This is a genomic window from Nocardioides pinisoli, assembly GCF_024199985.1.
GTDB lineage: Bacteria > Actinomycetota > Actinomycetes > Propionibacteriales > Nocardioidaceae > Nocardioides > Nocardioides pinisoli.
Map to the genome: position 1 here is coordinate 1 of NZ_JANARS010000004.1, position 115,343 is coordinate 115,343.

Here is a 115,343-nt window from a genome sequence, read left to right on the forward strand (position 1 = left end):
GAGTACCGCTGCGAAGCCGACCGCGTCGCCGCCTACCCGACCTGGATCCATCACTACAATCACCACCGCGGCCACACCGCGCTCCAAGGCCTCTCACCGGCCGACCGCGTGCCCAACCTCCGTAGGGACAACACCTAGGCTGGCGCCATGCTCACCTGGGACGAGCTGGCCGCCGCGTCGCTGGCCCGGCAGTTCCCCGACGACCCGGGCACGGTGGCGGAGCGGGTGCACGCCGTCGGCGACATGCAGACCCAGACCGCCCGGTCGGCGTTCATCGGCCTCGGCGCCCGCTTCCCCGGGGTCACGCACGCCGAGGTCACCGCGGCCTACGACGCCGGCGAGATCGTGCGCGGGAGCACGATCCGCGGCACGGTCCACACGGCCACGCCCGAGGCCTACACCGTGCTCGCCGAGGCCACCCGCGTCGGCCAGCACCAGCGGTGGGCCCGCATGCTGGGCATCAGCGACGAGCAGCTCGCCGCCCTGTGGGACTCCGTCGAGACCTACGCCCGGGACTGGCGCACGCCCGACGAGCTCCGCGACCACGTCGACGACTGGCTCGGCCGCCACGCGCCCGGCTCGCTCGACGCGGCCGCCGCCGGCCCGGGCCGCTACCTCGGCTTCGCCCACGGCGCGCTGGTCCGCCGGCCGGCCTCGGGCGACCGCTGGGAGGGACAGGGCAAGCCGGTCTACGGCACGTTCGACCGCACCGGACCGGCCGCGCTCGCCGACGTCGTACACCACCACCTCCGCGCGCACGGCCCCTCCTCGCGGCAGGACGTCGCGTGGTGGGCCGGGGTCCCGCTCAAGGCCGTCGAGGAGGGGCTGGCCGGGCTCGACGTCGTCGAGCAGGAGGGACCCGACGGGAGGACGTACGTCGACCTGCCGGACGCCCCGCCGCCGCGCGAGCTGCCGGGGGTGCGCCTGCTCCCGGAGTTCGACGCCCTGCTGTGCGGCTACGACTCCCGGGCCCGCGACCGGTTCGTGACGCCCGACCACCACCGGCGGCTGTGGAACGAGTCCAACGGGATGCTGCTCCCGCCGCTGCTCGTGGACGGCCGGATCACCGGCTTCTGGCGCGCCGCCGGCACCGCGAGGCGCCGCCCGCTCGAGGTGACGTGGTTCGCCCGGACGAGGCGACCGCGCCGGGGAGAGCTCGACGCGCCCGTGGCCGCCCTCGAGGCGGCGCTCGGGATCACCGTCACCGAGGTGACGCTCAGCCGCGAGGCGACCTGACCGGCTGGTCCCCGAGGTAGTCCCCCGGCGTCATGCCGGTGACGGAGCGGAAGTCGTGGGTGAAGTGGGCCTGGTCGGCGTAGCCGAGGTCAGCGGCCACCTGCGCCAGGGTGCCGCGCCCGGCCTTGAGCGCCTCGACCGCGTCGTGCAGCCGGCGGCGCTGGATGAGCCACTTGGGGCTCAACCCGATGCGCTGCTCCACCAGCCGCTGCAGGCTGCGCTCGGACAGGCCGGCCTCGCGCGCCACCTCGTCGACCCGGGTGACCTCCGGGTGGTCGGCCAGCCAGGACACGAGGTGGTTGACCAGGAGCCCGGACGCGTCGACGGGCAGGTGGGTCGCCAGCCACGACTCGAGGTGCGCGATCGCGGCGAGGTGGGCGGCGGGGTCGTGCGGGTCGCGGTGCATCGCTGCGCGCACGTCGTCGACGAGGGTCGCATCGAGCAGCAGGTCGGCCAGCTCGACCCAGGTGTCGGTCACCTCCGCCACCGACCGTCCCAGCAGCAGCCGGCCGGCCGCGGGGCTGAGCATCGTGCCGACCGCCCAGCCGTCCCCCTCGAGCGTCACGCTCGACCGTCCGCGGCTGACCCCGTGGAAGCGGGCGTAGGTGTTGCTGACGACCACCAGGCACACGGGGTGCTGGAGGGTGCTCTGCGTCGACGGCTCGGTGAGCGACCACACGGGGATCCAGTAGCGGTCGACCAGGTCGACGAGGTGCTCGCTCGGCGCGTAGCGGTGGATCGGTGGCGAGGGTCGGCTCACGCCTGTCAGGTGGGCCCGGTCGATCGGGTCCACCGGCCGCGGGCCGCCTCTCCCCGTCGGGCTGGACATGTGTCGGATTATCACAAGCACCACCGACAGCCGTCCTGCCAACCTCGTGACATGACACAGACGCAGACACTCACCACCGACGACCACCTCGCCCTCTTCGCCCAGCGCGCCGACCGTTTCAGCCGGGTGGTGGATGCCGTCGACGGGTCGTGGGACGTCCCGACACCGTGCGAGGGCTGGAGCGCCCGCGACGTGGTCGGCCACGTGATCGAGAGCCAGCGCGACTTCCTCGACCGGCAGGGTCTCGACACCGGTCCGCAGCCCGACCTCACCGACCCGGCTGCCGCGTGGCGGGCACAGCGGGCCCACGTGACGACGGTGCTCGCGGCAGACGGCGTGGCCGCCCGGGAGTACGACGGCTTCTTCGGGCCGACCACGATCGCCGCCACCATCGCCGACTTCTACGGCTGGGACCTCGTGGTGCACGGCTCGGACGTCGCGCGCGCGACCGGGCAGGCGTGGTCGGTCAGCGAGGCGGAGGCCGCCGACCTCCACGCCACGGCGGACGGGTGGGGCCCCGCCCTCTACTCCGAGGGCGTGTGCGCCGCGGCCGTCGAGGTCGGGCCGGAGGCCTCGGTGACCGACCGGCTGCTCGCCCGGCTCGGCCGCGACCCGCGCTGGGAGCCGCCGGTCAGCTGACGCGCTCGAGCGTGACGACCGCGACGGTGCACCTGCCGGCGACCTCGCCGGGCCCCAGCACCAGGCAGCGTGCGTCGGCTCCCGTCAGCACGTAGGCCGCCTGGTCGGCCGCGACGGGGAGCGTCGAGGACCGCCCCAGCTCGAGCACGGTGACGTAGGGCTGGACGAGTTCCGGGTCGACGACCACGTCGAGCACTCTCACCGCTCCCTCCGGCACCGACACGACCGTGGTGGCGTCGCCGGGCAGGGCGAAGGGGCGCTGCGGCTCGACGACGTGCGCCTCGCCGTCGACCTCCAGGTCGAGGACCGGGCCGTCGACGACGGTCAGCAGGTGCCGGAGCCCGGCGGACGTCGCGAACGGGCCGTCGCGCTCGACGTCGACGAGGCTGATCCGCCAGGACTCGTCGTCGGCGGACGCCAGCTCCCGCGTCGTACCACCGCCGTCGGTCCGGGCCTGCGGCCTGACCTCGTCGGCGCGGACGACACGGCTCACTTCTTGCCCGACTTCTCCGTCGGCTGGGTGGTGGACAGGGCGGCGACGAAGGCCTCCGGCGGGACCTCGACGGTGCCGATGTTCTTCATCCGCTTCTTGCCGGCCTTCTGCTTCTCGAGCAGCTTGCGCTTGCGGCTGATGTCACCGCCGTAGCACTTGGCCAGCACGTCCTTGCGAATGGCGCGGATGTTCTCGCGGGCGATCACGCGCGCGCCGATGGCGGCCTGGATCGGCACCTCGAACTGCTGGCGCGGGATGAGGTCCTTGAGCTTGCCGGCCATCATCACGCCGTAGCCGTAGGCCGCGTCCTTGTGCACGATCGCGGAGAACGCGTCGACCGGCTCGCCCTGGAGCAGGATGTCGACCTTGACCAGGTCGGCCGCCTGCTCGCCCGAGCGCTCGTAGTCGAGCGAGGCGTAGCCCTTGGTCCGCGACTTGAGCTGGTCGAAGAAGTCGAAGACGATCTCGCCCATCGGCAGCGTGTAGCGCATCTCGACGCGGTCCTCGGAGAGGTAGTCCATCCCCTCCAGGCTGCCGCGCTTGGTCTGGCAGAGCTCCATGATGGTGCCGATGTAGTCGCTCGGGCTGAGGATCGTCGCCTTGACCACCGGCTCGCGGACCTCGGCGATCTTGCCCTCGGGGTACTCGCTCGGGTTGGTCACCGTGACCTCGGTGCCGTCCTCCATGACCACCTCGTAGACCACGTTGGGCGCGGTCGAGATCAGGTCGAGGTTGAACTCGCGCTCGAGCCGGTCGCGGGTGATCTCCATGTGCAGCAGGCCGAGGAAGCCGATGCGGAAGCCGAAGCCCAGGGCTCCGGACGTCTCGGGCTCGAAGGTGAGCGCGGCGTCGTTGAGCTGCAGCCGCTCCAGGGCGTCACGCAGCGTCGGGTAGTCGTCGCCGTCGATCGGGTAGAGCCCGGAGTAGACCATCGGGTTGGGGTGCTTGTAGCCGCCCAGCGCGTCGGTGGCCCCGTGGTGCTGGCTGGTGACGGTGTCGCCGACCCGTGACTGGCGCACGTCCTTCACGCCGGTGATCAGGTAGCCGACCTCGCCGACTCCGAGGTCCGCGGCCTTCACCGGCTCGGGGCTGATGACGCCGACCTCGAGCATCTCGTGCACGGCGCCGGTCGACATCATCTTGATCCGGTCGCGGTGGGTGAGCTTGCCGTCGACCACGCGGACGTAGGTGACGACGCCACGGTAGGTGTCGTAGACCGAGTCGAAGATGAGGGCCCGGGGCGGGGCGTCGGCGTCGCCGACGGGCGCGGGCGTCTGCAGGACGATCTCGTTGAGGAGCCCGGCCACGCCCACGCCGGTCTTGGCGCTGACCCGCAGCACGTCCTCGGGGTCGCAGCCGACCAGACCGGCGAGCTCGGCGGCGTACTTGTCGACCATGGCGCCGGGCAGGTCGATCTTGTTGAGCACCGGGATGATGTGGAGGTCGGCGCCCATGGCCAGGTAGAGGTTGGCGAGCGTCTGCGCCTCGATGCCCTGGGCCGCGTCGACCAGCAGGATCGCGGCCTCGCACGCCTCGAGGGAGCGCGACACCTCGTAGGTGAAGTCGACGTGACCCGGGGTGTCGATCATGTTGAGCACGTAGGTGCCCGGGTCGGCGCCCTCGTCGTTGTCGGCCGGCACCGTCCACGGCATCCGCACGGCCTGGCTCTTGATCGTGATCCCGCGCTCGCGCTCGATGTCCATCCGGTCGAGGTACTGCGCGCGCGCCGCCCGCTCGTCGACGACCCCGGTCAGCTGGAGCATGCGGTCGGCCAGCGTCGACTTGCCGTGGTCGATGTGCGCGATGATGCAGAAGTTGCGGATGATCGACGGGTCGGTCGAGCCAGGCTGCGGCGCGTTTGTGAGGCTCACGGACTGCTTTCGAGGAGTACGACGGCGGGGTCGGGTCATTCTTCCACGCGTGCTCTGCCCTGCCGAACCGACGGCGCGGCCGCAAGGGATGGGGGCTAGCGTGCACCGGTGACCTCTCGGACCGGCACGACCCTCCCCCTGGTCCCGGCAGCGGCCTTCGTGCTCGTGTGGTCGTCGGGCTACATCTCGGGGCCGGCGGCGGTGCACGCCGCGGCTCCCTTCTCGGTGCTCGCGTGGCGGTTCGTCCTCGCGGCGCTCCTCGCCGCCGCTCTCGCCCTGGTGCTGCGGCGGCCGACCCGGATGGACCGGCGCACCCTGGGCCGGGTCGCGGTCGTCGGCTTCGTGATGAACGCCGTCCAGTTCGGCCTGATGTACGTCGCCTTCGACCTCGGGCTCGGGGCGACGCTGGCCTCGCTCCTCCATGCCCTGAGCCCGGTCCTGACCGCCCTCCTGGCGGCCGCCGTGCTGGGCGAGCGGGTCTCGACGCTCCAGGTCGCCGGCTTCGCCGCCGGCGTCGTCGGGGTGCTCCTCGTGCTGGGCGCGGACCTGGGCCACGCCGGCGGTCCGGTCGCGGTGCTCGTCGGGTGCCTCAGCATGCTCACGCTGAGCCTGGGCACCCTCGGCCAACGCTGGATCGGCGCGCAGCCCGACCTGCTGTGGTCGGCGGCGGTCCAGTTCGCCGTGTCCGCTCCCCCGCTGCTGGTGCTCGGGTGGACCACCGAGGGGGTCTGGCCGGTCACGGACACCCGGCAGGCGGTCGTCTCCGTGCTGTTCCTGGCCGTCGTGAACTCGATCGTCGGCCTGATGCTGCTGGCCCTGCTGGTGCTGCGCGGCGGGTCGGGCGCGGCGGCCAGCCTCTTCTTCCTCAGTCCACCGGTCACGGCCGTGCTGGCCTGGCTCGTGCTCGACGAGACGCTGTCGCCGCCCCAGCTCGTCGGCCTGGTGGTCGCGGTGGTCGGGGTGGGCGCGGCCACCCGCACGCGGCGTACGCCGGTGCCGGCGCCGGGCCCTCAGGACCCGGTCGGCACCCAGTAGCGACGCTTGACCCCGCGCACGTCCTCCAGCACCCCGCCCGCGGCCTCGATGACGCGCACGGAGCCGACGTTGTCGGTGTCGCAGGTGACCAGCGCCGGGTCGATCCCGAGACCGTGGGCCCACGGCAGCGCGTGCTGCAGCATCGCGGTCGCGTGCCCCTCGCGCCGGCGCGACGGGCGGACGTCGTAGCCGATGTGCCCGCCCACGTCGAGGAGGAAGTCGTTGAGCCGGTGCCGGATCGCGATCCGACCCAGGTAGGCGTCGCCCTCGACCCACCACAGCGTCGTGCACGGCACGTGGAAGTCCGGTCGCGGGCTGTCCTCGTCGGCGTCGGCCCGGACCGCCTCCACGAAGGCGGCGAAGGCGTCCTCGTCCTTCCAGCCCGGGGCGTGGCCATCGATCCACGCAGCAGTCTGGCTGAGCTCGACGCCCTCGGCGACGAACTCGTCCATCGCCTCGAGGAACGACGTGCGCACGGACGGGGTCGGGAGGACGAGCGCAGGCATGGGACCAGTCTGGCGGCAGCCCCCGCGCCCCCGTCCACCGGATATCCGGTCGTGGCGCGAGCGGGCGTGGGGAAGGATGCCGCCATGGCCCGCACCCCGTCGATCGCCCCCTACCCCGTGCCGCACGACAACACCGCGCGCCGACTGGAGTGGCCGTTCCTGCCACCGAACCTGCGGTCCTACATCGAGCGCAAGTGCGGTTCGCCCGTCGCGACGGCGATCTCCCAGACGAGCGGGTTCACCCCCGGCTTCGCGTCGGTGCTGGTGTGCGAGGACGGCTCGCACCACTTCGTGAAGGCGGCCTCGACCAAGGCCCAGCGGGTGTTCGCCGACTCCTACCGCGAGGAGGCCCGCAAGCTCGCCGCCCTGCCGCCCGACGTCCCGGCCCCCAGGCTGCTGTGGCACCTCGACGACGACTGGGTCGTGCTCGGCATCGAGCACGTCGCCGCCCGGCCCCCGCACCGGCCGTGGGGCGCCGACGACCTCGACGCCGTCCTGGACGCGCTCGAGCAGGTGGCCGACGCGCTCACCCCGCCGCCGGCCGGGCTCGACCTCGACACTGCGGAGGCCGACTTCGCGCCGCTGCTGGAGGGCTGGACCTCGCTCCGCGAGAGCCGTGCCGACCTCGACCCGGCCCACCTGGCGGAGGCCGAGGCGCTGGCCCGCCGCTACGCCGAGGTCGTCGGCGGCGACACGCTCGTGCACACCGACGTGCGCTCCGACAACGTCCTCATCGACGCCGACGGACGGGCGCTGGTCTGCGACTGGAACTGGCCCGTGCGCGGTGCCGCCTGGTTCGACTCCTTCGCCGCGCTGATCGGACCGCGCGGCGAGGGCATCGACGTCGACGCGGTCATCGCCGGGCGCCGGCTGCTGCGCGACGTCGACCCGGAGGCCTTCGACATCAACCTCGCGCTCTACGTCGGCTACTTCTTCACCCAGTGCGAGCTGCCGGTGCCGCCGACCTCGCCGCACATCCGCGACCACCAGCGCTGGCAGGGCGAGGTGTGCTGGGACTGGCTCGCCGAGCGGCGGGGCTGGTCGTGACAGCGCCGCGCGCGGTCGGCGTACGTCTCACCTACGACGCCGTCCCCGCCGCGGTCCGCACCTGGGTCGACGAGCAGCTCGGCTCCCCCGTCGTCGGCACGGCCGAGCAGGTCGGCGGGATGTCGCCGGGGTGCGCGACACGGGTGACGTGCGCCGACGGCACCCGCGCCTTCGTCAAGGCGGTCGGCGCCGAGCTCAACCCCGACACACCTGACCTGTTCCGCCGCGAGATCGGCGTGCTCCGCCACATCGGCGAGCACGAGCTCTGGGCTCGGCTGCTGGCGTCGTACGACGACGGGGCGTGGGTCGCGCTGCTGATCGAGGACGTGGAGGGGCGCCACCCCGACTTCACCGACCCCGCCGAGCTCGACGCCGTGCTCAGCGGCGTCGACCGGCTCGCCGACGTGCTGCAGCACCGCGACGTGCCGCCGTCGGTCGACCTGGTCGACGTGGCGGCCGTCCTCGGCAAGTGGGCCGACTCCCTGTCCTCCCTCGCCGAGGCACCCGACGCCACGCCGGTGCCCCGCTGGCTGCGCTCGGACCCCGACGACTGGGCGGGGGTGCTGCGCCGGCAGGCCGGCCTCCCGATGCCCCACGTCGCCCACTGGGACGTCCGCGTCGACAACCTCCTGCGGCGCCCGAGTGGCGAGGTGGTCTTCCTCGACTGGGGAGCCGCGGCGCGGGGCCCGGCGTGGGGTGACCCGCTGCTGGCCCGCCTCGAGCGGGTCGACGACCCGTGGTTCGACGCGTCCGCGGCATCGTGCCCCGCGCTCGCGGAGGCGGGCGAGCAGGTCGTCACCGCCGTCCTCGCCGGCCTCGGCGCGCACCTCGCGGTGCGCTCGGTGGTCGCGGTCGACGTCAACCTGCCGACGCTCAACGATTTCCGTATCCGCGAGTCGCGGAGGATGCTGGAGGCTGTCGCCCGACGCAGCGGGCGATGACCCGTTCCCCGAGCGCTCAGGCGATTTGGGCGCCCACGCGGCGTGACGGTAGTGTTTCTCCCTGCATGTCCGGCGCCCGACCCTCTCCGTCTTGATGGCAGGGGTTGCCTGGCAGCCGACAAGCACGAGACTTTCCCATTCCGGTCAAGCCCTGACGGTCGAGCACTCAAGGATCCACACGTGGCGAACATCAAGTCCCAGATCAAGCGCAACAAGCAGAACGAGAAGGCGCGCCAGCGCAACCAGGCCGTCAAGTCGCGCCTGAAGACCGCTGTGCGCAAGTTCCGCGAGCTGTCCGAGGCCGGCGACAAGGACGCTGCTGCGGCCGCCGGTCGCGACGCGATGAAGGCTCTCGACAAGGCCGCCTCGAAGGGCGTCATCCACGCCAACCAGGCTGCCAACCGCAAGTCGTCGATCGCCAAGAAGACCGCCTCGCTCTGACGCGCACCTTCACCTCCGACACCCGCCCTCGTGGCGGGTGTCGTGCATTTCAGGGGCCCCGTCAGCGCCCGTCGCGCAGGCCCGCGACGGTCAGCACGAGCCGCTCGAGCGTGTAGGACGCGTCGTGGGCCTGGCCCTTGATGTCGGCGTCGGCGTGGGCGACCGCGCGGACCGCGGCGGCGATGCCCTCCGAGCTCCACGAGCGTGACTGGTCGCGCACGGTGCGGACCTTCCAGGGAGGTACGCCGAGGTCGCGGGCGAGGTCGGCGTCGCGGGCGCCGCGCGGGGCGCCGAGGTAGCGGCCAAGGCTGCGCGCGGACGCCGCCATCGCGGAGGTGACCAGCACCGGGGAGGTGCCCGAGTCGAGCGCCCAGCGCAGCTCCTCGAGGGCCGCGGCGCGCCGGCCGGCGAACGCCGCGTCCGCGACGGTGAACGACTTGGCCTCCGCGCGGCCGCCGAAGTAGCGCTGGACCTTCTCGACGGTGAGCGGCTCGCCGTGGAAGTCGTTGGTGAGCTGGTCGGCCGCGGCGGCCAGCGAGCGGAGGTCGGTGCCGACCGCCTGCACGAGGAACGCGGCCGCCTCGGCGTCGATCCGTGCTCCGTGCGAGGCGACCTCGGAGGTCACGAAGCCGGTCATCTCGCTCGGCCTGACCTCCTCCGACTTCACCTCGGTCACCGCCGACAGCTTGCGCAACTTGGTGAGCACGCCGCTGCCCTTCTGCCCGCCCGAGTGGACGAGCACGAGCGCCACGTCGTCGGCGGGCGCCGCGCAGTAGGCGAGCAGGCCGTCGACGGACTCGTCGGGCAGGTCCTCGAGCCCGCGGACGACGACGCACCGGATCGAGGAGAAGAGCGACGGCGCCGACATCTCGCCGAGGGACGCCAGGGTCAGCTCGGAGGCCATCGACTCGGCCAGCTCGGCCTCGGGGTCATGGGCCCGCACGGCGTCGCGCACCGAGGCGACGGTGCGCGCGGAGAGGTATTCCTCCTTGCCCGTCACCAGGACGACGTGGCCGAGGACCTGCGCGGCGGAGGGAGTGCGAGCCATGGTGGGGCCAACACTAGTCGCGGGCGACGACACCGAGCTCGCCGTCCCGGGCCACCACCACCACGTCACCGGAGATGTCCGTGCGCCACACGTCCGCGCCGGCGGCCGAGAGCGCGGCCAGCAGGTCGGGAGCGGGGTGTCCGTAGTCGTTGTCCTCGCCCACCGACACCAGCGCCAGCCGCGCGCCGAGCGAGGTCAGCCAGTCGAGGTCCTGGTGCCGGCTGCCGTGGTGGGGCACCTTGAGCACGTCGACCCGCAGCCCGGTGAGGTCGCGGGCGAGCGCGGACTGGGCCGACGGCTCCACGTCGCCGGTGAGCAGGACCCGCACGCCGGCGACCTCGGCGACGAGCACGACGCTGGCGTTGTTGGGCGCGCTCTCGCCCGGGTCCGTCGGCCCGGCGCCGGGTCGGGGCCACACCGGCTGGAGCGTCACCTCGCCCATGCGGCGGGTGAGCCCGTACGTCGCCGGCACCGGCTCGCGGCCGACCGCGCGCCCGACCTCACGCCCGACCTCCATGGCACCCTCGACCGGGTCGAGCAACCCGGTGCCCTCGACCTCCCCCACGTCGCGGCCGTCGAGCACCCCGGCCACCCCACCCACGTGGTCGGCGTGGAAGTGCGTCAGCACGAGGAGGGGCACCGAGCGGACCTCGAGCCGGTCGAGGCACGCGTCGGTCGCCCCCGGGTCGGGGCCGGCGTCGACGACCACCGCGGACGCGGGACCGGAGCGCAGGACCAGGGCGTCGCCCTGCCCGACGTCGCACATCGCGAGCACCCAGCCCTCCGGCGGCCAGCCGGGGGACGGCGGACGGACCAGCATCACCACGACGAGCAGACCGGTGCAGGCCAGGGTCGAGCCGGGACGGCCGAGCACCCGCGGCGCGACCGGCACCGCGAGCAGGCACAGCGCCGTGAGCACCGCGAGCGAGGCGGGCGACGTGCCCCAGCCGACCGCGGCGGTCGGGATGCCGGCGCCCCAGCGGGCGACCGTGATGATCCAGCCCGCCGACCACGCCGCCGGAGCCGCGACCACGACCCCGAGCGGGGCCCAGACCAGGCCCAGCAGCCCGCCGGACAGCCCGAGCACCGTCGCCGGCGCGACTGCCGGCGCAGCCAGCAGGTTGGCCCCCACCGCGACCAGGCTGACCTCGCCCGAGAGCGCCGCCACGACCGGGGTGCAGGCCACCTGGGCCGCCAGCGGCACCGACACCGCCTCGGCGACCCAGCGCGGCGTCCACCGCATCAGCGCGTCGCGCCAGACAGGGGCCAGCAGCAGGATCCCCGCGGTCGCCAGGGCCGACAGCGCGAACCCCGCCGTCACGGCGAGCCGCGGCCAGACCAGCAGCAGCCCGAGCACCGCCACGCCGAGGCCGCGCACGCCCCGCGACCGGCCGTTGCGCCCCATCCCGACCAGGGCGACGGAGCCCATCGCCGCGGCGCGCACGACGCTCGGCTCGGCGCGCGCGGTCAGCACGAAGCCGACGATGCCGAGAACGCCCAGGGCGTAGAGCCAGGGGCCGCGCACCCCGACCCAGCGGCCGAGGACGAGCAGGAACCCCACCACGAGCGTCAGGTTGGTCCCGCTGACCGCGAGCAGGTGCGTCAGCCCGGTCGTGCGGAAGTCGTCGGCGAGTTCGGGGTCGAGACCGCCGTCGTCCCCGACCACCAGGGCCGGGACCAGCTCGCGCGCGTCGGCGTCGCGCCCGGCGACCGCGGCGCGCACCGAGCGTCGTACGCCCGCCGCGGCGTCCCACCACACGTCCGGCTCCGCCACGACGCTCGGCTCGCCCGTGGGGCGGACCAGCGCGGCCACGTCGCCGTCGCCGGGCACCAGCCGCGCCGTCGTCTCCAGCGTGGTGCCGAGCGGCAGCCGGGGCCAGTCGGCGTCGGCCATCACCACGACGGGCGCGGTGAGCGACCACGCGCTCCCCCGGCCCTCGACCCGGGTCACCGACGCGCGGACCACCTGCAGGTCGCCGTAGCGGCCGCTCACGACGCGCACGTCCGAGGTCAGCTCGAGCTCGAGGCCGACGACCGCACCCTCGTCGGCGAGCGCTGCGAGGGGTGACGTGGTGAGCAGCACGTGCTGGAGGGCGGCGACGCCTGCCACCGCCACCAGCGCCCCGAGCGGGCCGAGCCATGCGAGCGACCACCACCGCCGGAGCACGCCCGTCCCGACGACCACGACCGCCCCGACGACCGACGCGAGGGCCGGCCACCCGGGCAGGAGGAGCACGACGAGGGCGCCCGTCCACGCGCCGAGGCCGAGGGCGACCGCGCGAACGTCGGGCACGACCGCCGGTCAGAGGGTGACGAGGGGGGCGAGGTCGGCGAGGGTGGCCTCGCCGATGCCGTCGACCTCCAGCAGCTCCTCGACGGAGGTGAAGGCGCCGTTGGCGTCGCGCCAGGCCAGGATCGCGTCGGCGGTCACGGGCCCGACGCCGGGCAGCGTGTCGAGGGCGGCCTGGTCGGCCGTGTTGAGGTTGACCAGCGCCTCACCGCCGGGGACGGGTCCGTCGACCGTGCCGGCGACGCCCGCCACCGGGGCGACCCCGACGAGGATCTGCTCACCGTCGATGACCGGACGCGCGAGGTTGAGCGAGGTCAGGTCGACGCCGCGCCGGGCACCGCCCGCCGCGTCGAGGGCGTCGACGACGCGCGACCCGGCCGGCAGCACCGCGATGCCGGGACGTCGCACCTTGCCCGCGACGTCGACCACGAGCTCCCCGCCGGGGTCGGCCCCCTCGGACGCCCCGGGTGCGCCCGGTGGCCCCGACGACACGACCGGCGCGAGGGGCTCGGTCGTCGCGGCCGACTCGGAGGCCGCGGGTGCGACCGGGACGGCACGGGCCTGGTCGCGCACCGCCCACCACGCTGCCAGCCCGACGGCGAGGGCTGCCACGACGGCCACGACGGCGAGGTGCACCGGCCCGAGCTGCAGGCCACCGACCCGCAGCCGACGCGAGGCGTGGCGCCCGGGCACCGGCGGGACGACGGGGGCAGCGGCAGCGACCGGCACGGCGTCGGGGCGCTCGCGGACCCGGGTGTGCCCCCACGCCGCACCGTCCTGGCCCGACGGGTCGGCCGGGTCGGATGGGTCGGATGGGTCACCACGCACGGCGGCGAGCTCGGCGCTCAGCGTCGCCAGCCGCCGCGACACCGCCTCGGCGTGCTCGGAGGACGACTGGGATCGGCGCATGCCTCCACGCTAGGAACGCGCGAGCCCCGTCGACAGGGGCGACCGGCAATCTGTGGACAGGGGCGTCAGGGGCGCGGAGCGACGCAGACCGCGACCATGCCGGGACCGACGTGCGCGCCGAGCACCGCCCCGAGCTCGCCGCACATCACCTCGCGGCCCTCCAGGCCCGCGGCCAGCCGGTCGGTCAGCACGGCGGCGAGCTCCTCGGCCCGCCCGGCGTTGGCCAGGTGCGACACGCACACGTCCACCGGCTGGTCGCCGGCCGCCTCGACGGCCAGCTCGGCGAGCCGGGCGAGGGCACGCGACGCCGTACGGACGCGCTCACGTGGCGCGACGCGGCCCTCAGCGATCTCGAGCAGGGGCTTGACCGACAGCGCGCTGCCGAAGATCGCGGCGGCGGCGCCGATGCGCCCGCCGCGGCGGAGGTACTCGAGCGTGTCGACGTAGAACAGCGACGTGGCCGCCTGCCCGCGGGCGAGCGCCGCCTGCGCGGCCTCCTCCGCCGTCCCGCCTGCGTCCAGCACGTCGGCCGCGGTCAGGGCGGCGTAGCCGGTGGCGATGCCGACCTGGCTCGAGTCCACGACGTGCACCGGCACGTCGACCTCCAGGGCGGCGAGCTGAGCGGACTCGAAGGTGCCGCTCATCTCACCGGACAGGTGCACCGACACGATCTCGTCGGCGCCGTCCGCCGCCAGGGAGCGGTAGAGCTCGGCGAACAACGCCGGCGCGGGCCGCGAGGTGCTGACCGGCACGAAGTCGCGGAGCGCCTCGGCGACGACGTCGGGCGTGGCGCCCTCAGGTCCCTCGTCGAGCACCCGGGCGCCGATCACCACCTGCAGCGGCACGACCCGGATGCCGCGCTCCTGCGCCACCTCGGGGGGCAGGCTCGCGGTCGAGTCGGTGACGATGACGGTGCCGGACACATCCCGAAGACTAATGACTACCGACGCACGCACCGACGACTGCTCGGTGCCCGTACGCTCCTTGCGAGGCGTGGTGGCCTCCGGTTGGATGTCCGGATGCCTGACCGGCCCGAGCGCTTCGCCGACGCACTCCGGACCGCCATCGAGGCCCGGGGCCTGGGTCTCGACCGGATCACCGAGCACCTCGCCCAGCGCGGGGTGTCGGTCAGCGCCGCAACTCTGAGCTACTGGCGATCCGGCCGCAGCGAGCCCGGGCGGAGGTCGTCGCTGGCGGCCCTGCCGCACCTCGAGGACGTCCTCGGCCTGCCCTGCGGCAGCCTCACGGCCACCCTCCCCACCACCCCCGGGCGCACCCCGCGTCACGCCGTCCGCGGCCTCGACGCCCTGTGGCCGGAGGAGCCGCACTCGGCCGTCCTCGGGCGGCTGGACACCAGCTGGGACACCGACCTCGCGCGCGTCTCGGTGCACGACGTCCTGCGGCTGGGGCCCGACCGACGCCAGGTGCGGCTGACCGTCCGGCAGGCGATGCGGGCGCGCGCCGACGGGCCCGACCGGCGCGTCGTGATGCACTCCCAGGACGACCTGGGCGCCGACCTGCCCGAGATCCGGCCCGTGCGCGGCTGCGCGCTGGGTCGCGTGGAGCGCGACCCGGAGGCGGGCGTCGTGGGCGCGGAGCTGCTCTTCTTCCGGCCGCTGCGCCGCGGCGAGACCGTGATCGTGAAGTACGACGTCGTCTCCCCCGCCCCCGGCCCCCGGGAGCGCGAGTACACCCGGCGCCTGCGCCTGCCGATGCGCGAGTACCTGCTGGAGGTCGCATTCGACCGGCGCGCGCTCCCCGAGAGCGTGTCGGCCTTCACCGGGGGCCGTGAGCAGCCGATCGCGCTGGACGAGGACCGCCGGGCGCACCTGGTCCACACCGACACCGCCCCGGGCACCACCGGGATCCGCTGGAGCTGGCCGAGCCGCTGAATTGAGCGGCTGAGCCGGGCGCGAGTCCGAGCGCGAGTCCGGGCGCGAGTTAAGTGTTAAGCGACGCCTGCCCCTTGCCCGCGAGCGCGTCGGCCGGTCAGGGTCAGCCTCGTCCATCTGTCTCGGGAAGGATCCATCGATGACCCATGCACGCCCCCGACCGGCGGCAGGCCTGATCGCCTCGCTCGCCGGTGCCGCACTCGCCCTCAGCCCGACCGCCACCCACGCGGCCGGCCAGGAGGAGCCCCAGGAGGCCCCGCAGGCCTCCGCCGCCGACGACGGCCTCGCGCCGGTCCTCGGCACCGCCGCCGACGACCACTACATCGTCGTGCTCGACAAGGACGCGCCCGGCCGGAGCCTGCGCGCCGCCAAGGCGGACGTGAAGCAGGAGGGTGCCAGCGTCACCCACACCTACACGTCCGTGCTGGACGGGTTCGCCGCCCGGCTCAACGACAAGGCCCTGGCCGCCCTGCGCAACAACCCCAACGTCGCCTACATCGAGGCCGACCAGCCCGTGCAGCTCTCGGCGACGCAGACCCCGGCGACATGGGGCCTGGACCGCACCGACCAGCGCGACCTGCCGCTCGACAACGCCTACACCTACAACGCGACCGGCGCGGGCGTCACCGCCTACGTCATCGACACGGGCGTGCTCGCCACCCACACGCAGTTCGGCGGTCGCGCGGTCTCGGGCTACACCGCGATCAACGACGGACGCGGCACCACCGACTGCAACGGCCACGGCACGCACGTCGCCGGCACCGTCGGCGGGTCGACGTACGGCGTCGCCAAGGGCGTGCGCCTGGTGGCCGTGCGGGTGCTCGACTGCAACGGCAGCGGGTCCAACTCCGGCGTCATCGCGGGCGTCGACTGGGTCACGCAGAACCACACCGCCGGCTCGCCGGCCGTGGCCAACATGAGCCTCGGCGGCGGCATCTCCTCGGCGCTCGACACCGCCGTCTCCAACTCGATCGCCGACGGCGTCACCTACGCCCTGGCCGCCGGCAACGACTCCGGCGCCAACGCGTGCAACAGCTCCCCCGCCCGCGTCGCGGCCGGGCTGACCATCGGGTCGACGACCAGCACCGACGCCAGGTCGAGCTTCAGCAACATCGGCTCGTGCCTCGACATGTTCGCCCCCGGCTCCAACATCACCTCGGCGTGGCACACCGGCACGTCTGCGACCAACACCATCAGCGGTACGTCGATGGCGACCCCGCACGTCGCCGGCGCCGCGGCGCTCTACCTGCAGGGCAACCCGTCGGCCTCCCCCGCGACCGTGGGCAGCGCGCTGATCGCCAACGCGACGCCCAACAAGGTCACCAACGCCGGCACCGGCTCCCCCAACCGCCTGCTCTTCGTCGGCACCGGGGGCACCACCCCGCCGCCGGACCCGACGCCGACCACCTGCAGCACCATGCCCGAGACCGAGACCGGGTCGCTGACCACGGGTGGCGTGTCCTACCACCCCGGCACGAGCGACTACTACAGCTCGGGCGCGGGCACCCACGTCGGCTGCATCTCCGGCCCGGCGAGCACCGACTTCGACCTCTACCTGGAGAAGTGGAACGGCTCCACCTGGGTCGTCGTGGCGCAGGGGGTCAGCAGCACCTCGGAGGAGAAGATCACCTACACCGGGACCTCGGGCTACTACTCGTGGCGCGTGGAGTCCTACTCCGGGTCGGGCAGCTACACCTTCGGCCTCGACCGGCCGTGAGGCGCGCCGACCGGCCCGCCTGACGCAGGCCGACCCGGCCTGACCCAGCCTGACGACGTGCGACGACCGACCCCGCAGCAGTGCCGCGGGGCCGGTTCGTCGTACGTGGATCGCGACCGGGTCAGACGACGATGTTGACCAGCTTGGGCGCGCGCACGACCACCTTGCGCACGGTCGCGCCGTCGATCGCCCGCTGCACGCCGGCGTCGGCCAGCGCGGCCGCCTCCAGGTCGGCGTCGCTGATGTCGGGTGCCACCTCCAGGCGGGCCTTGACCTTGCCCCTGACCTGCACGACCGCGGTGACCGAGTCCTCGACCAGCAGCGCCTCGTCGACCTCGGGCCACCCGACCCGGACGACGGTGGGCTGGTGGCCGAGCCGCTCCCACATCTCCTCGGCCGTGTAGGGCGCGACCAGGGACAGCAGGATCGCCACCGCCTCCGTCGCCTCGCGCACCGCCGGGTCGGCCGGCCCGCAGCCGGAGTCGATGGCCTTGCGAGTCGCGTTCACCAGCTCCATCACCCGGGCGACCATGACGTTGAAGCGGTAGGTCTCGACCAGCTCGGCCGCGTCATGCACGGTGCGCGCGGTCGTACGCCGCAGCGCGAGGTCGCCGGTCGTGACGTCCACGCCCGGGGCCGAGGTGACGTCGCCCGACAGGCGCCAGGCCCGCTGGAGGAAGCGCAGCGATCCGTCCGGCGACATGTTGGCCCAGTCGATGTCGTCCTCGGGCGGGCCGGCGAAGACCAGCGTCAGACGCACCGAGTCGACCCCGAACGCCGCCAGCTGCTCGCCCAAGTTGACGCCGTTGCCCAGGGACTTGCTCATCTTCTTGCCCTGGTTGATCACGAAGCCCTGGTTGAGCTGGGCCGCCCACGGCTCACGGAAGTCGACCAGGCCCATGTCGTTGAGGACCTTGGTCATGAAGCGGCCGTAGAGCAGGTGCAGCACGGCGTGCTCGACGCCACCGACGTAGAGGTTGCACGGCATCCACGCGTTGACCTTGTCGCTGTCGAACGCCTGGGTGTCGTCGTGCGGCGAGCAGTAGCGGAACATGTACCAGGACGAGTCGACGAAGGTGTCCATGGTGTCGGTGTCGCGCGTCGCGGGGCCGCCGCAGGTCGGGCACTCGACCTGGACCCAGTCGGTCGCCCCGCCCAGGGGCGAGGTGCCCTTGGGCTTCAGGTCGGCACCGCGCAGGTCGGGCAGGGTGACCGGCAGCTGGTCGGCGGGGACCGGCACCTCACCGTCGACCGGGCAGTGGATGATCGGGATCGGCGGGCCCCAGAAGCGCTGGCGGCTCACCAGCCAGTCGCGCAGGCGGAAGTTGACCGTGCCTCGTCCCAGGCCCTTTCGCTCCAGGTAGGCGATCGTCGTGGTCTTGGCCTCCGCGACGCCCATCCCGGACAGGTCGATCTCGTCGTTGGCGGAGTTGATCGCCGGACCGTCTCCGGTGAAGGCCTCGCCCTCCCAGCCCTCGGGCGGCTGGACCGTGCGGACGACCGGCAGGTCGAACGCCTCGGCGAACTCCCAGTCGCGTTGGTCCTGGCCGGGGACGGCCATGATCGCACCGGTGCCGTAGTCGGCCAGAACGTAGTCGGCGGCGTACACCGGGATGCGGGTACCGGTCAGCGGGTTGGTCGCGTGCACGCCCAGGAACACACCGGTCTTGGCTCGGTCGGTGGCCAGCCGGTTGATCTCGGTCTCCTTGCGGACCTCGACCAGGTAGTCCTCGAGCGCCGGTCGCTGCTCCTCGGTGACCAGCTCGGAGGCCAGCGCCGCGTCGGCCGCCACCACCATGAAGGTTGCGCCGAACAGCGTGTCGGGACGCGTCGTGTAGACGGTGACCGGCTCCTCACGGCCCTCGACGGCGAAGTCGACGTGCGCACCCTCGGAGCGGCCGATCCAGTTGCGCTGCGCCGTGACGACGCGGTCGGGCCAGGTCGTCTCCAGCTCGTCCAGGCTGTCCAGCAGCTCCTGGGCGTAGTCGGTGATCTTGAAGTACCACTGGGTCAGCTCCTTCTTGGTCACCTCCGCCCCGCAGCGCTCGCACATGCCGCCGACGACCTGCTCGTTGGCCAGGACCGTCTGGTCCTGCGGGCACCAGTTGACCGGGCTGTTCTTGCGATAGGCCAGGCCTCGCTCGTACAGCTCCAGGAACAACCACTGCGTCCAGCGGTAGTAGCCGGGGTCGGAGGTGTTGAAGGTGCGCGACCAGTCGAACGACGCGGCGTACCTCTTGCACGACTCGATCGAGCGCGCGATGTTGGCGCGCGTGTAGGTGTCGGGGTGCTCGTCGTTGCGGATCGCGGCGTTCTCCGCGGGCAGGCCGAAGGAGTCGAAGCCCATCGGGTTCAGCACCTCGTAGCCGCGCTGCCACCAGTAGCGCGCGACCACGTCGTGCAGCGCGAACACCTCGGCGTGCCCCATGTGCAGGTCGCCGCTCGGGTAGGGGAACATCGTCAGCGCATAGCGCTTCTCGCGCGGGCTGTCGTCGTCGGCCCGGAAGGGCTGCAGCTCCTCCCAGACGCGCTGCCACTTCGTCTCGGTGGCCTCGATGTCGTAGGTGGTCTCGCCGTGGGTGCTCTGCTCGGGGTTCATCTCTCTCGCTCCTGTGTGTCCGGCTCCCGACATGAAAAAACCCCTCACGCATGGAGGGGTGCCGCGATGACTGCCTGGACGGTGAGTCAGCGCGGCTGTCGAAGAAGCAGGATCTGCGACCGCATGCGCCCATGGTAGCGCCTCCGGCGTCGCATACTCATCCCGTGCCCGACGCCAGTCCCGACCAGACCGACCAGCCGGACCTCAGCCGCTACGACGACGTCCTCGCCTTCCTCGCCGCGCTCCCCGACCGCGTCCCCGCGCTGCGGGTGGTCGTGGTCAACGGCTCGGCGGTCACCGGCGGCTGGGACGAGCACTCCGACCTCGACGTCGAGGCGTGGTGCGACGGCGAGGCCGCGGCGTCGTACGACGCCCTCCTGGGCCTGGCGCGCGACGAGCTCCCGGTCGACCACGTGTGGGAGCTGCCGGAGGCGACGTGGCCCACGGGGCGGCAGTGCTTCGTGCACCTGCAGCCCGACGCGGCGGACCTGAGCCGGCCGACCCGGCTGCTCGACGTCGTCGTCCAGACCATGCCGGAGCGGCTGACGATCGACGCCCGCCGCCACGGCGTACCGCTGGTCCTTCACGACCCGGGCGGGCTGCTGGTCCTGGAGGACGACGACGAGGCGCAGATGCAGGCGCAGCGCGCGCAGGCGGTGGAGCAGACGGCCGCGCGGCGGCAGACCGGGGCGTGGCTCGTGGAGCGGGCGATCGCGCGCGGCGACCTGGCCGAGGCCACGTCGCTGCACCTGCGCTTTGCCGTCGAGCCGCTGGTGCGGCTGCTGCGCATCGAGCACTGCCCGGCCCGCCACGACTTCGGGCTGCGCTACCTGCGCACCGACCTGCCCCCGGGCATGGCCGAGCGGGTCGAGGCGCTGCTGCCCGGGCCCGACCTGGCGGCCCGGGCCCGGGCGGCGTTCGCCTGGCAGGACGAGGTCCTGCGCAGGCTCACGTGAGGGTCAGCGCACGATCTGCGGCGTGAGCGGCGGGCTCCACCACTCGCCGTTGTAGGCCTTGACCGCGCCGATGACGTGCAGGATGCCGGCCACGACCGGGGGCACGAGGAAGACCGGCAGGAAGACGACGAAGCCGATGCCGAGGGTGATGACGCCGAGCACCACGTAGAGCACCGCGGCGACCACGAGCCAGATGAACATCGAGATCTGGACGTTGATCGAGTTGGCGGCGTGGGCGCGGACGAAGGGCCCGCGGTCCTTGTAGACGACGTAGACCGCGATGGACGCCAGGAACCCGAGGAAGCCGGCCGAGCAGATCATCGCGACCACGGCGCCGGCGTGGCTGATCGCGCCCCACGTGCGCTCGTCCTGCGGCGACATCGTCGTCGGGGTCGCGCGGTAGGCGCTCTCCGGCTGCTGGCCGTAGGCCCGAGTCGGCTCGTCCTGGTGCGGGTCGGTGGGGTACTGGTCGGACATCTCACTCACTCCTTCGCGGGCCGGGTGCCCGCGCCTTGTCGATGACAAGCCAAGCACGCGGGGAGGCGGGATTCATCCCCTTCCGGGGTCGAGCCAGGGTGCCCTCAGGGGTGGGTCCGGGCGCTCTCCCCCGCCCCCCGGCCCCGGCGCGGGGTAGTCAAGGGTCAGATGGTCCTGTCCGGCCCCCAGCACGACCACCTCACCCTTGACTACCCCTCCCAAGGCGGGCAGACACCACGGCCCACCACCGCCCAACAAGTGTTTGACAGTACGCCGCGAGACGGCGCACACTACTGTCCAACAACCATTGGAGGGTGGAAGTGGACGAGACCGATCCCCAGGCCGTGGCCCGGCTGCGCGCGACCGCGCACCCGGTCCGGCTGCGCATCCTGTCGCTGCTCACCGCCGAGGCGATGAGCGCCGCCGAGGTCGCGCGCGCGCTCGACCTCACGCACGCCAACGCGTCCTACCACCTGCGCCAGCTCCAGGACGTGGGCGAGCTCGTGGTGGAGAGCGAGGAGAAGATCCGCGGCGGGGTCGCCAAGCGCTACCGCTACGACGCGACGCGGGAGGTCGCCGACCGCTCCAGCCAGGTCGACGACCGGATCGCCTACGCCCGGGCCAACGCCATGGAGGTGGAGCGCCGCCTGCACGAGGCCACCCGCGGCTCGGGCTCGTCCAGCGACCTCGAGGCGTGGGTGCCGGTGGAGACGTGGCACCGGGCCCTCGACCTCCTCCACGAGGCCTCGCACCTGCTGCACGCCGCCGCCCGTCCCGCCGGCACGCCCGACACCGTGCACGTCAGCGTCACGCACAACGCCTTCACCATGACCGGTGGCCTCGAGGGCGAGGCCGCTCGCTGGGTGCCGCGAGAGGAAGACGAACGATGACCTGGTCCGCCGCGGTCGCTCCCCTGCGCAACCGCAACTTCGCGTGGTACTTCGCCTCGCGCTTCGTCAACACGCTCGGCAACATGATGGCGAGCATCGCGCTCGCGTTCGCCGTCCTCGACATCACCGACTCCCCCACCGCGCTCGGCCAGGTGCTCGCCGCCCACACGATCCCGATGATCGCGCTGCTGCTCTACGGCGGCGTGATCGCCGACCGCCTCCCGCGCACCCTGGTCCTGCAGTTCTCCAACCTCGCCTCCGCGGTCAGCCAGGGCGCCATCGCCGTGCTGGTGCTGACGGGCGAGGCGGAGATCTGGATGCTGGTCGCCCTGTCCATCGTCCACGGCGTCGTGTCCGGCGTCGGGTTCCCCGCGATGGCCAGCGTCCTGCCGCAGCTGGTGGAGCGCTCGGACCTCCAGCCGGCCAACGCCCTCGTGTCCCTGACCCGCAACGGGATGATGGTGCTCGGGCCGACGGTCGGCGCCCTCCTGGTGGTCTCCGTCGGCTCGGGCTGGGCACTCGCCGTCGATGCCGCCACCTGGCTGCTCGCCGCGCTGCTGCTCACCCCCGTGCGCCTGCCCGCCCGTCCACCGCGGGGCGAGGCGCCCGACACCATTCGCGAGCTCCGCGAGGGCTGGTCCTTCTTCTGGGCCACACCGTGGCTGTGGATCGTCGTCGTCGGCTTCGGCGTGCTCAACGCGATCCACGCGGGCGCGTGGTTCACCCTCGGACCGGCGGTCGCCGACGACACCATCGGTCGGCAGGGCTGGGGGTACGTGCTGTCGGCCGAGGCCGCCGGCCTGCTGCTCACGACGGTCGTCCTGCTGCGCGTACGCCTCGAGCGGCCCCTGCTGCTGGGCATGCTGGGCGTCGCCATGATGGCGCCGCCGCTGCTCCTGCTCGGCGTCTCGCCCCACCTCGTGGGCCTGGTCACGGCGGCCTTCCTCGCGGGCGCCGGCACCGAGGTCTTCGGCATGGGCTGGAACCTGGCGATGCAGGAGAACATCGAGGACGGCATGCTGTCGCGCGCCTACTCGTACGACGCCCTGGGCTCGTTCGTCGCGATGCCCATCGGCCAGCTCGCGTTCGGGCCGCTCGCCGTGGCGTTCGGCTTCCAGCCCGTGCTGGTCGCCTCGGCCGTCGCCTACGTCGCCGTCGTCGCGCTGGTGCTCTGCTCGCGCTCGGTCCGTGACCTGCCGCGCGCACCGGCGACCCCCGCGACGCAGGTGACGAGCGGCACGTCCTAGGGTCCCGAGCATGAGCGTCATGGATCTCTTCCGCCTCGACGACAAGGTCGTCATCGTCACCGGCGCCTCCAGCGGGCTGGGCGTCGCGTTCGCCCACTGCTTCGCCGAGGCCGGCGCCGACGTCGTGCTCGGAGCGCGCCGGGTCGAGAAGCTCGAGCGGGTCGCCGACTCCGTCCGCTCGACCGGCCGGCGGGTGCACACGGTCGCGACCGACGTCGCCGACCCCGACCAGTGCCAGCGGCTCGTGGACGAGGCGATGGCGAAGTTCGGCCGGGTCGACGTGCTCGTCAACAACGCCGGTGTCGGCACTGCCGTCCCGGCCACCCGCGAGACGCCCGAGCAGTTCCGCTCCGTCATCGACGTCAACCTCAACGGCTGCTACTGGATGGCCCAGGCGTGCGGCCGCGTCATGCAGCCCGGGTCGAGCATCGTCAACATCTCCTCGATCCTCGGCCTCACGACCGGCGGCCTGCCGCAGGCGGCGTACTCCGCCTCGAAGGCCGGCCTCGGCGGGCTCACCCGCGACCTCGCCCAGCAGTGGATGGGCCGCAAGGGCATCCGCGTCAACGCCCTCGCGCCGGGCTTCTTCTCCTCGGAGATGACCGCCACCTACCCCGAGGGCTACCTCGACAGCGTGATGACCCGCGTCCCGGCCGGCCGCAAGGGCGACCCGCGCGAGCTGGCCGCGACCGCGGTGTGGCTGGCGTCCGACGCGGCGGGCTACGTCACCGGGCAGACGATCCCGGTCGACGGCGGGCTCACCATCGCCTGATGTCCCACGGGGACTACAAGGCGTTCTTCGCCGCGGCCTGCGCCGGGGACGTCGACCTCGTCGAGCACCACCTCGACGCGGGCGTGGACGTCGACTTCATCCATCCCGAGCTGCAGTCGACCGCACTGGTCGCGGCCATCGAGGAGGGTCACGACGACGTCGCGGTGCTGCTCCTCGACCGCGGGGCCTCCCCCACGCTCCGCTCGCCGCTCGAGGGCGCGACACCGCTCGAGGCGGCGCTGGCGGCCGGTCTCGACGGGGTGGTGGCCCGGCTCAGTTGACCCAGGGCTCGCCCGCGACGACCCCGTCCGTACGCCGTCCTGCCGCGGCCTCGGCCAGCCAGCGCTCGGCGTCGCCCTCGGCGACGCCGCCGGTAGCGCTCCACCCGTCCAGCGACCGACGTACGACGCGGTCGCCCCGGCGCACGACGTACACGCCGCCGCTCAGGGCGAGGACGAAGGCGTTGTCGAGGGTGTCCAGCAGGTCGGCCGAGCCGGTGTCGCAGGCGTCGCAGCCGCAGTCGGGCTGGAGGCCGAGCACCTCGGCCGGCTGCCCGACGCCGACCTGCACGAACGCCTCGTCCGCCTGCCGCGAGGGTCCGATGCCGACGGCGATCGGCTGGGTGCCGGGTCGTCCCTCGACGACCGTCTCCCGGCTCGGCACGATGACGCGCTCGCCCGCCCACTGCACCGACGGCGGGTCGACGGCGCGCGCGGCGCCGAGGCCGCTCGCGACGATCGCCTCGACCCAGGCGTCGGCCCTGACCGCGAGCAGGCGGTACTTGTCCGGGTCCGCGCAGCGGGAGTACTCCTCGTCCAGTGGCGGGCTCCCGTCGGGGCGCGGGGCGGGCCAGTCGGCGAGGTCACCGCGCAGTCGCTCGAAGGCCGCGTCGACCGCGGGGAGGAGCGCGGTGGCGGCGAACCGGCGTCGGTCCGGACGCGTCGACACCTCGACCTCGTCGAGCACGAGGGTGGTCGCCTCACCGTGGGCGGTCGCAACGACGACCGAGACCGGTGGCTGCGCCTCGTCGCTCTCGAACCGGACCCACACCGCCTCGTCGGCATGCTCGGGCTCGCCGAGCGGAAGCAGCGTGACGGAGACCCCGTCGCGGTCGGGGAACACCCGCCGCGGGAAGTGGCGGTCACCCGTGAGACCCAGCGCCACCAGCAGGGCGGCGACACGGTCGGGGTCGGACGGCGTCAGGGAGACCCACTCGAGCACGGGGCCGTCCGCAGGGCCCGCGGGCATCGGCGTGGTCCACTCGATCAGGAACGGGAGCGACCCGTCGTACGGTCCCGGGCCGACGTCGCAGACGCGCCACTCGAGCAGCTCGCCGGCCGGGGTGCGGCGCGAGCCGGGCACCGGCGGGTCGGGCTCGAAGCCGGCCGCGAGCAGCGCCGTGCGTGCCTCGTCGAGGTCGTCGACCGCGACCGCCCAGGAGATCGGGCCGCGCGCCGCGCGGACCCGGTCCAGCCAGGGGTTGGACTCCTCGGACCCGGCCGCGATCAGCTCGACATAGGCCGGCGCCGGCCCGCGGACGAGGACGTTCTCCGTGCCGACCGGGTGCGCTCCCCCGCGCTCCGCCGCCAGCCCGGCCGCACGCCAGCGGTCGGCCGCCTCGTCGAGGTCCTCGACGGCGACGACCAGGTGGTCGAAGCGGGCCCGCACCGGGGTCAGGAGCGGGCGGCGGTGAGGATCTCGGTGACCGCGGTGACGAGGCCGGCGATGTCGTCGTCGCTGGCGACCAGCGGCGGGGCGAAGCGGACCGTCGAGCCGTGGGTGTCCTTGGCGAGGATCCCGCGCGCCATGAGGGCCTCCGACATCTGACGACCCGACATGAGCGACGGGTCGATGTCGATGCCGGCCCAGGCGCCGCGGACGCGGACGTCGGAGAGGCCCTTGCCGATGAGCGGCCCGAAGCCCGCCTCGAGCTGGGCGCCGATCTCGGTCGAGCGGGCCTGGAAGGTGCCCTCCTCGAGCATCGCGACGACCTCGGTGCCGATGGCGGCGGCGAGCGGGTTGCCGCCGAAGGTCGAGCCGTGGGAGCCGGGGGTGATGACGTCCATGACCTCGCGGTCGGCCGCGATCGCGGAGACGGGGTAGATGCCGCCGCCGAGCGCCTTGCCCATGATGTAGATGTCGGGGACGACGTCCTCGTGGTCGCAGGCGAACGTCCTGCCCGAGCGCGCCAGGCCGGACTGGATCTCGTCGGCCACCATCAGCACGTTGCGCTCGGTGCACAGCGCGCGGAGGTCGCGCAGGAAGCCCTCGGGCGGCATGACGACACCGCCCTCGCCCTGGATCGGCTCGAAGAGGACCGCCACCGTGGTCTCGTCGATCGCGGACGCCACCGCCTCGATGTCGCCGTACTTGACCCCGCGGAAGCCGGTGGTGAACGGCGCGTAGCCCGACGTGGCCACCTCGTCGTCGGAGAAGCTGACGATGGTGGTCGTGCGGCCGTGGAAGTTGCCCTCCATTGTGATGATCGTGGCCTGCCCGGCAGGCACGCCCTTGACCTCGTAGCCCCACTTGCGGCTGACCTTGATGGCGGTCTCGACCGCCTCGGCGCCGGAGTTCATCGGCAGGATCATGTCCTTGCCGGTCAGCCGGCACAGGGCCTCGGCGAAGCCGCTCAGCTTGTCGTTGAAGAACGCGCGGCTGGTCAGCGTCAGCTTGCCCAGCTGCTCGCGCGCGACCGCGACCAGACGCTCGTTGGAGTGGCCGAAGTTGAGCGCCGAGTAGCCCGCGAGGCAGTCGAGGTAGCGCTTGCCGTCGACGTCGACGACCCACGCGCCGTCGCCCTCGGCAAGCACCACGGGCAGCGGGTGGTAGTTGTGCGCGGCATAGCGCTCGGTCGCCTCGATGTGCGCGGCCGTGCGCGCGGAGACGGCCGGGGTGCTGCTGGTGGGGACGTCGGTCGCGGTCATGAGCACATGGTGCCACCGCCCCCTCGCCAACGCCGACTCGCCGACGCCACCCGCTCTGGACCGGTGCGGACGACATCGGGGACCCCCGCTCGCCCCGGGCAGGTCGGCGCACCCTGAAATGGCAGGAGACCCGCGATCTCTCGCGGGCCTCCTGCATTGGTGGAGCTGAGGGGACTCGAACCCCTGACCCTCTGCATGCCATGCAGATGCGCTACCAGCTGCGCCACAGCCCCAACAGCCGGAAACATTAGCGGACGCCTCCACGGAGGTGAAATCGGGGTCCCCCGGTCCGTCGCGATCAGGTCAGCCAGCGCCAGAGCAGCCAGATCCCGAGCACCGTCGCGGCCAGTCCGGCGAGGACCGGGACCAGCATCAGGGCAGCCGCGCCGACGACGTACGCCCTGCTCGGGGGCTCGCGGAGGGGCTGGCGCTCGATCTCGCGGAGCAGCAGGCGGAGGTTCTTGCGGTTGGCCCGGTGGGCGACGTCGAGGAGGTCGCCGACGCCCGGGACCAGGCCCAGCAGCGCGTCGACGACGAGGTTGAGACCCATCCAGGCGAGCACCGCCATGGGGACCCGAGCCCGGATCGCGTCGCGGACGATCACGCCGGACAGGGCGCTGCCGACGGCGTCGCCGATGCCCGGCACCAGGCCGATCAGGGCGTCGAGGCCGATGCCGATCCTCGTCCCGGGCACGGTGACGGCGTCGTCCATCACCCTCGCGAGCTGCCGGCTCAGCTCCACGTCGACCTCGCGGGCGCGGTCGCTCACCCGGCGACCCGGTTCCAGGCCGTCAGCCGCCAGCGCTCGATGCCCCCGGTCCACGTGGACGCGGCGTGCTCGAGCACGACCCAGCCGCAGTTGGCCAGCACCCCGAGGGACTCGCCGACCTCCGCGCCCCACTCGAGGAAGGCCGGCACGGCGACGCGCGTGGCGGCGCCGTGCGAGACGACGATCCCGGTCTCACCCTCGCCCAGCGCGTCGGCGCACGACGTCAGGGCCGGCAGGAAGCGTGCCAGCACGTCGGCCGGGGTCTCCCGCCCCGGGACGGCCGCGAGGTCGCCGGCCACCAGGGCCGCGTGCTCCTCGGGGTGGGCAGCGGCGTACTGCTCGTTGGTCAGCCCCGTGCGGTGCGGGCCCACGTCGAACTCGCGCAGGCGCGGGTCGAGCACCGGCTCGAGACCGGCCTCGGCCGCCACCACCGCGGCCGTGCCGGCGGCGCGGGCGAGGTCGGAGGACCACACCGCGACTGGCGACAGGGCGGCGAGGACCGGCGCGACGGCCTCGGCCTGCGCCTCGCCGACCGCGTCGAGGGGTACGTCGGCGTGGCCCTGCGCGCGCCCGGTGTCGTTCCACTCCGTGCGGCCGTGGCGGAGCAGGACCAGGCGCCTCACGCGAGGGTCAGCGGGATGAGCGGGCAGTCGCTCCAGAGTCGCTCGAGGGCGTAGAAGGACCGCTCCTCCTCGTGCTGGACGTGGATCACGATCTCGCCGTAGTCGAGGAGCACCCAGCGCCCCTCCTTGTGGCCCTCGCGCCGGATCGGCTTGGCACCCACCTCGCGGAGCTTGTCCTCCACCTCGTCGACGATGGCGCCGACCGCCCGCTCGTTGTTGGCGCTGGCCAGCACGAAGGCGTCGGTGATGGCGAGCTGGTCGCTGACGTCGAAGGCCAGGACCTGGTCGGCCTTCTTGTCGTGTGCGGCCTGGGCCGCGACGGCGACGAGCTCGAGGGCGTGGTCGGTGGCAGTCATGCAGTGTCCTTGCTGGTGGTGGAGCTGGTGGTGGAGCCGGTGGTCGAGCCCGTGGTCGGGCTGGTGGTGTAGAGGTCGTGCTTGGCGATGTACTGCACGACGCCGTCGGGCACGAGGTACCAGACGGGCTCACCACGCCGCTTGCGCTCGCGGCAGTCGGTCGAGGAGATCGCCAGGGCCGGGATCTCGACCATGGTGACCCGCTCGGACGGGATCCTCGCGAGCGCCGCGGGATCCATCTCGTAGCCGGGACGGGTGCAGCCGACGAAGTTGGCGAGCTCGAAGAGCTCCTCGGCGTCGCGCCAGGTGAAGATGTCGGCGAGCGCGTCGGCGCCGGTGATGAAGAACAGCTCCGCGTCGGGCATCTCGGCCTTGAGGTCGCGCAGGGTGTCGATCGTGTACGTCCTGCCGGCGCGGTCGATGTCGACACGGGAGACGTAGAAGCGCGGGTTCGCGGCGGTCGCGACCACCGTCATCAGGTAGCGGTGCTCGGCCCCGGTGACGTCACGGTCGCTCTTCTGCCACGGGTCGCCGGTGGGCACGAAGACGACCTCGTCGAGGTCGAACCAGGCCTGCACCTCGGAGGCAGCCACCAGGTGGCCGTGGTGGATGGGGTCGAAGGTGCCGCCCATCACCCCGATGCGGCGCTGCCCCACGGGACCGGTCACGAGATCAGCTGTGCTCGCGACCGCCACCGAAGGAGACCACGGCGAGCAGCAGGACGAGCAGCAGCGCCAGGGCGATGGCACCCACGACGTAGGGGTGGACGGCAGGCTCGCTCTCGGCCTCGGCGGCCAGCGTGATGACGGTGCTCAGCATGGCGCTCACCCTACCGGCACCGCCGTCGGGTCACCGGACGTGGCCCTCGCCGACCACGACGTACTTGCTCGACGTCATCTCCGGCAGTCCCATCGGGCCGCGGGCGTGCAGCTTCTGCGTGGAGATCCCGATCTCGGCACCGAACCCGAACTCCCCGCCGTCGGTGAAGCGCGTGGAGGCGTTGACCATCACGGCCGCGGAGTCCACCGCGGCGACGAAGCGCCGGATGGTCGCCTGGTCGCGGGCGAGGATCGCCTCGGTGTGGCCGGACGACCAGCGGCGGATGTGGGCGATGGCCCCCTCGACGTCGGCCACGACGGCCGCGGAGATCTCCAGCGCCAGGAACTCGGCCGCGTGGTCCTCGTCCGTCACCGGTACCACGTCGTCGTACTCCGCGAAGGCGCTGTCGCCGTGGATCAGCACCCCGGCCGCCTGGAGCGCCTCGACGACGGTCGGGAGGAACTCGTCGGCGACGTCCTGGTGCACGAGCAGCGACTCGGCGGCGTTGCAGACGCTGGTGCGGTGGGTCTTGGAGTTCAGCACGACCGCCAGGGCCTGCTCGAGGTCGGCCGAGGCGTCGACGTAGACGTGGCAGTTGCCGACCCCGGTCTCGATCACCGGCACGGTCGACTCCTCGACCACGCTGCGGATCAGGCCAGCTCCGCCGCGCGGGATGAGCACGTCGACGAGCCCGCGGGCGCGCATCAGCGCCTTCACCGAGTCGTGAGTCTCCCCCGGCACGAGCTGTACGACGTCCTCCGGCAGGCCGCTGCCCGCCAGCGCGTCGCGCATCGCGGCGACGATCGAGGCGTTGCTCGACCGGGCGCTCGAGGAGCCGCGCAGCAGCACCGCGTTGCCGGCCTTCAGGCAGATCCCCGCGGCGTCGGCGGTGACGTTGGGGCGGGCCTCGTAGATCATCCCGACCACGCCGAAGGGCACCCGCAGCTGGCGCAGCTCGAGCCCGTTGGCCAGCGTGCTGCCGCGCAGCACCTCGCCCACGGGGTCGGGCAGGGCGGCGACGTCGCGCAGGCCCTGGGCCATCGCCTCCAGGCGGGAGACGTCGAGCCGGAGGCGGTCGACGATGTTGGCCGGCGTGCCACCGGCCTCCGCACGGGCGACGTCCTCGGCGTTGGCCGCGAGGACCTCCGGCGCGGACGCGAGCAGGGCGTCGGCCATGGCGTGCAGGGCCGCGTCCTTGGTGGCCCGCGTGGCCGTGGCCAGCTCGTGGCTGGCGGTCCGGGCACGGCTGGCGACCTCGCGCACTGCCTCGTCACTGCTCATGCTGTCCAGCGTAGGACGGGCGCGCCTAGGGTGACGCCATGTCTCGCATCACGGGGGTGATCGTCGCGCTGGCGACGACGACGGCTGTCCTGACCGGCTCGACCGCGGGCGGGGCGGCCCCACCTGAAGCGCGGGTCTGGGCGCCGTCGGCGGAGCTCCCTCTCGAGATCCCCGGCGGGGTCGAGCTCACCCTCGCCGACGGCGACCTCCTGCGGGTGTACGCCGCGGAGGACCACCGCGCGGTGTGGGCCCGCCGCCAGGAGGCCGGGACCGGGGTCTGGGGCGAGCGCTCGGTCGTGCTGAAGCGCAAGCGTCTCTCCTGCGGCGACGTCCGGGCCCGCACCGCCAACGGCGCCGTCGTCGTGCTCGCCGAGTGCGACCGCGGCAGCTGGTCCGAGGACCAGGCGCCGGTCGCGTCCGTCGCGCTCCACTCGGCCGACACGGTGAGCTGGTCGGCGTACGAGCTGGAGGGCGAGGCCTACGAGGAGCCCGGCATCTCCCCCGACGGCAGCCGGGGCGTGTGGCTGGAGTCCGGCGGCTACGTCACGTGGGGGCCCGAGGGCTTCACGCGTCGAGCGCTCAGGACGCCCGGGCGGGAGTACACCGCCACCGCCACGATCACCGACGACGCCCAGGTCTCCTACCTCTACGGCGCCAACGTGGCCCCGCGCCGGTGCCGCCTGCTCGTCCTGACCCGGACCGGCGACGCGGCGCCCTCGCGCCAGGAGGTGCCGCTCCGGAACGCGTGCCAGGACACCAACTTCGCCAATGTCGACTCCGACACCACCGTCTACGGCGACTTCACCGATCCGGGCCACCAGACCGTCATCTCCCGACCCGACGCGAGCTCCCCGTGGGCCGTGAGCGCCATCGCGCCGGCGACCGCCCCTGGCCTCGACGAGGCACACGGCAGGCTGAGCACGCGCTACTTCACCGCTCCCGGGCAGCCGCTCCACGCCGTCGGGTCGACGGGGGGTCGCGTCGTCAGGGCCCAGACCTACGACCCCGTGCGCCAGGCCTGGGGCCCGGCGACCACTGTGTACGACGCCGGCACGAGGCGTTGCAGGTGGGGTGACAACTGGTGGGCCCGCCCTCCCGGGGTCGTGATCGCAGCCGTGTCGTGCAGCGGCCGCCACATGGTGCTCACCACCGGCGCCGGCGGCCCGTGGCAGGCACTGCGCATGGGCCGGCACCCCTACGGCCTCTCGCCCGACGGGCGCTACGTCGCCGTGCCAGGTCGCAGCCGCACCCACGTCGTCTCGCCCGAGCTCGGGGTGGTGACGCTGCCCGGCGGCGTCACCGGGCGGTGCGACGTGGTGGTCCCCGACGGCCCGGACGCCGCGGTCCTGCTCACCTCGGCCGGTCGGCACCGCGAGTGGCCCACCGTGCTCAAGGCGTCCACCACCGAGGGCTGGCGGACGCTGTCGCGCACCCGGTTGCCGACCTTCCCGGCCGACTGCATCGGGGCCGACTCCTCCAACAGCGAGCTGCCGTTCCGGTTCGACGTCCACGGCCGCTGGACGGGATACGCGGTGCAGGTCGTCCAGCGGGACGGCGTGTGGACCGTACGACGCACCCGCGCCTGAGCCCGGACGACGAACGCCCCGGCCGGTGGCCGGGGCGTTCGCTGTCGGGGTGCGGGGGTCAGCCCTTGCGCTCCTTGACCTTCTCGGTCGCGGCGGGCAGGACCGTGTGGAGGTCGCCCACGACGCCGAAGTCGACGAGCTCGAAGATCGGGGCCTCGGGGTCCTTGTTGACCGCGACGATGGTCTTCGAGGTCTGCATGCCGGCGCGATGCTGGATCGCGCCCGAGATGCCGTTGGCGACGTAGAGCTGCGGCGAGACCGTCTTGCCGGTCTGGCCGACCTGGAAGGCGTGCGGCATCCAGCCCGAGTCGACCGCGGCACGCGAGGCACCCACGGCCGCGCCGAGCGAGTCGGCGAAGCCCTCGACCGGCGCGAAGTCGCCGCCGGTGCCACGACCGCCGGAGACCACGATCGCGGCCTCGGTCAGCTCGGGACGACCCGTGGACTGGCGCGGCTGGGTGGCCACGACCTGGGCGGTCTTCGCGACGTCGGAGATCGTCGCGGCGAACGACTCGACAGCACCGGCGCCGTCGGCCTCCTCGGGGGCGGCCGAGTTCGGCTTGACCGTGATGATCGGCGTGCCCGTGGTGACCTTGGCCTGCACGGTGTAGTTGCCGGCGAACACGCTCTGCGTGGTGACGCCACCCTCCTGCACGTCGACGGCGTCGGTGATCAGGCCCGAGCCCAGCTTGATCGCCAGGCGACCGGCGACCTCCTTGTTCTCGAACGTCGAGGGCAGCAGGATCGCCGCCGGGCCGGTCTTCTCGGCCAGCTGCTGCAGCGCCTCGGCCTTCGGGGCCACGAGGTAGCCCTTGATCTGCGCGTCGTCGACGACGTAGACCTTCGCGGCACCGTACTTCTTCACCTTCTCGGCCACGGCGTCGCCCTGCTCGGGCGAGCCGAAGAACACCGCGGCGGGCTCACCGAGACGGCGCGCGATCGTCAGCAGCTCGTAGGTCGGCTTCTTGACCTCGCCCTCGGCGTGGTCGATGACAACAAGAACCTCAGACATCTCTGGCTGCTCCTCAGATGAACTTCTTGGACGCGAGGAAGTCGACCAGCGCGCCGGCGCCCGAGCCGTCCTCGTCGGTGACGATCTCGCCGGCCGTGCGCGGCGGGCGGGCGGTGGTGTCCTCGACCTGCGTGTAGGCCACGGACAGGCCGACCTGGTCGGCGTCGAGACCGAGGTCGGTCAGCGACCAGGTCTCGAGCGGCTTCTTCTTCGCCGCCATGATGCCCTTGAACGACGGGTAGCGCGCCTCGCCGGACTGGTCGGTCACCGACAGCACGATCGGCAGGGTCGCGCCGATGACCTCGGTCGAGCCCTCGTTGTCGCGCTTGATGCGGACCTGGTCGCCCTGCGACTCCACGACCGAGGCCAGCGTCACCTGCGGCATGCCGAGGCGCTCGGCCAGCATCGCCGGGACGACCGATCCGGCGGCGTCGGTCGACGCCATGCCGCAGACCACGAGGTCGGCACCGGTGTCGGCCTTGATCTTCTCGACCGCCTTCGCAAGCACCAGCGAGGTGCCGAGGTAGTCCGAGCCGGCGATCGCGTCGTCGACCACGTGGACACCGGAGTCCGCACCCATCTGCAGCGCCTTGCGCACCGCGTCGACGGCCTTCTCCGGTCCCACGGTCAGCGCGGTGACGGTGATCTCCTCACCCTCGCGCTTCTCGCGGAACTGGAGCGCCTGCTCCACGGCGTACTCGTCCAGCTCGGACAGCAGACCATCGACCCCGACGCGGTCGACCGTGAAGTCGTCCTCGAACCTGCGGTCGGCGGTGGCGTCCGGCACGTACTTCACACAGACAACAATGTTCATGGTGGTGTGGCCTCGCGGCCCCTCCTGTGCACTCGGATGTGGCTATGAGGTTACTGGTCGGTCAACGCCGACCGGAATGGCGATCCGGGTGCAGTCGCTCACATCGCTCACAGTGGCACTGTCACGGTCGCCGGGCCGGTCAGGGCTTGATGATGCGGTAGAGGACGCGCCCCACCACGAGCCAGGCGATCGCGCCGAGGCCCCAGTTGAAGAGCGCGTTCTTGACCTGGGCGCCCTCGCCCCGGAACTGCTTGATGCCGTCCTGGCGGGAGAACACGTCCAGGTCGACCCACGAGGCGGCCCGCAGGACGGCCGCGACGAGGTCGTTGGACTTGTTGGCGTCCAGAGCGATCAGCAGCGCCCCCACTGCGAGCAGCAGTGCCGCCAGCGCGCACGCCAGCCACACCAGCTGGGCGAGCGTCGCCCGGATCTTCGTTGCCACGTGGTCGTCTTCCTCTCGGTCGGGGCCGCTCAGCGGCCCACGAAGGTTGCCTTGCCCGGTCCGTTCTCAACGAACGAGGTGATGCCGCGGGTACGGTCCTCGGTGGCGAAGACCCCGGCGAACTGCTGCCGCTCGATCTCCAGGCCCGTGTCGAGGTCGACCTCGCTGCCCCGGTCGATGCACTCCTTGGCGGCGCGGATCGCGAGCGCGGCCGCTCCGCTGAACTGGGCGGCGTAGGCCACGGACTCCTCGAGCACCCGGTCGGCGGGGACGACCCGGTCGACCAGCCCGATGCTCAGCGCCTCGTCGGCCTTCACGAAGCGTCCGGTGAAGATGATGTCCTTCGCCTTGGCGGTCCCGACCAGCCGCGCGAGCCGCTGCGTGCCTCCGGCTCCGGGGATGATGCCGAGCAGCACCTCGGGCTGGCCGAGGACGGCGTCCTCCGCGGCGAACCTCAGGTCGGCCGCCAGTGCGAGCTCGCAGCCGCCGCCGAGGGCGTACCCGTTGACGGCCGCGACGACGGGCTTGGGGATCCGGGCGATCGCGGTGGTGGCCGAGCTCACCGAGGCGGACACCTTGACCATGTCGGAGTAGCTCAGGTCGGCCATCTCCTTGACGTCGTTGCCGGCGGCGAAGACGCGCTCGCCGCCCCACAGCACCACGGCGCGTACGTCGTCGCGCTCGGTGAGCTCGGCGGCGGCCTCGCGCAGGTCGGCCTGCACCTGGATGCTGATCGCGTTCATCTTGGGGCGGTCGAGGCGCAGGACCGCGACCCCATCGGTCACGTCGATCGAGACGAACTCCATGGTGGCTCCTTGTCACGTGGGACGGCGTCGTGGACGGCACCTGGGTGGCGCGGTGCGAGCCGCATTGTGCCGTGCGCCACTGTTGCGACCACAATGGCCCGCGTGACACCCCCCTGGACGACCACTGCCTGGCAGCACGACGGCGAGACCATGTCGGTCTGGCCGGGTCGCAACCACCCCCTGGGCGCGACGTGGTCCCGGGAGTCGACCAACTTCGCGGTCTACGCACCCGAGGCCCGGGCGATGTGGGTGTGCCTCTTCGACGACGACGGGCTCGAGACGCGCCACCGCCTCACCGAGCACTCGCTGGGCGTGTGGCACGGCGCCATCCCGGGCGTGGCCCGCGGCACGCGCTACGGCTACCGCGCCGACGGCCCGTGGGACCCCGAGGCCGGTCTGCGGTTCAACCCCGCCAAGCTGCTGCTCGACCCCTACGGCAAGGCGGTCTCCGGGGACCTCGTCGTCGACAAGGCCATCTTCGGCTACGTGGTCGACGACCCCGCGACGCGCAGCGACCTCGACTCGGCGCCGTACGTCCCGCGCAGCGTGGTGGTCCACGACGACTTCCAGTGGGGTCCCGACACCTCGCCGCACCGGCGGTGGCGCGACACCGTGATCTACGAGATGCACGTCAAGGGCATGACCGCCCTGCACGACCGGGTGCCCGAGGAGCTCCGGGGGACGTACGCCGGCCTCGCGACGCCGGCGGTCACCGACTACCTCAAGGACCTCGGGGTGACGGCGGTCGAGCTGCTGCCCGTGCACCAGTTCTTCTCCGAGCCCGCCCTCGCCGAGCGCGGCCTGGTCAACTACTGGGGCTACAACTCGCTGTGCTTCTTCGCCCCGCACAACGCCTACTCGTCCTCGGGCGACCGCGGCCAGCAGGTCACCGAGTTCAAGCAGATGGTCAAGGACTTCCACCTCGCCGGGCTCGAGGTCATCCTCGACGTGGTCTACAACCACACCGCCGAGGCCGGCCCCCGCGGGCCCACGCTGAGCTTCCGCGGCCTCGACGACCGCGGCTACTACCAGCGCGTCGTGCCCCGGGCGCCGAAGCCGGGCCACGAGCCCGAGCCGGTGCGCTACTGGGACGTCACCGGCTGCGGCAACACCGTCGACGCCACCCACACCCAGAGCCTGCGGATGATCCTCGACTCGCTGCGCTACTGGGTCACCGAGATGCACGTCGACGGCTTCCGGTTCGACCTGATGAGCGCGCTGACCCGCACCGACCAGGTCGTCGACATGGGCTCCCACCTGCTCACCGCGATCGGCCAGGACCCGGTGCTGCGCCACGTGAAGCTCATCGCCGAGCCGTGGGACGCGTCGATGGACGGCTACCGGGTCGGGCAGTTCCCGCCGCCGTGGGTGGAGTGGAACGACCAGTTCCGCGACACCGTGCGCGACTTCTGGCGCGGTCACTCCGGCGGCGTACGGACCGTGGCGACGCGGCTGGCAGGGTCGAGCGACCTCTACGCCGACGACGGCCGCTCCCCCTATGCCTCGGTCAACTTCATCACCGCCCACGACGGCTTCACGCTGCGCGACCTGGTGTCCTACAACGACAAGCACAACGAGGCCAACGGCGAGGACAACCGTGACGGGACCGACAACAACCGGTCCTGGAACTGCGGCGTCGAGGGCGAGACCGACGACCCCGACATCGTCGGGCTGCGACGGCGCCAGGCGGCCAACCTCATGGCGACGCTCTGCTTCTCCAGCGGCGTCCCGATGCTCACGGCCGGCGACGAGCGCGGCCGCACGCAAGGTGGCAACAACAACGCCTACGGCCAGGACAACGAGACGTCGTGGATCGACTGGCGTCCCGACGACGCGTGGCTCGACGTCTACGAGATCACCAAGACCGCGCTGCGGCTGCGACGCGAGCACCCCGCGCTGCGGCAGCGGCACTGGTTCGAGGGACGGCCGACGATCAAGGGCGGCATCAAGGACCTCGTCTGGGTGCACCCGAGCGGTCGCGAGATGACCGTCCACGACTGGAACGACGACAGCATCCGCACCATCGGGATGTTCCTCAACGGGGCTCCGCTGCGCTCCCCCGGCCCGCACGGCGAGCAGGTGCGCGACCGGTCGTTCATGATCTGGCTCAACTCCGGCGTCGACGACGTCGAGCTGGCGCTGCCGGCCAACCAGTGGGTCCACCACGGCGAGGTGGTGCTGTCGACCAACGCCGGAATCGCCGTGGGGACCCCCGTGGTCGCGGGCGCGACGATGCTGCTGCAGGCGCGCTCGGTGCTGGTGCTGCGTGAGACCTAGGCCGGGGCGCCCATCCACTCCATCGGGTCGCCGGCGTCGAGGTCGGTGATGCCGAGGCTCTCGAAGGCACCCAGCACGACGAGGCGTCGTACGGCGGCGAAGGTCAGCACGTGCGCCACCATGCCGCCGTAGGTGAAGACCTTCGGGGGCTCGCAGGTGACGTCGACGAAGGTGTCGTCGAGACGGCCCTCCGCGACCGTCGCGCGCACCTGCTCGAGGAAGGCGGGGCCCTCCTCGGCGAGCTCGCGGCGCAACGTGCTGAGCGACTTGCCCCGCTCCTGGGCGAAGTCGTAGGGGCGCTGCTCGACGGCGGTGTTCCACTGCGCCAGCTGCCCGACGAGGCGGCCCAGCACGGAGCGGATGGTCATGTCGCAGTCGATGGTGCCGATGGGCACCTCGATCGGGGCATCGAGCTGCGCGTCGGTGAGCCGGGTCGCCCGGTCGATCATCTCGCCGGTCAGCCAGACGTGGTGCTCGATCATGCGGGTCATCAGGTCCATCGGGGTCACCTTTCGTGAGGTCGGCAGCCGCAGGCTGCCGGGCGGGTGGAAGTGCACGCCGCTCGGACCCTCGATCCGGGTGCGGGTGGGGTGCCGACGCCAGCGGCTCGGCGCAGCGCCGTACTCGCGCGCGAACGCCCGCGTGAAGGCCTCGTGCGAGCCGAAGCCGGCCTCGAAGGCGATGTCGACCACCTGGTCGTCGCTGGTCAGGAGACGGTGGGCCGCGCGCTCCATCAGCAGGCGCCGGCGCATCCGCTCCGGAGGCTCACCTCCCGCCGCGGACACCACCCGCGCGAGGTGGTGGCGCGACAGGTGGAGCCGGCGGGCCCGCTCCTCGTGGCCCATGTCGAGGGTCACGGCCAGGGTGTCGAGGAACGCGGCGAAGGTGTCGTCCGCTGTCGTCATGACCACCACCCTCCACCGGCACGCGGCTGCCCACTTGATCGCACGTGCTCAGTCTGCGACGTCGCGGACCCTGCGGGCCGACATCGGCACCTGGCTCAGGGCGCGGGGGTCTCTGTCGCGGCCTTGGCGGCGCCGATGACGTCGGTCAGCCGGTCGCGCAGCTGCATGAGCTCGTCGACGTCCATGTCGAGGCGTGCGAGCACGGCGGCCGGCACGTCGAGCGCCCGGGTGCGGAGCTCGCGCCCGCGGGGCGTCAGCGCGAGCGCGAGGCTGCGCTCGTCGGCCGGGTTGCGGTCGCGCCGGACCAGCCCGGCCGTCTCCAGCCGCTTGAGCAGCCGCGACAGCGTGCCGGGGTCGAGCTCGAGGCGGCGGCTCAGCTCGGTCACCGAGAGCGGCTCCTCCTCCCACAGCGCCAGCATGACGAGGTACTGCGGGTGGGTCAGCCCGAGCGGCTCGAGCACCGGCCGGTAGACCGAGATCACCGTTCGCGAGGCGACGGCGAGGGCGAAGCAGACCTGCCGCTCGAGAGCGAGCGGGTCGTCGATTCGGCTGGGCGCGGGCATTCCGTTAGCCTAACAATCGTTGTCACGACAAACGATTCGGTGAGAGAGGCTCGCATGGCCGGCAGCGTTCCCGCCCGACGTACGGAGAAGGGCCGCGGTCACCTGCTCGACCTCGACGCCCCACGGCGGATCGTCGCGGACCCCGAGAAGGACGCGCGTGACCTCGCCCGCGTGCAGCGCTGGGTGATGTCGACCCTGGCCGTGACGACGATCCTGCACCTCGTCGTCGGGCTCGTCGTGGCCGCCGTGATGCTGGACGACGCCCCCACCTCGTCCAAGATCGGGCTCAACGTCATCGCCGGCATCTTCGGCGCCTTCGCCGTCGCGGTCGGTCGCGCCATCCACGGCAAGCGCATCGTCTCGCCGTGGCTGCTGCTCGCCGTGGTCCCCACGGCCGTCGGGCTCTGGCTCACCTTCGGCTGACGCAGCCGCAGCCACACCCGGCCCAGGCGGGTCTACAGTCACCTCATGGGAGCACCTGACGACACCCGCAAGTCCCGTTTCGCGACCCTCCCCGCCGACGTGCGCGCGGAGGACATGGTGGCCGGCGTGGACACCGGATACTCGCCCGAGCCCGACGACGTCCGCAACGTCGACCAGCACGCCGCCCTGCGCGACGACTGAGCGCGCGCGGCGGGTGTCCTCAGAGCCCGAGCACCTGGGCCGAGACGAGGAAGGCGCCGCGCACGCCGTCGGGGTCGTGGAGGTCGGGCCGGTCGCCCACCGCTCCCGCTCGGGCGCGGACCGCCGCGCCCGGGTCGAGGGCCGTCAGGTCGGCGGCGAGCCCGGCGACCGCGATCGGGAGGTCGTGCTCGTCGAGGTGGTCGAGGGCCAGGCTGTCGTGCAGCATGCCCGCCGCCTCGGCCATCAGCTCGCGCGCGGTCTCGACGTCGACGTCGGCTCTCGCCGAGGCCACGGCATCGGCCGCGGCGAGGAACGGCTCGAGGATGGTGGGCGGAGCGGTCGAGGGCATGGGTCGATCGTCCTCGCGACGGGGCCGAGCGGCAACGGCTTTCCGGGGCGAGGCCGACCTACGCAATAACCCCGATGCGGGACGGCCAGGAGAGGCGCACGCTGTGAGGAGCGACGAGCACCGGAAGGAGCCGCACCATGTGGGACACCGTCGAGACCAGCAGGACGCACCTCAGCCACGACCTGCCGTGCCCGGGGTGCGGCCACGCCGCGCACACCTACCTGCCGTGCAGCGACTCCTGCCGCTGCCGACGGCCCAACCCGCTCGCGACGAGCTCGGCGGCCTGACCGGGCGTCGGTCCCTGAACATGTCAGGCCGTGCACGGGCCGACATGTCCAGCGATCCCCGGTCGCCCGGGGATCGCTGAAGATGTCAGGCAGTTCAGGCGGGCTCGGCCACCAGCCCGAGCTCGGCGACCGAGGCCAGCGACTCGTTTCGCGGGACGACGCGGACCGTGTAGCCGAACGGGCCGGAGACCGCGAGCGGCACGGCGGCGTCGAAGCGGTGGCGGTTGCCGTCGTAGGACTCCCCCACCAGCATCGGCGTCACCGAGGTCGCGGTGAGGACGTCGTCGGAGCCGATCCGCCCGTGCACGACCTGCACCTCGACGTCGTCGGGGGAGAGCGAGCCGAGCGCCACCCAGGCACGGACGGCGAGGGTCGCGCCGACGACGGCCTGGTCGCCCACGCCCTCGGAGTCGACGTGCTCGACGCGCACGCCGGGCCACGCCGCACGGACCTCGTGCTTCCAGCCCGACAGGGTGCGGGCCCCGGCGTAGTCGGAGTTGAGGGTGCGCGAGGTGTGCGCGGCGGGGGCGTAGAGCTCGCGGACGTAGTCGCGCACCTGGCGGGTCGCGAGCACCTTGGGCCCGAGCGACTTCAGGGTGTGGCGCACCATCTCCAGCCAGCGTGGGGGCACGCCCTCGTCGTTGGTCTCGTAGAAGCGCGGGACGACATCGGTCTCGAGCAGGTCGTAGAGCGCGTTGGCCTCGAGGTCGTCACGCCGGTCGGGGTCCTCGATGCCGTCGGCCGACGGGATGGCCCAGCCGTTGTTGCCGTCGTACCACTCGTCCCACCAGCCGTCGAGGATCGAGAGGTTGAGGCCGCCGTTGAGCGCGGCCTTCATGCCGGAGGTGCCGCACGCCTCGTAGGGGCGGAGCGGGTTGTTGAGCCACACGTCGCAGCCGGGGTAGAGCGGCTGCGCCATCGCGATGTCGTAGTTGGGCAGGAACGCGATGCGGTGCCGGATCTCCGGGTCGTCGGCGAAGCGCACCATCTCCTGGATGAGCCGCTTGCCGGTCTCGTCGGCCGGGTGCGCCTTGCCGGCGATGACGAGCTGGATGGGGCGGTCCGGGTCGAGCAGCAGCTTCTTGAGGCGGGCCGGGTCGCGCAGCATCAGCGTGAGCCGCTTGTACGTCGGCACGCGGCGCGCGAAGCCGATGGTCAGCACGTCGGGGTCGAGCGCGCTGTCGATCCAGGTCGTCTCGGCCGCGGCGTAGCCCCGCTTGGCCGCCGAGCGGCGCATCCGGTCGCGCGCGTCGTCGACGAAGCGCGTGCGCAGCGTGCGCTTGAGGTCCCAGATCTCGCGGTCGCTGATCTGGTCGACGAGCGGCCACAGCGCGTCGGTGTCGTCGCCGTCGACGTCGGCGCCGCGGCTCGCGGCCAGCTCGATGACCTCCCGGGCGATCCAGGTCGGGCCGTGGACGCCGTTGGTGATCGAGGTGATCGGCACCTCGGCCTCGTCGAAGGCCGGCCACAGGCCGTTGAACATGCCGCGCGAGACGTGGCCGTGCAGCTCGGAGACGCCGTTGGCGCGCTGCGCGAGCCGGAAGCCCATGACCGCCATGTTGAAGACGCCGGCGTCGCCGCCGTCGTAGTCCTCCGCGCCGAGCGCGAGGACCCGGTCGACCGGCACGCCCGGGGTCGGCGAGTTGCCCCCGAAGTACTGAGAGACGAGCTCGCGGGGGAAGCGGTCGATGCCTGCCGGGACGGGCGTGTGGGTCGTGAAGACCGTGCCGGCGCGGGAGACCTCGAGCGCGGTGTCGAAGTCCAGGTGCGGCCCGCCCTCGTCGACCGTGAGCTCTCGGATGCGCTCGATGCCGAGGAAGCCGGCGTGGCCCTCGTTGGCGTGGAAGACCTCGGGCGCCGGGGCGCCGGTGATGCGCGACCAGACCCGCAGGGCGCGTACGCCGCCCACGCCGAGGAGCAGCTCCTGGCGCAGCCGGTGCTCGGAGTTGCCGCCGTAGAGCCGGTCGGTGACGTCGCGGTAGTGGGCGCCGTTCTCCTCGATGTCGGTGTCGAGGAGCAGCAGCGGCACGCGACCGACGTGGGCGACGAGGATCCGGGCCACCAGGTCGGGCCCGTCGGGCAGCGCGATCGAGACGGTGGCGCGTGTGCCGTCCGCCTCCCGGAGCTGGGTCAGGGGCAGCTCGTCGGGGTCGAGGACGGGATAGCTCTCCTGCTGCCAGCCGTCGCGGTCGAGCGCCTGCTTGAAGTAGCCGTGGCGGTAGAACAGGCCGACGCCCACCAGGGGGATGCCGAGGTCCGAGGACGCCTTGAGGTGGTCACCGGCGAGGATGCCGAGGCCGCCGGAGTACTGCGGCAGCACCGACGTGATGCCGAACTCGGAGGAGAAGTACGCGACGGCGCGCGGCGCGTCGTCGCCGGCCTTGCGGGCGTACCAGCGGTCCTCGGAGAGGTAGCGCTGCAGGTCGGCGTGGGCCGCGTCGAGCCGGCTGCGGAAATCGGCGTCGTCGACCAGCTCGTCGAGCCGCTCACGGCCGACTGCGCCGAGGAAGCGCACCGGGTCGCACTTGACCTGGCGCCACAGCTCGGGGTCGATCGAGGAGAACACGTCCTGGGTGGGCGGGTGCCAGGACCAGCGCAGGTTGCCGGCCAGGGCGGACAGCGCCGCCAGGGGCTCGGGCAGGACAGGACGGACGGTGAATCGTCGGAACGCTCGCACGGACCAGCACGCTAGGGCATTTCTTGGAACGATCCAAGAGCGGCCCCTCAGGTGAGCCGTCGACCCCCTGCATAACCCCGGCCCCTGCCGGCAGTTGTTGCGGGCATGACCCGACCCCGTCCACGCCTCGGCCGCACCCTCCTGGCCGCCGCGACGCTCCTCGCGATCTCCACCCTCACCACGATCGCCTCCCCGGCCACCGCCGAGCCGGAGACGGTCACCCCCGGACCCACGCCGCCCGACGTCCGCACGCTGGGCGACCCCGTCGCCGGCCCGGGCGACGTCGACACCCGCGGGACCGCCACCCCCACCGCGGCCCAGCGCCGCGCCGTCGCGGAGATGGGCGAGGTCACCGCCCGCTGGGGCTCGCTCGGCACCCCCGCCTCCATCCTGCCGGCCGACGGCAGCCTCGGCGCCGCCCCCGGCACGCCCGTCGAGGCCGCCCGCGCTTGGCTCCGCGCCAACGCGGAGGCCTTCGGGATGCCGGCCGCGGCGGTCGATGACCTCGCTCTCGTCAGCTCGCAGCGGTTCGCCGACTCCGACGCCCGGGCGGTGCTGTTCCGCCAGGACGTCGACGGCCTCGCGCCCGCCGTCGGAGGACTGGTCACCGTCGGCGTCGCGGACGGCCGGGTCGCCTACGTCTCGTCCTCGCTCGCGCGCACGACCGGGACGTTGCCCGAGGCCACGCTGACGCCGCTGCAGGGGTGGCTGAAGGCCGCGACCGACCTGTCCGTCGGCGTCCCCGCGGCCCAGGTCGGCGACATCACGTCCACCGTGGACCGCGGCTGGACCCGGCTCACCGTGCCCGGCTTCGCCCAGGAGCAGCAGGTGCGCCGGCGCGCCCTGCCGATGGCCGACGGCTCCGTGCGGCCGGTCCTCGAGGCCAACGTCGTCAACGTCGCCGGTGGCGCCTCGCTCGCCTTCACCACCCTCGTCGACGCGGTGACCGGCGAGGTCCTCGTCCGCCACAACAAGACCGAGAACCACGTCTACAACGACGTCTTCACCGGCACGACCACCGCGACGGAGTGCGGTCCGAAACACGCCTTCGACCTCACCGACGACCTGACAAGGTCGATCACCGCCGTCGCGTCCGGCCTGCCTGTCGACGACTTCGTCGTCAAGATCTTCAAGGGCGACTCCCTCCTCGTCGCGGGCGACCTCGCGACGAACCCCGAGGTGGCGACGTACTCCTCCGAGTCCATCCCGGCCGGCACCTACGCCGCGCAGGTGTGCCCCTTCGACGCCGCGTCCGTGGTGGCCGGGCCGTACACGCTCGCCGTCAGCACCAGCGACAGCGCCGCACCCACGTCCGGCGACGTCGTCGGCAACCCCCGGTGGCGCTGGTTCACCGCCAACCCCACGCTCGACTCCCCCACCGAGACCCCGGACAACTCGATCATCGGCTGTTGGAACGCCGACGCCGGGTGCACCTCCCCGCCGACCCCGCTGCGCAACGTCGCCGCCTTCGGGCCGTGGGACACCGTCGGTGCCCTGCCGACCTTCACGACCGTGGGCAACAACGCCAACACCCACGAGGCGTGGGCCAGCCCGCTGACCCCGGGTGGCCTGTTCCAGGCACCCGTGTCGCCGGAGCGGAGCTACACCACCGAGTTCGAGGACGACTGGAACAACAGCCGGTGCGACGTCGCGCAGCTGGTGCCGGGTGGCAACGACATCGGCGCCTCCGTGGGCAACCTGTTCGCCGCGCACAACCGGATGCACGACTACTCCTACTACCTCGGCTTCACCGAGGAGAACTACAACCTCCAGCTCGACAACGGCAGCCGAGGCGGCGTCGGCGGCGACCAGGAGGTGGGCAACGCCCAGGCCGGAGCGATCACCGGCGGCAGCCCGAGCTTCCTCGGCCGCGACAACGCCAACCAGGTCACGCTCCAGGACGGCACGCCCGGCATCACGAACCAGTACCTCTTCGAGCCGATCGCCGGGGCGTTCTACGCGCCGTGCACCGACGGCGGCCTCGACATGGGCATCGTGGGCCACGAGTACACCCACGCCATCACCAACCGCATGGTCGGCGGTCCCGACGAGGGGCTGACGTCCGAGCAGGGCGGTGCGATGGGTGAGTCGTGGGGCGACCTGGTCGCCGGCGAGTACCAGTTCTCGCACGGCTACAGCAACGGCGGCAACGTGTGGGCCGTCGGCGCCTATGCCACCGGCAACACCGAGACCGCGATCCGCGACTACTCCATCGACGACAACCCGCTCAACTTCTCCGACTACGGCTTCGACTCCACCGGGCCCGAGGTGCACGCCGACGGCGAGATCTGGAACGGCACGATGTGGGAGGTCCGCCAGGCGCTCGTCGAGAAGTACGACGACCGCTTCCCGTACGACGACGAGGCCCTGCAGCTCGCGTGCGCGCAGGCGACGCCGACGGCCACCCCCCGACCCGTCGACACGTGCCCGGGCAACCGGCGGTGGGTGCAGCTCATGTTCGACTCCTACCTCCTCCAGCAGGGAGCGACGTCGATGCTCGACGCCCGCGACGCGATGATCGCCGCCGACAGGATGCGCTTCGACGGCTCGAACGAGGACGTCCTGTGGGCCGCCTTCGCCCGACGCGGCATGGGCGCGGACGCGTCGGTCACCGACGCCGACGACCACGAGCCGACGCCGAGCTTCGCGAGCCCGACCGGCCCCAACGCGACCATCACCTTCGCGACCACCGGCGCCGCGAGGATCTACGTCGGCGACTACGAGGCCCGCGTCACCCCCGTGGCCGACACCGACCCGGAGACCGGTCTCGGGGCCAGCGCGGCCTTCACCCCCGGCACCTACGAGATGCTTGCCGTCTCGCCCGACCGCGGCTTCACCCGATGGACGATGACGGTGCCCGCCGGTGGCGGTTCGCGCACCGAGACGATCGGCGACGTGGTCAACCTCGCCAGCTCGGCCGCGGGCGCCGCGGTCATCGGGGCGACCGACGGGTCGCTCAACCCCGAGGCGCTCATCGACGGCACTGAGGCCACCAACTGGGGCGGCGTGACCGAGGCCCAGGTCGACGAGGCGCACCCGTCGGTGGCCGTCGACCTCGCGGGTGACGTCAGCACCGTGCGCCGGGTCCAGGTCAGCGCGCACCTCACCCCGGCACCGGAGTCGGGCACCGGGCTGCCGCTCGCCCAGGAGGACCCGGACTCCGGCTCGCGCTTCACCGCCCTGCGCCAGTTCGCCCTGGAGGCGTGCACGACGGACTGCGGGTCGGCCGACGCCGAGTGGACGCGGTTCTACACCTCGCCCGCCGACGCCTTCCCTAGCACCCTGCCGCGGCCGGTCGCGCCGACGCTCACCATGCGGGGCTTCGACGTGCCCGACACCGAGGCCGCCGCCGTACGCCTGGTGACGCTGGAGAACCAGTGCACCGGCCAGGAGGCCTACGCCGGCCAGCAGACCGCCAACGACACCGTGCCCACCGACTGCAAGACGGGCTCGGACCGGGGCACGATCGTGCACGCCTCGGAGCTGCAGGTCTTCGGTGAGGACGCGACGCTGCCCGAGCAGCCCGGCACCCCCGGGACCGATGGCGGGACCGACGGCGGGACCGGCACCACGGACCCGACCACCGCCCCGACCACCGCCCCCACCACCGACCCGACGACGACCGGCACCACGCCCGCCACCACGCCCGCCACCACCACGGCCGCAGCCGTGGCGACCCGGACCCGGATGATCGTCAAGCGCGCCTACCAGACGCGCCGCAAGCCCGCCCCGGTGCTCTTCCTGACCGTGCGCTCGGCCGCGGACCGCGAGGCCGGCACGTTCGTGGTGCGGCTGGCCGGGAAGCGGTGGAAGGTCGTCGCGACCCAGGACGGCACCGCACGGGTGCGCGTGCCGAGGAAGGCGCTCCGCCCGGGTCGCACGACCGTCCGGGCCCGGTTCGTGCCCGCCGACGCGACGGCGTTCTCGCCCTCGCGGACGCGGCTGCGCTCCATCACGGTGGCGTCACGCCGCTGACCGAGCGAGGTCCTCACCTGTCCGACCGCGGCCGGGGCGTCCCAAGGGGTGGCCTCGACCGCGGTCGGCTTGCGTGCGGGGTCCGGGTTCGAAAGTGTGGGGCCATGGTTGGACGGATACCCGTGATGGATGTCTCTCCCGTGGTCGACCTGGGTCGACAGTCGGCCAAGGCCACCGTAGGCGAGCCGATGCCCGTGCGCGCCTCGGTGTTCCGCGAGGGCCACGACCAGCTCGCGGCGGAGGTGGTGGCCACCGACCCGCAGGGCAGCAAGCGCGAACCGGTGCGGATGCGCCCGGACGGCGACACCCCCAACCGCTACGTCGCCCACGTCACGCCCGACGTCGAGGGTGAGTGGACCTTCGAGATCCACTCGTGGTCCGACCCGATCGCCACCTGGCAGCACGACGGAGGCATCAAGATCCCCGCCGGCGTCGACGTCGAGCTGATGTTCACCGAGGCCCGCCTGCTGCTCGAGCGCGTGGCCGCCGGCACCGGCAAGGACGCCCTCGACAAGCCGTCGGCCGCCATCGTCGCCGGCGCGCTCGCGGCCGCGACCGACACCGGCCGCCCGGTCGGCGCGCGCCTCGCCGCCCTGCAGGACCCCGAGCTCGACCGGGTGCTGCTCGCACACCCGCTGCGCGAGCTGCTCACCGTCACCGGGCCGTTCAGGTTCCGCGCCGACCGCACCCGCGCGCTCTTCGGCAGCTGGTACGAGTTCTTCCCGCGCTCGGAGGGTGCGACGCGCGACCCGAAGACCGGCAAGGTCACCAGCGGCACCTTCCTGACCGCGACGAAGCGCCTCGACCGGGTCGCGGAGATGGGCTTCGACGTCCTCTACCTGCCGCCGATCCACCCCATCGGCGAGGTCAACCGCAAGGGCCCCAACAACACGCTGACCCCCGGCCCCGACGACACCGGCTCGCCGTGGGCGATCGGCAGCAAGGACGGCGGCCACGACGCCATCCACCCCGACCTCGGGACCTTCGAGGACTTCGACGCCTTCGTGGGCCGCGCGCGCGAGCTCGGCATCGAGGTCGCCCTCGACCTGGCGCTCCAGGCGGCGCCCGACCACCCGTGGGTCACCACGCACCCGCAGTTCTTCACCACCCGCGCGGACGGGACGATCGCCTACGCAGAGAACCCGCCGAAGAAGTACCAGGACATCTACCCGATCAACTTCGACAACGACCCGGCCGGCATCTGCCGCGAGGTGCTGCGGATCGTCAAGCTGTGGATGTCCCACGGGGTGCGGATCTTCCGCGTCGACAACCCCCACACCAAGCCGCTCGCCTTCTGGGAGTGGCTCCTCGCGGAGGTACGTCGTACGGACCCCGACGTGCTCTTCCTGTCGGAGGCCTTCACCAAGCCGGCGATGATGCACGGCCTCGGCGCGGTGGGCTACCACCAGAGCTACACATACTTCACCTGGCGCACCGGCAAGCGCGAGATCGAGGACTACCTCGTCGAGGTCTCGCACGAGTCCGACCACCTGATGCGGCCCAACTTCTTCGTCAACACCCCGGACATCCTCCACGCCTACCTGCAGTACGGCGGTCCCGCGGCGTTCAAGGTGCGCGCGGCCCTGGCCGCCACCGGGTCGCCCAGCTGGGGCGTCTACGCCGGCTACGAGCTGTTCGAGCACGTCGCGGTCAAGCCGGGCTCGGAGGAGTACCTCGACTCCGAGAAGTACCAGATCCGCATCCGCGACTGGGAGCAGCGCGACGCCGAGGGCACCACCCTCGCGCCCTACCTGACCCGGCTCAACGAGATCCGCCGCCAGCACCCGGCCCTCCAGCTGCTGCGCAACGTGACCATCCACTCCAGCGACGACGACCACGTGCTGGTGTTCTCGAAGAGGCACGACCTCCCCGACGGGCAGAGCGACATCGTGATCTCCGTGATCAACCTCGACCCGCACGGCACGCGCGAGACGATGGTCCACCTCGACATGCCGGCGCTGGGCATGGAGTGGCACGACTCGTTCGTGGCCCACGACGAGATCACCGGTGAGGACTGGAGCTGGACCGCGCACAACTACGTCCGGCTCGACCCCGGCTACGAACCTGCCCACGTGATCACCGTCAGGAGGACCCGTTGACCGAGCACCCCACCTCGGCACAGATGCCGACGGACGCGACCCGGGCGACCGCCGTGCTCAACGCCGAACCCGAGTGGTTCCGCACGGCGGTCTTCTACGAGGTGCTGGTGCGGTCCTTCCGGGACTCCAACGGTGACGGGACCGGCGACTTCAAGGGCCTGATCGAGAAGCTCGACTACCTCGAGTGGCTGGGCGTGGACTGCCTGTGGGTCCCGCCGTTCTTCACCTCGCCGCTGCGCGACGGCGGCTACGACGTCGCCGACTACAACAACATCCTCCCCGAGTGCGGCACGGTCGAGGACTTCCACGAGTTCATCGACGCCTGCCACCAGCGCGGCATCCGGGTGATCATCGACTTCGTCATGAACCACACGAGTGACGCCCACCCGTGGTTCCAGGCGAGCCGCAGCGATCCGGACGGCCCCTACGGCGACTTCTACGTGTGGTCCGACACCGACGAGCTCTACCAGGACGCCCGCGTCATCTTCGTCGACACCGAGCCGTCCAACTGGACGTGGGACCCGGTGCGCCAGCAGTACTTCTGGCACCGGTTCTTCCACCACCAGCCCGACCTCAACTTCGACAACCCCAAGGTCCACGACGCGATGCTGGACGCGATGGCGTTCTGGCTCGACATGGGCCTCGACGGCTTCCGCCTCGACGCGGTGCCCTACCTCTACGAGCGCCCCGGCACCAACGGCGAGAACCTCCCGGAGACGCACGACTTCCTCAAGAAGTGCCGACGCTTCGTCGACGAGAACTACCCCGGGCGCGTGCTGCTCTGCGAGGCCAACCAGTGGCCGGCCGACGTCGTGGAGTACTTCGGCCCCGAGCAGACCGAGGACGGCCGGTGGATCGGCACCGAGTGCCACATGGCATTCCACTTCCCCGTGATGCCGCGCATCTTCATGGCCGTGCGCCGGGAGTCGCGCTTCCCGATCTCGGAGATCCTCGAGCAGACACCGGCCATCCCCGACGGCTGCCAGTGGGGCATCTTCCTGCGTAACCACGACGAGCTCACCCTCGAGATGGTGACCGACGAGGACCGCGACTACATGTGGTCGGAGTACGCCCACGACCCGCGGATGAAGGCCAACATCGGCATCCGCCGCCGCCTCGCGCCGCTGCTCGACAACGACGTCAACCGCATGGAGCTGTTCACCGCGCTGCTGCTGTCGCTGCCCGGCTCCCCCGTCCTCTACTACGGCGACGAGATCGGGATGGGCGACAACATCTGGCTCGGTGACCGCGACGGCGTGCGTACGCCGATGCAGTGGACGCCCGACCGCAACGCGGGCTTCTCCGCCGCCACGCCCGGCAAGCTCCACCTGCCGGCGATCCAGGACCCCGTCTACGGCTACCAGTCGGTCAACGTCGAGGCGCAGCTGGAGAACACCTCCTCGCTGCTGCACTGGACACGGCGGCTGGTGCACGCACGGCGCCGCCACCCGGCCTTCGGGCTCGGCGACTTCGTGGACCTCGGCGGCTCCAACCCGAGCGTCCTGTCCTACATCCGCGAGCACCGCGGACCCGAGGATCGCGACGTGATCCTGTGCGTCAACAACCTGTCCCGCTTCCCCCAGCCCGTCGAGCTCGACCTGCGGCAGTGGGAGGGCATGGTCCCCATCGAGCTGCTGGGCGGCGTGCCGTTCCCGGCCGTCGGCGAGCTGCCCTACCTGCTGACCCTGGGCGGCTACGGCTTCCTGTGGCTGCGGTTGACGGATCCGAGCACCACGGGGGTGGAGCCATGAGCAGGATCGAGATCACGAGCTGGATCGACGAGGCGCGCTGGTTCGGCGGCAAGGGACGTGACTGGGAGCTCCGTGACCTGCGCCGCGTCGGTCGGCTGCCGGACGCGCCCGAGGGCCTGCACGTCACGATCGAGCTCGCCGAGATCTCGTACGGCGACGGGTCGAGCGACCTCTACCAGCTGCCGCTCGCCTTCTACACCGAGCCGCAGGAGCGCATCGCCCACGCCCTCATCGGGGAGTGGGAGGACGAGGAGCTCGGCCACGCCTTCGTCTACGACGCGCTGCACGACCGGCAGGCGATGGCCCTGTGGCTGGCGGCGTTCGCCCGCCACGGCGTCGATCCCGCGCCGCCCTCCGACGTGCGCGGCGACCTGATGTTCCACCGGCTGCCGGGGCACGACCTCGACATCAAGGCGCACTCGACGCTCTTCTCCGGCGAGCAGTCCAACTCGTCGGTGGCCTTCGGCGAGGACGCGCTGATGAAGGTCTTCCGCAAGGTGACCCCGGGGGTCAATCCCGACATCGCGATCCACCAGGTCCTCACCGAGGCCGGGTCCACCCACGTCGCCGCGCTCTACGGCTGGCTCGACCTGATCGACGAGGCCACCAACACCACCATCCAGCTGGCGATGCTGCAGCAGTTCCTCCGCACCGCGAGCGACGGCTGGGACCTGGCCCTGGCCAGCGTGCGCAACCTGTTCGCCGAGGCCGACCTCCACGCCGACGAGGTCGGCGGCGACTTCGCCGGCGAGGCCGCGCGACTCGGGGTGGCGCTCGCCGAGGTGCACGCCGACCTGGCCGAGCACTTCCCCGTGGAGCGTCGCGAGGCCGACGCGCTGGGCGGGCTGGCCGGCGAGATGGAGGGTCGGCTCGTCGCCGCGCTGGACGTCGTACCGGACCTGGCGCCGCACGAGGAGCGGCTGCGCGAGACGTTCGCCCGGCTGCGCGAGCTCGACGGCGTCGACGTGCAGCAGGTCCACGGCGACCTCCACCTGGGCCAGACCCTGCGCACCGTCAAGGGCTGGAAGATCGTCGACTTCGAGGGGGAGCCGGCCAAGCCGCTCGCCGAGCGGCTCCGGCCGGACTCGGTCTGGCGCGACGTGGCGGGCATGGTCCGCTCGTTCGACTACGCCCCCCGCGTGGTGGCCATGACCGGCGGCGCCGACGTCGGGGGCGAGGCCGAGCAACGGGCCTACCGGGCCTCCGAGTGGGCCGCCCGCAACCGCGCCGCCTTCGTCGACGCGTACACCCGCGAGCGGGGCGAGGAGCTCGACGGCGCCAACAGCGCCCTGCTCGAGGCCTACCTCGCGGACAAGGTCGTCTACGAGGCGGTCTACGAAGCCCGCAACCGCCCGGGATGGCTCTCCATCCCTCTCGCCGCGCTGGAGGAGACCTCATGACCAAGCCCGTGAGCAAGCCCGTGACCGATCCCGTGAGCAAGCCCGTGGCCGAGCCCGCGAGCACGCCGGTGGACGCCCACGCCCCCGGTGAGCTCGACCTGCACCTGATCGGCGAGGGCCGCCACGAGCAGCTCTGGACGGTCCTCGGCGCGCAGGCCGGGGCGGACGGCACCTCGTTCCGCGTCTGGGCCCCCAACGCGATGGAGGTCCAGGTCGCCGGCGAGTGGGCCGGCTGGGACGGTTCGGCGCACCCGATGACGCGCCTCGACGGCTCGGGCGTCTGGCACGCCCACGTCGAGGGCGCCGGTGTCGGGTCGCAGTACAAGTACCGCATCCGCGGGGCCGACGGGCAGTGGGTCGACCGCGCCGACCCCCTCGCCCAGTACGCCGAGAAGCCGCCGAGCTCCGCCTCGAAGGTGTGGCGCTCGGAGCACCAGTGGAACGACGACGCCTGGCTGGAGAAGCGCCGCGCGAGCCAGCCCGTCGACGAGGCGATGTCGACCTACGAGGTGCACCTCGCGTCGTGGCGCAAGCACTACTCCGGCGAGCTCTACTCGTGGGACGAGATCGCCGACGCGCTGGTCCCCTACGTGTCCGACCTCGGGTTCACCCACGTCGAGCTCATGCCCGTGATGCAGCACCCGTTCGGCGGCTCGTGGGGCTACCACGTGACGTCCTACTTCGCCCCGGACTCGCGCTTCGGTGACCCGGACGGGCTCAAGCGGCTGATCGACCGGCTGCACCAGGCCGGGGTCGGCGTGATCCTCGACTGGGTCCCCGGGCACTTCGCCACCGACGAGTGGGCGCTGGCCCGCTTCGACGGCACCCCGCTCTACGAGGACCCCAACCCGCAGCGCGGGTGGCACAAGGAGTGGGGCTCCCACATCTTCAACTTCGGGCGCAACGAGGTGCGCAACTTCCTCTACGCCAACGCGGTCTACTGGCTCGAGGAGTACCACGCCGACGGCCTGCGCGTGGACGGCGTCGCCTCGATGCTCTACCTCGACTACGCCCGCGAGCACGGCGAGTGGTCGCCCAACAAGCACGGCGGCCGCGAGAACCTGGAGGCAGTGCAGTTCCTCCAGGAGATGAACGCCACCGTCTACAAGCGGGTGCCCGGCATCGTCACGATCGCCGAGGAGTCGACCGCGTGGCCCGGCGTCACCGGCCCGACGAGCGACGGCGGCCTCGGCTTCGGGTTCAAGTGGAACATGGGCTGGATGCACGACTCGCTCAACTACGTCTCGAAGGACCCGCTCTACCGCAGCCACCACCACGGCCAGATGACGTTCTCGCTGGTCTACGCGTTCGCGGAGAACTACGTCCTGCCGATCAGCCACGACGAGGTCGTCCACGGCAAGGGCTCCCTGCTGCGCAAGATGCCCGGCGACCGCTGGCAGCAGCTGGCCAACCTGCGCGCCTACCTCGCCTACATGTGGGCGCACCCCGGCAAGCAGCTGCTCTTCATGGGTTGCGAGTTCGGGCAGGAGTCCGAGTGGGCCGAGAGCCGCGAGCTCGACTGGTGGCTGCTCGAGCACCCCGAGCACGCGGGCGTCCACGCCATGGTGCGCGACATGAACCGCGCCTACACCGAGACCGCCGCGCTGTGGGGTCGCGACAACGACCCGTCCGGCTTCCAGTGGATCGACGCCAACGACGCGGGCGCCAACACGTTCTCCTTCGTGCGCCGCTCCCCCGGCGAGCCGGACCTGGTGTGCGTGGCCAACTTCGCCGGCACCCCGCACGAGGGCTACCGCCTCGGCCTCCCGTCGGCCGGGACGTGGACGGAGGTCCTCAACACCGACGCGGAGGTCTACTACGGGTCCGGGGTGGGCAACCTCGGCTCCGTCACGGCCGTCGAGGGCGAGCACCACGGCCAGCCGGCCCACGCCGACATCGTCGTGCCGCCTCTGGCGACGGTCTGGTTCCGGGCCGCCGACTGACGACGACCCGGAACCGGAGCCCGGTCAGGTGAGGTTGATCATCCTCAGCATCCCCATGAGGGCGTGCGGCATGCCGCCCATGTCGGGGTCGGGGAAGAAGCACATCACGACGTACTGACCGGGCGGCAGGTCGTAGTCGACGGTCATGCTCCGCCCGGGGCTGAGCGTCCCGGTCTCCAGGCCGGCCGGGAGCCCCCACGGCGGCGGGGCTTCCTCGCCACTCTGGAGGTAGGTCAGCACCTGGTCGGTGGTCGTGCCCGGCTGCACCTGCTGCATGGCCACGAAGTGCGGCTGGTCGGCCTTGTTCTTGAACTCGAAGCGACCCTTCGCGGGCAGCTGCGAGGCTCCTCCCCACGACGGGCCGTTCTTCCCGATGATCGAGCCGTCGGTGCGGGGGGCCTTGGTGGAGCCCTTGGGGCCCTGCACGACGAGCGTCTTGCCGGTGGTCAGACCGCGTTCACCGAGCGAGATCGGCGTGTAGGCACCAGGCTTCGGGAAGACGATGGTGCCGCTGCCCCCGCCGGCCAGTCCGCCGATGATCGTCGTGTTCTTGAGGGCGTGCCTGAGGGCCTTCACGTCGTTCTTCGCGCCGAACTTGTTGACGTCCTTGGCGAAGTCCGCGACGTCGTAGCCCGCCTTGAACATCGCGAACTCGACGGGCCCCCTGCCCTTCACGGTGAGCTTCACCCGTCCGGCGTGCAGGCCCTCCCCACCCTTCAGCCTGATCGTCCTCTTCGTCAGCAGCGCGGTGAGGTGGGGCATGGCCGCTCGCGCGCTCGCTGTCGCGGGGCTGGCGGCGCCGGCAGTCGTGGGTGCAAGGAGGACGGGCGAGCTCGCGAGCGCTGTCGCGCACACCACCGCCACCGCCCTGCGCATTCCGATGGGCACGTGCATGATGGTCCAACCCTTCTCGAGAGGTGCGGTGCCGCCCGTCGGCACCGCCTTCCAGTAGTGCCACGGACCGGCGGGCCCGTCATCACCGATTTGCATGACATCCGCACGAGGTCCAGACCACCGCGGTAAGGAGGTGCCGGCGCCTCCCCCCTGCTGCACACTCGGGACGATGACGGGGATCCTGCGCGGCAGGCCGGCGGCCTGGCTGGTCGGTATCGTGGCGTGCACGCTCGCGCTCGTGGCTCTCGACGCCGGGGGCGGGACGGAGGGTCGTACGGCCTCCGCCGAGCCGGTCCGCAACGCCACGATCGTCGTGGAGGAGGGCGGCACCCGCACCGGCTTCGCCACCCCCGAGGTGACCGTCGGTGGCGGAGGCACCGTCACCGTGGTCAACCTCGACTCGATGGACCACACGGTCACGTCGGTCGCCCGCGCCGCCGACGGGACCCCGGTGTTCGACGTACGCGTACCGGCGGGCACGTCCGCGACGGTCCCGGGGGTCGAAGGGCTGTCGGCCGGCGCCTGGGCGTTCTTCTGCAAGTTCCACCCCAACATGCGCGGCGTGATCACCGTCGAGGGCGTCGCCGGCGGGGTCGAGCCGGTGACCACCCGCTTCGAGCAACCGCTGGTCGTCCCGTCGACGCGCCGGGGCGCCGACATCAGACTGGTCATGCGTCGCGCGAAGGTGCGCACCCTCCCCCACGGACCGCGCACCTCGATGTGGACCTACGACGGCAGCTATCCCGGCCCCACCATCCGGCGACGCGGCGGGCGTGGCACCGAGGTCACCGTCGTCAACCGGCTCCCCCGTGGCGCCGGGTCGATGTCGACGCACCTGCACGGTGACCACCATGCGTCCGCGGACGACGGGCAGCCGACCACCCAGCTGATCCGGCGCGGCGACGAGCGGACCTACGACTACCCGCTGATGGTCGACGGGCGCCCGGAGCCCGGCTCGTTCTTCTGGTACCACGACCACCGGATGGACCGCACCGCCCGCAACAACTGGCGCGGCCTGCAGGGCATGTTCATCGTCACCGATCCACCCACCCCCGGGCTGCGGCTGCCGCAGGGGCGTCGCGACGTTCCGCTGATGGTCTCGGAGCGCTCGTTCACCGCCGGCAACCAGCTGACGGACCCGTTCGCCGACGGTCCCGAGATGTCCGGCCACCACGGCGACATGTCGTGGACGGGCCCCGACGCCCCACCGGACGACGCGACGATCGGCGACAAGGTCCTGGTCAACGGCCGCTACGCGCCCTACCTCGACGTGTCGGCGACGCGCTACCGCCTGCGCCTGCTCAACTCGTCGCCGTTCTCCAGCTACAACTTCACGCTCTCCGACGGCAGGCCGTTCCTCCAGATCGGGACCGGCAGCGGCCTGCTGCCGCGGGCGGTCGTCCGGTCGAGCGTGCTGCTCGGTCCCGCCCAGCGCGCCGACGTGGTCGTGGACTTCAGCGGAGCGACCGGGCAGCGCGTCGTGCTCGGGTCGGTGCCCGCGTCGAGCGGCGAGACCGGTGACGACGCGCGCGAGAGCGCCGTGATGGAGTTCCGTGTCGGCGCGCCGGCCGCGGACGCCTCCCGGCTGCCGTCGCGGCTCCCGTCCCCGCGGCTGGTGTCACCGGTGCCATCGAAGGTCACGCAGACCTGGACGTTCGGGCTCGAGGAGTCCGCGCACCACGGCAGCGCCTGGACCATCAACGGTCGCGCCTTCGACCCCGGCCGGGTCGACCACCGTGCCCGGCTCGACACGGTGGAGCGGTGGCGCTTCCGCAACACCAGCGACGTCACCCACTACGTCCACATCCACGCCGAGCAGTGGCGCACGCTGCTGCGTGACGGCCGACGCCCACCCCCGTGGGAGCGGGGCCTGGAGGACACCTGGCGTCTCGAGCCCGGCGAGGAGGTCGAGGTCGCCGCGCGCTTCACCGACTACACCGGTCCCTTCATGATCCACTGCCACATGCTCGACCACGAGGACCACGGCATGATGGCGCGCTTCGACGTCGCCCCCTGACCCGATCCGACCCGGGCCGGTTCCCGCCGCCGGCCCGAGCTCGTGGTGACACACCGCGTGCTGGCACCCAGCGCAGAGACCCAGCCGATCCGACACGCCTCGTGGCACAACAGACCCCACGCCGTGCGGGGAGTCCGACCGGCCCGGGTCACAACCCCCCGATCTGTGGAGGACGGGTCGCGGACAGAGCGTGCCGTTGCTCCAATGGGCCCATGCCCAAGATCGTCGACTACGTCGGACGCTTCGCCTTCTTCGAGCTGGCGAGCTTCACTCTCGTCCGCGACCACGGTGTGGAGCGGCTCAGCCGACACGCGCTCGCCAAGGTGCTGGCCACCTCCGTCAGCACCATCCGGCGGGTGCTCAGCCCGGAGGCCGACCTGCGGAGCCTCGCCCTCAACGAGGTCGCCTGTCGGCGCCGCCGCCGACTCGCGCCACCGACCGGCGCGACGGGACCGGAGGCCGGCGCGCGCCTGCTGCTGCCACTGATCCCGTCGGAGCCCGAGCAGGTCGCCGAAGAGCGGACCCCTCCACCACCGCTTCGCTGTCGCCAACCACGGCTACGTCCCGTCCGACGTGCTCCACGCCGACATCGAGCGACCGCGACCGGCCACCACGGCGGACGGCGAGCCGGACGTCGTGGTCGCCGCGCGCCGGGTGCACGAGGAGGACCTCGCCGCCACGGTCGAGACCATCGTCCGCATCGCAGCGCCCGGGCTCGAGACGCCGGCGGCCGTCCACCACGCTCAGGTGCTGCACGCCGTGGTGGACGGCCTGGGCGTCGCGGTGAGCCTGGGGCGGCTGCGCCCGGACGAGGCGGCGGACGTCGCGCGTGCACACGTGTCGATGCTCGCGCTGCCAGTCCCTCGCTAGGGTGAGGAGGTGCCCAGCCCCATCTCTCTGACGTCCGGCGACGGCGTCGCCCGCCTCGCGTGGGAGGGCGAGGTCAGCACCGACGAGCTGCGCCGCGAGGTCGCCGCGGCCCTGGCCGCGCACAGCCGCGTCGAGGTCCACGTGGACGCCGATGACGCCGCCGCCCAGCGTGCCGCCACGTGGGCGGGACTGCACCGCGAGGGCGTACGACGCGAGCTCGGCGCGGACGGCGGGCCGGCCCACCGGGTGGTCTACGCACGCCTGGTGACCGACGCCCCTGTCCAGGAGCCGGGCGGCTTCCGCTCCCTCCTGAACTCCTTCCTCCCTCGCAAGCGCGCCATCTCGCAGATGCTCGTGCGCGACCCCGAGGGCCGGGTGCTGCTGTGCCAGCTGACCTACAAGCGCGACTGGGACCTCCCCGGCGGCGTGGTCGAGGTCGGCGAGTCGCCGCGCCTGGCGGTGCAGCGCGAGGTCGAGGAGGAGCTCGGGCTCGCGATCGAGCCCGGCGCGCTCGTCCTGACCGACTGGCTCCCAGCGTGGGGTGGCTGGGACGACGCCGTGTGCCTGGTCTTCGACGGGGGCACGCACGGACCGGAGGTGCTGGCCGGCGTGGTCATGCAGGAGCGGGAGATCCGCGACGTCCGCTTCTGCACGCTGCAGGAGGTCGAGGAGCTGGCCGCCGACTTCACCTCCCGGAGGGTGCGCGCCGCGGTCGAGGGCGATCAGCCGTATACGGAGTCCGGTCGCTGAGGCAGGATGCCTTCATGACCTGGGTGTACGACTTCGCAGAGGGAAGCAAGGACCAGAAGGACCTCCTGGGCGGCAAGGGCGCCAACCTGGCCGAGATGACCAACCTCGGCCTGCCTGTCCCACCCGGCTTCACCATCTCCACCGAGACGTGCCGTGCCTACCTCTCCGAGGGCGGCGAGCCCGAGGGCATGGCCGAGGAGGTCACCGACCACCTCGCGGCGCTCGAGGAGGCGATGGGCAAGAAGCTCGGCGACGCCGACGACCCCCTGCTGGTGTCGGTGCGCTCGGGCGCCAAGTTCTCCATGCCGGGCATGATGGAGACCGTCCTCAACGTCGGGCTCAACGACACCTCGGTGGGCGGTCTCGCCGCCCGCAGCGAGTCCGACCGGTTCGCCCAGGACTCCTACCGCCGGCTCCTGCAGATGTTCGGGGGCACCGTGCTGAACGTCGACTCCGAGCTGTTCTCCGAGGCCCTCGACGAGGCCAAGCGGGCCAAGGGCACCGACTCCGACCTCGATCTCGACGCCGACGACCTGCGCGGGGTGGTGGAGTCGTTCAAGGCCATCATCAAGGAGCACACCGGACGCGACTTCCCGCAGGACCCGCGCGAGCAGCTGGACCTCGCCGTCCGTGCCGTCTTCGAGTCCTGGAACACCGACCGGGCCCGCCTCTACCGTCGCCAGGAGCGGATCCCGGAGGACCTCGGCACCGCGGTCAACGTCCAGGCGATGGTCTTCGGCAACTTCGGCATGGACTCCGGCTCGGGCGTCGCCTTCACGCGTGACCCCGCCAGCGGTGAGCAGGGCGAGTACGGCGACTACCTCCAGAACGCGCAGGGCGAGGACGTCGTCGCCGGGATCCGCAACACGGTGTCGCTGGCCGACATGGCCGAGATCGACCGCACGTCCCACGACCACCTGATGGACATCATGAGGCGCCTCGAGCGGCACTACCGCGACATGTGCGACATCGAGTTCACCGTCGAGCGCGGCAAGCTGTGGATGCTGCAGACCCGCGTCGGCAAGCGCACGCCCGAGGCGGCGTTCCGCATCGCCGTCCACATGGTCGACGAGGGACTGATCCAGATGGACGAGGCGGTGCTTCGCGTGACCGGCGACCAGCTCGCCCTCCTGATGTTCCCGCGCTTCGACGAGACGGCCGACCGCGTCCTCCTGGCCACGGGCATGAACGCCTCCCCCGGCGCGGCCGTCGGCAAGGCCGTCTTCGACTCCGACACCGCCGTGGAGTGGGCCGAGCGCGGCGAGGACGTCATCCTGGTCCGCAAGGAGACCAACCCCGACGACCTGCGCGGCATGGTCGCCGCCCGCGGGATCCTCACCAGTCGCGGCGGCAAGACCTCCCACGCGGCGGTCGTCGCCCGCGGCATGGGACGTACGTGCGTGTGCGGAGCCGAGTCGCTCGACGTGGACACCAAGGCCAAGGAGTTCCGCGTCCGCAACGGCGAGACCGTCCGCGAGGGCGACGTCATCTCGATCGACGGCACCACCGGCGAGGTCTTCGCCGGCGCCGTGCCCGTCGCGGACTCGGTGGTCGTGCGCCACTTCGAGGGTGAGAAGCTCGACGACGACCTCGCCCACGCCGTCTCCCGGATCATGGCCCACGCCGACGGCGCCCGCCGGCTGCGGGTGCGCACCAACGCTGACACCCCCGACGACGCGGCCCGCGCTCGGCGCTTCGGCGCCCAGGGCATCGGGCTGTGCCGCACCGAGCACATGTTCCTCGGCGAGCGCCGCGAGCTCGTCGAGAAGCTGATCGTCGCGCAGGACGAGGAGGGCGTGGAGGCCGCGCTCGCCGAGCTGCTGCCGCTGCAGCGCCAGGACTTCACCGAGATCCTCGAGGCGATGGACGGCCTGCCGGTGACGATCCGCCTGCTCGACCCGCCGCTGCACGAGTTCCTGCCCGACCTGACGGAGCTGAGCGTGGAGGTGGCGCTCGCCGAGGAGCGCGGCGAGGTCGACGAGCGCGCCACGACGCTGCTGACCCACGTGCGGCGGCTGCACGAGCAGAACCCGATGCTCGGCCTGCGCGGGGTGCGCCTCGGCATCCAGATCCCGGGGCTCTTCCGGATGCAGGCACGCGCCATCGCCGAGGCGGCCGCGGACCGACAGCAGGTGCACGGTGCGCCCCGTCCAGAGATCATGGTGCCGCTCGTGGCCAGCGTGCGTGAGCTGGCGATCGTCCGCGCCGAGATCGACCGGGTGATCGCCGAGGTGCAGGAAGCCCGCGGCATGAAGCTGGACATCGCGATCGGGACCATGATCGAGCTACCCCGCGCGGCCTTCCTTGCCGACCGGATCGCCAAGGCGGCGGACTTCTTCTCCTTCGGCACCAACGACCTGACGCAGATGGCCTGGGGGTTCTCCCGCGACGACGTCGAGTCCGCGTTCTTCTCCCGCTACTTCGAGCACGGCATCTTCGACGTCTCGCCGTTCGAGTCGCTCGACCAGCTCGGCGTCGGCGGGATGGTCGAGATGGGCACCACGAAGGGCCGCGAGGTCAAGCCCGACCTCAAGGTCGGCGTGTGCGGCGAGCACGGCGGCGACCCGCTGTCGGTGCACTTCTTCGACACCGTCGGGCTCGACTACGTCTCGTGCTCCCCGTTCCGGGTTCCGGTAGCGCGGCTGGAGGCCGGCCGGTCGGTGCTCGAACGCCGCTGACCCGGGTCAGAAGAGCGCTGACGCCAGGTCGCGGCGGCCCGCCAGCACGCGCGGGTCGTCGTTGCCCACGGCGGCGAAGAGGCCGAGGAGGTGGTCGCGCGCCTTCTCCCGGTCCTTGTCGGTGGTGCGGGCGACCAGGTTGACCAGGCGCGTGAAGGCGTCCTCGACGTGCCCGCCGAGCATGTCGAGGTCGGCGACGAGGGTCTGCGCGTCGACGTCGTCGGGGTTGTCCGCCGCCGCGGCCCGGGCGGCGCTGAGGTCGACCCCCTGCGTGCGCTGCATGACCTTCGCGATCGCGAGGCCACCGGCTGCCTCCACGTCGGCCGGGTTGGCGTCCACCAGCTTCTGGTACTCGGCGACAGCGGCGTCGACGTCACCCGCGACGAGCGCGTCCTGGGCCGGCGCGTAGCGCGGGTCGACGACCTCCTCGTCGCCCTCGGCCGCGGGGGCGGCGCCGGCCCTGGGCTGGTGGCGACCGGTGATGCCCTGCGCGGTGAGCTGCTGGCCGACCTGGGTGAGGGCGGTGCGCAGCTCGTCGATGGGGAGCGGGTCCTGCAGCAGGGGCATGGGACGTCCGTCGACCACGGCGACGACGAGCGGGATCGAGGGGATCTGCATCGCCTGGGCGATCTGGGGCACGGCGTCGATGTCGACGAGGCCGAGGAGGTAGCGGCCCTCGTGCTCCTCGACCACGGTCGCGAGGTCGTCGGCGAGCTGGCCGCTCTCGGGCATCCGGGTCCGGGAGTAGAACGCGAGGAGCACCGGAGCGGTCCTCGACTGCTCGAGCAGGCCCTGGAAGCCCTGCTCGTCGACCAGCACGCTGTAGGAGCGCGCGTCGGAGGGCGCGCCCGGTGCGGCCGGCCGGGAGGCGGGCGCGCCGGCCGGGGCGGGCGGCCGACCGAGACCGGAGAGGTCGATGGCACCTGGACGGCTGAAGGGCTGCTGCGTCATGGCTCAATCCTAGGGAGAGGAGCAACGTCCGGGAGCAGGGGTCGGTAGCCTCGATCCATGGGATCCCGGGGAGCCGCCCTGACGACGCGCCACCGGCGCAACGTCGGTCTCCTCCTCCGCTTCGGCGTCGTGGGCGTCTCCGGGGTGCTGGTCAACCTGCTGACCCTCGTCGTGCTGCGCCGGTTCGGCCCGCACTTCGACGAGGCCGTCGTCGCCATCGGGTCCTCCGGGTTCAACCTGCGCTGGTACCACGTCTACTCGACGCTCGCCTTCCTGGTCGCGAACCTGTCCAACTTCCAGCTCAACCGCACGTGGACCTTCAAGAGCAACCTCGCCGCGCGCTGGTGGCGCGAGTACTGGCCATTCCTCGTGGTGGGCCTGGCCGGACAGGTGATCGGCCTGGCGCTGCTCACGCTCCTCATGCACCCCGGTTCTCCCATCAGCCTGCCGAGCGACGTCTTCGACGACTCCTCGGGCCTCCGCAACCGGCTCTACTGGTCCCAGCTCATCGTGATCACCGTGGTGACGCCGCTGTCGTTCGTGCTCAACAAGCTCTGGACCTTTGCCGCCGTCCGCAGCGCCCGGCTGGGCCTCCTCGAGGAGGGACGCGGCGACGACGTGCACGTGCCGTGAGGCACGTCGTCACCTGTCGTCGTGCCGCTACTGCGTGGTAGAACATGCCGGGGTTTCGAGGGGAGGACCACGCCATGACGACTGCGGGGTCGTACGACTTCAACGGCTACCAGGTGCTCGTCGTCGGCGGCACGCGCGGCGCGGGGCACCGCATCGCGTCGGCCTTCGCCGCCTCCGGGGCGTCGGTCACCGTCACGGGCACGATGATGCTGCGCTCCCTCTACGACAGCGACCTGTCGGCCTTCGACTACGAGTCGGTCAACCTGGCCCGCCAGGACTCGATCGACCACCTCGTCGGCACCGTCGGCCACCTCGACGTCCTCGTGCTGGCGGCGTCCTGCCACCTCCCCCACGGCCTCCCGCCCGGCGAGCAGGCGTTCATCGCCGGGGCCGCCCGGTCCGGGCTCCTCGGTCCGACGTTCCTGACCACCCGGCTCCGGCTCAAGCTCGGGCAGAGCCCCGCCCTGGGCGGTGGGTGCGTCGTCAACACCGGCGCCGTGACCAGCTGGCTCCAGCTGTCCACCACGCCGGAGGCCGCCCAGCGCGAGCTCGTCGAGTCGACGGCGCGTGCCGGCCGCAACTGGGCCGGCCTGGGCGTGCGCGTCAACTCCGTCCTGCAGGAGGGCCGCTCCGTGCTGCCCCGTCAGTACGCCCCGAGCGCCCCCGTGGGCGGCAGCCGGGTCGCCGGCGGGACCATGGTCCGCTCCCAGCCCCGGGTGGGCGACGCCGTCACCGACGCCGCGCTCTTCCTCGCGAGCAGCGCGGCAGCCCGGATCACCGGGCAGACCCTGCGGATCAGCTGACCGTCGCGTCCAGCGCGCGCCCCATCTCGGGCAACATCGCCGAATCGCCCCGATCGGCGAGCGGACGAGGTTACATTTCACCCACACGGAAGCAACACGGGATCCACAGCGTCCCTCGCCGTCTCGGGCCGGCGCTCCCTCGTCGCTCGGAAGGACGTGCTCCCTTGACCGCAGACCTGGTCTCCTCCCACCCGCTCGCCCGGGGCGTCTCCAGGGGCCGGCCCGGCTCCCGCCGGGGACGCGAGAAGCTCCTGGAGCAGTCGCCGGGGGCCGGTTCGCCGGTTTGCCACCTGTGGGCATCGCTCGTCGACGTGCTCGACGCCATCGACGGCCCCACCTCGGCCCTGCTCGCGACGGCGGACGGCGAGGCGGTGGCCGTCCACGGCCTCGCCCGGGACGACGTCGCCCGGGTCGCGCGCCAGAGCAGGGCGGCGTTCGCGGCGCGCGCGGACGGTGGACCGGACCCGGAGCAGGCCGTCGACACGGTCGAGCTCACGATGGGCCTGTGCCACACCGTGGTCGCGTCGGTGCCGACGCCGCAGGAGCGCCACCTGCTCACCGTGACGGCGCAGGGCGTGAGCGTGCAGGTGCTCGAGGCCTGGACCCGCCGGCTCGCCGACGACATCCACCTGGCCCTGAGGACTTCGGCCTAGTCGGCTGCCCGTCCCGTCGTCCGTCCCGGCTCCACACCGTCCGCGATCAGGTCGTCCGCGGCCGCGTAGGGGTCCACCTCGCCGGCGGCCACGCGCTCGGCGAGCGCGTCGAGGTCGGCGCCGGAGTCGGCGCGGGCCCAGCGCTCGCGCAGCGCCGCAAGGGCGATCGCCTCCACCTCCCGGCGGGCCCGGAGCGTACGACGTCGCGCGAGCTCGCCCGACTCGCGCAGCCAGGCAGCGTGCCGGTCGACCTCCGCCAGCAGGTCGTCGATCCCCGCGCCGGTGCTGGCGACCGTCTGGACCACGGGGGGACGCCACGCACCGTCGCGACGCTCGGCCATCGCGAGCATCGTCCGGAGCTCGCGTCGGGTGCGGTCGGCCCCCTCGCGGTCGGCCTTGTTGACGGCGTAGACGTCGCCGATCTCGAGGATCCCCGCCTTGGCGGCCTGGATGCCGTCGCCCATCCCCGGGGCGAGCAGCACCAGCGTGGTGTCGGCGAGCCCGGCGACCTCGACCTCGCTCTGCCCGACGCCGACGGTCTCCACGACGACGACGTCGCAACCGGCCGCGTCGAGGACCCGCACCGCCTGGGGCGTCGACCAGGCCAGTCCGCCGAGGTGCCCGCGCGCACCCATCGAGCGGATGTAGACGTCCCGGTCGAGCGCGTGGTCGCCCATGCGCACCCGGTCACCGAGCAGCGCCCCGCCCGAGAAGGGCGAGGAGGGGTCGATGGCCAGGACACCGACCCGCCTGCCCGCGCGCCTCATCCCGGCGACGAGCGCGTTGGTGGTGGTGGACTTGCCCACCCCGGGCGCGCCCGTGATGCCCAGCACGTGGGCGCGGCCGGCGTCGGGACCGATCGCGGCCATCACCTCGCGCAGGAGCGGCGACGCGTCCTCCACGAGGGTGATCAGACGGGCGACGGCGGCCGGGTCACCCGCACGTGCCCGTGCGACGAGGTCGGGGACCGCGTGGGCCCCCCGCCTCGCCACGCCGGAGGCCACCGCCTCCTCACGCAGAGGGGACGCGGACGATCAGGGCGTCGCCCTGGCCGCCACCACCGCAGAGCGCGGCCGCGCCCACCCCGCCGCCGCGCCGCTGCAGCTCGAGGGCGAGGGTGAGCACGACCCGGGTGCCGGACATGCCGACCGGGTGGCCCAGCGCGATGGCGCCACCGTTGACGTTGACCTTGGCGTCCGGGATGCCGAGCTCGCGCGCCGACGCGATGCCGACGGCGGCGAACGCCTCGTTGAACTCGACCAGGTCGAGGTCGGAGGGCGAGATCCCCTCCTTCTCGCACGCCTTCGCCGTCGCGGCGGCCGGCTGGAGCTGGAGGGTCGAGTCGGGCCCGGCCACCTGGCCGTGCGCACCGATCTCCGCGAGCCACGTCAGTCCGAGCTCCTCGGCCTTCGCCCGGCTCATCACGACCACCGCGGCCGCGCCGTCGGAGATCTGCGAGGCCGAGCCCGCGGTGACGGTGCCCTCCTTGCTGAAGGCGGGGCGGAGCTTGCCCAGGGACTCCACGGTGGTGTCGCCCCGGACGCCCTCGTCCTCGCTCACCACGACCGGGTCGCCCTTGCGCTGCGGGATCTCCACGGGGACCACCTCGTCGGCGAAGACGCCGTTCTTCCAGGCGACCGCGGCCTTCTGGTGCGAGTGGGCCGCGAAGGTGTCCTGCTCCTCACGGGTGAGGTTGGCGCCGGCGGCGTTGCACTCCTCGGTGAGCAGGCCCATGGCCTGCGAGGTGAACTGGTCGAAGAGGGCGTCGTAGGCCATCGAGTCGACCAGCTTCACGTCGCCGAACTTCACGCCCTCCCGCGACTTGGGCAGGAAGTGCGGGGCCTGCGTCATGGACTCCATGCCACCGGCGACGACGATCTCGCACTCGCCCGACCGCACGAGCTGGTCGGCCAGCGCGATCGCGTTGAGGCCGGACAGGCACACCTTGTTGATGGTGATGGAGGGCACCGACATCGGGATGCCACCCTTCACCGCGGCGACGCGCGCCGGGTTCTGGCCGGCGCCCGCCTGGATGACCTGGCCCATGATCACGTAGTCGACCTGGTCGCCGGCGACGCCCGCCTTGTCGAGGGCGCCCTTGATGGCGACGCCGCCCAGGTCGGCGGCCGACTGGTCCTTGAGCCCGCCGAGGAGGCGGCCGATGGGGGTGCGAGCCCCGGCGACGATGACCGAAGGTGAGTGTGCGGATCCGGACATGGCGGGTGCCTCCAGCGGTGGGAACGAAGTTCGGTGTCGGTGCTGCTTCGGACACTACCCACCGTGGCACGTGCGCCGGGAGGGGTGCGCCTCGTCGCCTCGGTGAGGCGCTCGTCACACCGGCGCGGCCGAGCCGGGCAGTCACCAAAATGTGGGAGCCCGCACTCTCCGCCCACCCCTCCGGGTGTGCGTCGTGATGCGCTGTACGACATCGAGCTCCTCGGGGACTCGTCCCTCACCCCCACCTCCGAGGAGTGCCCCGATGAACCGGTTCCGTCGCCTCTCCACCTCCGTCGCTGCCACGACCACGGCCGCCGCGCTCGCCGTCGCACTGACGGGCCCGCCGGCCAGCGCCCGCACCGACGACCTGGCCGGCCTGTGGCTGCTCAACGAGGGCGCCGGCCAGGTGGCCAACGACCTCTCGTTCAGCGGCAACAGCGGCCGGCTCGGGTCGACCTCGAGTGCCGACGCGCACGACCCGGAGTGGATCACCCTGCCCCGCCTGTTCCTCCTCAAGCGCGCCGCGTTGCGCTTCTCGGGGTCGCAGAGCGTCCGGATGCCCGACGCGCCGTCGCTCGAGCCGGACGGCGTCACGGTGCTGGCGCGGGTGCGCAGCACCGGGCCCGGCGCCTTCCGCTACGTGCTGTCCAAGGGCGCCTTCCAGTGCGAGAACGCCTCCTACGGCCTCTACACCGGCGGCGACGGGGGCCTCCGGTTCTACGTCTCCGACGGGACGCAGGTCCACCTGTCGGCCGACGCGGGCCCCGGGCTCTGGGACGGCGCGTGGCACACCGTGCGGGGAGCGTTCGACGGCCAGGAGCTGCGGCTGTACGTCGACGGGGCCCAGGTGGGCGCGCCCGTGCCCGCCCCGGTGAGCGTCTACTACGGCATGCCGACCGGCGACGACTTCTACCTCGGCGACTACTCCGGCCCGTGCGCCAGCCCGCTCGGCTTCGTCGGCGACATCGACGCCGCGGCCGTCATCGGCCACTACGACGACGACGCGAGCCTGGCCCAGTAGGTCCGCACGACGCCGCGGCTCCGGCGCGCGGGAGTGGCGACCGTCACACACCCTCGCCCCGGCGCCCGGCGTCGTACAGCATGTGCCCATGAGCCCCGAGCTGAGCGACGTCCGGCACCTGTTCACCGCCATCGACCACGTGGGCATCGCCGTCCCCGACCTCGACGCGGCGACGGCCTTCTACCGCGATGCCTACGGCATGGAGGTCCTCCACGAGGAGGTCAACGAGGAGCAGGGCGTCCGCGAGGCGATGGTGGGGGTCGGCGACTCCGGCTCGTGCATCCAGCTGCTCGCGCCGCTGACGCCCGAGTCGACGATCGCGAAGTTCCTCGACCGCAACGGCCCCGGCATCCAGCAGCTCGCCTTCCGCGTCGAGGACGTCGAGCACGTCGCGGCCGTGCTGCGCGAGCGGCGCCTGCGCCTGCTCTACGACGCCCCCAGGCGCGGCACCTCCGACAGCCGCGTCAACTTCATCCACCCCAAGGATGCCGGCGGCGTGCTGGTCGAGCTCGTCGAGCCGGCCGCGCACGCCCACTAAGGCGCCCACGGGGTTGTAGCGACGTACGTCACACCTCCGACCGCTCGAGGTTACTCGCCGGTATCTTGACCGCCACCCGTGCCACCGATGCCTCACCCGATGCCTCACCAGGAGACACCCGTGCAGAACATCCTCGACGCCATCCAGTCCGGCAACGCCACCTCGGAGGACTTCGCCTCCCTGGAGCTCCCGGAGTCCTACCGCGCCGCCTTCGTGAAGAAGGACGAGGTCGACATGTTCGAGGGGGTGCCGTCGAAGGACAAGGACCCCCGCAAGTCGATCCACGTCGACGAGGTGCCGCTGCCCGAGCTCGGTCCCGGCGAGGCCTTCGTGGCCGTGATGGCCAGCGCCATCAACTACAACACCGTGTGGACGTCGATCTTCGAGCCGGTCTCCACCTTCGGCTTTCTCGAGCGCTACGGCCGCAACTCCGAGCTGACCAAGCGCCACGACCTGCCCTACCACGTGGTCGGGTCCGACCTCAGCGGCGTCGTGCTGGCCGTCGGCGCGGGCGTGACCAAGTGGAAGCCCGGCGACCGCGTCGTCGCCCACTGCCTCTCGGTCGAGCTCGAGGGCCCCGACGGCCACAACGACACGATGCTCGACACCGAGCAGCGCATCTGGGGCTTCGAGACCAACTTCGGCGGGCTGGCCGACGTCGCGATGGTCAAGGCCAACCAGCTGATGCCCAAGCCCGAGCACCTCACCTGGGAGGAGGCCGCCTCCCCCGGCCTCGTCAACTGCACCGCCTACCGCCAGCTCGTCAGCAAGAACGGCGGCGACATGAAGCAGGGCGACAACGTCCTCATCTGGGGCGCCTCGGGTGGCCTCGGCGGGTTCGCGACGCAGTACGCCCTCAACGGCGGTGCGACGCCCGTGTGCGTGGTCTCCAACGAGGAGAAGGCCCAGATCGCCCGCAGCATGGGAGCGGAGCTGATCATCAACCGCTCCGAGGAGGGCTACAAGTTCTGGAACGACGAGGGCACCGAGCAGGACCCGCGCGAGTGGAAGCGCTTCGGCGCCCGCATCCGCGAGCTCACCGGCGGCGAGGACATCGACATCGTCTTCGAGCACCCGGGCCGCGAGACCTTCGGCGCCTCGGTGTTCGTCACCCGCAAGGGCGGCACCATCACCACCTGCGCGTCGACCACGGGCTTCATGCACGAGTACGACAACCGCTACCTGTGGATGAACCTCAAGCGCATCATCTCCAGCCACTTCGCCAACTACCGCGAGTCGTGGGAGGCCAACCGCCTCATCGCCAAGGGCAAGATCCACCCCACGCTGTCGAAGACCTACTCGCTCGACGAGGTCGGCCAGGCCTCGCTCGACGTCCACCAGAACGCCCACCAGGGCAAGGTCGGCGTCCTGTGCCTCGCCCCTGAGGAGGGTCTGGGCGTCCTGGACGAGGAGATGCGCGCCCGCCACGAGAGCGCCATCAACAGGTTCCGCGGGGTCTGATCCCCGCCTGCGGTCTCGGACCTGAGACCTTTCACACCCCGGTTCGCGCGACTCCTCGGAAGTCGCCCCGCGAGCCGGGGTGTGTTCTTGGGAGGGCATCGGAGAGACTGGCTCCGACGCAACCGAACGACGTGAGAGAGGGTGCCTCACCATGGCTTCCGACCAGGGCCTGTCCATCTTCGACGAGCCGGAGTCCGCCGACGACAAGGCCACCTCCGCCGGTGCGGACGCGCGCGCGACCGCAGGCGAGGAGACCCAGGTGCTGCCCGTGACGCCCAAGGACGAACCCCGGCCCGAGGCCGCTCCCGCGAAGGCTGCTCCCCAGCCGGCCGCGGCTCGTCCCGCTCCGGCGTCCCGGCCGACCACCCAGCCGACGTCCCGGCCGGCGCCGTCGACGGCCCCTGGCCAGTCGACCACCCCCGACCTCGAGACGACCCGGCGCTCGCCGGTGATCCCCCCGGTCGCCCCGCACCCCGCGGTGCCCGCCGCGGCCGTCGCCCCGCTGCCCGTGGTGCGCCGCGGCGGCTACGACAAGTCAGCCGTCGACCAGCGCGTCGGCCAGCTGCTGACGGAGAAGACCGGCCTGGCGACGAGCCTCGCCAGCAGCGAGGAGCGGGTCATCGAGCTCGAGGCCGAGCTCGAGCAGCTGCGCAAGGAGGTCGCGGAGAACACCAACCCGACCTACGCCGGGCTCGGCGGTCGCGCCACGTCCATGCTCAAGATGGCCGAGGACGAGGCGGCCGACGTGCGCACCGCCGCGCGTCGCGAGGCCGACGAGATCCGCACGCAGGCCGAGCGCGACGCCCACAGCATCCGTGCCGACGCCGCGCGCGAGGCCGACGACATGCGCATGGTGCAGCTCAAGGAGCTCGACGAGATGCGCGCGCGGCTGACCGCCGACGCCGAGACCGAGCGCGGTCTCGCCAAGGCCGAGGCCGAGGACCTGCTCGCCTCCGCCCGCCGCGAGTCCGACCAGATCCGCCTCGCCGCGCAGCAGGAGACCAACGAGATGCGCGTGACCGCGACCCGCGAGGCCGAGCAGGCGCGCGCCGCTGCCGACCGCGAGGTCCAGGAGGCCCGGCGCACCCTCGCCGTCGAGAAGGAGCGGCTCACCCGCGAGGCCGCCGAGCACCACAGCAACGCCACCGCGGAGACCCAGCGGCTCGTCGCCGAGGCCGAGGCCCGTGCCGACGCCGCTGAGCAGCGGGCACGCGAGGCCACGGCCCAGGCCAACGCCCACCGCCAGCAGGCCCAGTCCGAGTCCGAGGGCCTGCTCACCCGGGCCCGGCGCGAGGCGGAGCAGATCGTCGCCTCGGCCCGCACCCAGGCCGACTCGATCGGCGCGACCCGGGTGGCCGAGGCCGAGCGCGAGCTGGCCAACATCCAGGCCGAGGTCGACCGCGCCGCCAAGCGCCGCGACGCCATCACCGCCCAGCTCGGTGCCCTGCGCGACGTGGTCGCGGGCTTCGGCGAGGACGAGTCCTGAGCTGGCGCGACCGGCTCCGGGAGCGCGTCACCTCCGGCTCCGGCAGCTCGACCGACCTCGACGGGGACGCGGACTCGCACGCGAGCGTCGCCCTCCGCAGGGCCGTTGACGACCCCGAGGAGCTGCCGCAGGCGCTGGAGGAGGTCGTCGAGCAGGTCAACGACGACGCCGACCGCGCCGAGGCCGCGGCGGACGCCGCCGAGGAGTCGGCGCGCTCCGCGTCGGTGATCGCGAAGAAGATCGACGACGCGACCGACCTGGTCGTCGACGAGGAGACGCCGGCGCCCTACGTCCCGGCCGCGCCCGCACCGGCTCCGCTGCTGCTGCGGCACTCGCCGTTCAACATCGGCTTCTTCGGCGCCCTCGGAGCCCTGATCGCGGTCTTCCTGAGCCAGCAGCTGCTCAGCATCTCGTCGATCCTGGTGCTGCTGGTGATGTCGATGTTCCTCGCGATCGGCCTCAACCCGACCGTGGAGTTCTTCATGCGCCGCGGCGTGCGGCGGGGCCTTTCGGTGCTGCTCGTGCTGGTCGTGGTGATCAGCGTGCTCTCCCTCTTCGTCGTGGCGATCGCCCCGGTCATCAGCGAGCAGATCGCCGCCATCACGCGCAACGCACCCGGCTGGCTCGACGACCTGCAGTCCAACGCGCAGGTGCAGCGGCTCGACGACAAGTACGACGTCATCGCCAAGGCACGCGACTACATCCAGAACGGCGACTTCGGCGAGCGGGTCTTCGGCGGCGCGCTCGGCGTGGGCCTGAGGGTGCTCTCCGCCGTGGCCAACAGCCTGATCGTGATCGTGCTGATGATCTACTTCCTCGCCTCGCTGCCGAGCATCAAACACGCCGCCTACTCCCTCGCGCCCGCCTCGAAGCGGCCCCGGGTCAGCGAGCTGGGCGACAAGATCATCCGCTCCACCGGCGCCTACGTCGCCGGGGCGTTCCTCGTCGCTGTGTGCGCGGGCCTGAGCACGCTGATCTTCTCGTTCGTGGTGGGTCTGGGCGACTACGCCTTCGCGCTCGCCTTCGTCGTCGGGCTGTTCTCCCTGATCCCGGTCGTCGGCGCGTTCGTGTCAGGAGCGCTCATGACGCTGCTGGCCCTGACGGTCTCCCCCACCGTCGCGCTGGTGGCGCTGGTCTACTACATCGCCTACCAGCAGGTGGAGTCCTACCTCATCTACCCGCGGATCATGAAGAAGTCGGTCGACATCCCGGGGTCGGTGACCGTGGTGGCCGCGCTCGTGGGCGGGTCGCTGATGGGCATCGTCGGGGCCCTGCTGGCCGTGCCGGTCGCCGCGGCGCTCCTGCTGCTGCACCGCGAGGTGTTCCTCAGGCGGCAGGACGCCCGCTGAGGTCACGCTCCGGCTCGGGCTCCGGCAGGGGATCGACCGCGAGCGGCGTACGTCCCTCGCCGAGCTTGACCACGACCACCCCGGCGAGCACGAGCAGGCCCCCGGCCAGCTGGACCGGACGGGGCAGCTCGCCGAGCAGCAGCCACGCCCAGATGACCGCCGCGAGCACCTCACCCAGGGCGACGAAGGACGCCAGGCGGCTTCCGAGACGGCGTCCGGCCTCGATGCCGGTGACGTAGGCGAAGGCCGCGGTGACGAGCCCGAGGAGCACGACGCTCACCCACCACGGCAGCGTGAAGCCGTCGTAGGCCGCGTCGGCGGACGAGGTGTCGAACGGCAGCACGCCGATCGCCCCGGCCGTCCCGAGCACGACGCTGGCCACGAAGAGGCCGCCGGCCGCCAGGCTGATGCCCGGCAGGCCGTTGCGCTCGTCGGCGGAGATGATGAAGTAGCTCGCCGCACCGATCATGGCGCCCAGCGCCCACAGCACGCCGACGGTGCTCAGCTCGGCCCCGGAGACGACGTCGAGCACGAGCGCCAGCCCCGCAGCCGCCAGCGCCGCCCCGAGGATGGTCAGCCCGGAGGGACGGTGGCCGTGCCGCACCCAGAGCCAGACGACCACCGCCACCGGCGCGGTGTACTCCAGCAGCAGCGCCACGCTGACCTGCATGTAGGTCACCGCGTAGAAGTAGCAGAGCTGCGCCCCGGCGACCGCCGTGATGCCGTAGACGGTGACGAGACCCGCGTTGTCGCGGAGCAGGTGCATCCGACCCCGCAGCGCGAGCAGGCCCGGCACGAGCAGGACGACGGCCGCGATCACCGTGCGCAGGGTCACCGCTGCGCCGGCGCTCCAGCCGGTGTCGAGCAGCCCGCGGGCGAGCGCCCCGGACAGGCCGAACGTCACGGCCGAGGCCACGGCGAGGAGCAGCCCGGCCGCGGTCCGGGACGATCGGGTGTCATGGGTCAAAGCCGTCACGGTCATGACCGTAGGGGCGGCCCCTGTAATGTGTCAACATGCTTTTCACAGATGACACGGACGCGGCCCTCCGGGCGGCCGTCGCCCTGGTCAACTCCACCGACGAGCCGGGTGACCCGCTGGGATCGGTCGACGACCTCTCGGCGTTCCTCGCCTCGTGGACCTACACCGGCCGGCACGACGCGACCGCCGAGGAGCTCGAGTCCGTACGCCGGCTCCGCCCCGCGCTGCGCTCGCTCCTGCTCGCCGACCGCGACGAGGCGGCGGCCATCGTCAACGACATGCTCGCGCGCGCCAAGGCGCTCCCCCAGCTCCGGCGCCACCACCACTGGGACTGGCACCTCCACGCTGTCGACCCCGACCGGCCGCTCGACGAGCGCGTGGTGGTGGAGACCGCGATGGCGATGGTCGACGTCATCCGTGCCGACGAGATGTCGCGCCTCGACACCTGTGCGGCTGACGACTGCGACGACGTCGTGCTCGACCTGTCGCGCAACCGGTCGCGGCGCTTCTGCTCGACCACGTGCGGCAACCGCGAGGCCGTCGCGGCCTACCGCGCGCGCCAGCGGGGCTGAGGGCCGGCCGACCTGCCTCAGGGCAGGAAGCGCCGCAGCACCTCGAGGAAGACCTCGGGTTGCTCGGAGTGCACCCAGTGGCCAGCCTCCTTCACGAGCACCCGCCGGTTGCGCGGGAACCGGCGGTCCATCTCGGCCGCGTAGTCGTCGGAGATGTAGTCCGAGCGGGCCCCGCCGACCCACAGCACCGGGCCGTCGTACGTCGCGTCGCCGAGCCGGTCGCCCGGCCAGCCCACCAGCTCGGCCATGTGGTCGCCGAGCAGGTCGAGGTTGACCTGCCAGTGCCAGCCGTCGTCGGTGCGCCGGAGGTTCTGGAGCAGGAAGCCGCGCACGACGCGGTTGGGCACCGCCTCCTCGAGGGCGGCCTCCGCCTGGCCGCGGTTCTCGAGGGAGCCGAGGTCGAGGGCCCGCATGGTCTCGATGTAGCCGACGAACTCCCGCCCGCTGTCGTACGCCGCCGGCGCGATGTCGACCACGACCAGCCGCTCGACCAGCTCGGGGTGCCGCAGGGCGAGGCACATCGCGATCTTGCCGCCCATCGAGTGCCCGACCAGGGCGACCGGCTCGTCGCCCAGCTCGCCCGCGACCAGGTCGGCCAGCTCGATGAAGTCGAACGTCTCGGTCCACGGCGACCGCCCGTGGTTGGGCATGTCGAGCAGCAGCACCCGGTGGTCGGCGCTGAGGGCCTTCGCCGCCTGCGTCCAGTTCCTGCCCTGGCCGAAGAGTCCGTGGCAGAAGACGACGCGGGGCCCGGACTCGCCGAGCTCGGTGCGGTGCAGGCTCACCGCACCATCCTCGCGCAGCCGGGTCAGGTGGCAGCCACCGACCCGTCGTCGGTGAGGTGGACGAGGCCGTCAGAAGTCGAAGCCGTCGAACCCGTCGAACATGCCGCCGATGCCGTCGCCGATGCCGCCGAACATGTCGCCGATGCCCTCGCCGATCGCCCCGATGCCCTCACCGAGGCCGTCGAAGCCCCCACCGAAGAGCATCCCCATGAACATCCAGTCCATCGGCGAGAAGGCACCGAAGTAGCCCTGCGCATAGGGCTGGTAGGCCCGTCCGCCCTGCCAGTAGGGGACGCGGCGCGAGCCGACCATCACCTTGCGGATGTCGGGCTCAGCACCCGCGCGCACCCGCTCGACGTCGAGGGCGCACGCCGGCACGTCGCGCTGGGCACCGCCCGGCGGGGTCCACGGCACGTCGGCGACCGACATCCCGTGACGGGGGTCGAAGAAGCACGGCGGGCGGCGCTGCGGCAGCGGCTCCCCCGCCACCCGGGCGCGCACGCAGGCCATCGCGTAGCGGCCGTCCTCGAGGATCTCGGTGACGTGCTTGACGTCCTCGGGCCTGGTGAGCGCCGCCGCGGCCGTCTTGGCCGACTCGTAGGCGTCGAGGGCGCGCTGGTAGTCGGCGTTGGCGCCGGCGTCGAGGGGCTGGCCGGCCATCTCGATGTCGAGGTCCTGCAGCTCCACGCCGAGGGCCGTGACGTCCTCCTCGGCGAGCTTCTTCACCGGCGCGACCTCGGCCTCGACCCGCGCCAGCTCACGCTTCTTGCCCGTCTTGCCCGCGGCGACGGCGACCGCGGTCAGCCCGCCGAGGACGACCAGCACGAGCACGAGTTCCATGCCCCCAGAGTACGCAGCGGCGGCAAGGTTCGGACGGTGCTCCGGCACGGCCCGGACCTGCGAGAGCAGGCCGCCCATCGACCCCCGACGATGTGCGACCTGCTCCGACAAGCGGCCGGTGGGCGGCGGGGTCATCCCCTCGTGCGACCTCGATGCCCTCGGCGTACGAGAAGACTCCCGCGAGGCGCCCGGTCCCGGCATCCGTAGTCCTACGTAACTCCTGCGCGCAGGAGCGATAGATTCAGTTCGTGCTGTCCCCCTGTCTCGGCCGCGACGACGATCGGCGCGCGCTCGACGAGGCGCTGGAGGAGTCGCGGTGGGTCACCGTGGTGGGCCCGCCCGGCAGCGGCAAGACGCTGCTCGTGCGCCACGTCGTCGCGGCGTCGCCCGCGTCCACCTCCGCGTGGGTCGACGCCCGCAACCTGCACACGATCGACGACGTGCTGGTCGCGGCCCTCGAGAGCCTCGACTCGGAGACCGCTCCCGGCGACTCGCTGACGGGCGCCCTCGGCCGGGCGGTCGACGGCCGCGCGTGCCTGCTCGTGCTCGACGGGCTCGACCTCGACACGACCGACGCCGGTCCGGTCCTCCAGGCGGTGCTCGAGGCCACCAACGACGCCCGCGTGGTGGTGACGGCGCTGACCACGGCCGGCCAGCCCGCGGAGTCCGTCGTACGCGTCGGACCGCTGCCGGTGCCGGCCCGGCTCGCTCCGCTGGAGGGGCCCGCGGTCGAGCTGTTCCTGCGCCGCATCCGCGCCGCCGGCGGGCAGCAGGTCGACCTGACGGACCAGGCGCACGAGGTACGCCGCCTGCTCCGCGCCACCGGCGGGCTGCCGCTGCTCATCGAGCAGGTCGCGGTGCAGTCCGCGCTCGTCGGGCTCAGCAACGCGATGTCGGCGGTCAGCCTCGACCAGGCCGTCGACTCCGCCCACGACCTCCTCGACGAGGCCAGCGCGGCCGCCCTGCGCCGCATCGGTCTCCTCGACTTCAAGGTCGGGCTCGGCGTGCTGGCGCACGTGCTCGACGTTCCCGTGCCCGAGGCCGCCGAGATCGCGGGCAACCTCGTGCGCCGCAGCCTGCTCGAGGTCGCCGGCCAGGGCCACTTCGACATGCTCTCGCCCATCCGCGGGCGGGCCCGCGACCTCGCCCGGCCCGACGACGTCGCCGCGGTCCGCACGGGACTGCTCGCCTGGGCGGAGGCGCACGCGCCGGCGCACGACAACTTCGGTGCGGCCGACGCCGAGTGGCTCGGTGACCTCCCGGCCATGCGGCACGCGGTGCTGATGGCCTGTGCCGAGCCCGCGACGCGCGCCCAGGGCTACTCCGTGGCCAACCGCATCTTCTCCTCGCTCTACACCTCGATGCGGGCGCGGGAGGCCGTCGAGATCCTCGAAGGGGCCCTCGCCAGCGGCGACGGTCCCCCGTCGATCGGCGCCCAGGTCGCCCGCCGGGCCGGGATCGCGGCCTCGGAGATGCGCGGCACCTACGAGGGCCTGTGGCTCCTCGACCGCTCCGACCAGCACGCGTCGTCGGCGCCGCGCCCGGAGGAGCAGCTGGCCAAGACCGCGTCGATCCGCGCGGAGATGCACCTCGACGCCGGGGACCTGGCCAAGGCCGAGGCCGAGGCCAAGCGCGCGCTCAGCCTCGACCCCGACGGATCGATCAGCCGGCAGGCCACCCGCACGCTGGCCGACGTCTACACCTCGCAGGGCCGCTTCGACGAGGCCACCCGGGCCGCGACCGACGCCATGCCGGCGCGGACCACCCGCGACGAGCGCTGGATCGGCCTGTCCGCGCGCACGCTCCTGGCCCGGATCGCCCTGGAGCAGGGCCGCATCGCCGAGGCGGTCGCCGGCACCCGCGCCGTGGTCGTCGAGGCACGCGAGCTGGCCGAGGACCGCGTCGGCCTGCTCGCCGAGACCCTGCTGCGCGACCTCGACCCGACCTGGGTGCCCACCGACGTCGTGCGCGAGACGCTGCCCTGGGCCGTCCGCCTGCCCGTGCTCGCCCAGGACGGGCGCGACCTGCTGGTCAGGGGCGACGCCCGGCGCGCGGCCGGCCTGGCCGCCGACGTCGTCGCGCTGGCGGACTCCGCCCGGCTGGGGCGCGACGGTGTCGACGCCCGCCTCCTCCTCGGGCGCGCGCTCGTCGACCTCGGCGACCTCGACCAGGCCACCACGACCTACCTCACCGCCCTCGACCACTGCCGCACCATGCGACTGCCGCTGCGCGCCGCCGACGTGCTCGACGGCCTGGCCGCGGTCGCCCGGATGCGCGACATGCCCGAGGCGCGGTCCCTCGCCGCGGCGGCCTTCGCCCTGCGCACGCCGCGCAAGGCGGTGCGCTGGGGCTACTCCGCCGACTTCGACGTGGTGCCGGCCAGCCGGGCACCCGAGGAGTGGCTCGACGGCGACGACCTCTCGGCCGACTCCGTCGCGCTGGTGACGGCCGCCTTCACCCGGACCGCCTCGACGCGACCGTCGGTGCTCGACTCCCTCACCGCCGCCGAGCGGCAGGTCGCCGAACGCGTCGCGCACGGACTGACGAGCCGGCAGATCGCCGAGGAGCTCTACGTCTCGCCGCGCACGGTCGACGCGCACCTCACCCACATCTACCGCAAGCTCGACATCAACACCCGCGCCCGGCTCGCCGCACTCGTCGTGGACAACCGCTGACCGTGTGAGGTGCCGCTGCCGGTGGCTCGCTGTCGGTGGCCCGGTGTCGGTGGGCCGGTGCAGGATGAGCGCCATGAGCCGGACCATCCAGGTGACCTTCGACGCCCACGACCCCGAGGCGCTGTCGCGCTTCTGGGCCGACGCGATGGGCTACGTCAACCCGCCGCCTCCCGGACGTGCGCTCGAGCCGGGACAGGATCCCTTCGACGCGTGGCACGACTTCCTCCGCGAGGTGGGCGTGCCGGAGTCGGAGTGGAACTCCGCGTCCGCCGCGCAGGACCCGGACGGGGACGGACCGCGGCTGTTCTTCCAGCGCGTCCCCGAGGGCAAGTCGGCGAAGAACCGGGTCCACCTCGACCTGCGGGCGGCGCCGGGGCTCGAGGGCGAGGAGCGGATGGCCGCGCTGGAGGCGGAGTGCGAGCGCCTCGTCGCCCTCGGTGCGTCACGGGTGGAGCGACACGAGCCCGCCCCGCCCATGAGCGCGGGCCACATCGTGATGACCGACCCCGAGGGCAACGAGTTCTGCCTCGACTGACCAGCGTCGAGACCGGCTACCGCGCGCTGTAGTCGCGGAAGCCGCGACCGGCCTTGCGCCCGAGGTAGCCGGCCGTCACCAGGTGCTCCAGCAGCGGCGCCGGGGCGAACCCCGGCTCACGGAACTCGAGGTAGAGCTCGCGCTGGATCGCCAGCGACACGTCGTTGCCGACCACGTCGAGCAGCTCGAACGGCCCCATCGGCAGCGCGCAGCCCTGCTTCATGGCCGTGTCGATGTCGTCCGCGGTGGCGTAGTGGGCCTCGAGCATCTTCACCGCGTCGTTGAGGTAGGGGAAGAGCAGCGCGTTGACGATGAAGCCCGAGCGGTCGCCGCAGCGCACCGCGACCTTGCCGACCTTCTCGCACAGCGCCAGCACGGTCTCGGTGACCGCCTCGTCGGTGGCGACGGTGGAGACCACCTCGACGAGCTTCATGATCGCGGCCGGGTTGAAGAAGTGCATGCCGATCACGTCCTGCGGACGCTTCGTCACCCGCGCCATCGAGATGATCGGCAGCGACGAGGTGGTGGTCGCCAGGATGGCGCCCGCCCCGCCACGACCACCCGTGCAGATCTCGTCGAGGTTCTCGAAGAGCGTGGTCTTGATCGCGAGGTCCTCGGCGATCGCCTCGACCACGAGGTCGACGTCGCGGAGGTCGTCGAGCGAGGTGGTGCCGCGCACCCGGCCGAGCACCTCGGCCTTCTGCTCCTCGGTCGCCCGGCCCCGCTGGATCTGCTTGTCGAAGTTCTTCGTGATGGTGGCGACGACGCCGTCCACCTTGTCCTGGCCGCGGCCGGTGAAGAGCACGTCGTAGCCCGCCTTGGCGAACACCTCGACGATCCCCGAGGCCATCGTCCCGGTGCCGACGACGCCCACCAGCCCGATGTCGTGGCGCAGCTGCGGCTTGTCCTCGACGCTCGGGGTCTGGGCGTCGGCGACGACCACCGGGCTGTCGGGCGCCTCGTAGGTGTAGAAGCCGCGGCCCGACTTGCGACCGAGCAGGCCCGCGGTGACGTACTGCTTGAGGATCGGGGCCGGCGCGTGCAGCCGGTCCCGGCCCTGCTTGTACATCGTGTCGAGGATCTCGTAGGCCGTGTCGAGGCCGATGAGGTCGAGCAGCGCGAGCGGGCCCATCGGGTAGCCGCAGCCGAAGCGCATGGCGGCGTCGATGTCCTCGCGCGAGGCGTACTTGCCCTCGTACATCGCGACGGCGTGGTTGAGGTAGCCGAAGAGGAGGGTGTTGGCGATGAAGCCGGCCTTGTCGCCGCAGACGACGGGGTTCTTGCCGAGGTCGACCAGCAGCGACTGGACCGCGGCCAGGACGTCGGGCTCGGTGACGACGGTGCGGATGATCTCGACGAGGTTCTGCACCGGCGCCGGGTTGAAGAAGTGGACGCCCACGACACGGCCGGGGCGGGAGTTGGCGGTCGAGATCTCGGTGACGCTGAGCGAGGACGTGTTCGTCGCGAGGACGGCGTCGGGGCGGACGATGTCGTCGAGCGCCCGGAAGATCGACTTCTTGACCTCAAGCGACTCGATGACGGCCTCGACCACCAGGTCGGCGTCGGCGAGGTCCTGCATCTCGGTGGTCAGCGTGATCCGGCCGAGCAGCTCGTCGGCCTGCTCCTGCGTCATCTTCTCGCGCTTGACCGCCCGCCCGGTGGAGTGCTCGAGGTGCTCGCGGCCGCGCTGGACGGCGGCGTCGTTGACCTCGACACCGATGACCGCGTAGCCGTTGCGGGCGAAGACCTCGGCGATGCCGGCCCCCATGGTGCCGAGGCCGATGACGCCGACGGTGGAGAACTCGCGGGTAGCCGTGTCAGTCATGGACGCATGCTCCCATGCCGCCCGCGCCCCGCGGATGTGGGAAGCGTCACTCCCCCACGGGGTCGGCAGGGCGTACGACGCGGACCTCGTCGCCTGCCCGGACCTGTCCCGGACGCACCACCCGGGCGCACAGGCCGCGCAGGCGCCGGGGCTTGCCCTCAGGTCCGTTGACGAACGCCAGCGCGTCCTTGCCGAACCGGGCGATGAACTTGCCGCAGCCGTGGTGGGGCTGGTCGGTCACCACGATCACCGCGCCCTCGGGACCGCCGATGTGCAGCTCGCTCCAGGCGGGCAGGTTGTCGTGGGACAGGTCGAGGTCGACGAACATCTGGTCGCCGGCCAGCCGCTCGCGGGAGGGGCCCTGGGCGAGGAACTCGACGACGCGGTGGTTCATCAGGTTGAGCTGCATGTCGGGGTGCGGTGAGCCGTCCGGCGTGCGACGGCTCCCCCGCTCGGCCCACGTGTCACCCACCAGGCCCTCGGTGACGTCGAGGTGGCCGACGTCGAGCACCTCGCGCGCACCCGCCGCCGGTCGGCGTACGACGGCGCGCAGCGTGCCGACGTCGCGCGGGCTCGCGTCGATCGCCGGGAGGAAGTCGGCGATCTCGTCGCGGGTGCGATGGGCACGCAGCACGCGTCGCATCCAGATCCGGCGACCGTGCCGCGACAGCCCGAGCCGCTCCTCGTCCTCGGAGATCGCGAGCTGGGACGCCGTGCGGGGCTCGTCGTCGGCGAGCTCGGTGAAGCCGTGGCGGGCGTAGAAGGGTCCGTTCCAGGCGATGTCGGCATAGGTGGTGAGGGTGAGCGAGCCGTGGCCCTTGAGCGTCGCCCGCTCGGCCGCGGCCTCGAGGAGCGCCGCCCCGATCCCGCGCCGGGCGTGGTCGGGGTGCACCGAGATCTGCGCCAGGTGGGCGTGCGACTCCAGGTCCACCACGTGCGCGAAGCCGACCGCGGGGTCGCCCGCGACCAGGATGAAGCCCGGCTCGGACGCCCGCTCGTGCCCGCTGGGGGCCGGGGAGGCCAGGGCGTCGCCGGTGAGGTCGCCCAGCACCGCCTCGAACATCGGGAGGCCGGCGTCCTCGATCGCGGCGAGCAGCGGGAGGTCACGCGCCCGCGCGGGGCGTACTGCGTGGTCGGTCACGAGGTCACTGTAGATTCGCCCGTCGTGAGGATCGTCGTCGCACGCTGCCAGGTGGACTACGCCGGACGGCTCTCGGCCCACCTGCCGCTCGCCACCCGCGTCCTGATGCTGAAGTCGGACGGCTCGGTGCTGATCCACTCCGACGGCGGCTCCTACAAGCCGCTCAACTGGATGTCGCCGCCGTGCACCGTGCGCGAGGGGGTCTCCGAGGACGGGCAGGCCGAGTGGCTGGTGACCGCGACGAAGTCCGACGACACCCTGCGCATCCTCATCGACGAGGTGCTGCACGACAGCTCGCACGACCTCGGCGTCGACCCGGGCCTGCAGAAGGACGGCGTGGAGAAGCACCTCCAGGAGCTGCTCGCCGAGCACCCCGCGACCCTCGCCGACGGCCTCACGCTCGTGCGCCGGGAGTTCATGACGGCGATCGGCCCCGTCGACCTCATGTGCCGTGACGCCGACGGGCTGTCGGTCGCCGTGGAGATCAAGCGGCGCGGCGAGATCGACGGCGTCGAGCAGCTCACGCGCTACCTCGAGCTGCTCAACCGCGACCCGATGCTGACCAGCAAGGGACCGGTCCGCGGCATCTACGCCGCCCAGGAGATCAAGCCCCAGGCGCGCGTCCTCGCCACCGACCGCGGCATCGCCTGCGCCCTCGTCGACTACGACGCGCTCCGCGGGATGGACGACGCCGAGCACCGGCTGTTCTGATCGTGCCCGAGCGCATCTTCCACATCGCGACGGCCGCGGACTGGCGGCGGGCCCTGGACACCGGGTCCTACACCACGTCGACGATCGGGCGCAGCCTCGAGGAGGAGGGCTTCATCCACGCCAGCCGGCGTGAGCAGGTGCAGGGCGTCTTCGACCGCTACTACCGCGGCGCCGGCGAGCACCTCGTGCTGCTCACCATCGACCCGGCGCGGCTCACCGCCGCCGAGGTGCGGGTCGAGCCCGTCGGCGACGACACCTATCCCCACGTCTACGGACCGATCGACCGCGGGGCCGTGGTCGACGTGACGCCGCTCGACCGGCGCGGGCGGCCCGAGACGCTCATGTCGGTGTGGGTGAAGGGGATGGCCCTGCGCATGGGGCTGGCGCTGCTCGCCATGGCCGCTCTGGCCGCCCTCCTGTGGGCGCTCGGGCTCACGCGCTGACCGACCCGGCCGTCCCCCGACCGGCGCCCGGTCAGGACAGCTGATGGCCCGCCCACGACCGGGCCACCCAGCCGTCGGCGTCGGCCTCCAGCGCGACCAGTCCGCCGTTGGGCAGCGGCAGGTCCCGGGTGTGGTCGGGCGCCAGGTTGCGCGCCAGCAGGGGCAGGACCATGCACATCACCCCGCCGTGGCTGACCACCAGCACCGACTCGCCCCGGTGCGCGTCGGCGACCTCCTCGAGGACGGCTCGGTAGCGCTCCACCACCTCGACCCCGCTCTCGCCGCCGGGGATCCGGGCGGAGAGGTCGCCGCCCAGCCAGGCCGCGAAGGTCTCCGCGAAGGGGTCGGGATCGCCCGTGGTCCCGGCCGCGTCGCCGACGCCGAACTCGCGGAGGCCCGTGCGCACCGTCACGTCGGTGCCGAGCCGGGCCGCGACGATCTCCCCGGTCTGCACGGCGCGTGACAGGTCGCTCGTCCAGACCCGCGCGATCCGCTCGCCCCGCAGGCGGTCCCCCAGCTCGCGCGACTGCTGGCGTCCGAGCGGGCTCAGCCACCCGCCGGCGTCGCTGAGCAGCTCGCTCTCGTAGTCGGCCGCGCCGTGCCGGGCCACGAAGAGCCGGGCCGCGCACTGCAGGTCAGTCATCGACGAGCTCCACGACGGCGTCCGCGCACCCCCACGAGAGGGTGACGCCCGCACCCCCGTGGCCGTAGCAGTGCACGACCGCACCCTCGCGCTCGAGGCGTACGCCGGGACGGACCGGCCGCAGCCCGACCTTGTGCCGCAGCACCCGGGCCCCCTCGAGCTGGGGGACCAGCGCCGTGGCGCGGTGGAGCACCTGGTCGGCGACGTCGGGGTCGGGCGTGCGCGACCACTCCCCCTCCACCTCGGTGCCGCCGACGACGATCTCGCGGGTGCGTGGCACCACGTAGGTCAGGCCGTCGCGGTCGAGGGTCCAGCGGTCGAGGCCGACCTGCTCCACGACGACCACCTGACCGCGCACGGGGGTCACGGACGGGTCGGCGCCGAAGTGCCGGGCGCCGAGCCCCGTGGCGTTGACGACCAGGCTGCCGTCGTCGGGCAGGGCGGACAGGTTCATCCGCGTCAGCGTGCCGCCCAGCTCGTCGACGCGTGCCACCAGCCACCGCAGGAAGACCGGCATGTCGACGATCGGGCTGACGAAGGTCCAGCCGTCGGGGTAGCCGGGCGGCAACGCAGTCTCCCGGTCGAGCGACGGCACCGCACCGCGCCACCACGGGTCGGGCTGGCGCTCGCGCAGCACCTCGGTGCCGGTGAGCATCCGCACCCCCGTCCGCTCGTCGTCCGCGAGCGAGGCGAAGACGTCGTAGGCGACCTTCCCCCACGCCGTCACCCGGTCCTGCGGGAAGGCGCGGTAGGGATACCAGAGGGCGGCGGCCACGGCCGACGTCGTCTCGAGCGGGAGGTCACGGGCGACGATGTCCACCCGATGACCGGCCTCGAGCAGCCGCACCGCGCAGGTCAGTCCGACGACCCCGGCCCCGACGACGATCACACGCCCCATGGGGGCAGTGTGTCAGCCTCCGGCGCCGGCCAGGCGGAGGTCGGGCCTCAGCCCTCCTCGTCCAGGCCGTGGGCGGCCCGGATCACGTCCACGAAGCCGCCCATGATCTCGGTCAGCCCGAAGTCCTTGGGCGTGTAGACCGCGGCGACCCCGCGCTCGATCAGCGCCCGGGCGTCGGAGCCCGGGATGATCCCGCCGACGATGACCGGGACGTCCCCGAGCCCGGCCGCCTCGAGCCCGTCGAGCACGTCGGGCACCAGCTCCATGTGCGAGCCGGAGAGGATCGAGAGGCCGACGAGGTGCACGTCCTCGGCCACGGCGGCCGCGACGATCTGCTCCGGGGTGAGCCGGATGCCCTGGTAGATCACCTCGAAACCGGCGTCGCGGGCACGCACGGCGACCTGCTCGGCGCCGTTGGAGTGACCGTCGAGCCCCGGCTTGCCGACCAGCACCCGCAGCCGGCCGCCCAGCTCCTCACCGGTCGCCCGCACCCGCTCGCGCACGGCGGCCAGCTCGGCGCCGGCCGACCCCGCGTCCGACACCGCGCCGACCGCTCCGCTGACGCCGGTCGGCGCACGGAACTCGCCGAAGACCCCGCGCAGCGTGCCGGCCCACTCCCCCGTCGTCGCGCCGGCCCGGGCCGCGACGAGGGTGGCGTGCATGAGGTTGGCGTCGGTCTTGGCCGCCGCGGCGAGCGCGTCGAGCGCCTCGCGGACCTCGGTCTCGTCACGCTGGGCCTTCCACGCCTCGAGGCTGGCCAGCGCCGCGCGCTCGGCCTCCGGGTCGGCGGCCTGGATCGCGGCGTCGAGGTCGGCGGTCAGCGGCGACGGCTCGGTGGTCTCGAACCGGTTGACCCCGACGATGACGTCCTCACCGGACTCGATGCGCGCGCGGCGGGCGGCGTGGGCGGACACGAGGTTCTGCTTCATGTAGCCCGACTCGACGGCGGCGATGGCGCCGCCCATCGCCTGGACCCGGTCGATCTCGGCGCGGGCGCCCTCGACGAGCTCTGCCACCTTGGCCTCGATGACGTGGCTGCCGGCGAAGATGTCGTCGTACTCGAGCAGGTCGGACTCGAACGCGAGCACCTGCTGGAAGCGCAGCGACCACTGCTGGTCCCACGGCCGCGGCAGGCCGAGCGCCTCGTTCCACGCCGGCAGCTGCACCGCCCGCGCCCGGGCGTCCTTGGACAGCGTCACGCCGAGCATCTCCAGCACGATGCGCTGGACGTTGTTCTCCGGCTGGGCCTCGGTGAGGCCGAGCGAGTTGACCTGCACGCCGTAGCGGAAGCGGCGCATCTTCGGGTCCTGCACGCCGTAGCGCTCGTGCGTGATCTCGTCCCACAGCTGCACGAAGGCCCGCATCTTGCAGGTCTCCTCGATGAACCGGACGCCGGCGTTGACGAAGAACGAGATGCGGCCCACGACCTTCTCGAAGTCGTCCTCGGAGACCTGGCCGGAGCTCCTGACCTGGTCGAGGACGGCGATCGCGGTGCACATTGCGTAGGCCAGCTCCTGCACGGGCGTCGCACCGGCCTCCTGCAGGTGGTAGCTGCAGATGTTGATCGGGTTCCACTTCGGGATCTCGTGGACCGTGTAGGCGATCATGTCGCCGATCAGGCGCAGCGAGGCCTCCGGCCCGAAGACGTAGGTGCCCCGGGACAGGTACTCCTTGATGATGTCGTTCTGGGTCGTGCCGGCCAGCAGGTGGGCGACCTCGTCGGGCGCGAGGTCGGGGTTCTGCTCCTCGGCGACGACCTGGTACATCGCCAGCAGCCACATGGCCGTCGCGTTGATCGTCATCGAGGTGTTCATCTCGGTGAGCGGGATGTCGGCGAAGAGCTTGCGCATCTCGCCCAGGTGCGGGACCGGTACGCCGACCTTGCCGACCTCGCCCCGGCTCAGCGGGCTGTCGGGGTCGTAGCCGGTCTGCGTCGGCAGGTCGAAGGCCACGCTGAGCCCGGTCTGCCCCTTGGCCAGGTTGGTGCGGTAGAGCGCGTTGGACGCCTCGGCCGTGGAGTGGCCGGCGTAGGTGCGCATCACCCACGGGCGGTCCTTCTGGTGGACCGCGGGCGTGGCCGGAGATTCCGTCATGGCGACACAGTAGGACGACGGTTACCCGTCAGTCACCGGCCCGCCCTGTGACTGATACCTCACCCGAAGAGGCTTGCCGAGCGCCTCGTCCGGCCTCCTGCGGGCCTCCTCCCGTCGCCCCGAACGAGGCAAGTGGGTCAAATCTTCGAGAATTCTCCGCCGTTGTCAGGGGTCGCCTGACGGCCTGTCCGTGGTGGCATGACGGCTCGGTGAGGAGCAGGGGGCTCCTCCGTGGGGGAACATCGTGGGGAACTCGTCGTGCCGCTGAACAGCCGTACCTTCTCGTCCCGGATCCGGCGCTCAGCGCTGACACTGCTGCTCCTGGCGGCCCTGGTCCTGACCGGCCTCGGCCCCGTCGCCGCGGCCGCACCCGGCAACAAGCCGCCTCGGCTGAAGTCCGTGCCGACGACCACGGCCGTCGTCGGCCACCAGCTGGTGCTCCGACCGCGGGCGACCGACCCCGACGGCCCGCAGCGGGCCCTGCGCTTCCGGCTGCGCGGCAAGCCGCGGTGGGTGTCGTTCAGCCGAAGGACCGGCGTCCTGCGCGGGACGGCCCCCAGCGCCGCCGCCGGGAAGCGCTACCGGCTCGAGCTCTCCGTCACCGACGGCCGCGCGACCCGTCGCAAGCGGTTCACGTTGCGTGTCGTCGCCAACCGCGCCCCTTCGGTGGCACCTGTCGCCGACGTGGTCACCGACGCCGGGGGCGCGGTGCGTGTCCAGCCGTCCGCCAGCGACCCCGACGACGGGCCGCGCGACCTCGCCTGGGTGACGAGCTTCGCACCGGCCAACGCCCGCACCCCGGCCGCGCAGCCGGCCTGGCTCGTCACGTCCGCCACCACTGGGGCCGTCACGGGCACGGCGCCTGCGTCCGCGGTCGGCATGGTGTGGCAGGTGACGAGCCAGGCGTCCGACGGCCTCGCCGCGGCGACGGTCTCCTACCGGCTCGCGGTCCGCAACCAGGCACCCGCGATGGCCACGATCGGCGCGCGAACGGCGACCATCGGCACCCCCTTCGCGCTGCAGCTCGCCGGCTCCGATCCCGACGCGGCCCCCGGCCCGGTGTCTTTCGTCGCCGAACCCGGCACGCTGCCCGGCTGGCTCTCCCTCGACCGTGCGACCGGCATCGTCTCCGGCACCCCGCCGACCGGCTCGGCCGGCACCTACGCCCCCCGCTTCCGCGCCGACGACGGCCTCGACACCTCCGCCTGGGAGGTCCTCGCCCTCGGCGTCGTGCGCGAGCAGGCGCCGGACAACCGCGCCCCTGTGGTGGACGACACCACGCTGGAGGTGCCCGAGGGGCCGGCCGGCGCCCGGGTCGGCACCGTCACCGGCAACGACCCGGACGGTGACCGCCTGACCTGGAGCATCGCCGCGTCCGGCTTCGCCATCGACCCGGCCACCGGCGTCGTCACGACCACCGCTGCGCTCGACCACGAGGCCTCCGCGACCCGCACGCTGCAGGTCCGGGTCACCGACGGCCGGCTCAGCGACACGGCGACCGTCACCGTCGCGGTCGCCGACGTCGACGAGTCGCCGGTCATCGCCGAGGTCGCCGACGCGAGCGTCACCGAGGACCAGCCGGTCACCCCGATCGGTGTCGCCGCCACGGACCCCGAGGGCGAGGACGTCGCGATCTCCGTGACCGGCCTGCCCAGCGGCCTGGCCTACGACGCCACCGACGGTGAGATCACCGGCACGCCGACCCGCCCCGGCACGGCCGACGTCACCGTCTCGGCGGACGACGGCACGTCGACGCCCAGCGCCACGGAGCTGACCATCACCGTCACGCCCGTCGACGACGCGCCAGTGATGGCGGCGCAGACCTTCACCACCCTCGAGGGCACCGCGGTCGGGGAGGTCGTCGGCACGCTCGCCGCCTCCGACGAGGAGACGCCCGGCGGGCTCAGCTTCTCGGGCGGCGACGACGACTTCGCGGTCGCCCCGAACGGCACCGTGACCGTCGCAAGGGCCGCCGCCACCGCCACCCCGGGCGCCAAGACCTTCACGGCCACGGTCAGCGACGGCTCCCGCACCGCCACCGCGACAATCACGGTCGAGGTCGGCGACGTGGAGCACGATCCCGTGATCGACGACCAGCAGCTCGAGGTGGCCGAGTCGAGCGCGGCCGGTGCCGCAGTCGGCACCATCGAGGCCGCCGACGCTGACGGGGACACCATCACCTTCGCCATCACGGGCGGCAACGAGGCGGACCGGTTCGCGCTCGACGCGACCACCGGCAGGCTCACCCTCGCCGGTCCCGTCGACTTCGAGGACACGAAGTCCTACCAGCTCGCCGTCCGCGCCACCTCGGGCACCGCCTCGGACACCGCGACCGTGACGGTCACGGTGACCGACGTCGACGAGGCGCCGGCCGTGGCGCCGCTGGCCGACGTGAGCACCGTTGAGGACCAGGCGATCTCGGCGATCAGCGTCGACGCCGTCGACCCCGAGGGCGACCCCGTCACGCTGAGCGCCACCGGTCTGCCCGCCGGTCTGCGTCTCGATGGCAACCGGGTCGTCGGCACCCCGCAACGCTCCGGGACCTTCGCCGTCACCGTGACCGCGAGCGACGGCACCCTGTCCTCCTCCGAGGACCTGACCATCCTGGTCACCCCGGTCAACGACGCCCCGGTGCTGACGCCGCTCGACGACGTCACCGCGACCGAGGAGGAGGCCCTCGACCCGATCACCGTCGTCGCGACCGACGAGGACGACGACGAGCTCACCGTCAGCGTCGACGGCCTGCCCACGGGTGTCTCCTACGACGCGGACGCGGGCACCATCAGTGGCACCCCCACGGTCGGCGGCACCTTCTCGGTCACGGTCACCGCCGAGGACCCGGACGAGGAGACGGCCACCGACACGTTCGTGCTCACCGTCACCGACGTCAACGACGCCCCCGTCGCCGGCGCGCCCGACCCTGCGACGGTGGAGGTGACCGTCGGCGAGGCCGTCGAGACCTCGGTGCTGGTGCCTGCCACCGACGAGGAGGGCGACGAGCTCACCCGCACGGTCACCGGGCTCCCGGCCGGGATGACCGGCACCGGCACCTCCACGGGCGTCGCGCTCGGCGGCACGCCGACCGAGGAGGGCACGTCGACCGTGACCGTGACCGTCGCCGACGGCGACGGCGGGTCGGACACCGCGATCTTCGAGGTCGTCGTGGCACCCGCTCCCGTCACCCCGTGCCTGGAGCGCTCGACGCTCCCGTGCTCCGACATCGCCGTCGAGCTGCCCTTCTCGCTGGACTTCACCGGCGACGAGGGTGGACTGGACGACACCGGCTTCACCATGGTCGACCCGCCGTCGCTGCGCTCGGGCGTCGACCAGGCCCCGGCCCCCGCCTCGCCGACGTACGCCGACGCACCCGGCTTCGAGCCGGGGCTGCTGGCCGCGGGCGGCGAGCAGCTCACCATCACCTCCACCAAGGGGATCATGTATCGCGCCCCCGGGCAGAGCCCGGCAGCGACCGCGCCCAACGCCCAGCTCAACGCCCTCGGCGTTGGGGTGAGCGGCTCCGGCACCGGCTACGACATCGCCACGACCGTGGTCGCGCCCACCTTCCCGGGCACCACCAACGGCGCCCAGCAGGGCGGCCTGTGGTTCGGGCTCGGCGAGGACGACTACGTCAAGGCCGTGGTGTCCCGCGTCTCCTCGACCACCAACAAGGTGCAGCTGCTGCGCGAGGTCGGTGGCGTGGCGACGCCGGGCACGGCGTACGAGCTCAACAGCGCGGCCTTCCCGTCCGCGCAGGACGTCCGGCTCGAGCTCCAGGTCGTGGACACGGCAGGCCCCGGCGGGCAGGCGCAGCTGTTCTACACCGTCGGCGCCGGCCCGCGGACGCTCCTCGCCGACACCACCAACACCGTCGACACGGACGCCGTCCCGGTGGCCGAGTCGCTCCTGGCCGGCACGGCGGTCGGCGGCGAGGCGGCGCAGTCCTTCGCCGGGCTGTTCGCCACCAAGCGCAACGCCGCAGTGGGTGACGTCACGCCCGTCACGTTCGGCGACTTCTCCGTGGCCGCACACGAAGCACCCAACACCGCTCCGGCCGTGGCCCCCGTCGACGAGGTAGGCGCCGTGGAGGGGTCCGCCCTCGACCCGGTCACCATCACCGCGACCGACGCCGAGGGCGACGAGGTGACCATCACCTCCGACCTCGACGTCGACGGGCTCACGCTCACCGACAACGGCGACGCCACGGCCACCCTGGCCGGCACCCCGGCCGCGGGCACCGCTGCAGCGAGTCCGTACGACGTCGTCGTGACCGCGAGCGACGGCCGGGCGTCCGGGTCCCGGACGGTCCGGGTCGTCGTCACCGAGGCCGGAGCGCCATGCGTCCCGATGACGACGGAGCCCTGCGCCTCGGTGCGGGTCGACACGCCCTACGTGCTCGACTTCGACGGCTCGCAGAGCGGACTGGCGGGCACCGGCTTCACGATGGTGGACGACCCGTCAGCCCGCGGCAACGTGGACCAGGCTCCCGCCCCCGCGACACCCAGCACGCCCGACGTGCCAGGCTTCGAGCCCGGGCTGCTCGCCCAGGCGGCCGGCAACCTGCGGATCACCGCGACCAAGGGCATCGCCTACCGGCGTCCGGCCGACAGCCCCGGCACCAACTCCCAGCTCAACACCCTGGGGGTGGGCCTCGCCGGCGGCACGGACGGCTACGAGCTCGAGACGACCGTGGTCGACCCGGCCTTCCCCGGTGCGACCAACAGCAGCCAGCAGGGCGGGCTCTGGTTCGGCCTCGACGAGGACAACTACGTCAAGCTGGCCGTGGTGCGGATGACCGCGACCACCAACAAGGTGCAGCTGCTCAAGGAGGTCGGCGGCATCGCGCAGCCGGCCACCACCTACGAGCTCAACTCGGCCACCTTCCCGAGCGGTCAGCGCGTGCGCCTGGTCCTGCAGGTCGACGGCTCCGGCGCCGAGCCGGTCGTGCGCGGCTCCTACGCCGTGGGCGACGGCCAGCTCGCTGCCCTGACCGACACGAGCAACACCGTCGGCTCGACCCAGCTCCCGGTGCCGGCGGCCTTCCTCGCCGGTGCCGACCTGCCCTCCGGGGTGGGCGGTCCGGTCACCTTCGGTGGCCTCTACGCCACCAAGCGCAACGCCGCGGCCACCGACGAGGTCGTGGTGTCCTTCGCCGACTTCTCCGCCGAGCTCATCGGCGGCGTGGTCGAGCCGTTCACCCCGCTCGACGTCAAGGTCGACTTCACGTCCGAGGCCGGCGCGCCGGCACCGGGCCACCTCAAGGACTACGGGCAGGCCTACGGCCAGCGCAGCGGCGCCTCACAGGGGGGCGGCGAGCACGTCTACGGCTGGGTGAAGGAGAACAGTGAGGAGGCTCTCTCACTGGTCGGCAACGGACGCGTGCGGGGGCGCTCGGGCGTCGACCCCCGGCTCGACTCGATCATCCACATGCAGTTCGCCGAAGTGCCCAACGCCGCGTGCCCGCCCAACGTCTGCCAGGACGGCGACTGGCAGTTCGCCGTCGACAACGGCACCTACGACGTGACCGTGGCCGTCGGTGACCAGCCCGGTGCGACGAGCTACGACAGCCTGCACGCGATCAACGTGGAGAACTCGGCGCTGATCGAGGGCTTCACCGGCAGCGCGTCCGCGGAGTACGACACCGCCACGACCCGCGTGGGTGTCGTCGACGGCGAGCTGACCATCAACGCGACCGGCGGCACCAACACGAAGCTCGCCTACGTCGAGATACGGTCGGCGAGCACCACCGCGGCCGACCCGCTCCCCTTCATCGTGCAGACGCGCCCGGCCAACCGGTCGCTCGGCGCGCCGCTGGGCGAGGGCGTGGCGAGTGACGTGCACCTGGTCGGGACGAGCGCCGAACCGGGACCGGTCGACCCGGCCACGGTCACCGCGGCCACGGTCCGGCTCTTCGAGGTGGTCCCCGGCAGCGCACCCGACGTCGAGGTCGCTGGCAACCGCAACACCACCGGCGGCGGCGACTCGATCAACTTCCAGCAGAGCGGCAACCTCAAGGCCGGCACCACCTACCGCTTCGTCGTCGACGGGGTGAAGGACACCAGGGGTCGCACGTTCGTCCCGTTCCGTTCCCTCTTCACGACCGGCACCGGCGAGGTCGAGCCGCCCGACGGCACCTTCGACCCGGTCACCGGGGTGGACTTCCAGAAGGTCGACCTCGGCAAGAACGGCAAGTACTTCGCCTCGCTGGTCGTCCACCAGGGACACCTGTGGGCCACCACCATCGGACAGGGGATGTTCCGCTACCCGATCAACGCGGACGGCACGCTCGGCGCCGAGCAGCCCATCAACGCCTTCCTGGGCCGCGCTGCCGTCGGGCTGGTCTTCGACCGCACCGACCCCGACGTGGCGTGGGTGACCCACGCGACGGCCAACATCGGCAACGAGTCGCAGGCCTTCGGCTCCAAGCTGAGCCGAGTCGACTTCTCGGGCGGCGTGTCCGACCCCGTGGTGTCCGACGTCTTCGTCAACCTGCCCCGCTCGCAGAAGGACCACCTGTCCAACTCGATCTCCTACGGCCCCGGCGGGAGGCTCTACTTCCTCCAGGGCTCCAACCAGGCCGCTGGCGACCCTGACGGCGCCTGGGGCAACCGGGGCGAGACCCTGCTCACCGCGGCGTTGCTCACCTTCGACCCCGCGACGACCTGGCAGCGCGTGCAGGCGTCCGGGCCGGTCGACGTGCAGACCGTGGACAAGGGCGGTTCCTACGACCCCTTCGCCGCCGACGCGCCCTTGAAGATCTACGCCACCGGCATCCGCAACGCCTACGACCTCGTCCACGCCTCCAACGGCAGCCTCTACGTGCCGACCAACGGCACCGCCAGCGGCGGCAACAGCCCAGGAGTCACGGGCAGCGGCGGCACGCTCACCCGCACCGGTCAGGTCCCCGGTGGCGACGTCACCTCGGAGTGCGCGACGCGCCGCATCGACGGCACGCCCTACACCGCGCCGAGCGTGCCCGCGGTGAGCAACCACAACACCCAGCGCGACTTCCTCTTCGACGTCGAGGCCGGCGGCTACTACGGCCACCCCAACCCCTCGCGATGCGAGTGGGTGCTCAACAACGGCGGCAACCCCGAAGGCGCCGGCTCGGGTGGGTCGAAGTACCCCGCCTCCGTGGCTCCCGACCGCAACTACCGCGGGTGGGCCTACGACTTCGAGTTCAACAAGTCGCCCAACGGGATCATCGAGTACCGCTCCAACACGTTCGGGGGCAGGCTCAAGGGCCGGCTGATGGTCGTGCGGTTCTCCAACTTCGACGACGTCTTCACACTGGAGGCCGCGTCCGACGGCCAGGTCGAGGGCGGCCAGGCGGGCTCGACGATCGGTGGCTTCTCCGGCTTCGACGACCCGCTGGACATCGTCGAGGACCTCGACACCGGCAACCTCTACGTCAACTCCTACGACCAGAGCAGCGGTCAGCCGCGGCTCTACCTGCTTCGGGTGCCCGACGGCCAGGGTGGCGCGGACGTGTCCGTGAGCACCCGCCGCTTGGTGGGCAACCAGGTGACCGGGGCCGGCTCGAGGACGCTCGGCACCGTGCGGGTCACCAACGATGGGAGCGAGGCGACCACGGTGACCGGGGCGAGCATCACCGGGGCCGGGGCCGCGGCCTACTCCCGGACCCCCAGCACCCCGCTGCCGGCCACGCTCGCGCCGGGGGCGTCGATGACCATCCAGGTCGGCTTCGACCCCAGCAGCGAGGGCGTCGCAGCCGCCTCGCTCGGTCTGTCCCTCAGCGCCGGCAGCGCACCGACGGTCTCGCTGCGCGGCCTCGGCACCGACGGGCTCGGTGGCTCGGCGGAGCCCTCCCTGCAGTACGTCTTCGACACGTGGGAGCTCGGCATCGACACCGGTGACGACAACGACACCACCAACGAGATCCACTCCGGCTCGGGCGAGCGCGTCTCCCCCACCCTCGGCGACAGCATCGACGTCGAGAGCTTCACCCGCTTCGCCGACGGCCCGGTCACGGTCGAACCGATCTCAATCTTCGGACCGACCGACTCCAACCCGGTGACCGAGGTGTCGTGGTACGACGACGCCGCGCCTGCCGACCGTCGGACGCTGTTCTCGGTGTCGAACTCGCCGGCGTCCAACGGGCAGACCCTGACCCCGGCCACCACCGGGGCGCTGCAGTTCGACCCCGGCCAGGCGACGTTCGGCTTCGTCTCCCGGTGGCCCTTCTTCGCCAACCGCCTGGTGCACAGCCAGGACGCGCTCAACACCTTCAGCGGCGCGATCGGCAACCACGTGCGGGTCTACCCGCTCATCGAGGGCGGACAGCGCGTCCCGCACGCCTACGTCGTCGCGACCGAGGAGCACACCTCCGGGTTCGACTTCAACGACGTGGTCTTCATCGTGCGCAACGTCGAGCCCGCCGGCGGCACCCAGCCCCCGGGCCAGAGCATCCGGGTCAACTTCCAGAGCGAGGCCGCACCGGTGCCGACCGGCTACCTGCGTGACTTCGGCCAGGCCTACGGCCCGCGGACGCTCGCCGACCAGGGCGGCCTGACCTACGGCTGGATCAACGCCACGACACTGGCGCCCGAGGGGCGTACGACGTCGGGTCGCGACCGCAACCTGACCAGCGACCAGCGCCTCGACACGTTCATGCACATGCAGTACCAGCAGCAGTCCGCACCCAACTGCACGGCCAACAACTGCAACACCGGCACGTGGGAGCTCGCGCTCGCCGACGGCACCTACCAGGTGACCGCGGCCGTGGGCGACCCGGCGACCAACGCCGACCCGGAGGCGCACCAGCTCCGCATCGAGGGCGTGCCGCTGCTCGCGGCACCGCACGTCCCGAGCGGCCCGGCCGGGAGCGCGGGGCACCACGCGACCGGCACGCAGGTCGTCGAGGTCGCCGACGGTGAGCTCACCGTCGACTCCGTGGGCGGCACCAACACCAAGATCGACCACATCGAGGTCACGCCCGTGACCGGCGGTGGCGGCGAGACCGTGGCGCAGGTGAGCTTCCAGCCCGCATCCGCGTCGACGCCGGCCGGATGGTCGGCCGACACCGGCGAGCTGTTCACCGAGGCGCGTGGCTACGGCTGGGTGCGGACCGAGGGCGGGGCGACCAAGACCGCCGACACCCGAGCCCGCACCCAGGACCCCGACCCGCTGACCGGGACGCTGATGATCGTCGATGACACCGAGGTCGCCGGCGTCGTCGACGGCGAGTGGGAGCTCGCGGTCGCGGACGGCACCTACACCGTCTCGGTGTCGGTGGGCGATCCCGGCTACGCCGACTCCTCGCACGGCCTCATGGCCGAGGGCGTGCCGCTCGTCTCGGGCTTCGTCCCGTCCGGTCCGGGCGACTACCGGGTCGCCACCACCTCGGTCGACGTCGCCGACGGCCGGCTCACGCTCGCGTCCACGGGCAGCAACACCAAGGTCCAGTGGATCAGCGTCGCCTCCGGCTCGGAGGTCGACGTGATCCCGCCGACGGTGGACCTCACCGTCACCGGGGTCACCGGAGCCGGAGGCTACGTCCGCTCCGCGACGGTGGTCGCCGACGTCGTCGACCGTGGCGGGTCAGGGGTCGAGTTCGTCGACTGGACGCTCGACGGCGCGGACGTCCCGCGTCCCACCGGCGACCGCCTCGAGGTGACCGGGCTCGGTGCGCACACCGTCACCGTCACCGCCACCGACGCGGCCGGCAACGACACGACCGCCACGCGCACGTTCACGATCGTCGACGGCAGCGTGGCCGCCATCGCGGTCACCAACCAGGACGCCCAGCGGGTCGACGGGGTCGTCGTACCGGGCATGGCCGAGGACTTCCTCGTGATGCACCACCTCAACAACAAGACGACGAGCACCGCCAGCCACGCGGCCGCGGTGACCCACGACACGGCCACCCTGCGGATCAGCAACACCGACCCCGACGACCCGCTCGTCGTGACCGGCCTGGCGCTCTCCGCCCCTCTGGACCCGACGCCCGGAGTGCGGACGAGCACGACCAGCTTCACCACGCCGGACACCACGCTGCCGCTCACGATCGCACCGGGCGCGAGCCACGACCTGCGCGTCCGGTTCGGCGGAGCGGGCAGCCGCGGCACCTACGGCGCGACCATGACGATCACCTCCAACGCGGCCAACCGGCCGGAGCTGCCCGTCCAGCTGCGCGGCTACTGGCAGCCGCAGCCCGAGGGCGGCGTCGAGCCGACGATGACCGACGTCGCGCGCGTCTTCGGCTACTCCACCACCATCGGTGAGCCGCTGGAGGACGCCTACGACGGCCCGCTGCAGGGCGACGAGGTGCGGTCACTGCTGTGGAAGCGCCTCGACCCGTCCCGGCCGGTCACCGCCCGCCAGCTGACCGCGCTCCACGGGTGCTGCAACGAGACGGGAGACAACATCGCCAGCCCGATCTCCGGCTCGCACGACGGCGCGTGGGGGCAGTCCTTCTACCCCCGAGTGGCCCAGAGCGGGACCGCACCGGCCTCGGCGCCCTTCCAACAGGGCCAGGCCAGCCCGGGCGGCAGCTTCGCCCTGACCATCGCCGGCTACACCACCAACAAGGCACCGACGGCCAACGACCCGGCCAACCTCGGCATCCGGGTCTGGCCGGTCGAGATCGGGGGGCGCACCGTCCCGGGCGCCTACCTGGTCGGCCAGGACTTCGTGCAGAACGGGTGCGGGGGCGGCAGCGCCAACTGCGACTACCAGGACAACGTCTTCCTGATGACCAACATCGCTCCGGTGGCCTCGGCCGACACCACCGCCCCGGCAGCGGCGCCCACCGGCGTCGAGGCAGTCGTGACCGGCAACGACGTACGCATCTCGTGGAACGCGGTCACGGCTGCCGACCTGGGCGGCTACGTCGTCGAGCGCCAGGCCGCGGGGGCGACCACCTGGACACGGGTCAACGCGACCCCCGTGGCCGGCCTGTCGCTGGTCGACACGGGGGCACCGGGCAACACGGAGGTCGCCTATCGCGTGCTCGCCGTGGACACCTCGCAGAACGCCTCCTCTGCGTCGGCGACGGCCATCGTCACCACGCCGCCGCGTCCGCAGGCACCCGTACGGATCAACGCGGGTGGACCGGCGGTCACCACCGGTGGGGTCGCGTGGGGGGCGCAGCAGTACGGCACCGGCGGCAAGACCTACACCAACGGCGTCGCCATCGCAGGGACGACCGACGACGTGCTCTACCAGAGCGAGTACTCGACCGCGACCGGGGCGATCGACTACGACATCCCCGTGCAGAACGGCACCTACACCGTCCGCCTGCACTTCGCCGAGATCTACTTCGGCGCGCCCGGCGGCGGTCCGGGAGGGACCGGACGGCGGGTGTTCGACGTCGCGGTCGAGGGCCAGCTGCGGCTGGACGACTACGACATCGTCGCCGACGTCGGCTCGACGACGGCCGTGGTGAAGTCCTTCACGGTGCAGGTCACCGACGGCAAGGTCGACGTGGACCTGGATTCCGTGGTCGACCAGGCCAAGATCTCCGCGATCGAGGTGGTGCCGGCGGGCTGAGCCGTCCGGGACCCGACCGCACCGGACGGGTTCGGGACGGGTCGCGGCGGCCAGCGCTCAGGCGGTCGCTGCGACCCGCTCGACCTCGATGGCGTGCGCGAGCCGGGCCAGGTGCACCATCCGGCGCACGGCCGGGCCGGGGTTGCGGACGGTGAGGTGGTGGCCGGCGAGCCAGGCGTGACGGGTGGCGACCGCGAGCAGGCGGAGGGCGGTCACGTCGATCGTGGACACGTCGGTCATGTCGATGACGACGTCGTCGTCGAGACCGTCGATGCACTCGTAGATGGCGTTGCGGACCTCCCACGTGCTGCGCACGTCGAAGGCGCCGTGCAGGACGAGCACGTGCCGGTCCGCGACGATGTCCGAGATGATGTCCATCCGGTGCTCCTCACCGGCGTCCCCCGACGCCTGACCGTGACCGCTGTCACTCCTACTGACGTAGTTGTACCCCGTTCGGTTGCATCGATGCCTCACCTTTTACGGCGCGTCCCGGCGGCTAGGCTCCGCAGCATGGTCAACCTGACGCGCATCTACACCCGCACCGGCGACGCCGGCCGCACCCGGCTCGGCGACATGAGCGAGACCTCGAAGACGGACCTCCGCCTCGAGGCCTACGCCTGCGTGGACGAGGGCAACGCCCACATCGGTGTCGCGCTGGCCCACGGCGGGCTGGACGACGACGTGGTCGCGGTGCTCACCCGCGTGCAGAACGACCTCTTCGACGTCGGCGCGGACTTCTGCACCCCGGTCGTCGCGGACCCGGAGTACCCGCCGCTGCGCATCGAGCAGGACTACGTCGACCGCCTCGAGGCGTGGTGCGACCGCTACAACGAGGACCTGCCCGCGCTGCGGTCGTTCATCCTCAACGGCGGCACGACCGCGGCCGCCCACCTGCACGTCGCGCGCACCGTCGTACGCCGTGCCGAGCGGGCAGGCTGGGCGGCCTGGGGCGAGCACGAGGACACGATGAACATCCTCGCGATCACCTACCTCAACCGCCTCTCCGACCTGCTCTTCATCCTCGCCCGTCACGCCAACCGCGACAACGGCGACGTGCTGTGGGTGCCCGGCGGCGAGCGCTGACCGCGAGCGCTGCCCACGAGCGCTGCCCACGAGCACTGACCGCGGGCGTCCGGGGGCTGTGGAGAGCGGCCGCGGGCTGTCGGCCCGCGGTGGCACGATGAAGCGCCCATGGACATCCGCCACGCGCTCACCGACGCCTACCTCGCCGGCTACTTCGACGCCGGCACGCTGGTGCGCGCCCGGCACTACCTCGACGCCGTCGACGAGCTCGAGGTCGTCCACGAGACCGACAGCTCGCTGACGGCCACCGCGACGGTCCTCGGCACAGCGCCGGTGCCCTACGAGGTCCAGTTCCACGCCGAGGTCGACGCGGCGTCCGACTGGGTCTTCAGCGCCTGCACGTGCCCGGTCGCCCGGATGTGCAAGCACGGCGCGGCCGTCGCGCTCACACTGCGCTCCCCCGAGCCGGCGGCCACCGGCTCGGCGTGGCGCCACCAGCTGGGCCGGCTCACGGGCGACCTCGAGGCCCGGGCCCGCTCGACGCTCACCGGCCAGCGCCTCGGGCTCGAGATCAGCAGGAGGCCGGCCTCGCGCTGGTCCCGGGGCACCGCCGGCGAGCTGTCGATGCGTCCGGTCCGGCCGGGGGCGCGACGCGGCTGGGCGCGCAGCGGGGCGGAGTGGAGCGACCTCGCCGGGCCGGTAGCGACCTCGCGCTTCGTGCCCGCGCAGGTGGACGCCCTGCGCGCCCTCCACCGCGGCCTGGTCGCGCGCCACGCCTACCTCGTGGCGGGTGCGGCGTCGGCCCTCGAGGACTACGGCGAACGGCTCGTGCCGGCGCTGCGCGAGGCGGTCTCGCAGGGCGTCACGCTCGTGCCCGGCGCGGGCCTCGCGTCAGTCGTCGTCTCCCCCGAGCCGGCGGGGGTCGTCGCCGACCTGGTCGAGGGCGACGACGAGCTGCGCCTCGACGTGTCGGTGCGGCTGCAGGGTCGGCGCTGGCGCGGCGGCGAGGTGGTCCCGCTCGGTCGCCCGGCCACGTCGGTGGCCCTGTTCGACGACGACGACGTGGTCCTGGCGGAGCTGTCCAAGCCGTGCCACGACGCGCTGATGGACCTCGTCCTCGACCACCGCGGCGTGGCAGCACCTCACGACGAGCGCGACGCCTTCCTCCAGGCGCTCGCGCCGCTGGCGCGCAGCCTCGCGGTCGAGTCGTCCGACGGCTCCGTCGAGGTCCCCGCCCCACCCCGCCCCAGGCTCGCGCTGACCGTCGCGTGGCAGTCCTCGACGTCGGCCGAGCTGCGCTGGCAGTGGGTCTACGGCGAGCGTCGCTGCGACCTCGGTGCGAGCGACCCGCTCGACGGCCTGCGCGACCCCGCGGCGGAGCGCTCGGTCCTCGCCACGCTCCCCGAGTCGCTCACCCCGACCGGCACGCCTTCCGGACGGGCACCGGAGATCCTGTCGGACGGCGACGCGCTCGCGCTCGCCCTGCACGACCTCCCCCACCTGCGCACCCTGCCCGACGTCGACGTCGAGGAGCTCGCGCCGCCCGACTTCCGCGAGTCGACCGAGGACCCGCAGATCGCCTTCGTCCTCGCCGACGCACAGCCCGACCACACCGACTGGCTCGACCTCGAGGTGCAGGTGAGCGTCGACGGCGAGCAGGTCCCGCTGCCGGTCGTGCTGGCGGCACTCACGCGCGAGGAGGAGTTCCTCGTCCTCCCCAGCGGCACCTACGTCACGCTCGACCGACCCGAGTTCGCCCGGCTGCACGAGGTGGTGGCGCTGGCGGCGCAGCTGCGCGAGTCCGACCCCGACCGCCTCAGCGTGGGCACGCACGACCTCGGCATCTGGGCCGAGCTCGCCGACCTCGGCGTCGTCGACGGGCGGGCCGCGGCCTGGGTCGAGCGGGCGACCGCCCTGCGCGACGTCACCGAGCTGCCGCGCCCTGACCCGCCGCCGGGCCTGAGGACCGAGCTCCGCCCCTATCAGCGCGACGGCTTCTGGTGGCTCGCCTTCCTGCACGCCCACGGGCTCGGCGGCATCCTGGCCGACGACATGGGTCTCGGCAAGACGCTCCAGGTGCTCGCGCTCGTCGAGCACGTGCGCTCGTCCGGGCTCGAGGCACCCTTCCTCGTGGTCGCCCCGACCAGCGTGGTGACCGCCTGGCGGCAGCAGGCGGTCACCCACGCGCCCGGCCTGCGCGTGGGCGTCGTACGCCGCCGGAGCGACGACGTGGCACGGGTCGCCGCGACCCACGACGTGGTGGTCACCACCTACGCCATGCTGCGGCTCGAGCGCGCGCAGTTCACCGCGCGACGGTGGAGCGGGTTGGTGCTCGACGAGGCGCAGCAGGTCAAGAACCACCTCGGCAAGACCTATGCGGCGGCCCGGGCGGTCGAGGCCGACTTCCGCCTCGCCGTCACGGGCACGCCCTTCGAGAACCGGCTGATGGAGCTGTGGTCGCTGCTGTCGATCGCCGCGCCCGGTCTCTACCCCACCTCGCGCCGCTTCCGCGAGGTCGTGGTGGGGCCCGTGGAGAAGGAAGGGGACGATGCCGCGCTGCGACGCTTCCGCACCCGCATCCGGCCGTTCGTGCTGCGGCGCACCAAGGACCTCGTTGCGGCCGAGCTGCCACCCAAGCAGGAACAGGTGCTCGAGGTCGAGCTCGAGCCGCGGCACCGCCGGATCTACGACACCCACCTCGCCAAGGAGCGGCAGAAGATCCTGGGGCTGGTGGACGACTTCGATCGCAACCGGGTGGCCATCTTCAGCGCGCTCACCCGGCTCCGACAGCTCGCCCTCGACCCCGCGCTGGTCGACCCCGCCCACGACCACGTCGGCTCGGCCAAGACCCAGCTGCTCGCCGAGCACCTCCTAGAGATCACCGCCGAGGGCCACCGCTCGCTCGTGTTCAGCACGTTCACCTCCTTCCTGCGCCGCGTCCGCGACCGGCTCACCGAGGAGGGGGTCGCCACCGTCTACCTCGACGGCTCGACGCGCGACCGCGAGGAGGTCATCGAGGCCTTCCGCCGCGGCGAGGCGCCGGTGTTCCTGATCAGCCTCAAGGCGGGCGGCACCGGCCTGACCCTCACCGAGGCCGACTACGTGTTCCTGCTCGACCCCTGGTGGAACCCCGCCGCGGAGGCGCAGGCCGTCGACCGGGCCCACCGGATCGGGCAGGACAAGCACGTGCTGGTCTACCGCCTGGTCGCCACCGACACCATCGAGGAGAAGGTCACCGCCCTCAAGGCGCGCAAGGCCGAGCTCTTCGCCAAGGTGGTCGACGGTGGCGGCGCGACGTCGACCGGCATCACCGCCGACGACATCCGCGGCCTGTTCGACGAGTGAGGGGGCTGCAGCCGGACCGGCTACCCGACCCGCGAGGGCTGGCCGGCCCGCTGCTCCCGGGCGGCGGGCACGACCAGCGCAGCCGGCATCAGCAGCACCGCGACCACCAGCAACGCCTTGAGCGTGCCGACCTCGTCGCCGACGAAGCCGAGCAGCGGCGGACCGGCGAGGAACGCCGCGTAGCCGATGGTCGACACCACGCTGACCCGCGACGCCGCCCGGACCGGATCGTCGGCGGCGGCGCTCATGCCGACGGGGAAGCCCATCGAGGCGCCCACGCCCCAGAGGACGATGCCGACCACGACCAGCGCGGGCTGCTCGGCCAGCACGATCAGCAGCACGCCCGCACCTGCGAGCGCCATCGTGCCCCACAGCACGACCACGCGGCCGAACCGGTCGATGAGGCCGGTGCCGGCCAAGCGGCCGGCAGTCATCGCGAGCACGAACACGGCGAAGCCCGCCACGCCCACCGCGTGGGACACGTCGTGACCGTCGACGAGGGCGACGGCCAGCCAGTCGTTGGCCGTGCCCTCGGTCATGGCCAGCGCCAGCACCATCACGCCGATGAGCAGCGTGCGCGGCTCCAGCCACGCACGCGCCGCCGAGGTGGCGGTCTCCTCGTGCCGCTCCACCACCGGCAGGAAGGACGGCGACGAGCGCCAGACCAGCACGATGGCGAGCAGCACGACGCCGACCAGGTGGGCCACCGCGGGGACCTCGAGCTCGACCAGCAGGGCGCCGACCAGCGCGCCGACCACCGTGCCGCCGCTGAACCCGGCGTGGAAGCGCGGCATGATCGTCCGCCTCAGGCCGCGCTCGACCTCGGCACCCTCGACGTTCATCGCCACGTCCCACACGCCGATGCCGAGACCGTAGACGAAGAGCCCGGCGACGGTCAGTGGCAGCACGTGCCCCAGCCCGAGGGCGGCGGCCGCCATGCCCACGGTGGCGGCGGCCGCGCCGAGCCGCACGATGCGCACGGTGCCCAGGGCGTTGATGGCGGCGCCGGTCGTGGGCAGCGCCAGCACCGAGCCCAGGGCGATGGCGAGCAGCACGAGGCCGAGCTGGCCGTTGGTGAGCCCGAAGCTCGACCGCACCTCGGGGATGCGGGAGACCCAGCTGGAGAAGACCAGGCCGTTGAGGAAGAACGTCAGCCCCACGGCGTTGCGGGCGGCGGTCAGGGTCGGCACGGTGCTGCTCCTCGGTGCGGGACGAAACGTTTCGATCGAATCGATTCGATGCTATCGTCCACGGCGTGTCCGGTCCAACTCGCAGCCCCGCGCGCAATCCCACGCTGGCCGACGTCGCCGCCGCGGCGGGGGTGTCCCTCTCGACGGCCTCGCTGGCGTTCTCCGGCAACAAGCCGGTCTCGGAGGAGACCCGCGAGCGGGTGCTGGCCGCCGCGGGAGCCCTCGGCTACGCCGGCCCCAACCCGCTGGCCCGCAACCTGCGCCGCGGCCGCAGCGGCGTCGTGGGCGTCGCCGTCGGTCGGCTCAGCACGGCCTTCCGCGACCCGGCGGCGCTGCCGATGCTCGACGCCGTCTCGGAGGTCCTCGACGCGGCCGGACTCGGCCTTCTGCTCATGCCCGAGGGCGACGAGCACGCAGGACTCCCCCTCGACGCCGTCATCTACGACATCTGCGGGAGCGAGACCTGGGGCGCCTACGACGACCTGGTCGCCCGCGGCGTGCCGCTGGTCGTCGTCGAGGGCCCCGCGTGGGCCGGAGCCACCTACGTCGACGTGGAGCACCGTCGCGGCGCGGCCGAGGTGGCCCGGCACCTCCACGACCTCGGCCACCGACGGGTCGCGACCCTGACGCTCGAGGCCTCCCACCCCCAGCGCGAGCGCGAGGCCGGCCTGCGGGACGTCTACCCGGACGCCGAGCTCGTGGGCCCCTGTGCCAGCGACCTCGTCGCCGCCCAGCGCATGGTCGGCGCGTGGTGGGACGGCGGCGGCGAGGCGAGCGCCGTGGTCTGCCAGAGCGACGTGCAGGCTGCGGGCGTGGTGCTGGAGGCACGACGACGTGGCCTGGACGTGCCCGGCGACCTCAGCGTCGCCGGGTTCGACGGCGTCGCGACGCCGTGGCTCGACCTCGAGCTCACGACCGTCGTGCAGCCGCTGGCCGAGAAGGGACGGGCCACGGCCCGGGCCGCCCTGTCCCGCATCGCCGGCGAGCCGGTGGACGACGTGCTGCTGCCCGTCAGGATGCGGGTGGGCGGGTCGACCGGACCGGCGTCGCACGCGACCTGACTAGCGCCGGTTCCAGTCGGTGCCCGGCGGCCCGGCCTCCAGCCAGGACTGGAAGCCGGTGAGCGAGGCCTCGCTCATCGCGATCTCCAGCGGCTCGCCGTCGTAGTGGCACGACGCCACGACGTGGCCGTCGTAGAGCGACATCTCCTCGGCGCCGGCCGGCGCGCGCCGTCCGGCGTACTCCAGCAGGTCGCGGGCCCACACCCGCTTGGGGCGCGGCGACAGCGAGAAGATCCGGAACCACTCCAGCGACTGGCCGGAGTAGCGGCCGATGCCGAGCAGCCAGCCACGGCCGGGGTGCTCGCTGCGTGCTCGGTAGCTGAGCTCGAACGTGCCGCCGTGCCGCGCCAGCAGGCGTCGGCGGACGATGAGGGCGATGCCGTAGAGCAGGGCGAGGAGCAGGCACAGCCCGACGATGTCGAGCGCCCATTCCCAGACCGGCATCCACACCCCTCGAACGCAGTGAGCGCACGAACCCAGCGGTTCGTGCGCTCACCCTAGCGGTCGTCGGACGGGCCTCGTCAGGAGGCCCGCTCCACGGCACGGATGCGTGCCTCGGCACGACGCACGGCCTCCTGGGCCGCGTCGTCGTTCTCGCCGGCTTCCTTGGCCCGCTCGAGGTCCTGGCGCGCCTTCTCCAGGTCGATCTCGTGCGACATCTCGGCTCGCTCGGCGAGGATCGAGACGCGGTTGTCGGCGACCGAGATGAACCCGGCGTCGACGGCCGCGATCCAGGTCTCGCCCTCCGCCGTCTGCACGTCCACGACGCCCTCGATGATCGAGGACAGCAGCGGCGCGTGGTTGGGCAGGATGCCGACGTCGCCCTCGGTGGTGCGGGCGATGACCATAGTGGCCTGACCCGACCAGACGAGCCGGTCGGCAGCGACCAGCTCGACCTGGAGGGCCTTGTCGGTCGACTCGGCCATCAGAGGCTCTTCTGGATCTCGGCCCACTTCTGCTCGACGTCGTCCAGACCGCCGCACATGAAGAAGGCCTGCTCGGCCACGTGGTCGTACTCGCCGTCAGCGATCTTGTTGAACGCCTCGATGGTGTCGGCCACCGGGACGGTCGAACCCTCGATGCCGGTGAACTGCTTGGCGACGTAGGTGTTCTGGGACAGGAAGCGCTGGATGCGGCGGGCCCGGGAGACGATGATCTTGTCCTCCTCGGAGAGCTCGTCGACACCGAGGATCGCGATGATGTCCTGGAGCTCCTTGTTGCGCTGCAGGATCTGCTTGATCCGCACGGCGCAGCGGTAGTGCTCGTCGCCGATGTACTGCGGGTCGAGGATCCGCGAGGTCGACGTCAGCGGGTCCACGGCCGGGTAGATGCCGAGCGAGGCGATCTCGCGCGACAGCTCGGTCGTCGCGTCGAGGTGCGCGAAGGTCGTGGCCGGGGCCGGGTCGGTGTAGTCGTCGGCGGGGACGTAGATCGCCTGCATCGAGGTGATCGAGTGACCACGCGTCGAGGTGATGCGCTCCTGCAGCTGACCCATCTCGTCGGCCAGGTTGGGCTGGTAGCCCACCGCGGACGGCATGCGACCGAGCAGCGTGGAGACCTCGGAACCGGCCTGGGTGAAGCGGAAGATGTTGTCGATGAAGAGCAGCACGTCCTGCTTCTGCACGTCGCGGAAGTACTCCGCCATCGTCAGGGCCGACAGGGCGACGCGCAGGCGCGTGCCCGGCGGCTCGTCCATCTGGCCGAAGACGAGGGCGGTCTGGCCGATGACGCCGGCCTCCTCCATCTCGACGATGAGGTCGTTGCCCTCACGGGTGCGCTCGCCGACACCGGCGAACACCGACACACCACCGTGGTCCTTCGCCACGCGGGCGATCATCTCCTGGATGAGCACGGTCTTGCCCACGCCGGCACCACCGAACAGGCCGATCTTGCCGCCCTGCACGTAGGGGGTGAGCAGGTCAATGACCTTGATGCCGGTCTCGAACATCTGCGTCTTCGACTCGAGCTGGTCGAACGCCGGCGCCTTGCGGTGGATGCCCCACCGCTCCTTGACGTCGAGGGTCTCGCCCTCGGCGAGGTTGAGGCAGTCCCCGGTGGTGTTGAACACCTTGCCGAGGGTCGCGTCGCCCACGGGGACGGTGATCGACTCACCGGTGTCGGTCACCTGCGCACCGCGCACGAGGCCGTCGGTGGGCTTCATCGAGATGGCACGGACCATGCCGTCGCCGATGTGCTGGGCGACCTCGAGGGTGATCGTCGTGGTCACGCCGCTCAGGGTCAGGTCGACCTTGAGGGCGTTGTAGATCGCCGGCATGGCGTCGGTCGGGAACTCGATGTCCACGACCGGGCCGATGACGCGCGTGATGCGACCGACCGAGCCGGCGTTGCCGCTCGTCGTGGTCTCTTCAACGGTTGCAGTCATGTTCTCTCACTCACTCCCGGCGTTGGCGTCGGCAAGGGCGTTGACGCCACCGACGATCTCGCTGATTTCCTGGGTAATACCGGCCTGGCGGGCCTGGTTGGCGATGCGGGTGTACTTCTTGATGAGCTCGTCGGCGTTGTCCGTCGCGGACTTCATCGCCTTCTGACGCGCGGCCAGCTCGGAGGCGGCCGCCTGCAGCAGGGCGAAGAAGATGCGGCTCTGGACGTAGCGCGGCAGCAGGGAGTCGAGCACCTCCGAGGGGGACGGCTCGAACTCGTAGAGCGGCAGCAGGTCGGCCTTGTCAGGGGCCTCCGTGCCCTCGACGACCTCCAGGGGCAGCAGGCGCACCGCCGTCGGCTCCTGGCTGAGCATCGAGCGGAACCGCGTGTAGACCACGTGGACCTCGTCGACGTCGCGGACGTCGGACTCGCTGTCCTCGGCGTCAGCCAGGAACGCCGCGATCAGCGTGGCGCCGATCTCGGCCGCGACGTCGTAGGTCGGCTGGTCGGAGAAGCCCGTCCAGGCCTGGACGACCTCCCGCTGGCGGAACTTGAAGTAGGCCTCACCCTTGCGACCGCTGGTGTAGAGGTCGACGTCCTTGCCCTCGCCCTTGAGCTTCTCGACGAGGCGCTCGGCCTCCTTGATGACGCTCGAGGAGTAGGCGCCGGCAAGTCCGCGGTCGGAGGTGACCACGAGGACGGCTGCCTTCTTGGGGTCCTCGGGCTCGGTGGTCAGCGCGTGGTCGACGTTGGAGAACGTCGCCACGGCCGACACCGCGCGGGTCAGCTCACGGGCGTAGGGCGCGGCGGCCTGGGCTCGCTGCTGGGCCTTGATGATCCGCGAAGCCGCGATGAGCTCCATCGCACGCGTGATCTTCTTCATCGACTCCGTCGACTTGATCCGCGCGCGGTACTCGCGTACGGAGAGAGCCATGGCGTCAGCCCCGCTTCTGCTTGACGATCTGCTCCTGCTCGACGTCCTCGTCCTCGAGGGCGACGTGCTCTTCCTTGCCGGCCTTGATGCTCTGGCCGTCGGAAGTCTCGAACTGGTCGAGGAAGGAGTCGTAGGCCGAGGCGAGCTCGGCCTCCGCGTCGTCGTCGAACTTCGTGGTCTCGCGGATGCCGGCGAGGATGCCCTCGTGGCTGCGACGCAGGTAGTCGATGAACTCGTGCTCGAAGCGCAGCACGTCGTCGGTCGGCACCCGGTCGAGACGGCCGGTGGTGCCGAGCCACAGTGACGCGGTCATCTCGTCCAGCGGGTAGGGCGAGTACTGCGGCTGCTTGAGCAGGGCCATCAGCCGCTGGCCGCGGTCGAGCTGCTGGCGCGACGCCGCGTCGAGGTCGGAGGCGAACATCGCGAACGCCTCCATCGCGCGGAACTGCGCCAGGTCGACCTTGAGCGAGCCGGTGACGGCCTTCATCGCCTTGGTCATCGCCGAGCCACCCACGCGCGAGACCGACACACCGACGTCGATGGCCGGGCGCTGGTTGGCCGCGAACAGGTCGGACTGCAGGAAGATCTGGCCGTCGGTGATCGAGATGACGTTGGTCGGGATGAACGCCGAGACGTCGTTGGCCTTCGTCTCGATGATCGGCAGGCCGGTCATCGAGCCCTTGCCCATCTCGTCGGACAGCTTCGCGCAACGCTCGAGCAGCCGGCTGTGCAGGTAGAACACGTCGCCCGGGTAGGCCTCGCGGCCCGGCGGGCGGCGCAGCAGCAGCGACACGGCGCGGTAGGCCTCGGCCTGCTTGGTCAGGTCGTCGAAGACGATGAGGACGTGCTTGCCCTCGTACATCCAGTGCTGGCCGATGGCCGAGCCGGTGTAGGGGGCGAGGTACTTGAAGCCGGCGGAGTCGGACGCCGGGGAGGCCACGATGGTGGTGTACTCCAGCGCGCCGGCCTCCTCGAGGGCGCCACGCACGGAGGCGATGGTCGAGCCCTTCTGGCCGATGGCGACGTAGATGCAGCGGACCTGCTTCTCCGGGTCGCCGGTCTCCCAGTACTGCTTCTGGTTGATGATCGTGTCGATGGCGATGGTGGTCTTGCCGGTCGCACGGTCACCGATGATCAGCTGGCGCTGGCCGCGGCCGATCGGCGTCATGGCGTCGATGGCCTTGATGCCGGTCGCGAGCGGCTCGTGCACCGACTTGCGCTCCATCACGGACGCGGCCTGGAGCTCCAGGGGACGACGACCGGAGGTCGCGACGTCGCCGAGGCCGTCGATGGGGGTGCCGAGCGGGTCGACGACGCGGCCGAGGTAGCCGTCGCCCACCGGGACCGAGAGGATCTCGCCGGTGCGGCGGACCGCCTGGCCCTCCTCGATCTTGTCGAAGTCACCCAGGACCACGACGCCGATCTCGCGGGTGTCGAGGTTGAGGGCGATGCCCAGCGTGCCGTCCTCGAACTCGAGCAGCTCGTTGGCCATGACCGAGGGCAGTCCGCTGACGCGGGCGATGCCGTCACCGGCCTCCGCGACGGTGCCGACCTCTTCCGTGGTCGCCGTGTCGGGCTTGTAGTCGGACACGAAGCGCTGGAGCGCGTCCCGGATCTCGTCCGGACGGATGGAAAGCTCCGTCATCTCATCTCACCTGTTCCTGGGTCTTCACTGCTCGAAAGTTCTGGGCTCGAAAGTTCTGGGTGCTGCGTGGTGCCGTCGTGCTCAGCCGGCGAGGCGGCGCCGGGCCTCGTCGAGACGGCTGGACACCGTCCCGTCGATGACGTCGTCACCGGTCTCGACGCGGATGCCGCCGATGACGTCGGGGTCGACGACGACGTTGAGGTGGATCTCCCGGCCGTAGTTGCGCGAGAGCGCCTCGGCCAGCCGCTGCCGGTCGGCGTCGGAGAGCGGACGGGCCACACGGACCGTCGCCACGCCCTGGCCGCGGACCTCGGCCGCCACCTTCTGGTAGTCGGCCAGTGCCACTCCGACGGTGCGGTAGCTGCCCGACAGCGACTGCTGCACGAGCGCGACCGTCGCCGGGAGCACCTTGTCCCCCAGCAGGTCGGCCAGCAGCCGCGACTTGTCGTCACGGTTGCGGGCCGGGTCGGACAGCGCGTCACGCAGCTCGGGGTTGTCCTGGACGACCCGCCCGAAGGCGAACAGCTCGTCCTCGAGGCGACCGGCGTCGCCCCCCGCTGACGTCGCCACCGAGATCACACCGAGGCGCTCGAGGGCGTCGGCGAGGTCGCGGCTGGCGGTCCAGCGCTGGGCGACCGCGATGGTCACCACGGCCAGCGCCAGGTCGGAGACCTTGCCGGAGAGCACCTGACGGAGCAGCCCGGCCTTCGCGTCGCTGTCGATCGACGCGTCGGTGGCGACGCGGCGAAGTGCGGGCTCGGAGCGGAGGAGGTCCGCCACCCCGAACAGGTCCCGACCGACCGCGGCCGCGTCACCGGCGCCCGTGAGGGCGCCGGCGGTGGCGGCGTAGGCGTCGGCAGAGGCTCCTCGCATCATCAGTTGACGCTCCCCGACTGTGCCGAGGTGGTGCCGTTCTGCGCCTCGAGCTCGGACAGGAACCGGTCGACCACGCGGCTCTGGCGAGCCTCGTCGTCGAGGCTCTCGCCCACGATGCGGCCGGCCAGGCCGGTCGCGAGGGCGCCGACCTCGGCACGCAGGGAGGTGACCGCCTGCTGGCGCTCGGCCTCGATCTGCGTCTTGCCGTGCTCGACGATCCGGGAGGACTCGGCCTGGGCCTGCTCCCGCATCTCCGCGATGATCGCGGCACCCTGCTCGCGCGCCTCCTCACGGATGCGTGCGGCCTCGTGCCGGGCGTCGGCGAGCTGCTTCTCGAGCTCGGCGAGCTTGGCGTCGGCCTCGGCCTGCTTGGACTCGGCCGCGCTGAGCCCACCCTCGATCGCCTGCGTGCGCTCCGCGAAGGTCTTCTCGAAGCTCGGCACGACGAACTTGCGCATGAGCACGAAGAGGATCGCGAAGACGATCAGGGCGAGGATGACCTCTGACCAGACCGGCAGAACCGGACTGTGGGTCTCGCCCTCTGCCGCCGCCAGGACGATGTGGTCCATGAGTCGAACTCCTACGGTCTAGAGCTGGGTGCGACGGTCGTCAGAGAGGCAGGACGAACGCGAGCGCGACGGTGATGATGAAGAGCGCCTCGGCGAGAACGAAGCCAAGGATGGCGATCGACTGCAGACGGCTCTGAGCCTCGGGCTGGCGCGCGACACCGGAGATGAACGCGGCGAAGATCAGGCCGATACCGACACCGGGACCGATGGCGGACAGGCCGAGACCGACCAGGTTGATGGAGCCTTCCACGGCTTTTCCTTTCGTCGGCGACGCGTCTCTCGCGCCGCTGTTTGGCGAAACTTGTGGGGGGTGGTGCTGATCAGTGCTCGTCGGCGAGGGCCTCGCCGATGTACATCGAGCTCAGGAGGGTGAAGACGTAGGCCTGGAGGAACATGACCAGCATCTCCAGGAAGCTGACGCCGATGCCCAGCCCGAAGGACAGGACGCCGACGGCGCCGTAGAGGATGTTGCCGCTCGCGAGGAGGGCGGCACCGCCGGTGGCGAACAGGATCAGCAGCAGGTGGCCGGCGAACATGTTGCCGAACAGACGCAGCGTGAGCGTGAACGGGCGGATGATGATGTTGGAGAAGAACTCCAGCGGCACGAGCAGCAGCAGGATCGGGCCCTTGACGCCGCTGGGCATGGTGGCGTGCTTGAGGTAGCCGAGCGCACCGTGCTTCCAGATGCCGGCGCCGATGTAGAGGAGCCAGCTCATCAGCGCGAGCGGGACGATGAAGCCGATGCGCGAGAAGCTCGGGAACTGCAGGAACGGGATCACGCCGTAGTAGTTGTTCACCAGGATGAAGGTGAACAGCGTGAACAGGTAGGGCACGAACTTCATGTAGTGCTCGCTGCCGATGTTGTCGCGAGCCATGTTGTTGCGCACGAAGCCGTAGATCATCTCGCCGGCGAACTGCAGGCGACCCGGCACCAGCGAGGCGTTGCGCGTGGCGAGGTAGAAGAAGCCGAAGACGATCACGGCCGACAGCGCGAGCAGCAGCATCGGCTTGGTGACGTCGCCGAAGATCGGCGGCAGCTCGAAGCTCCCGGGGCCGGGGGCGTGGAATTCCGAACCGCCCTCTGCCGCGACAGGCTGGCTGTAGCTCACTCCGACTCCTCGTTGCTCGTGTTGCTCGTCTTGTTGCTGGCGCGCGCCTGCTCCGCAGCGGTCTGCCGCTGGAGCTGCACGATCATCATGTACGTGCCAAGTCCCCCGCCGAGCAGGACCCCCGCCGCCACCAGGAAGCGGGTGCCCAGCCACTGGTCCAGGAGCCAACCGACCGCTCCGTAGAACAGCACCCCGGCCACCAGGTAGCTGGGGGCACTGCTGCGTGGCGGTTGGGAGGAAGAAGCGCCGGACTCGGCCATGGCGCTGCGGACTTTAGCAGTCGTCGAAGTCATGACTCACCCCCGGGCGGGAGGTCGAAGTAGGGGGCCCGCTCGCGTGCGGTCAGCACGAGGTGCGCGACCGTCCACACCAGGGTCGCGACGACCATGCCCGCGGCCAGCCAGCCTCGCGCCTGGTCGCCCGCGAACGCGTCGCCGCGGGTGATGGCGAGGAAGACCAGGAGCACGATCGCCAGCTGGGTGGCGTAGGTGACGAGTGCGACGAGCAGGGAGGCCGTGGGCATCGCGCTCGCGACGAGGTGCAACGACAGCGTGCCGAAGGACACCACGAGGACCACGAGCCCGGCCCCGACAGCGGCGGCCGCGGCCGCCTCGGCCCCGTGCACGACGGCGGCGAGGAGCACCAGGAGGGCCCCGGCGAGGGACGTCAAAGCGGCTGCGCGGACGACGGCCCGGACGCCCGGCACGAGGCTGCTGCGGCGGGGGATCGCGCGGCTCTCGGTCGTCATTTCGGCGGCCTGTCTGGTCTCGGCGGTCGGTGCGTGACTGCTCGTGAAAACTATCACAAAGTCGTCATGGCGCTGAAATCACGATCCGGCGACGGGCTCGTCCGCGCGTCCCTCGAGGTCGGCGTTCTCAGGCAGCCCGGTGTCGCCGAGACCCGTCTTGCGCGGTCGGTGGACCTTGGGCAGCACGAAGGTCAGCGCCACGCTGAGCACGATCATCGTGCCGAGGCCCCACCACACCAGCGGGTCGTCGAACAGGCTGACCAGCACCGCCCCCGTGGCGATGGTGAAGGCCCAGGTCCACATGATCAGCACCGCACGCCGCTGGGAGTGCCCGATCTCGAGGAGGCGGTGGTGCAGGTGCTGCTTGTCGGCGCTCATCGGCGAGCGTCCGGCACGCGTGCGTCGTACGACGGCCAGCACGAGGTCGGCGATCGGCACCATCAGCAGCGAGATCGGCAGCAGCACCGGCAGCACGGTGACGAAGAGGCTGTTGCCCGTCGTCTCCGGCATGCCGACGAACTGCCCGGTCAGCGTGAGCGCGCTCGCCGACAGCACGAGCCCGATGAGCATCGAGCCGGAGTCGCCCATGAAGAGCCGGGCGGGATGGAAGTTGTGCGGGAGGAAGCCCGCGCACGCCCCCGCGAGGGCGGCGCTCAGCAGGGCACCGGTCGTGGCGAGGGTCAGGTTGGTCTGCGCGGAGGCGAAGTAGCAGTAGAGGAAGAACGCCGCCGCCCCGATGCCCACCACCCCCGCGGCCAGCCCGTCGAGCCCGTCGACGAAGTTGACGGCGTTCATCGTGCCGATCACCACGACGAGGGTCAGCACGGCGCCCTGCACGTCGTCGAGGGAGAACTGCGTGCCGTCGGCGGCCGGGAAGTAGTAGAACCGCACCCCCTGCGTGACGAGGAGGCCGGCAGCCAGCACCTGCCCGCCGAGCTTGGTGAGCGCGTCGAGGTCGAAGATGTCGTCGATCACCCCGACGGCGCACACGAGCGCGCCGGCCAGGAGGACGGCACCGGCGTCGGGGAGGACGAACTCCTCGCTGGTCGACAGGAACGGCAGGTGCCGGGCGACGAGGTAGGCCGCGTAGAGCCCGCCGAGCATCGCCAGGCCGCCGAGGTAGGGGATCGGCTCGGCGTGCACGTCACGGTCGCGGACCGCGGCGACGGCTCCGGTGCGCAGCGCGAACTCCCGCGCGACCACCGTGAGCAGGTAGGTCACCGAGAGGGCGACCAGGAAGACGAGGAGGTACTCCCGCATCCGGCCTAGCCCAGGTCCTCGAGCACCACGCCGTGCTCCTCGATCGCGGCGTTGAGCTGCTCCAGCGACAGCGCGCCCAGCCGCAGCACCCGGCCCTGGGGCACGGTGACGTCGACGATCGTCGAGGCCTCCCCGCCCGGTGAGGTGCCGGCGTCGACGATGACCGCGACGGCGTCGCCGAGCATCTCCTCGGCCTGGTCGGCGTCGGTCGCCGCGGGCCGGCCGGTGAGGTTGGCCGAGCTGACGGCCAGCGGCCCCGTGCGCTCGAGCACCGCGAGGGCCACCTCGTCGTCGGGCATGCGCACAGCGACGGTGCCGCGGGTCTCACCCAGGTCCCACATCAGCGATCCCTGCTGCCGGCACACGAGCGTCAGCGGGCCGGGCCAGAACTCCTCGACGAGGGTGCGCGCCCACGGGGGCACCCCCTCGGCGAGGGCGTCGAGGGTGGTCGCGGCCGAGACCAGCACCGGCGGCGGCATGTCGCGGCCGCGGCCCTTGGCCTGCAGGAGGCGTCGTACGGCGTCGTGGGAGAACGCGTCGGCGGCGATGCCGTAGACGGTGTCGGTCGGGATGACCACGAGGTCCCCACGTCGTACGGCGCCGGCGGCGGCGCTCACCGCCGCCTCCCGGTCCTCCTCGGTCGAGGTCGCAAGCCTGTCCACGCCGCTCATCGTGCCAGTCGCGCGGTCAGGTAGCGCGGTCGACCCGCGAGGTCGGGGTGGTCGGTCACGTCGAGCCAGCGACCCGACGCGGCGAAGACGCCCGGCGCGGCGGCGCCCTGGACGTCGGCGTGCTCGGCGCCCACCACTCCCCCGGGCCGCAGCAGCAGCGCGGCGCGACGCTCGAGGACCCGCATCGCGTCGAGCCCGTCGTCGCCGGAGAACAGGGCGAGGTGGGGGTCGTGGTCGCGGGCCTCGACGGCGACCGACTCCCACGCCTCGAGCGGGATGTAGGGCGGGTTGCACACGACGACGTCGACCGCGCCGGTCAGGTCGTCGAACGCGGTGGCCATGTCGCCGGGACGCAGGTCGACACCGGTCCCGGCGAGGTTGCGCTCGGCCCAGGCGAAGGCCTGCTCGTCGAGCTCGACCGCGTGCACCTCGGCGCCGGGG

The 115,343-nt window shown here is 72.3% G+C and carries 98 protein-coding genes, 1 tRNA gene and 1 pseudogene (1 of these 100 running past the window's edge); 45 read left to right on the plus strand and 55 right to left on the minus strand.

Annotation, left to right across the window (positions count from 1 at the left end):
• Positions 1–138 (plus strand): annotated as a pseudogene (locus NCI01_RS09465) (IS481 family transposase); the annotation flags it as partial.
• Positions 139–147: 9 nt separating this feature from the next.
• Complete coding sequence (locus NCI01_RS09470) at positions 148–1,236, plus strand: winged helix DNA-binding domain-containing protein (protein WP_254181242.1); 1,089 nt, start codon at positions 148–150, stop codon at positions 1,234–1,236.
• Here the strand turns inward: NCI01_RS09470 and NCI01_RS22715 are convergent.
• Complete coding sequence (locus NCI01_RS22715; protein ID WP_254181243.1) at positions 1,217–1,996, minus strand: helix-turn-helix domain-containing protein; 780 nt, start codon at positions 1,994–1,996, stop codon at positions 1,217–1,219. The genes NCI01_RS09470 and NCI01_RS22715 overlap by 20 nt on opposite strands.
• Before the next feature lie 120 nt (positions 1,997–2,116).
• On the opposite strand from NCI01_RS22715, the gene NCI01_RS09480 reads away from it, so the two are divergent.
• Positions 2,117–2,704 carry a maleylpyruvate isomerase family mycothiol-dependent enzyme gene (locus NCI01_RS09480; RefSeq protein ID WP_254181244.1) on the plus strand — a complete coding sequence of 196 codons (588 nt, stop codon included), beginning with the start codon at positions 2,117–2,119 and terminating at the stop codon, positions 2,702–2,704.
• Here the strand turns inward: NCI01_RS09480 and NCI01_RS09485 are convergent.
• Both NCI01_RS09485 and lepA read right to left on the minus strand, forming a co-directional pair.
• Complete coding sequence (locus tag NCI01_RS09485; RefSeq protein ID WP_254181245.1) at positions 2,697–3,197, minus strand: HutD family protein; 501 nt, start codon at positions 3,195–3,197, stop codon at positions 2,697–2,699. The two genes, NCI01_RS09480 and NCI01_RS09485, sit on opposite strands and share 8 nt — an antisense overlap.
• Positions 3,194–5,107: a translation elongation factor 4 gene (gene lepA / locus NCI01_RS09490; protein ID WP_372495135.1), complete on the minus strand. Its 1,914-nt coding sequence runs from the start codon at positions 5,105–5,107 to the stop codon at positions 3,194–3,196. The genes NCI01_RS09485 and lepA overlap by 4 nt, the downstream gene beginning before the upstream one ends.
• A gap of 69 nt (positions 5,108–5,176) precedes the next feature.
• Here lepA and NCI01_RS09495 point away from each other — a divergent pair, with 69 nt between their 5' ends.
• Entirely contained in the window at positions 5,177–6,103 is a 927-nt protein-coding gene (locus tag NCI01_RS09495; RefSeq protein WP_254181247.1) for a DMT family transporter, read from the plus strand.
• On the opposite strand, the gene NCI01_RS09500 is transcribed toward NCI01_RS09495, so the two are convergent.
• Entirely contained in the window at positions 6,079–6,609 is a 531-nt protein-coding gene (locus NCI01_RS09500; protein ID WP_254181248.1) for a GNAT family N-acetyltransferase, read from the minus strand. The two genes, NCI01_RS09495 and NCI01_RS09500, sit on opposite strands and share 25 nt — an antisense overlap.
• 84 nt (positions 6,610–6,693) lie before the next feature.
• Here NCI01_RS09500 and NCI01_RS09505 point away from each other — a divergent pair, with 84 nt between their 5' ends.
• From NCI01_RS09505 to rpsT, 3 genes are all read left to right on the plus strand, one after another.
• A complete protein-coding gene (locus NCI01_RS09505; RefSeq protein ID WP_254181249.1) occupies positions 6,694–7,656 on the plus strand; it encodes a phosphotransferase family protein in 963 nt (320 codons plus the stop codon).
• Positions 7,653–8,597 (plus strand): aminoglycoside phosphotransferase/kinase family protein, encoded by a 945-nt coding sequence (locus tag NCI01_RS09510; RefSeq protein ID WP_254181250.1) that lies wholly within the window; start codon positions 7,653–7,655, stop codon positions 8,595–8,597. The genes NCI01_RS09505 and NCI01_RS09510 overlap by 4 nt, the downstream gene beginning before the upstream one ends.
• Positions 8,598–8,777: 180 nt before the next feature.
• Complete coding sequence (gene rpsT / locus NCI01_RS09515; RefSeq protein WP_129402005.1) at positions 8,778–9,038, plus strand: 30S ribosomal protein S20; 261 nt, start codon at positions 8,778–8,780, stop codon at positions 9,036–9,038.
• Positions 9,039–9,099: 61 nt separating this feature from the next.
• On the opposite strand, the gene holA is transcribed toward rpsT, so the two are convergent.
• From holA to NCI01_RS09535, 4 genes are all read right to left on the minus strand, one after another.
• A complete protein-coding gene (gene holA / locus NCI01_RS09520; protein ID WP_254181251.1) occupies positions 9,100–10,086 on the minus strand; it encodes a DNA polymerase III subunit delta in 987 nt (328 codons plus the stop codon).
• Positions 10,087–10,099: 13 nt separating this feature from the next.
• Positions 10,100–12,379: a ComEC/Rec2 family competence protein gene (locus NCI01_RS09525; RefSeq protein ID WP_254181252.1), complete on the minus strand. Its 2,280-nt coding sequence runs from the start codon at positions 12,377–12,379 to the stop codon at positions 10,100–10,102.
• A gap of 9 nt (positions 12,380–12,388) precedes the next feature.
• Positions 12,389–13,285 (minus strand): ComEA family DNA-binding protein, encoded by an 897-nt coding sequence (locus NCI01_RS09530; RefSeq protein WP_254181253.1) that lies wholly within the window; start codon positions 13,283–13,285, stop codon positions 12,389–12,391.
• A gap of 65 nt (positions 13,286–13,350) precedes the next feature.
• The gene (locus NCI01_RS09535; protein ID WP_254181254.1) at positions 13,351–14,208 is read right to left on the minus strand and encodes a DegV family protein; all 858 of its coding nucleotides are present in this window, start codon (positions 14,206–14,208) and stop codon (positions 13,351–13,353) included.
• 96 nt (positions 14,209–14,304) lie between these two features.
• On the opposite strand from NCI01_RS09535, the gene NCI01_RS09540 reads away from it, so the two are divergent.
• Both NCI01_RS09540 and NCI01_RS09545 read left to right on the plus strand, forming a co-directional pair.
• Complete coding sequence (locus NCI01_RS09540) at positions 14,305–15,177, plus strand: XRE family transcriptional regulator (protein ID WP_254181255.1); 873 nt, start codon at positions 14,305–14,307, stop codon at positions 15,175–15,177.
• Positions 15,178–15,316: 139 nt separating this feature from the next.
• The gene (locus NCI01_RS09545) at positions 15,317–16,894 is read left to right on the plus strand and encodes a S8 family peptidase (protein WP_254181256.1); all 1,578 of its coding nucleotides are present in this window, start codon (positions 15,317–15,319) and stop codon (positions 16,892–16,894) included.
• A gap of 121 nt (positions 16,895–17,015) precedes the next feature.
• On the opposite strand, the gene leuS is transcribed toward NCI01_RS09545, so the two are convergent.
• The gene (gene leuS / locus NCI01_RS09550; protein WP_254181257.1) at positions 17,016–19,493 is read right to left on the minus strand and encodes a leucine--tRNA ligase; all 2,478 of its coding nucleotides are present in this window, start codon (positions 19,491–19,493) and stop codon (positions 17,016–17,018) included.
• A gap of 164 nt (positions 19,494–19,657) precedes the next feature.
• On the opposite strand from leuS, the gene NCI01_RS09555 reads away from it, so the two are divergent.
• A complete protein-coding gene (locus NCI01_RS09555) occupies positions 19,658–20,449 on the plus strand; it encodes a hypothetical protein (protein ID WP_254181258.1) in 792 nt (263 codons plus the stop codon).
• Between the two features lie 3 nt (positions 20,450–20,452).
• On the opposite strand, the gene NCI01_RS09560 is transcribed toward NCI01_RS09555, so the two are convergent.
• On the minus strand, positions 20,453–20,926 hold the full coding sequence (locus NCI01_RS09560; protein WP_254181259.1) for a DUF4870 domain-containing protein: 474 nt from the start codon (positions 20,924–20,926) through the stop codon (positions 20,453–20,455).
• A gap of 314 nt (positions 20,927–21,240) precedes the next feature.
• Between NCI01_RS09560 and NCI01_RS09565 the strand changes: the two genes are divergently transcribed.
• The 4 genes from NCI01_RS09565 to NCI01_RS09580 are packed head-to-tail and all read left to right on the plus strand — an operon-like array spanning position 21,241 to position 24,116.
• Positions 21,241–21,816: a helix-turn-helix domain-containing protein gene (locus NCI01_RS09565; protein ID WP_254181260.1), complete on the plus strand. Its 576-nt coding sequence runs from the start codon at positions 21,241–21,243 to the stop codon at positions 21,814–21,816.
• Positions 21,813–23,063 carry an MFS transporter gene (locus NCI01_RS09570; RefSeq protein ID WP_254181261.1) on the plus strand — a complete coding sequence of 417 codons (1,251 nt, stop codon included), beginning with the start codon at positions 21,813–21,815 and terminating at the stop codon, positions 23,061–23,063. The genes NCI01_RS09565 and NCI01_RS09570 overlap by 4 nt, the downstream gene beginning before the upstream one ends.
• 10 nt (positions 23,064–23,073) lie before the next feature.
• Positions 23,074–23,835, plus strand: coding sequence for an SDR family NAD(P)-dependent oxidoreductase (locus NCI01_RS09575; protein WP_254181262.1), 762 nt, complete (start codon positions 23,074–23,076; stop codon positions 23,833–23,835).
• Positions 23,835–24,116 (plus strand): ankyrin repeat domain-containing protein, encoded by a 282-nt coding sequence (locus NCI01_RS09580; protein ID WP_254181263.1) that lies wholly within the window; start codon positions 23,835–23,837, stop codon positions 24,114–24,116. Before NCI01_RS09575 ends, NCI01_RS09580 begins: the two co-directional genes overlap by 1 nt.
• Here the strand turns inward: NCI01_RS09580 and NCI01_RS09585 are convergent.
• From NCI01_RS09585 to NCI01_RS09625, 9 genes are all read right to left on the minus strand, one after another.
• Positions 24,109–25,503 carry a DUF6226 family protein gene (locus NCI01_RS09585; RefSeq protein WP_254181264.1) on the minus strand — a complete coding sequence of 465 codons (1,395 nt, stop codon included), beginning with the start codon at positions 25,501–25,503 and terminating at the stop codon, positions 24,109–24,111. The genes NCI01_RS09580 and NCI01_RS09585 overlap by 8 nt on opposite strands.
• A gap of 5 nt (positions 25,504–25,508) precedes the next feature.
• On the minus strand, positions 25,509–26,762 hold the full coding sequence (rocD, locus tag NCI01_RS09590; protein ID WP_254181265.1) for an ornithine--oxo-acid transaminase: 1,254 nt from the start codon (positions 26,760–26,762) through the stop codon (positions 25,509–25,511).
• A gap of 157 nt (positions 26,763–26,919) precedes the next feature.
• Positions 26,920–26,995 (minus strand) — tRNA-Ala (locus tag NCI01_RS09595).
• A 65-nt stretch (positions 26,996–27,060) separates the two neighbouring features.
• The gene (locus NCI01_RS09600) at positions 27,061–27,531 is read right to left on the minus strand and encodes a DUF4112 domain-containing protein (RefSeq protein WP_254181266.1); all 471 of its coding nucleotides are present in this window, start codon (positions 27,529–27,531) and stop codon (positions 27,061–27,063) included.
• Positions 27,528–28,154, minus strand: a complete 627-nt coding sequence (locus tag NCI01_RS09605) for a histidine phosphatase family protein (RefSeq protein WP_254181267.1) — start codon at positions 28,152–28,154, stop codon at positions 27,528–27,530. The genes NCI01_RS09600 and NCI01_RS09605 overlap by 4 nt, the downstream gene beginning before the upstream one ends.
• Positions 28,151–28,510 (minus strand): ribosome silencing factor, encoded by a 360-nt coding sequence (gene rsfS, locus NCI01_RS09610; protein WP_254181268.1) that lies wholly within the window; start codon positions 28,508–28,510, stop codon positions 28,151–28,153. The genes NCI01_RS09605 and rsfS overlap by 4 nt, the downstream gene beginning before the upstream one ends.
• Positions 28,507–29,178 (minus strand): nicotinate-nucleotide adenylyltransferase, encoded by a 672-nt coding sequence (gene nadD, locus NCI01_RS09615; RefSeq protein WP_308213206.1) that lies wholly within the window; start codon positions 29,176–29,178, stop codon positions 28,507–28,509. Before nadD ends, rsfS begins: the two co-directional genes overlap by 4 nt.
• A gap of 4 nt (positions 29,179–29,182) precedes the next feature.
• Positions 29,183–29,329: a hypothetical protein gene (locus NCI01_RS09620; RefSeq protein WP_172258884.1), complete on the minus strand. Its 147-nt coding sequence runs from the start codon at positions 29,327–29,329 to the stop codon at positions 29,183–29,185.
• A 30-nt stretch (positions 29,330–29,359) separates the two neighbouring features.
• Positions 29,360–30,610 (minus strand): glutamate-5-semialdehyde dehydrogenase, encoded by a 1,251-nt coding sequence (locus NCI01_RS09625; protein WP_254181269.1) that lies wholly within the window; start codon positions 30,608–30,610, stop codon positions 29,360–29,362.
• Between the two features lie 38 nt (positions 30,611–30,648).
• Here NCI01_RS09625 and NCI01_RS09630 point away from each other — a divergent pair, with 38 nt between their 5' ends.
• Positions 30,649–32,196, plus strand: coding sequence for a hypothetical protein (locus NCI01_RS09630; protein ID WP_254181270.1), 1,548 nt, complete (start codon positions 30,649–30,651; stop codon positions 32,194–32,196).
• A 58-nt stretch (positions 32,197–32,254) separates the two neighbouring features.
• Here NCI01_RS09630 and NCI01_RS09635 read toward each other — a convergent pair whose 3' ends face one another.
• From NCI01_RS09635 to NCI01_RS09650, 4 genes are all read right to left on the minus strand, one after another.
• On the minus strand, positions 32,255–33,208 hold the full coding sequence (locus NCI01_RS09635; protein ID WP_254181271.1) for an electron transfer flavoprotein subunit alpha/FixB family protein: 954 nt from the start codon (positions 33,206–33,208) through the stop codon (positions 32,255–32,257).
• 13 nt (positions 33,209–33,221) lie between these two features.
• Positions 33,222–34,022 carry an electron transfer flavoprotein subunit beta/FixA family protein gene (locus tag NCI01_RS09640; RefSeq protein ID WP_254181272.1) on the minus strand — a complete coding sequence of 267 codons (801 nt, stop codon included), beginning with the start codon at positions 34,020–34,022 and terminating at the stop codon, positions 33,222–33,224.
• Between the two features lie 139 nt (positions 34,023–34,161).
• Complete coding sequence (locus NCI01_RS09645) at positions 34,162–34,464, minus strand: hypothetical protein (RefSeq protein WP_254181273.1); 303 nt, start codon at positions 34,462–34,464, stop codon at positions 34,162–34,164.
• A 29-nt stretch (positions 34,465–34,493) separates the two neighbouring features.
• Positions 34,494–35,270 (minus strand): enoyl-CoA hydratase/isomerase family protein, encoded by a 777-nt coding sequence (locus NCI01_RS09650; RefSeq protein WP_254181274.1) that lies wholly within the window; start codon positions 35,268–35,270, stop codon positions 34,494–34,496.
• Between the two features lie 102 nt (positions 35,271–35,372).
• Here NCI01_RS09650 and glgX point away from each other — a divergent pair, with 102 nt between their 5' ends.
• Positions 35,373–37,547, plus strand: coding sequence for a glycogen debranching protein GlgX (gene glgX / locus NCI01_RS09655; RefSeq protein ID WP_308213207.1), 2,175 nt, complete (start codon positions 35,373–35,375; stop codon positions 37,545–37,547).
• On the opposite strand, the gene NCI01_RS09660 is transcribed toward glgX, so the two are convergent.
• On the minus strand, positions 37,544–38,452 hold the full coding sequence (locus NCI01_RS09660; protein WP_254181275.1) for a helix-turn-helix domain-containing protein: 909 nt from the start codon (positions 38,450–38,452) through the stop codon (positions 37,544–37,546). The genes glgX and NCI01_RS09660 overlap by 4 nt on opposite strands.
• A 95-nt stretch (positions 38,453–38,547) precedes the next feature.
• The gene (locus tag NCI01_RS09665) at positions 38,548–39,015 is read right to left on the minus strand and encodes a MarR family winged helix-turn-helix transcriptional regulator (protein WP_254181276.1); all 468 of its coding nucleotides are present in this window, start codon (positions 39,013–39,015) and stop codon (positions 38,548–38,550) included.
• Between the two features lie 54 nt (positions 39,016–39,069).
• Here NCI01_RS09665 and NCI01_RS09670 point away from each other — a divergent pair, with 54 nt between their 5' ends.
• Both NCI01_RS09670 and NCI01_RS09675 read left to right on the plus strand, forming a co-directional pair.
• Positions 39,070–39,438: a hypothetical protein gene (locus tag NCI01_RS09670; protein ID WP_254181277.1), complete on the plus strand. Its 369-nt coding sequence runs from the start codon at positions 39,070–39,072 to the stop codon at positions 39,436–39,438.
• 45 nt (positions 39,439–39,483) lie between these two features.
• Complete coding sequence (locus NCI01_RS09675) at positions 39,484–39,639, plus strand: hypothetical protein (protein WP_254181278.1); 156 nt, start codon at positions 39,484–39,486, stop codon at positions 39,637–39,639.
• Positions 39,640–39,658: 19 nt separating this feature from the next.
• Here NCI01_RS09675 and NCI01_RS09680 read toward each other — a convergent pair whose 3' ends face one another.
• Positions 39,659–39,988 carry a hypothetical protein gene (locus NCI01_RS09680; RefSeq protein ID WP_254181279.1) on the minus strand — a complete coding sequence of 110 codons (330 nt, stop codon included), beginning with the start codon at positions 39,986–39,988 and terminating at the stop codon, positions 39,659–39,661.
• Between the two features lie 137 nt (positions 39,989–40,125).
• Between NCI01_RS09680 and NCI01_RS09685 the strand changes: the two genes are divergently transcribed.
• On the plus strand, positions 40,126–40,275 hold the full coding sequence (locus tag NCI01_RS09685) for a hypothetical protein (protein ID WP_254181280.1): 150 nt from the start codon (positions 40,126–40,128) through the stop codon (positions 40,273–40,275).
• 94 nt (positions 40,276–40,369) lie between these two features.
• Here NCI01_RS09685 and glgP read toward each other — a convergent pair whose 3' ends face one another.
• Complete coding sequence (gene glgP / locus NCI01_RS09690; protein WP_254181281.1) at positions 40,370–42,952, minus strand: alpha-glucan family phosphorylase; 2,583 nt, start codon at positions 42,950–42,952, stop codon at positions 40,370–40,372.
• Between the two features lie 105 nt (positions 42,953–43,057).
• Here glgP and NCI01_RS09695 point away from each other — a divergent pair, with 105 nt between their 5' ends.
• The 5 genes from NCI01_RS09695 (at position 43,058) to glgB (ending at position 54,120) form a co-directional block, all read left to right on the plus strand.
• The gene (locus NCI01_RS09695) at positions 43,058–46,927 is read left to right on the plus strand and encodes a M36 family metallopeptidase (protein WP_254181282.1); all 3,870 of its coding nucleotides are present in this window, start codon (positions 43,058–43,060) and stop codon (positions 46,925–46,927) included.
• Positions 46,928–47,031: 104 nt separating this feature from the next.
• Complete coding sequence (locus tag NCI01_RS09700) at positions 47,032–49,026, plus strand: alpha-1,4-glucan--maltose-1-phosphate maltosyltransferase (protein ID WP_302181874.1); 1,995 nt, start codon at positions 47,032–47,034, stop codon at positions 49,024–49,026.
• Positions 49,027–49,049: 23 nt separating this feature from the next.
• Positions 49,050–50,777, plus strand: coding sequence for a maltose alpha-D-glucosyltransferase (gene treS, locus NCI01_RS09705; protein ID WP_254181665.1), 1,728 nt, complete (start codon positions 49,050–49,052; stop codon positions 50,775–50,777).
• Complete coding sequence (locus NCI01_RS09710) at positions 50,774–52,177, plus strand: maltokinase N-terminal cap-like domain-containing protein (RefSeq protein WP_254181284.1); 1,404 nt, start codon at positions 50,774–50,776, stop codon at positions 52,175–52,177. The genes treS and NCI01_RS09710 overlap by 4 nt, the downstream gene beginning before the upstream one ends.
• Complete coding sequence (glgB, locus tag NCI01_RS09715; protein WP_254181285.1) at positions 52,174–54,120, plus strand: 1,4-alpha-glucan branching protein GlgB; 1,947 nt, start codon at positions 52,174–52,176, stop codon at positions 54,118–54,120. The genes NCI01_RS09710 and glgB overlap by 4 nt, the downstream gene beginning before the upstream one ends.
• A 24-nt stretch (positions 54,121–54,144) precedes the next feature.
• Here glgB and NCI01_RS09720 read toward each other — a convergent pair whose 3' ends face one another.
• Entirely contained in the window at positions 54,145–54,882 is a 738-nt protein-coding gene (locus NCI01_RS09720; RefSeq protein WP_254181286.1) for a hypothetical protein, read from the minus strand.
• A 301-nt stretch (positions 54,883–55,183) separates the two neighbouring features.
• Here NCI01_RS09720 and NCI01_RS09725 point away from each other — a divergent pair, with 301 nt between their 5' ends.
• The 4 genes from NCI01_RS09725 (at position 55,184) to ppdK (ending at position 61,329) form a co-directional block, all read left to right on the plus strand.
• Complete coding sequence (locus NCI01_RS09725) at positions 55,184–57,031, plus strand: multicopper oxidase domain-containing protein (RefSeq protein ID WP_254181287.1); 1,848 nt, start codon at positions 55,184–55,186, stop codon at positions 57,029–57,031.
• Between the two features lie 573 nt (positions 57,032–57,604).
• A complete protein-coding gene (locus tag NCI01_RS09730; RefSeq protein ID WP_254181288.1) occupies positions 57,605–57,901 on the plus strand; it encodes a TetR family transcriptional regulator C-terminal domain-containing protein in 297 nt (98 codons plus the stop codon).
• 9 nt (positions 57,902–57,910) lie between these two features.
• The gene (locus NCI01_RS09735; protein WP_254181289.1) at positions 57,911–58,651 is read left to right on the plus strand and encodes an NUDIX domain-containing protein; all 741 of its coding nucleotides are present in this window, start codon (positions 57,911–57,913) and stop codon (positions 58,649–58,651) included.
• A 14-nt stretch (positions 58,652–58,665) separates the two neighbouring features.
• The gene (ppdK, locus tag NCI01_RS09740; protein ID WP_254181290.1) at positions 58,666–61,329 is read left to right on the plus strand and encodes a pyruvate, phosphate dikinase; all 2,664 of its coding nucleotides are present in this window, start codon (positions 58,666–58,668) and stop codon (positions 61,327–61,329) included.
• 6 nt (positions 61,330–61,335) lie between these two features.
• Here the strand turns inward: ppdK and NCI01_RS09745 are convergent, their stop codons facing one another.
• Positions 61,336–62,280 (minus strand): co-chaperone YbbN, encoded by a 945-nt coding sequence (locus NCI01_RS09745; RefSeq protein ID WP_254181291.1) that lies wholly within the window; start codon positions 62,278–62,280, stop codon positions 61,336–61,338.
• A gap of 57 nt (positions 62,281–62,337) precedes the next feature.
• Here NCI01_RS09745 and NCI01_RS09750 point away from each other — a divergent pair, with 57 nt between their 5' ends.
• The 3 genes from NCI01_RS09750 (at position 62,338) to NCI01_RS09760 (ending at position 64,369) form a co-directional block, all read left to right on the plus strand.
• Positions 62,338–62,913: a GtrA family protein gene (locus NCI01_RS09750; RefSeq protein ID WP_254181292.1), complete on the plus strand. Its 576-nt coding sequence runs from the start codon at positions 62,338–62,340 to the stop codon at positions 62,911–62,913.
• A gap of 74 nt (positions 62,914–62,987) precedes the next feature.
• A complete protein-coding gene (locus tag NCI01_RS09755) occupies positions 62,988–63,716 on the plus strand; it encodes an SDR family oxidoreductase (protein WP_254181293.1) in 729 nt (242 codons plus the stop codon).
• 164 nt (positions 63,717–63,880) lie between these two features.
• Entirely contained in the window at positions 63,881–64,369 is a 489-nt protein-coding gene (locus NCI01_RS09760; RefSeq protein WP_254181294.1) for a hypothetical protein, read from the plus strand.
• On the opposite strand, the gene meaB is transcribed toward NCI01_RS09760, so the two are convergent.
• On the minus strand, positions 64,366–65,361 hold the full coding sequence (gene meaB, locus NCI01_RS09765; protein WP_254181295.1) for a methylmalonyl Co-A mutase-associated GTPase MeaB: 996 nt from the start codon (positions 65,359–65,361) through the stop codon (positions 64,366–64,368). The two genes, NCI01_RS09760 and meaB, sit on opposite strands and share 4 nt — an antisense overlap.
• A gap of 19 nt (positions 65,362–65,380) precedes the next feature.
• On the minus strand, positions 65,381–66,586 hold the full coding sequence (locus tag NCI01_RS09770; RefSeq protein ID WP_254181296.1) for an acetyl-CoA C-acetyltransferase: 1,206 nt from the start codon (positions 66,584–66,586) through the stop codon (positions 65,381–65,383).
• A 262-nt stretch (positions 66,587–66,848) separates the two neighbouring features.
• Between NCI01_RS09770 and NCI01_RS09775 the strand changes: the two genes are divergently transcribed.
• The 5 genes from NCI01_RS09775 (at position 66,849) to NCI01_RS09795 (ending at position 72,441) form a co-directional block, all read left to right on the plus strand.
• Positions 66,849–67,607 carry a LamG domain-containing protein gene (locus NCI01_RS09775; RefSeq protein WP_254181297.1) on the plus strand — a complete coding sequence of 253 codons (759 nt, stop codon included), beginning with the start codon at positions 66,849–66,851 and terminating at the stop codon, positions 67,605–67,607.
• Positions 67,608–67,695: 88 nt separating this feature from the next.
• Positions 67,696–68,145: a methylmalonyl-CoA epimerase gene (mce, locus tag NCI01_RS09780; protein ID WP_254181298.1), complete on the plus strand. Its 450-nt coding sequence runs from the start codon at positions 67,696–67,698 to the stop codon at positions 68,143–68,145.
• Between the two features lie 120 nt (positions 68,146–68,265).
• The gene (gene ccrA / locus NCI01_RS09785; RefSeq protein WP_254181299.1) at positions 68,266–69,606 is read left to right on the plus strand and encodes a crotonyl-CoA carboxylase/reductase; all 1,341 of its coding nucleotides are present in this window, start codon (positions 68,266–68,268) and stop codon (positions 69,604–69,606) included.
• Positions 69,607–69,757: 151 nt separating this feature from the next.
• Positions 69,758–71,092 carry a coiled-coil domain-containing protein gene (locus NCI01_RS09790; RefSeq protein WP_254181300.1) on the plus strand — a complete coding sequence of 445 codons (1,335 nt, stop codon included), beginning with the start codon at positions 69,758–69,760 and terminating at the stop codon, positions 71,090–71,092.
• 224 nt (positions 71,093–71,316) lie between these two features.
• Positions 71,317–72,441, plus strand: coding sequence for an AI-2E family transporter (locus tag NCI01_RS09795; RefSeq protein WP_254181301.1), 1,125 nt, complete (start codon positions 71,317–71,319; stop codon positions 72,439–72,441).
• On the opposite strand, the gene NCI01_RS09800 is transcribed toward NCI01_RS09795, so the two are convergent.
• A complete protein-coding gene (locus NCI01_RS09800; protein WP_254181302.1) occupies positions 72,419–73,417 on the minus strand; it encodes an EamA family transporter in 999 nt (332 codons plus the stop codon). The two genes, NCI01_RS09795 and NCI01_RS09800, sit on opposite strands and share 23 nt — an antisense overlap.
• A 38-nt stretch (positions 73,418–73,455) precedes the next feature.
• Here NCI01_RS09800 and NCI01_RS09805 point away from each other — a divergent pair, with 38 nt between their 5' ends.
• The gene (locus NCI01_RS09805) at positions 73,456–73,992 is read left to right on the plus strand and encodes a CGNR zinc finger domain-containing protein (protein WP_254181303.1); all 537 of its coding nucleotides are present in this window, start codon (positions 73,456–73,458) and stop codon (positions 73,990–73,992) included.
• Positions 73,993–74,009: 17 nt separating this feature from the next.
• On the opposite strand, the gene NCI01_RS09810 is transcribed toward NCI01_RS09805, so the two are convergent.
• Together NCI01_RS09810 and NCI01_RS09815 are read right to left on the minus strand one after the other, a co-directional pair.
• Positions 74,010–74,777, minus strand: a complete 768-nt coding sequence (locus NCI01_RS09810) for an alpha/beta fold hydrolase (protein ID WP_254181304.1) — start codon at positions 74,775–74,777, stop codon at positions 74,010–74,012.
• 69 nt (positions 74,778–74,846) lie between these two features.
• Positions 74,847–75,617 (minus strand): hypothetical protein, encoded by a 771-nt coding sequence (locus NCI01_RS09815; RefSeq protein WP_254181305.1) that lies wholly within the window; start codon positions 75,615–75,617, stop codon positions 74,847–74,849.
• Between the two features lie 248 nt (positions 75,618–75,865).
• Between NCI01_RS09815 and NCI01_RS09820 the strand changes: the two genes are divergently transcribed.
• Both NCI01_RS09820 and NCI01_RS09825 read left to right on the plus strand, forming a co-directional pair.
• A complete protein-coding gene (locus tag NCI01_RS09820; protein WP_254181306.1) occupies positions 75,866–78,292 on the plus strand; it encodes a LuxR C-terminal-related transcriptional regulator in 2,427 nt (808 codons plus the stop codon).
• A 73-nt stretch (positions 78,293–78,365) separates the two neighbouring features.
• On the plus strand, positions 78,366–78,827 hold the full coding sequence (locus tag NCI01_RS09825; RefSeq protein ID WP_254181307.1) for a VOC family protein: 462 nt from the start codon (positions 78,366–78,368) through the stop codon (positions 78,825–78,827).
• Positions 78,828–78,843: 16 nt separating this feature from the next.
• On the opposite strand, the gene NCI01_RS09830 is transcribed toward NCI01_RS09825, so the two are convergent.
• Together NCI01_RS09830 and NCI01_RS09835 are read right to left on the minus strand one after the other, a co-directional pair.
• Positions 78,844–80,652 (minus strand): 3-hydroxyacyl-CoA dehydrogenase family protein, encoded by a 1,809-nt coding sequence (locus NCI01_RS09830; protein ID WP_254181308.1) that lies wholly within the window; start codon positions 80,650–80,652, stop codon positions 78,844–78,846.
• Between the two features lie 46 nt (positions 80,653–80,698).
• Positions 80,699–81,793: a GNAT family N-acetyltransferase gene (locus tag NCI01_RS09835; RefSeq protein WP_254181309.1), complete on the minus strand. Its 1,095-nt coding sequence runs from the start codon at positions 81,791–81,793 to the stop codon at positions 80,699–80,701.
• A 24-nt stretch (positions 81,794–81,817) separates the two neighbouring features.
• Here NCI01_RS09835 and nucS point away from each other — a divergent pair, with 24 nt between their 5' ends.
• Together nucS and NCI01_RS09845 are read left to right on the plus strand one after the other, a co-directional pair.
• A complete protein-coding gene (gene nucS, locus NCI01_RS09840) occupies positions 81,818–82,504 on the plus strand; it encodes an endonuclease NucS (protein WP_254181310.1) in 687 nt (228 codons plus the stop codon).
• A gap of 2 nt (positions 82,505–82,506) precedes the next feature.
• Entirely contained in the window at positions 82,507–82,947 is a 441-nt protein-coding gene (locus NCI01_RS09845; protein ID WP_254181311.1) for a DUF952 domain-containing protein, read from the plus strand.
• Positions 82,948–82,978: 31 nt separating this feature from the next.
• On the opposite strand, the gene NCI01_RS09850 is transcribed toward NCI01_RS09845, so the two are convergent.
• From NCI01_RS09850 to NCI01_RS09860, 3 genes are read right to left on the minus strand one after another with little or no spacing between them, the layout of a single operon-like run.
• The gene (locus NCI01_RS09850; protein ID WP_254181312.1) at positions 82,979–83,590 is read right to left on the minus strand and encodes a histidine phosphatase family protein; all 612 of its coding nucleotides are present in this window, start codon (positions 83,588–83,590) and stop codon (positions 82,979–82,981) included.
• Complete coding sequence (locus NCI01_RS09855) at positions 83,583–84,488, minus strand: FAD-dependent oxidoreductase (RefSeq protein ID WP_254181313.1); 906 nt, start codon at positions 84,486–84,488, stop codon at positions 83,583–83,585. Before NCI01_RS09855 ends, NCI01_RS09850 begins: the two co-directional genes overlap by 8 nt.
• A gap of 47 nt (positions 84,489–84,535) precedes the next feature.
• Positions 84,536–86,581, minus strand: a complete 2,046-nt coding sequence (locus tag NCI01_RS09860) for an ethylmalonyl-CoA mutase (protein WP_254181314.1) — start codon at positions 86,579–86,581, stop codon at positions 84,536–84,538.
• Between the two features lie 258 nt (positions 86,582–86,839).
• Here NCI01_RS09860 and NCI01_RS09865 point away from each other — a divergent pair, with 258 nt between their 5' ends.
• Positions 86,840–98,089, plus strand: a complete 11,250-nt coding sequence (locus tag NCI01_RS09865; protein WP_254181315.1) for a putative Ig domain-containing protein — start codon at positions 86,840–86,842, stop codon at positions 98,087–98,089.
• Positions 98,090–98,146: 57 nt separating this feature from the next.
• Here NCI01_RS09865 and NCI01_RS09870 read toward each other — a convergent pair whose 3' ends face one another.
• The gene (locus NCI01_RS09870) at positions 98,147–98,467 is read right to left on the minus strand and encodes an STAS domain-containing protein (protein ID WP_254181316.1); all 321 of its coding nucleotides are present in this window, start codon (positions 98,465–98,467) and stop codon (positions 98,147–98,149) included.
• 132 nt (positions 98,468–98,599) lie between these two features.
• On the opposite strand from NCI01_RS09870, the gene NCI01_RS09875 reads away from it, so the two are divergent.
• Positions 98,600–99,172, plus strand: a complete 573-nt coding sequence (locus NCI01_RS09875) for a cob(I)yrinic acid a,c-diamide adenosyltransferase (protein ID WP_254181317.1) — start codon at positions 98,600–98,602, stop codon at positions 99,170–99,172.
• 108 nt (positions 99,173–99,280) lie between these two features.
• A complete protein-coding gene (locus NCI01_RS09880) occupies positions 99,281–102,457 on the plus strand; it encodes a DEAD/DEAH box helicase (RefSeq protein ID WP_254181318.1) in 3,177 nt (1,058 codons plus the stop codon).
• Between the two features lie 20 nt (positions 102,458–102,477).
• Here NCI01_RS09880 and NCI01_RS09885 read toward each other — a convergent pair whose 3' ends face one another.
• Positions 102,478–103,647: an MFS transporter gene (locus NCI01_RS09885; RefSeq protein ID WP_254181319.1), complete on the minus strand. Its 1,170-nt coding sequence runs from the start codon at positions 103,645–103,647 to the stop codon at positions 102,478–102,480.
• A 65-nt stretch (positions 103,648–103,712) separates the two neighbouring features.
• On the opposite strand from NCI01_RS09885, the gene NCI01_RS09890 reads away from it, so the two are divergent.
• Positions 103,713–104,708, plus strand: a complete 996-nt coding sequence (locus NCI01_RS09890) for a LacI family DNA-binding transcriptional regulator (RefSeq protein ID WP_254181320.1) — start codon at positions 103,713–103,715, stop codon at positions 104,706–104,708.
• Here the strand turns inward: NCI01_RS09890 and NCI01_RS09895 are convergent, their stop codons facing one another.
• The 14 genes from NCI01_RS09895 to prmC form a co-directional block, all read right to left on the minus strand.
• Positions 104,709–105,152 (minus strand): DUF2550 domain-containing protein, encoded by a 444-nt coding sequence (locus tag NCI01_RS09895; protein WP_254181321.1) that lies wholly within the window; start codon positions 105,150–105,152, stop codon positions 104,709–104,711.
• Between the two features lie 77 nt (positions 105,153–105,229).
• Positions 105,230–105,634 carry a F0F1 ATP synthase subunit epsilon gene (locus NCI01_RS09900; protein ID WP_254181322.1) on the minus strand — a complete coding sequence of 135 codons (405 nt, stop codon included), beginning with the start codon at positions 105,632–105,634 and terminating at the stop codon, positions 105,230–105,232.
• A complete protein-coding gene (gene atpD, locus NCI01_RS09905; RefSeq protein WP_254181323.1) occupies positions 105,634–107,091 on the minus strand; it encodes a F0F1 ATP synthase subunit beta in 1,458 nt (485 codons plus the stop codon). The genes NCI01_RS09900 and atpD overlap by 1 nt, the downstream gene beginning before the upstream one ends.
• A 6-nt stretch (positions 107,092–107,097) precedes the next feature.
• On the minus strand, positions 107,098–108,024 hold the full coding sequence (locus NCI01_RS09910) for a F0F1 ATP synthase subunit gamma (protein WP_254181324.1): 927 nt from the start codon (positions 108,022–108,024) through the stop codon (positions 107,098–107,100).
• A 4-nt stretch (positions 108,025–108,028) separates the two neighbouring features.
• Positions 108,029–109,669 (minus strand): F0F1 ATP synthase subunit alpha, encoded by a 1,641-nt coding sequence (gene atpA / locus NCI01_RS09915; protein WP_254181325.1) that lies wholly within the window; start codon positions 109,667–109,669, stop codon positions 108,029–108,031.
• An 81-nt stretch (positions 109,670–109,750) separates the two neighbouring features.
• Positions 109,751–110,545, minus strand: coding sequence for a F0F1 ATP synthase subunit delta (locus tag NCI01_RS09920; RefSeq protein ID WP_254181326.1), 795 nt, complete (start codon positions 110,543–110,545; stop codon positions 109,751–109,753).
• Positions 110,545–111,114 (minus strand): F0F1 ATP synthase subunit B, encoded by a 570-nt coding sequence (locus tag NCI01_RS09925; RefSeq protein ID WP_172258751.1) that lies wholly within the window; start codon positions 111,112–111,114, stop codon positions 110,545–110,547. Before NCI01_RS09925 ends, NCI01_RS09920 begins: the two co-directional genes overlap by 1 nt.
• Positions 111,115–111,154: 40 nt before the next feature.
• On the minus strand, positions 111,155–111,364 hold the full coding sequence (gene atpE / locus NCI01_RS09930) for an ATP synthase F0 subunit C (RefSeq protein WP_030482691.1): 210 nt from the start codon (positions 111,362–111,364) through the stop codon (positions 111,155–111,157).
• A 70-nt stretch (positions 111,365–111,434) separates the two neighbouring features.
• On the minus strand, positions 111,435–112,223 hold the full coding sequence (gene atpB / locus NCI01_RS09935; protein ID WP_254181327.1) for a F0F1 ATP synthase subunit A: 789 nt from the start codon (positions 112,221–112,223) through the stop codon (positions 111,435–111,437).
• A complete protein-coding gene (locus NCI01_RS09940) occupies positions 112,220–112,483 on the minus strand; it encodes an AtpZ/AtpI family protein (RefSeq protein ID WP_254181328.1) in 264 nt (87 codons plus the stop codon). Before NCI01_RS09940 ends, atpB begins: the two co-directional genes overlap by 4 nt.
• 29 nt (positions 112,484–112,512) lie before the next feature.
• Entirely contained in the window at positions 112,513–112,971 is a 459-nt protein-coding gene (locus NCI01_RS09945) for a hypothetical protein (RefSeq protein WP_254181329.1), read from the minus strand.
• Between the two features lie 78 nt (positions 112,972–113,049).
• Entirely contained in the window at positions 113,050–114,231 is a 1,182-nt protein-coding gene (locus tag NCI01_RS09950; protein WP_254181330.1) for an MraY family glycosyltransferase, read from the minus strand.
• 5 nt (positions 114,232–114,236) lie between these two features.
• On the minus strand, positions 114,237–114,893 hold the full coding sequence (locus NCI01_RS09955; protein WP_372495140.1) for an L-threonylcarbamoyladenylate synthase: 657 nt from the start codon (positions 114,891–114,893) through the stop codon (positions 114,237–114,239).
• A gap of 5 nt (positions 114,894–114,898) precedes the next feature.
• On the minus strand, positions 114,899–115,343 hold the 3' portion of the coding sequence (gene prmC, locus NCI01_RS09960) for a peptide chain release factor N(5)-glutamine methyltransferase (protein ID WP_254181332.1). The gene runs 419 nt beyond the window's last position; only the last 445 of its 864 coding nucleotides appear in the window; its start codon lies off the right edge, out of view; it ends in the stop codon at positions 114,899–114,901.

What these genes read in the sequence shown, in the direction of transcription:
- NCI01_RS09470 (WP_254181242.1), top strand. Translation starts at nt 148, where the DNA reads ATGCTCACCTGGGACGAGCTGGCCGCCGCGTCGCTGGCCCGGCAGTTC.
- NCI01_RS09480 (WP_254181244.1), top strand. Translation starts at nt 2,117, where the DNA reads ATGACACAGACGCAGACACTCACCACCGACGACCACCTCGCCCTCTTC.
- lepA (WP_372495135.1), bottom strand. Translation starts at nt 5,107, where the DNA reads ATGACCCGACCCCGCCGTCGTACTCCTCGAAAGCAGTCCGTGAGCCTC.
- NCI01_RS09500 (WP_254181248.1), bottom strand. Translation starts at nt 6,609, where the DNA reads ATGCCTGCGCTCGTCCTCCCGACCCCGTCCGTGCGCACGTCGTTCCTC.
- NCI01_RS09505 (WP_254181249.1), top strand. Translation starts at nt 6,694, where the DNA reads ATGGCCCGCACCCCGTCGATCGCCCCCTACCCCGTGCCGCACGACAAC.
- holA (WP_254181251.1), bottom strand. Translation starts at nt 10,086, where the DNA reads ATGGCTCGCACTCCCTCCGCCGCGCAGGTCCTCGGCCACGTCGTCCTG.
- NCI01_RS09530 (WP_254181253.1), bottom strand. Translation starts at nt 13,285, where the DNA reads ATGCGCCGATCCCAGTCGTCCTCCGAGCACGCCGAGGCGGTGTCGCGG.
- NCI01_RS09540 (WP_254181255.1), top strand. Translation starts at nt 14,305, where the DNA reads ATGCCTGACCGGCCCGAGCGCTTCGCCGACGCACTCCGGACCGCCATC.
- NCI01_RS09545 (WP_254181256.1), top strand. Translation starts at nt 15,317, where the DNA reads ATGACCCATGCACGCCCCCGACCGGCGGCAGGCCTGATCGCCTCGCTC.
- leuS (WP_254181257.1), bottom strand. Translation starts at nt 19,493, where the DNA reads ATGAACCCCGAGCAGAGCACCCACGGCGAGACCACCTACGACATCGAG.
- NCI01_RS09560 (WP_254181259.1), bottom strand. Translation starts at nt 20,926, where the DNA reads ATGTCCGACCAGTACCCCACCGACCCGCACCAGGACGAGCCGACTCGG.
- NCI01_RS09570 (WP_254181261.1), top strand. Translation starts at nt 21,813, where the DNA reads ATGACCTGGTCCGCCGCGGTCGCTCCCCTGCGCAACCGCAACTTCGCG.
- NCI01_RS09575 (WP_254181262.1), top strand. Translation starts at nt 23,074, where the DNA reads ATGAGCGTCATGGATCTCTTCCGCCTCGACGACAAGGTCGTCATCGTC.
- NCI01_RS09580 (WP_254181263.1), top strand. Translation starts at nt 23,835, where the DNA reads ATGTCCCACGGGGACTACAAGGCGTTCTTCGCCGCGGCCTGCGCCGGG.
- rocD (WP_254181265.1), bottom strand. Translation starts at nt 26,762, where the DNA reads ATGACCGCGACCGACGTCCCCACCAGCAGCACCCCGGCCGTCTCCGCG.
- rsfS (WP_254181268.1), bottom strand. Translation starts at nt 28,510, where the DNA reads ATGACTGCCACCGACCACGCCCTCGAGCTCGTCGCCGTCGCGGCCCAG.
- NCI01_RS09620 (WP_172258884.1), bottom strand. Translation starts at nt 29,329, where the DNA reads ATGCTGAGCACCGTCATCACGCTGGCCGCCGAGGCCGAGAGCGAGCCT.
- NCI01_RS09625 (WP_254181269.1), bottom strand. Translation starts at nt 30,610, where the DNA reads ATGAGCAGTGACGAGGCAGTGCGCGAGGTCGCCAGCCGTGCCCGGACC.
- NCI01_RS09630 (WP_254181270.1), top strand. Translation starts at nt 30,649, where the DNA reads ATGTCTCGCATCACGGGGGTGATCGTCGCGCTGGCGACGACGACGGCT.
- NCI01_RS09635 (WP_254181271.1), bottom strand. Translation starts at nt 33,208, where the DNA reads ATGTCTGAGGTTCTTGTTGTCATCGACCACGCCGAGGGCGAGGTCAAG.
- NCI01_RS09640 (WP_254181272.1), bottom strand. Translation starts at nt 34,022, where the DNA reads ATGAACATTGTTGTCTGTGTGAAGTACGTGCCGGACGCCACCGCCGAC.
- NCI01_RS09650 (WP_254181274.1), bottom strand. Translation starts at nt 35,270, where the DNA reads ATGGAGTTCGTCTCGATCGACGTGACCGATGGGGTCGCGGTCCTGCGC.
- NCI01_RS09660 (WP_254181275.1), bottom strand. Translation starts at nt 38,452, where the DNA reads ATGACGACAGCGGACGACACCTTCGCCGCGTTCCTCGACACCCTGGCC.
- NCI01_RS09665 (WP_254181276.1), bottom strand. Translation starts at nt 39,015, where the DNA reads ATGCCCGCGCCCAGCCGAATCGACGACCCGCTCGCTCTCGAGCGGCAG.
- NCI01_RS09670 (WP_254181277.1), top strand. Translation starts at nt 39,070, where the DNA reads ATGGCCGGCAGCGTTCCCGCCCGACGTACGGAGAAGGGCCGCGGTCAC.
- NCI01_RS09675 (WP_254181278.1), top strand. Translation starts at nt 39,484, where the DNA reads ATGGGAGCACCTGACGACACCCGCAAGTCCCGTTTCGCGACCCTCCCC.
- NCI01_RS09680 (WP_254181279.1), bottom strand. Translation starts at nt 39,988, where the DNA reads ATGCCCTCGACCGCTCCGCCCACCATCCTCGAGCCGTTCCTCGCCGCG.
- NCI01_RS09685 (WP_254181280.1), top strand. Translation starts at nt 40,126, where the DNA reads ATGTGGGACACCGTCGAGACCAGCAGGACGCACCTCAGCCACGACCTG.
- NCI01_RS09695 (WP_254181282.1), top strand. Translation starts at nt 43,058, where the DNA reads ATGACCCGACCCCGTCCACGCCTCGGCCGCACCCTCCTGGCCGCCGCG.
- NCI01_RS09700 (WP_302181874.1), top strand. Translation starts at nt 47,032, where the DNA reads ATGGTTGGACGGATACCCGTGATGGATGTCTCTCCCGTGGTCGACCTG.
- treS (WP_254181665.1), top strand. Translation starts at nt 49,050, where the DNA reads ATGCCGACGGACGCGACCCGGGCGACCGCCGTGCTCAACGCCGAACCC.
- NCI01_RS09710 (WP_254181284.1), top strand. Translation starts at nt 50,774, where the DNA reads ATGAGCAGGATCGAGATCACGAGCTGGATCGACGAGGCGCGCTGGTTC.
- glgB (WP_254181285.1), top strand. Translation starts at nt 52,174, where the DNA reads ATGACCAAGCCCGTGAGCAAGCCCGTGACCGATCCCGTGAGCAAGCCC.
- NCI01_RS09720 (WP_254181286.1), bottom strand. Translation starts at nt 54,882, where the DNA reads ATGCCCCACCTCACCGCGCTGCTGACGAAGAGGACGATCAGGCTGAAG.
- NCI01_RS09725 (WP_254181287.1), top strand. Translation starts at nt 55,184, where the DNA reads ATGACGGGGATCCTGCGCGGCAGGCCGGCGGCCTGGCTGGTCGGTATC.
- ppdK (WP_254181290.1), top strand. Translation starts at nt 58,666, where the DNA reads ATGACCTGGGTGTACGACTTCGCAGAGGGAAGCAAGGACCAGAAGGAC.
- NCI01_RS09745 (WP_254181291.1), bottom strand. Translation starts at nt 62,280, where the DNA reads ATGACGCAGCAGCCCTTCAGCCGTCCAGGTGCCATCGACCTCTCCGGT.
- NCI01_RS09750 (WP_254181292.1), top strand. Translation starts at nt 62,338, where the DNA reads ATGGGATCCCGGGGAGCCGCCCTGACGACGCGCCACCGGCGCAACGTC.
- NCI01_RS09755 (WP_254181293.1), top strand. Translation starts at nt 62,988, where the DNA reads ATGACGACTGCGGGGTCGTACGACTTCAACGGCTACCAGGTGCTCGTC.
- NCI01_RS09770 (WP_254181296.1), bottom strand. Translation starts at nt 66,586, where the DNA reads ATGTCCGGATCCGCACACTCACCTTCGGTCATCGTCGCCGGGGCTCGC.
- NCI01_RS09775 (WP_254181297.1), top strand. Translation starts at nt 66,849, where the DNA reads ATGAACCGGTTCCGTCGCCTCTCCACCTCCGTCGCTGCCACGACCACG.
- mce (WP_254181298.1), top strand. Translation starts at nt 67,696, where the DNA reads ATGAGCCCCGAGCTGAGCGACGTCCGGCACCTGTTCACCGCCATCGAC.
- NCI01_RS09790 (WP_254181300.1), top strand. Translation starts at nt 69,758, where the DNA reads ATGGCTTCCGACCAGGGCCTGTCCATCTTCGACGAGCCGGAGTCCGCC.
- NCI01_RS09805 (WP_254181303.1), top strand. Translation starts at nt 73,456, where the DNA reads ATGCTTTTCACAGATGACACGGACGCGGCCCTCCGGGCGGCCGTCGCC.
- NCI01_RS09815 (WP_254181305.1), bottom strand. Translation starts at nt 75,617, where the DNA reads ATGGAACTCGTGCTCGTGCTGGTCGTCCTCGGCGGGCTGACCGCGGTC.
- NCI01_RS09825 (WP_254181307.1), top strand. Translation starts at nt 78,366, where the DNA reads ATGAGCCGGACCATCCAGGTGACCTTCGACGCCCACGACCCCGAGGCG.
- NCI01_RS09830 (WP_254181308.1), bottom strand. Translation starts at nt 80,652, where the DNA reads ATGACTGACACGGCTACCCGCGAGTTCTCCACCGTCGGCGTCATCGGC.
- NCI01_RS09850 (WP_254181312.1), bottom strand. Translation starts at nt 83,590, where the DNA reads ATGACTGACCTGCAGTGCGCGGCCCGGCTCTTCGTGGCCCGGCACGGC.
- NCI01_RS09855 (WP_254181313.1), bottom strand. Translation starts at nt 84,488, where the DNA reads ATGGGGCGTGTGATCGTCGTCGGGGCCGGGGTCGTCGGACTGACCTGC.
- NCI01_RS09860 (WP_254181314.1), bottom strand. Translation starts at nt 86,581, where the DNA reads ATGACGGAATCTCCGGCCACGCCCGCGGTCCACCAGAAGGACCGCCCG.
- NCI01_RS09870 (WP_254181316.1), bottom strand. Translation starts at nt 98,467, where the DNA reads ATGGACATCATCTCGGACATCGTCGCGGACCGGCACGTGCTCGTCCTG.
- NCI01_RS09875 (WP_254181317.1), top strand. Translation starts at nt 98,600, where the DNA reads ATGGTCAACCTGACGCGCATCTACACCCGCACCGGCGACGCCGGCCGC.
- NCI01_RS09880 (WP_254181318.1), top strand. Translation starts at nt 99,281, where the DNA reads ATGGACATCCGCCACGCGCTCACCGACGCCTACCTCGCCGGCTACTTC.
- NCI01_RS09895 (WP_254181321.1), bottom strand. Translation starts at nt 105,152, where the DNA reads ATGCCGGTCTGGGAATGGGCGCTCGACATCGTCGGGCTGTGCCTGCTC.
- NCI01_RS09900 (WP_254181322.1), bottom strand. Translation starts at nt 105,634, where the DNA reads ATGGCCGAGTCGACCGACAAGGCCCTCCAGGTCGAGCTGGTCGCTGCC.
- atpD (WP_254181323.1), bottom strand. Translation starts at nt 107,091, where the DNA reads ATGACTGCAACCGTTGAAGAGACCACGACGAGCGGCAACGCCGGCTCG.
- NCI01_RS09910 (WP_254181324.1), bottom strand. Translation starts at nt 108,024, where the DNA reads ATGGCTCTCTCCGTACGCGAGTACCGCGCGCGGATCAAGTCGACGGAG.
- atpA (WP_254181325.1), bottom strand. Translation starts at nt 109,669, where the DNA reads ATGACGGAGCTTTCCATCCGTCCGGACGAGATCCGGGACGCGCTCCAG.
- NCI01_RS09920 (WP_254181326.1), bottom strand. Translation starts at nt 110,545, where the DNA reads ATGATGCGAGGAGCCTCTGCCGACGCCTACGCCGCCACCGCCGGCGCC.
- NCI01_RS09925 (WP_172258751.1), bottom strand. Translation starts at nt 111,114, where the DNA reads ATGGACCACATCGTCCTGGCGGCGGCAGAGGGCGAGACCCACAGTCCG.
- NCI01_RS09940 (WP_254181328.1), bottom strand. Translation starts at nt 112,483, where the DNA reads ATGGCCGAGTCCGGCGCTTCTTCCTCCCAACCGCCACGCAGCAGTGCC.
- NCI01_RS09945 (WP_254181329.1), bottom strand. Translation starts at nt 112,971, where the DNA reads ATGACGACCGAGAGCCGCGCGATCCCCCGCCGCAGCAGCCTCGTGCCG.
- NCI01_RS09950 (WP_254181330.1), bottom strand. Translation starts at nt 114,231, where the DNA reads ATGCGGGAGTACCTCCTCGTCTTCCTGGTCGCCCTCTCGGTGACCTAC.